The sequence below is a fragment of the Streptomyces sp. NPDC015661 genome (assembly GCF_043077765.1).
In the GTDB taxonomy this organism is placed as follows: Bacteria; Actinomycetota; Actinomycetes; order Streptomycetales; family Streptomycetaceae; genus Streptomyces.
On record NZ_JBIBST010000010.1, the window covers coordinates 110,219 to 223,877 of the forward strand.

99 protein-coding genes and 2 tRNA genes (2 of these 101 cut by a window edge) are annotated in these 113,659 nt (G+C 72.6%); 60 read left to right on the plus strand and 41 right to left on the minus strand.

Annotated elements, in window-relative coordinates; translation table 11 throughout:
- A protein-coding gene (locus ACF07V_RS26635) for an LLM class F420-dependent oxidoreductase (protein WP_392157799.1) crosses the window boundary here: on the plus strand, window positions 1-106 show its 3' portion. The gene continues 725 nt to the left of window position 1, outside the view; only the last 106 of its 831 coding nucleotides appear in the window; its start codon lies beyond the left edge, outside the window; its stop codon occupies window positions 104-106.
- 70 nt (window positions 107-176) lie between these two features.
- Window positions 177-2,762 (plus strand): bifunctional FO biosynthesis protein CofGH, encoded by a 2,586-nt coding sequence (locus ACF07V_RS26640; RefSeq protein ID WP_392157800.1) that lies wholly within the window; start codon window positions 177-179, stop codon window positions 2,760-2,762.
- 65 nt (window positions 2,763-2,827) lie between these two features.
- Here the strand turns inward: ACF07V_RS26640 and ACF07V_RS26645 are convergent, their stop codons facing one another.
- The gene (locus tag ACF07V_RS26645; RefSeq protein WP_392157802.1) at window positions 2,828-3,898 is read right to left on the minus strand and encodes a tyrosine-protein phosphatase; all 1,071 of its coding nucleotides are present in this window, start codon (window positions 3,896-3,898) and stop codon (window positions 2,828-2,830) included.
- A gap of 156 nt (window positions 3,899-4,054) precedes the next feature.
- On the opposite strand from ACF07V_RS26645, the gene ACF07V_RS26650 reads away from it, so the two are divergent.
- Complete coding sequence (locus ACF07V_RS26650; RefSeq protein ID WP_392157803.1) at window positions 4,055-5,173, plus strand: ADP-ribosylglycohydrolase family protein; 1,119 nt, start codon at window positions 4,055-4,057, stop codon at window positions 5,171-5,173.
- Here the strand turns inward: ACF07V_RS26650 and ACF07V_RS26655 are convergent.
- Window positions 5,158-6,693 carry a sodium:solute symporter family protein gene (locus tag ACF07V_RS26655; RefSeq protein ID WP_392157805.1) on the minus strand — a complete coding sequence of 512 codons (1,536 nt, stop codon included), beginning with the start codon at window positions 6,691-6,693 and terminating at the stop codon, window positions 5,158-5,160. The genes ACF07V_RS26650 and ACF07V_RS26655 overlap by 16 nt on opposite strands.
- A 291-nt stretch (window positions 6,694-6,984) precedes the next feature.
- Window positions 6,985-7,767, minus strand: a complete 783-nt coding sequence (locus tag ACF07V_RS26660; RefSeq protein WP_392157807.1) for an SDR family oxidoreductase — start codon at window positions 7,765-7,767, stop codon at window positions 6,985-6,987.
- Window positions 7,768-7,898: 131 nt separating this feature from the next.
- Here ACF07V_RS26660 and ACF07V_RS26665 point away from each other — a divergent pair, with 131 nt between their 5' ends.
- A complete protein-coding gene (locus ACF07V_RS26665) occupies window positions 7,899-8,726 on the plus strand; it encodes a hypothetical protein (protein WP_392157809.1) in 828 nt (275 codons plus the stop codon).
- A 97-nt stretch (window positions 8,727-8,823) separates the two neighbouring features.
- Here the strand turns inward: ACF07V_RS26665 and ACF07V_RS26670 are convergent, their stop codons facing one another.
- The 3 genes from ACF07V_RS26670 to ACF07V_RS26680 all read right to left on the minus strand — a co-directional run bounded on the left by ACF07V_RS26670 (window position 8,824) and on the right by ACF07V_RS26680 (window position 11,069).
- Window positions 8,824-9,024, minus strand: coding sequence for a DUF397 domain-containing protein (locus tag ACF07V_RS26670; RefSeq protein WP_093875591.1), 201 nt, complete (start codon window positions 9,022-9,024; stop codon window positions 8,824-8,826).
- A 179-nt stretch (window positions 9,025-9,203) separates the two neighbouring features.
- Window positions 9,204-10,064 (minus strand): helix-turn-helix domain-containing protein, encoded by an 861-nt coding sequence (locus ACF07V_RS26675; RefSeq protein ID WP_392157811.1) that lies wholly within the window; start codon window positions 10,062-10,064, stop codon window positions 9,204-9,206.
- A gap of 306 nt (window positions 10,065-10,370) precedes the next feature.
- The gene (locus tag ACF07V_RS26680; RefSeq protein ID WP_392157813.1) at window positions 10,371-11,069 is read right to left on the minus strand and encodes a GPP34 family phosphoprotein; all 699 of its coding nucleotides are present in this window, start codon (window positions 11,067-11,069) and stop codon (window positions 10,371-10,373) included.
- A gap of 183 nt (window positions 11,070-11,252) precedes the next feature.
- On the opposite strand from ACF07V_RS26680, the gene ACF07V_RS26685 reads away from it, so the two are divergent.
- Complete coding sequence (locus ACF07V_RS26685) at window positions 11,253-13,658, plus strand: D-alanyl-D-alanine carboxypeptidase family protein (RefSeq protein ID WP_392157815.1); 2,406 nt, start codon at window positions 11,253-11,255, stop codon at window positions 13,656-13,658.
- A 664-nt stretch (window positions 13,659-14,322) separates the two neighbouring features.
- Window positions 14,323-16,011, plus strand: a complete 1,689-nt coding sequence (locus tag ACF07V_RS26690; RefSeq protein ID WP_392158156.1) for an MFS transporter — start codon at window positions 14,323-14,325, stop codon at window positions 16,009-16,011.
- Here ACF07V_RS26690 and ACF07V_RS26695 read toward each other — a convergent pair.
- Entirely contained in the window at window positions 16,008-16,373 is a 366-nt protein-coding gene (locus tag ACF07V_RS26695; RefSeq protein WP_392157817.1) for a hypothetical protein, read from the minus strand. The two genes, ACF07V_RS26690 and ACF07V_RS26695, sit on opposite strands and share 4 nt — an antisense overlap.
- Window positions 16,374-16,749: 376 nt before the next feature.
- A tRNA-Arg gene (locus ACF07V_RS26700) sits at window positions 16,750-16,822 on the minus strand.
- 22 nt (window positions 16,823-16,844) lie between these two features.
- On the opposite strand from ACF07V_RS26700, the gene ACF07V_RS26705 reads away from it, so the two are divergent.
- Window positions 16,845-18,611, plus strand: a complete 1,767-nt coding sequence (locus tag ACF07V_RS26705) for a class I adenylate-forming enzyme family protein (protein ID WP_392157819.1) — start codon at window positions 16,845-16,847, stop codon at window positions 18,609-18,611.
- Here the strand turns inward: ACF07V_RS26705 and ACF07V_RS26710 are convergent.
- A complete protein-coding gene (locus ACF07V_RS26710; RefSeq protein WP_392157820.1) occupies window positions 18,598-19,869 on the minus strand; it encodes a M6 family metalloprotease domain-containing protein in 1,272 nt (423 codons plus the stop codon). The genes ACF07V_RS26705 and ACF07V_RS26710 overlap by 14 nt on opposite strands.
- Before the next feature lie 248 nt (window positions 19,870-20,117).
- Between ACF07V_RS26710 and ACF07V_RS26715 the strand changes: the two genes are divergently transcribed.
- Window positions 20,118-20,798, plus strand: a complete 681-nt coding sequence (locus ACF07V_RS26715; protein ID WP_392157822.1) for a TetR/AcrR family transcriptional regulator — start codon at window positions 20,118-20,120, stop codon at window positions 20,796-20,798.
- A gap of 169 nt (window positions 20,799-20,967) precedes the next feature.
- Window positions 20,968-22,497, plus strand: a complete 1,530-nt coding sequence (locus tag ACF07V_RS26720) for an MFS transporter (protein ID WP_392157824.1) — start codon at window positions 20,968-20,970, stop codon at window positions 22,495-22,497.
- A gap of 267 nt (window positions 22,498-22,764) precedes the next feature.
- Here the strand turns inward: ACF07V_RS26720 and ACF07V_RS26725 are convergent, their stop codons facing one another.
- A complete protein-coding gene (locus ACF07V_RS26725) occupies window positions 22,765-23,271 on the minus strand; it encodes a MarR family winged helix-turn-helix transcriptional regulator (RefSeq protein ID WP_392157826.1) in 507 nt (168 codons plus the stop codon).
- A gap of 81 nt (window positions 23,272-23,352) precedes the next feature.
- Between ACF07V_RS26725 and ACF07V_RS26730 the strand changes: the two genes are divergently transcribed.
- Window positions 23,353-24,165, plus strand: a complete 813-nt coding sequence (locus tag ACF07V_RS26730; protein ID WP_392157828.1) for a dioxygenase — start codon at window positions 23,353-23,355, stop codon at window positions 24,163-24,165.
- A 3-nt stretch (window positions 24,166-24,168) separates the two neighbouring features.
- Here ACF07V_RS26730 and ACF07V_RS26735 read toward each other — a convergent pair whose 3' ends face one another.
- Window positions 24,169-25,176 (minus strand): questin oxidase family protein, encoded by a 1,008-nt coding sequence (locus tag ACF07V_RS26735; RefSeq protein WP_392157830.1) that lies wholly within the window; start codon window positions 25,174-25,176, stop codon window positions 24,169-24,171.
- Between the two features lie 613 nt (window positions 25,177-25,789).
- On the opposite strand from ACF07V_RS26735, the gene ACF07V_RS26740 reads away from it, so the two are divergent.
- The gene (locus ACF07V_RS26740; RefSeq protein WP_392157832.1) at window positions 25,790-26,788 is read left to right on the plus strand and encodes an RNA polymerase sigma factor RpoD/SigA; all 999 of its coding nucleotides are present in this window, start codon (window positions 25,790-25,792) and stop codon (window positions 26,786-26,788) included.
- A gap of 406 nt (window positions 26,789-27,194) precedes the next feature.
- Here ACF07V_RS26740 and ACF07V_RS26745 read toward each other — a convergent pair whose 3' ends face one another.
- Window positions 27,195-28,154 carry a helix-turn-helix transcriptional regulator gene (locus ACF07V_RS26745; RefSeq protein WP_392157834.1) on the minus strand — a complete coding sequence of 320 codons (960 nt, stop codon included), beginning with the start codon at window positions 28,152-28,154 and terminating at the stop codon, window positions 27,195-27,197.
- 62 nt (window positions 28,155-28,216) lie between these two features.
- Here ACF07V_RS26745 and ACF07V_RS26750 point away from each other — a divergent pair, with 62 nt between their 5' ends.
- The 4 genes from ACF07V_RS26750 (at window position 28,217) to ACF07V_RS26765 (ending at window position 33,691) form a co-directional block, all read left to right on the plus strand.
- Window positions 28,217-29,746: an MFS transporter gene (locus tag ACF07V_RS26750; protein ID WP_392157835.1), complete on the plus strand. Its 1,530-nt coding sequence runs from the start codon at window positions 28,217-28,219 to the stop codon at window positions 29,744-29,746.
- A gap of 182 nt (window positions 29,747-29,928) precedes the next feature.
- The gene (locus ACF07V_RS26755; RefSeq protein WP_392157837.1) at window positions 29,929-30,690 is read left to right on the plus strand and encodes a DeoR/GlpR family DNA-binding transcription regulator; all 762 of its coding nucleotides are present in this window, start codon (window positions 29,929-29,931) and stop codon (window positions 30,688-30,690) included.
- Complete coding sequence (gene pfkB / locus ACF07V_RS26760; RefSeq protein ID WP_392157839.1) at window positions 30,687-31,640, plus strand: 1-phosphofructokinase; 954 nt, start codon at window positions 30,687-30,689, stop codon at window positions 31,638-31,640. Before ACF07V_RS26755 ends, pfkB begins: the two co-directional genes overlap by 4 nt.
- Window positions 31,637-33,691 carry a fructose-specific PTS transporter subunit EIIC gene (locus ACF07V_RS26765; RefSeq protein ID WP_392157841.1) on the plus strand — a complete coding sequence of 685 codons (2,055 nt, stop codon included), beginning with the start codon at window positions 31,637-31,639 and terminating at the stop codon, window positions 33,689-33,691. Before pfkB ends, ACF07V_RS26765 begins: the two co-directional genes overlap by 4 nt.
- A 401-nt stretch (window positions 33,692-34,092) precedes the next feature.
- Here ACF07V_RS26765 and ACF07V_RS26770 read toward each other — a convergent pair whose 3' ends face one another.
- From ACF07V_RS26770 to ACF07V_RS26795, 6 genes are all read right to left on the minus strand, one after another.
- Window positions 34,093-34,935, minus strand: a complete 843-nt coding sequence (locus ACF07V_RS26770; RefSeq protein WP_392157843.1) for a DUF6227 family protein — start codon at window positions 34,933-34,935, stop codon at window positions 34,093-34,095.
- A 72-nt stretch (window positions 34,936-35,007) separates the two neighbouring features.
- On the minus strand, window positions 35,008-36,084 hold the full coding sequence (locus ACF07V_RS26775) for a P1 family peptidase (RefSeq protein ID WP_392157845.1): 1,077 nt from the start codon (window positions 36,082-36,084) through the stop codon (window positions 35,008-35,010).
- A 50-nt stretch (window positions 36,085-36,134) separates the two neighbouring features.
- Window positions 36,135-36,920 (minus strand): SDR family oxidoreductase, encoded by a 786-nt coding sequence (locus tag ACF07V_RS26780; protein ID WP_392157847.1) that lies wholly within the window; start codon window positions 36,918-36,920, stop codon window positions 36,135-36,137.
- A gap of 685 nt (window positions 36,921-37,605) precedes the next feature.
- A complete protein-coding gene (locus tag ACF07V_RS26785) occupies window positions 37,606-38,139 on the minus strand; it encodes an AAA family ATPase (RefSeq protein WP_392157849.1) in 534 nt (177 codons plus the stop codon).
- Window positions 38,136-40,616 (minus strand): ATP-binding protein, encoded by a 2,481-nt coding sequence (locus ACF07V_RS26790; RefSeq protein ID WP_392157850.1) that lies wholly within the window; start codon window positions 40,614-40,616, stop codon window positions 38,136-38,138. The genes ACF07V_RS26785 and ACF07V_RS26790 overlap by 4 nt, the downstream gene beginning before the upstream one ends.
- A 50-nt stretch (window positions 40,617-40,666) precedes the next feature.
- Window positions 40,667-41,845, minus strand: coding sequence for a low temperature requirement protein A (locus ACF07V_RS26795; RefSeq protein ID WP_392157852.1), 1,179 nt, complete (start codon window positions 41,843-41,845; stop codon window positions 40,667-40,669).
- A 98-nt stretch (window positions 41,846-41,943) separates the two neighbouring features.
- Between ACF07V_RS26795 and ACF07V_RS26800 the strand changes: the two genes are divergently transcribed.
- Genes ACF07V_RS26800 through ACF07V_RS26830 form a run of 7 tightly spaced genes read left to right on the plus strand, consistent with a single transcriptional unit; the run spans window position 41,944 to window position 47,740 of the window.
- Window positions 41,944-42,327, plus strand: coding sequence for a hypothetical protein (locus tag ACF07V_RS26800; protein ID WP_392157854.1), 384 nt, complete (start codon window positions 41,944-41,946; stop codon window positions 42,325-42,327).
- A complete protein-coding gene (locus ACF07V_RS26805; protein WP_392157856.1) occupies window positions 42,324-43,457 on the plus strand; it encodes an MFS transporter in 1,134 nt (377 codons plus the stop codon). Before ACF07V_RS26800 ends, ACF07V_RS26805 begins: the two co-directional genes overlap by 4 nt.
- Complete coding sequence (locus ACF07V_RS26810) at window positions 43,458-45,770, plus strand: molybdopterin oxidoreductase family protein (RefSeq protein ID WP_392157857.1); 2,313 nt, start codon at window positions 43,458-43,460, stop codon at window positions 45,768-45,770. It abuts the gene before it with no gap.
- A gap of 7 nt (window positions 45,771-45,777) precedes the next feature.
- Window positions 45,778-46,425: a 4Fe-4S dicluster domain-containing protein gene (locus ACF07V_RS26815; protein WP_392157859.1), complete on the plus strand. Its 648-nt coding sequence runs from the start codon at window positions 45,778-45,780 to the stop codon at window positions 46,423-46,425.
- A complete protein-coding gene (locus tag ACF07V_RS26820) occupies window positions 46,422-47,057 on the plus strand; it encodes a ubiquinol-cytochrome c reductase iron-sulfur subunit (RefSeq protein ID WP_392157861.1) in 636 nt (211 codons plus the stop codon). The genes ACF07V_RS26815 and ACF07V_RS26820 overlap by 4 nt, the downstream gene beginning before the upstream one ends.
- Complete coding sequence (locus tag ACF07V_RS26825) at window positions 47,054-47,476, plus strand: hypothetical protein (protein ID WP_392157862.1); 423 nt, start codon at window positions 47,054-47,056, stop codon at window positions 47,474-47,476. Before ACF07V_RS26820 ends, ACF07V_RS26825 begins: the two co-directional genes overlap by 4 nt.
- Window positions 47,477-47,518: 42 nt before the next feature.
- Entirely contained in the window at window positions 47,519-47,740 is a 222-nt protein-coding gene (locus tag ACF07V_RS26830) for a hypothetical protein (RefSeq protein ID WP_392157864.1), read from the plus strand.
- Window positions 47,741-47,759: 19 nt separating this feature from the next.
- Here the strand turns inward: ACF07V_RS26830 and mscL are convergent, their stop codons facing one another.
- The 6 genes from mscL to ACF07V_RS26860 form a co-directional block, all read right to left on the minus strand.
- Window positions 47,760-48,281, minus strand: coding sequence for a large conductance mechanosensitive channel protein MscL (mscL, locus tag ACF07V_RS26835; protein ID WP_392157866.1), 522 nt, complete (start codon window positions 48,279-48,281; stop codon window positions 47,760-47,762).
- A gap of 186 nt (window positions 48,282-48,467) precedes the next feature.
- Window positions 48,468-48,977, minus strand: a complete 510-nt coding sequence (locus ACF07V_RS26840; protein ID WP_392157868.1) for a hypothetical protein — start codon at window positions 48,975-48,977, stop codon at window positions 48,468-48,470.
- Between the two features lie 124 nt (window positions 48,978-49,101).
- Window positions 49,102-49,947 (minus strand): S-methyl-5'-thioadenosine phosphorylase, encoded by an 846-nt coding sequence (locus ACF07V_RS26845; RefSeq protein ID WP_392157869.1) that lies wholly within the window; start codon window positions 49,945-49,947, stop codon window positions 49,102-49,104.
- An 84-nt stretch (window positions 49,948-50,031) separates the two neighbouring features.
- Entirely contained in the window at window positions 50,032-50,370 is a 339-nt protein-coding gene (locus ACF07V_RS26850; protein ID WP_392157871.1) for an FmdB family zinc ribbon protein, read from the minus strand.
- A gap of 68 nt (window positions 50,371-50,438) precedes the next feature.
- On the minus strand, window positions 50,439-51,719 hold the full coding sequence (locus ACF07V_RS26855) for an MFS transporter (RefSeq protein WP_392157873.1): 1,281 nt from the start codon (window positions 51,717-51,719) through the stop codon (window positions 50,439-50,441).
- 252 nt (window positions 51,720-51,971) lie between these two features.
- Window positions 51,972-53,540 (minus strand): potassium/proton antiporter, encoded by a 1,569-nt coding sequence (locus tag ACF07V_RS26860; RefSeq protein WP_392158157.1) that lies wholly within the window; start codon window positions 53,538-53,540, stop codon window positions 51,972-51,974.
- A 215-nt stretch (window positions 53,541-53,755) separates the two neighbouring features.
- Between ACF07V_RS26860 and ACF07V_RS26865 the strand changes: the two genes are divergently transcribed.
- Window positions 53,756-56,506, plus strand: a complete 2,751-nt coding sequence (locus ACF07V_RS26865; RefSeq protein WP_392157875.1) for a penicillin acylase family protein — start codon at window positions 53,756-53,758, stop codon at window positions 56,504-56,506.
- Here the strand turns inward: ACF07V_RS26865 and ACF07V_RS26870 are convergent.
- The gene (locus ACF07V_RS26870) at window positions 56,490-57,110 is read right to left on the minus strand and encodes a 5-formyltetrahydrofolate cyclo-ligase (protein WP_392157877.1); all 621 of its coding nucleotides are present in this window, start codon (window positions 57,108-57,110) and stop codon (window positions 56,490-56,492) included. The two genes, ACF07V_RS26865 and ACF07V_RS26870, sit on opposite strands and share 17 nt — an antisense overlap.
- A gap of 104 nt (window positions 57,111-57,214) precedes the next feature.
- Between ACF07V_RS26870 and galU the strand changes: the two genes are divergently transcribed.
- The 7 genes from galU (at window position 57,215) to ACF07V_RS26905 (ending at window position 62,551) form a co-directional block, all read left to right on the plus strand.
- Window positions 57,215-58,126 carry a UTP--glucose-1-phosphate uridylyltransferase GalU gene (gene galU, locus ACF07V_RS26875; protein WP_392157879.1) on the plus strand — a complete coding sequence of 304 codons (912 nt, stop codon included), beginning with the start codon at window positions 57,215-57,217 and terminating at the stop codon, window positions 58,124-58,126.
- 4 nt (window positions 58,127-58,130) lie between these two features.
- Window positions 58,131-59,480: a gephyrin-like molybdotransferase Glp gene (gene glp / locus ACF07V_RS26880; protein WP_392157881.1), complete on the plus strand. Its 1,350-nt coding sequence runs from the start codon at window positions 58,131-58,133 to the stop codon at window positions 59,478-59,480.
- Window positions 59,481-59,537: 57 nt separating this feature from the next.
- Window positions 59,538-60,023 carry a cyclic pyranopterin monophosphate synthase MoaC gene (gene moaC, locus ACF07V_RS26885; protein WP_392157883.1) on the plus strand — a complete coding sequence of 162 codons (486 nt, stop codon included), beginning with the start codon at window positions 59,538-59,540 and terminating at the stop codon, window positions 60,021-60,023.
- Window positions 60,020-60,592 (plus strand): molybdenum cofactor biosynthesis protein B, encoded by a 573-nt coding sequence (locus ACF07V_RS26890; RefSeq protein ID WP_392157885.1) that lies wholly within the window; start codon window positions 60,020-60,022, stop codon window positions 60,590-60,592. Before moaC ends, ACF07V_RS26890 begins: the two co-directional genes overlap by 4 nt.
- On the plus strand, window positions 60,589-61,200 hold the full coding sequence (locus ACF07V_RS26895; RefSeq protein WP_392157887.1) for a GNAT family N-acetyltransferase: 612 nt from the start codon (window positions 60,589-60,591) through the stop codon (window positions 61,198-61,200). Before ACF07V_RS26890 ends, ACF07V_RS26895 begins: the two co-directional genes overlap by 4 nt.
- Window positions 61,201-61,337: 137 nt before the next feature.
- The gene (glpR, locus tag ACF07V_RS26900; RefSeq protein WP_392157889.1) at window positions 61,338-62,381 is read left to right on the plus strand and encodes a gephyrin-like molybdotransferase receptor GlpR; all 1,044 of its coding nucleotides are present in this window, start codon (window positions 61,338-61,340) and stop codon (window positions 62,379-62,381) included.
- A 96-nt stretch (window positions 62,382-62,477) separates the two neighbouring features.
- Window positions 62,478-62,551, plus strand: a tRNA-Ala gene (locus ACF07V_RS26905).
- 102 nt (window positions 62,552-62,653) lie between these two features.
- Here the strand turns inward: ACF07V_RS26905 and ACF07V_RS26910 are convergent.
- Window positions 62,654-63,133 carry a GNAT family N-acetyltransferase gene (locus tag ACF07V_RS26910; RefSeq protein ID WP_392157891.1) on the minus strand — a complete coding sequence of 160 codons (480 nt, stop codon included), beginning with the start codon at window positions 63,131-63,133 and terminating at the stop codon, window positions 62,654-62,656.
- Window positions 63,134-63,183: 50 nt separating this feature from the next.
- On the opposite strand from ACF07V_RS26910, the gene ACF07V_RS26915 reads away from it, so the two are divergent.
- From ACF07V_RS26915 to ACF07V_RS26925, 3 genes are read left to right on the plus strand one after another with little or no spacing between them, the layout of a single operon-like run.
- Window positions 63,184-63,987, plus strand: coding sequence for an exodeoxyribonuclease III (locus ACF07V_RS26915; protein ID WP_392157893.1), 804 nt, complete (start codon window positions 63,184-63,186; stop codon window positions 63,985-63,987).
- Window positions 63,988-64,034: 47 nt separating this feature from the next.
- On the plus strand, window positions 64,035-64,739 hold the full coding sequence (locus ACF07V_RS26920) for a response regulator transcription factor (RefSeq protein ID WP_392157895.1): 705 nt from the start codon (window positions 64,035-64,037) through the stop codon (window positions 64,737-64,739).
- Complete coding sequence (locus ACF07V_RS26925; protein ID WP_392157897.1) at window positions 64,736-66,451, plus strand: ATP-binding protein; 1,716 nt, start codon at window positions 64,736-64,738, stop codon at window positions 66,449-66,451. The genes ACF07V_RS26920 and ACF07V_RS26925 overlap by 4 nt, the downstream gene beginning before the upstream one ends.
- 213 nt (window positions 66,452-66,664) lie before the next feature.
- Here ACF07V_RS26925 and ACF07V_RS26930 read toward each other — a convergent pair whose 3' ends face one another.
- The 5 genes from ACF07V_RS26930 to ACF07V_RS26950 form a co-directional block, all read right to left on the minus strand.
- Complete coding sequence (locus ACF07V_RS26930) at window positions 66,665-67,894, minus strand: ABC transporter permease (RefSeq protein ID WP_392157899.1); 1,230 nt, start codon at window positions 67,892-67,894, stop codon at window positions 66,665-66,667.
- On the minus strand, window positions 67,891-68,592 hold the full coding sequence (locus tag ACF07V_RS26935) for an ABC transporter ATP-binding protein (RefSeq protein WP_392157900.1): 702 nt from the start codon (window positions 68,590-68,592) through the stop codon (window positions 67,891-67,893). The genes ACF07V_RS26930 and ACF07V_RS26935 overlap by 4 nt, the downstream gene beginning before the upstream one ends.
- Window positions 68,589-69,920 carry a peptidoglycan-binding protein gene (locus tag ACF07V_RS26940; protein ID WP_392157902.1) on the minus strand — a complete coding sequence of 444 codons (1,332 nt, stop codon included), beginning with the start codon at window positions 69,918-69,920 and terminating at the stop codon, window positions 68,589-68,591. The genes ACF07V_RS26935 and ACF07V_RS26940 overlap by 4 nt, the downstream gene beginning before the upstream one ends.
- A 5-nt stretch (window positions 69,921-69,925) precedes the next feature.
- Window positions 69,926-70,540: a hypothetical protein gene (locus ACF07V_RS26945; RefSeq protein WP_392157904.1), complete on the minus strand. Its 615-nt coding sequence runs from the start codon at window positions 70,538-70,540 to the stop codon at window positions 69,926-69,928.
- Window positions 70,541-70,618: 78 nt separating this feature from the next.
- The gene (locus tag ACF07V_RS26950; protein ID WP_392158159.1) at window positions 70,619-71,248 is read right to left on the minus strand and encodes a MerR family transcriptional regulator; all 630 of its coding nucleotides are present in this window, start codon (window positions 71,246-71,248) and stop codon (window positions 70,619-70,621) included.
- A gap of 214 nt (window positions 71,249-71,462) precedes the next feature.
- On the opposite strand from ACF07V_RS26950, the gene ACF07V_RS26955 reads away from it, so the two are divergent.
- The 4 genes from ACF07V_RS26955 to ACF07V_RS26970 all read left to right on the plus strand — a co-directional run bounded on the left by ACF07V_RS26955 (window position 71,463) and on the right by ACF07V_RS26970 (window position 75,087).
- Window positions 71,463-73,001 (plus strand): flavin-containing monooxygenase, encoded by a 1,539-nt coding sequence (locus ACF07V_RS26955; RefSeq protein ID WP_392157906.1) that lies wholly within the window; start codon window positions 71,463-71,465, stop codon window positions 72,999-73,001.
- Window positions 72,998-73,906: an alpha/beta fold hydrolase gene (locus ACF07V_RS26960; protein WP_392157908.1), complete on the plus strand. Its 909-nt coding sequence runs from the start codon at window positions 72,998-73,000 to the stop codon at window positions 73,904-73,906. Before ACF07V_RS26955 ends, ACF07V_RS26960 begins: the two co-directional genes overlap by 4 nt.
- On the plus strand, window positions 73,903-74,793 hold the full coding sequence (locus ACF07V_RS26965; protein ID WP_392157910.1) for an SDR family oxidoreductase: 891 nt from the start codon (window positions 73,903-73,905) through the stop codon (window positions 74,791-74,793). The genes ACF07V_RS26960 and ACF07V_RS26965 overlap by 4 nt, the downstream gene beginning before the upstream one ends.
- Window positions 74,794-74,901: 108 nt before the next feature.
- Window positions 74,902-75,087 (plus strand): hypothetical protein, encoded by a 186-nt coding sequence (locus tag ACF07V_RS26970; RefSeq protein WP_392157912.1) that lies wholly within the window; start codon window positions 74,902-74,904, stop codon window positions 75,085-75,087.
- Between the two features lie 55 nt (window positions 75,088-75,142).
- On the opposite strand, the gene ACF07V_RS26975 is transcribed toward ACF07V_RS26970, so the two are convergent.
- Window positions 75,143-77,284, minus strand: coding sequence for an FG-GAP repeat domain-containing protein (locus tag ACF07V_RS26975; RefSeq protein ID WP_392157914.1), 2,142 nt, complete (start codon window positions 77,282-77,284; stop codon window positions 75,143-75,145).
- A gap of 109 nt (window positions 77,285-77,393) precedes the next feature.
- Here ACF07V_RS26975 and ACF07V_RS26980 point away from each other — a divergent pair, with 109 nt between their 5' ends.
- Window positions 77,394-77,891 carry a GNAT family N-acetyltransferase gene (locus tag ACF07V_RS26980; RefSeq protein ID WP_392157916.1) on the plus strand — a complete coding sequence of 166 codons (498 nt, stop codon included), beginning with the start codon at window positions 77,394-77,396 and terminating at the stop codon, window positions 77,889-77,891.
- On the opposite strand, the gene ACF07V_RS26985 is transcribed toward ACF07V_RS26980, so the two are convergent.
- Window positions 77,888-81,217 (minus strand): S41 family peptidase, encoded by a 3,330-nt coding sequence (locus ACF07V_RS26985; RefSeq protein ID WP_392157918.1) that lies wholly within the window; start codon window positions 81,215-81,217, stop codon window positions 77,888-77,890. The two genes, ACF07V_RS26980 and ACF07V_RS26985, sit on opposite strands and share 4 nt — an antisense overlap.
- A gap of 163 nt (window positions 81,218-81,380) precedes the next feature.
- On the opposite strand from ACF07V_RS26985, the gene ACF07V_RS26990 reads away from it, so the two are divergent.
- The gene (locus ACF07V_RS26990; RefSeq protein ID WP_392157920.1) at window positions 81,381-81,953 is read left to right on the plus strand and encodes a TetR/AcrR family transcriptional regulator; all 573 of its coding nucleotides are present in this window, start codon (window positions 81,381-81,383) and stop codon (window positions 81,951-81,953) included.
- 136 nt (window positions 81,954-82,089) lie between these two features.
- The gene (locus tag ACF07V_RS26995; RefSeq protein WP_392157922.1) at window positions 82,090-84,249 is read left to right on the plus strand and encodes an MMPL family transporter; all 2,160 of its coding nucleotides are present in this window, start codon (window positions 82,090-82,092) and stop codon (window positions 84,247-84,249) included.
- A 28-nt stretch (window positions 84,250-84,277) separates the two neighbouring features.
- Here ACF07V_RS26995 and ACF07V_RS27000 read toward each other — a convergent pair whose 3' ends face one another.
- A complete protein-coding gene (locus ACF07V_RS27000; protein ID WP_392157924.1) occupies window positions 84,278-84,637 on the minus strand; it encodes an SsgA family sporulation/cell division regulator in 360 nt (119 codons plus the stop codon).
- A gap of 177 nt (window positions 84,638-84,814) precedes the next feature.
- Between ACF07V_RS27000 and ACF07V_RS27005 the strand changes: the two genes are divergently transcribed.
- The 7 genes from ACF07V_RS27005 (at window position 84,815) to ACF07V_RS27035 (ending at window position 90,940) form a co-directional block, all read left to right on the plus strand.
- Entirely contained in the window at window positions 84,815-85,834 is a 1,020-nt protein-coding gene (locus ACF07V_RS27005; protein ID WP_392157925.1) for an energy-coupling factor ABC transporter permease, read from the plus strand.
- Between the two features lies 1 nt (window position 85,835).
- A complete protein-coding gene (gene cbiQ, locus ACF07V_RS27010; protein WP_392157927.1) occupies window positions 85,836-86,597 on the plus strand; it encodes a cobalt ECF transporter T component CbiQ in 762 nt (253 codons plus the stop codon).
- Window positions 86,585-87,334, plus strand: a complete 750-nt coding sequence (locus ACF07V_RS27015) for an energy-coupling factor ABC transporter ATP-binding protein (protein ID WP_392157929.1) — start codon at window positions 86,585-86,587, stop codon at window positions 87,332-87,334. Before cbiQ ends, ACF07V_RS27015 begins: the two co-directional genes overlap by 13 nt.
- 139 nt (window positions 87,335-87,473) lie before the next feature.
- Entirely contained in the window at window positions 87,474-87,971 is a 498-nt protein-coding gene (locus ACF07V_RS27020; protein ID WP_392157931.1) for a hypothetical protein, read from the plus strand.
- Between the two features lie 56 nt (window positions 87,972-88,027).
- The gene (locus ACF07V_RS27025; RefSeq protein ID WP_392157933.1) at window positions 88,028-89,230 is read left to right on the plus strand and encodes a serine hydrolase domain-containing protein; all 1,203 of its coding nucleotides are present in this window, start codon (window positions 88,028-88,030) and stop codon (window positions 89,228-89,230) included.
- 128 nt (window positions 89,231-89,358) lie between these two features.
- The gene (locus ACF07V_RS27030; protein ID WP_392157934.1) at window positions 89,359-90,426 is read left to right on the plus strand and encodes an ArsR family transcriptional regulator; all 1,068 of its coding nucleotides are present in this window, start codon (window positions 89,359-89,361) and stop codon (window positions 90,424-90,426) included.
- A gap of 16 nt (window positions 90,427-90,442) precedes the next feature.
- The gene (locus tag ACF07V_RS27035) at window positions 90,443-90,940 is read left to right on the plus strand and encodes a YbaK/EbsC family protein (protein WP_392157936.1); all 498 of its coding nucleotides are present in this window, start codon (window positions 90,443-90,445) and stop codon (window positions 90,938-90,940) included.
- 7 nt (window positions 90,941-90,947) lie between these two features.
- Here the strand turns inward: ACF07V_RS27035 and ACF07V_RS27040 are convergent, their stop codons facing one another.
- Together ACF07V_RS27040 and ACF07V_RS27045 are read right to left on the minus strand one after the other, a co-directional pair.
- Window positions 90,948-91,565: a LysE family translocator gene (locus ACF07V_RS27040; RefSeq protein ID WP_392157938.1), complete on the minus strand. Its 618-nt coding sequence runs from the start codon at window positions 91,563-91,565 to the stop codon at window positions 90,948-90,950.
- Window positions 91,566-91,642: 77 nt separating this feature from the next.
- Entirely contained in the window at window positions 91,643-92,401 is a 759-nt protein-coding gene (locus ACF07V_RS27045) for a 2OG-Fe dioxygenase family protein (RefSeq protein WP_392157940.1), read from the minus strand.
- A gap of 191 nt (window positions 92,402-92,592) precedes the next feature.
- On the opposite strand from ACF07V_RS27045, the gene ACF07V_RS27050 reads away from it, so the two are divergent.
- Entirely contained in the window at window positions 92,593-93,378 is a 786-nt protein-coding gene (locus ACF07V_RS27050; RefSeq protein WP_392157942.1) for an SDR family NAD(P)-dependent oxidoreductase, read from the plus strand.
- Between the two features lie 30 nt (window positions 93,379-93,408).
- On the opposite strand, the gene ACF07V_RS27055 is transcribed toward ACF07V_RS27050, so the two are convergent.
- The 4 genes from ACF07V_RS27055 to ACF07V_RS27070 all read right to left on the minus strand — a co-directional run bounded on the left by ACF07V_RS27055 (window position 93,409) and on the right by ACF07V_RS27070 (window position 98,459).
- Window positions 93,409-94,260, minus strand: coding sequence for an EamA family transporter (locus ACF07V_RS27055; RefSeq protein WP_392157944.1), 852 nt, complete (start codon window positions 94,258-94,260; stop codon window positions 93,409-93,411).
- Complete coding sequence (locus ACF07V_RS27060; protein ID WP_392157945.1) at window positions 94,257-94,742, minus strand: YbaK/EbsC family protein; 486 nt, start codon at window positions 94,740-94,742, stop codon at window positions 94,257-94,259. The genes ACF07V_RS27055 and ACF07V_RS27060 overlap by 4 nt, the downstream gene beginning before the upstream one ends.
- Before the next feature lie 170 nt (window positions 94,743-94,912).
- The gene (locus ACF07V_RS27065; RefSeq protein ID WP_392157947.1) at window positions 94,913-96,556 is read right to left on the minus strand and encodes a penicillin-binding transpeptidase domain-containing protein; all 1,644 of its coding nucleotides are present in this window, start codon (window positions 96,554-96,556) and stop codon (window positions 94,913-94,915) included.
- A gap of 148 nt (window positions 96,557-96,704) precedes the next feature.
- Complete coding sequence (locus ACF07V_RS27070; RefSeq protein ID WP_392157949.1) at window positions 96,705-98,459, minus strand: dolichyl-phosphate-mannose--protein mannosyltransferase; 1,755 nt, start codon at window positions 98,457-98,459, stop codon at window positions 96,705-96,707.
- Between the two features lie 52 nt (window positions 98,460-98,511).
- Between ACF07V_RS27070 and rsmI the strand changes: the two genes are divergently transcribed.
- The 6 genes from rsmI (at window position 98,512) to ACF07V_RS27100 (ending at window position 104,122) form a co-directional block, all read left to right on the plus strand.
- Window positions 98,512-99,399 carry a 16S rRNA (cytidine(1402)-2'-O)-methyltransferase gene (gene rsmI, locus ACF07V_RS27075; RefSeq protein WP_392157951.1) on the plus strand — a complete coding sequence of 296 codons (888 nt, stop codon included), beginning with the start codon at window positions 98,512-98,514 and terminating at the stop codon, window positions 99,397-99,399.
- Window positions 99,400-99,537: 138 nt separating this feature from the next.
- Window positions 99,538-99,960 (plus strand): hypothetical protein, encoded by a 423-nt coding sequence (locus tag ACF07V_RS27080; RefSeq protein ID WP_392157953.1) that lies wholly within the window; start codon window positions 99,538-99,540, stop codon window positions 99,958-99,960.
- Window positions 99,961-100,012: 52 nt separating this feature from the next.
- A complete protein-coding gene (locus ACF07V_RS27085; RefSeq protein ID WP_369144709.1) occupies window positions 100,013-100,882 on the plus strand; it encodes a TatD family hydrolase in 870 nt (289 codons plus the stop codon).
- Window positions 100,883-100,988: 106 nt separating this feature from the next.
- Window positions 100,989-102,257 carry a ubiquitin-like domain-containing protein gene (locus ACF07V_RS27090; protein ID WP_392157955.1) on the plus strand — a complete coding sequence of 423 codons (1,269 nt, stop codon included), beginning with the start codon at window positions 100,989-100,991 and terminating at the stop codon, window positions 102,255-102,257.
- An 84-nt stretch (window positions 102,258-102,341) separates the two neighbouring features.
- Window positions 102,342-103,229 (plus strand): 16S rRNA (adenine(1518)-N(6)/adenine(1519)-N(6))-dimethyltransferase RsmA, encoded by an 888-nt coding sequence (rsmA, locus tag ACF07V_RS27095; protein WP_392157956.1) that lies wholly within the window; start codon window positions 102,342-102,344, stop codon window positions 103,227-103,229.
- Window positions 103,226-104,122 carry a 4-(cytidine 5'-diphospho)-2-C-methyl-D-erythritol kinase gene (locus ACF07V_RS27100; RefSeq protein ID WP_392157958.1) on the plus strand — a complete coding sequence of 299 codons (897 nt, stop codon included), beginning with the start codon at window positions 103,226-103,228 and terminating at the stop codon, window positions 104,120-104,122. Before rsmA ends, ACF07V_RS27100 begins: the two co-directional genes overlap by 4 nt.
- 44 nt (window positions 104,123-104,166) lie before the next feature.
- Here ACF07V_RS27100 and ACF07V_RS27105 read toward each other — a convergent pair whose 3' ends face one another.
- On the minus strand, window positions 104,167-105,144 hold the full coding sequence (locus ACF07V_RS27105) for a hypothetical protein (protein WP_392157959.1): 978 nt from the start codon (window positions 105,142-105,144) through the stop codon (window positions 104,167-104,169).
- A 234-nt stretch (window positions 105,145-105,378) separates the two neighbouring features.
- Here ACF07V_RS27105 and ACF07V_RS27110 point away from each other — a divergent pair, with 234 nt between their 5' ends.
- From ACF07V_RS27110 to galE, 6 genes are all read left to right on the plus strand, one after another.
- Window positions 105,379-107,184, plus strand: coding sequence for an ABC-F family ATP-binding cassette domain-containing protein (locus tag ACF07V_RS27110; protein ID WP_392157961.1), 1,806 nt, complete (start codon window positions 105,379-105,381; stop codon window positions 107,182-107,184).
- A gap of 138 nt (window positions 107,185-107,322) precedes the next feature.
- On the plus strand, window positions 107,323-109,179 hold the full coding sequence (locus ACF07V_RS27115; RefSeq protein WP_392157963.1) for a PQQ-binding-like beta-propeller repeat protein: 1,857 nt from the start codon (window positions 107,323-107,325) through the stop codon (window positions 109,177-109,179).
- Between the two features lie 13 nt (window positions 109,180-109,192).
- On the plus strand, window positions 109,193-111,025 hold the full coding sequence (locus tag ACF07V_RS27120) for a PQQ-binding-like beta-propeller repeat protein (RefSeq protein ID WP_392157965.1): 1,833 nt from the start codon (window positions 109,193-109,195) through the stop codon (window positions 111,023-111,025).
- A gap of 142 nt (window positions 111,026-111,167) precedes the next feature.
- Complete coding sequence (locus ACF07V_RS27125) at window positions 111,168-111,851, plus strand: LuxR C-terminal-related transcriptional regulator (RefSeq protein WP_392158161.1); 684 nt, start codon at window positions 111,168-111,170, stop codon at window positions 111,849-111,851.
- Window positions 111,852-111,965: 114 nt separating this feature from the next.
- Window positions 111,966-113,009, plus strand: coding sequence for a galactose-1-phosphate uridylyltransferase (gene galT / locus ACF07V_RS27130; protein WP_392157967.1), 1,044 nt, complete (start codon window positions 111,966-111,968; stop codon window positions 113,007-113,009).
- Window positions 113,006-113,659, plus strand: the 5' portion of a protein-coding gene (gene galE / locus ACF07V_RS27135; RefSeq protein ID WP_392157969.1) for a UDP-glucose 4-epimerase GalE. 318 nt of this gene lie beyond the right edge of the window; 654 of the gene's 972 nt are visible here — the first part of the coding sequence; its start codon is at window positions 113,006-113,008; its stop codon lies off the right edge, out of view. The genes galT and galE overlap by 4 nt, the downstream gene beginning before the upstream one ends.

Consider the following 113,659-nt stretch of genomic DNA (forward strand, 5'->3'; position numbering starts at 1 on the left):
CGCCCACTACGAGGAACTGGGCTGCGAGGAGGTCGTCCTGCAGCTGCCGCCGGGGGACGAGCGGGAGGTCCTGGAGGTGCTCGACGGGTACGCGCGGTACCTCTGAGGGGCGGCCGGGTCCGGGTTCCTGCGGGGACCCGAACCCTCCGCCCGGGGGTCGCTCGTATGCTCGGTTCATGACGGATCACCAGGCAGGACGCCCCACCGAGAACGCCATGCGCCGTGCCCTGAAGCGGGCCAGGGACGGGGTCGCGCTCGATGTCGCCGAGGCCGCAGTGCTGTTGCGGGCGCGGGGGGAGGACCTCGCGGACCTGGTGGCGTCCGCGGGGCGCGTGCGCGACGCCGGGCTCGAGGCGGCCGGGCGCCCCGGGGTCGTCACGTACTCGAAGAGCGTGTTCATACCGCTCACCCGGCTCTGCCGGGACAAGTGCCACTACTGCACCTTCGTCACCGTCCCCGGGAAGCTCCGCCGGGACGGGCACGGGATGTTCATGTCGCCGGACGAGGTCCTCGACATCGCCCGCCGCGGCGCCGAGCTGGGCTGCAAGGAGGCCCTGATCACCCTCGGCGACAAGCCGGAGGACCGCTGGCCCGAGGCCCGCGAGTGGCTCGACGCGCACGGGTACGACGACACCATCGCGTACGTACGGGCCATGGCGATCCGCATCCTGGAGGAGACGGGGCTCCTCCCGCACCTCAACCCCGGCGTCCTGTCCTGGACCGACTTCCAGCGCCTCAAGCCCGTCGCGCCCTCCATGGGCATGATGCTGGAGACGACCGCGACCCGGCTGTGGAGCGAGCCGGGCGGCCCCCACTACGGGTCCCCCGACAAGGAACCGGCCGTGCGGCTCCGGGTGTTGGAGGACGCCGGACGGTCCTCCGTCCCCTTCACCTCCGGGCTGCTGCTCGGCATCGGGGAGACCCTGGAGGAGCGCGCCGAGTCCCTCTTCGCGCTGCGGCGCGTGGCGCGCGCGTACCACTCCATCCAGGAACTCATCATCCAGAACTTCCGCGCCAAGCCGGACACGGCGATGCGCGGGATGCCGGACGCCGAGCTCGACGACCTGGTCGCCACGGTCGCCGTCGCCCGGCTCATCATGGGCCCCTCCGCCTGCCTCCAGGCCCCGCCGAACCTCGTCGACTCCGCGTACGAGCGGCTGATCGCCGCCGGCATCGACGACTGGGGCGGGGTCTCCCCGCTCACCATCGACCACGTCAACCCCGAGCGGCCCTGGCCGCAGATCGAGGAGCTGGCCGCCCGGTCCCGGGCCGCCGGCTTCGAGCTGCGCGAACGGCTCTGTGTGTACCCGGAGTTCGTCACCCGGGGCGAACCCTGGCTCGACCCCCGGCTCCTCCCGCACGTCCGTGCCCTCGCCGACCCCGAGACCGGCCTCGCGAACCCCGAGGCGCCCGTGCGCGGCCTGCCCTGGCAGGAGCCCGACGAGGCCTTCACCGCGACCGGCCGCACGGATCTGCACGCGACCATCGACACCGAGGGCCGCACCGGCGACCGCCGCGAGGACTTCGACGAGGTCTACGGGGACTGGGAGGCGCTCCGCGAGGCCGCCGCGCCCGGGATGGTGCCCGAGCGGGTCGACGCCGACGTCCGCGAGGCGCTGAGCACGGCCGCCGACGACCCGACGAAGCTCACCGACGCCCAGGCGCTGGCCCTGCTGCACGCGGACGGCCCCGCGCTCGACGCGCTCACCCGCATCGCGGACGACGTCCGCAAGTCCGTCGTCGGCGACGACGTGACGTACATCGTCACGCGGAACATCAACTTCACCAACGTCTGCTACACCGGCTGCCGTTTCTGCGCCTTCGCCCAGCGCCGCACCGACGCCGACGCGTACACCCTCTCCCTGGACCAGGTCGCCGACCGCGCCCAGCAGGCCTGGGAGGTCGGCGCCGTCGAGGTCTGCATGCAGGGCGGCATCCACCCGGACCTGCCCGGCACGGCCTACTTCGACATCGCGCGGGCGGTGAAGAAGCGGGTGCCGGGGATGCACGTGCACGCCTTCTCGCCGATGGAGGTCGTCAACGGCGCGACCCGTACGGGCCTGTCGATACGGGAGTGGCTGACGGCCGCGAAGGAGGCGGGCCTCGACTCCATCCCCGGCACCGCCGCAGAGATCCTCGACGACGAGGTCCGCTGGGTCCTGACCAAGGGCAAGCTGCCCACGGCCACCTGGATCGAGGTCGTCACGACCGCCCACGAGCTGGGCATCCGCTCCAGCTCGACCATGATGTACGGGCACGTGGACCAGCCCCGGCACTGGCTCGGGCACTTCAGGACGCTCTCCCGGATCCAGCAGGAGACGGGGGGCTTCACCGAGTTCGTGACGCTCCCCTTCATCCACACGAACGCGCCCGTCTACCTCGCGGGCATCGCCCGCCCCGGCCCGACCGCCCGCGACAACCGCGCGGTCATCGCCATGGCCCGGCTCCTCCTCCACCCGCACATCCCCAACATCCAGACCAGCTGGGTGAAGCTGGGCACGGAGGGCGCGGCGGAGATGCTCCGCTCGGGCGCCAACGACCTGGGCGGGACGCTGATGGAGGAGACCATCTCCCGGATGGCGGGCTCCAGTTACGGCTCGTACCGCTCGATCCGCGACCTGGAGGCGATCGCGGAGGCGGCGGGCCGTCCGGCGAAGCCCCGTACGACGCTGTACGGCGAGGTGCCGGAGGAGCGGCAGCGCACGGCCCGCGCCTCCGACGGCCACCTCCCGGAACTGCTGCCGGTCCTGCCGAGCGAGTAGGGGTCAGCCGAGGGAAGAGGGGCCGGCCGGGAGAGTAGGGGCGGCCGAGCGAAGAGGGGTGGGGGTCAGCCGACCAGCAGGTCCTGCTTCAGCTCCTCGAGCTCCTGGTTGTCGATGCCGAGGCCCTTCCGCAGGTAGCCGCGGAAGGAGCCGTACTCCTCCTCGACCTCGTCGAAGCTCGCGTTGAGGTACTCGGGGCGGACGTCGAGGAGCGGCTTGTAGACGGCGGCCTGCTGGGCCGGGAGGTGGGAGAGGATCGCCTCGTTGGCGGCGGCCCGGTAGGTGTTGCTGGCCAGGTAGTCGGCCATGACCGTCTCCTCGGGGACCCCGAGGGCGGTCAGCAGCGCGGCGTTCGACCAGCCGGTGCGGTCCTTGCCGGCGGTGCAGTGGAAGAGGACGCCGCGCCGGTCGTCGTCGGCGATGCCGTCGAGGACGGCCGTGTAGGCGGTGCGGGCGGTGTCGCCGCTCACCATGAAGCGGTTGCCCCCGACCATCATGGCCTCGGCCTCGGCGGGGCTCTTCGGCATCGTGGCGAAGGTGCCGGAGCCGGCGAGGACGTCGGCGACGACGTGGGTGGCGCCGGCCGGGACGCGGTCGGGGGCGGTGGCCCGCTCGGACTCCATGCGCAGGTCGAAGACGGTCCGGACGCCGAGGCGATCCAGCTTGGCGAGATCGGCCGGGGTCAGCCCGTCGAGGGCGTCGGAGCGGTAGACCTCGCCCATCCTCACCCACCGGCCGTCGCGGGTGCGGTAGCCGCCCGCGTCACGGAAGTTGACCGTGCCCCGGAGCCGTATCAGCCGGTCGGCCAGGTGCAGGGAGGTGCCCCGGTCGGGGACGAGGTCGAACCAGCGCCGGTCGGCGGCGGCGAGCCCGGAGACGGTGACGGAGCCGGTGGCGCCGCCGCGGGCGACCGTGCGGCCCTCGGTCCGGACGGTGACGCCCCGGGTGCCGGGGGCGGACCACGTGACGGTGTACGTGCCGCCGGCGTTCTCGGTGACGGTCGCGGCGGTGAAGGGGATCCGCCGGTCGGCCGGGGAGGACGGGTGCGCGGACGCGGCCGGGGCGATGAGGCCGGTCAGCAGGGCGGCGGCGACGGCCGCGGTGGAGAGGGACTTGACTCGTGTCACGGGGTTCATGACGCGGATCGTTCAAGTCGTGGTCGAACCTCCGGTGAACTGTGGTCAAAAGTGGACTGACGGGCGTCGGATCACATAACGCAACGACCCCCGAACGAGCGCATCCGGTCTATTACAGTGCTGGACCAGAAGCTGCTGACCGGGGGAGGGCACATCGTGGCCACGACAGCCGCAGCCGTGTGGGGCCGCGCCGAACAGCAGGACTTCCGGGCCCGCGTACGGGGCTGTCTGCTCGGCGGGGCCCTCGGGGACGCCCTCGGGGCGGGGGCCGAGGGCCGGACGCTCGCCCGGCTGCGCGAGGCGCACGGACCCGACGGACTCACCGACCCCGTGCCCGCGTTCGGCCGTCGCGGCGCCGTCACCGCCGCCACCCAGATGTCCCTCTTCACCGTCGACGGCCTCATCCGCGCCCAGGTCCGCCGCGACACCGGCCACTGGCACCCGCCCACCGACGTCCACCGGGCCCATCTGCGCTGGGCCGCCACCCAGCGCGACTGGGGCCCCGACGAGCGCCGCAGGGACAACGGCTGGCTCGCCCGCGAGGAGTGGCTCTACGCCCGCCGCAACCCGCCCCGCGCCTGCCTCACCGGCCTCGGCGACGACATCCTCGGCACCCTCGACCGGCCGAAGAACCCGGACGCCGGCGACTCCGGCGCGCTCGCCCGCTCGGCCCCCTTCGGGCTCCTCGTCGGCTGGGAACCGCAGCTCGTCTGCCAGCTCGCCGTGGAGTGCGCCGCGCAGACGCACGGCGCCCCGGCCGCCGGCCTCGCGGCGGGCGCCTTCGCGGTCACCGTCCACGGCCTCGCGCGCGGCGGCCCCGTCGAGGCGGCGGTGGCCCGCGCCCTGGAGCAGCTCGCGGTCCGCCCCGGCCACGAGCCGGTCACCGAGGCGCTCGGCCGCGCCCTCGGAGCCGTACGGGAGGGGGCGCCGGACGCGGACCGGGTGACGGCCCTCGGGGCCGGCGAGAACCGGGCCGAGGGCCAGCTGGCGGCGGCGGTCTACTGCGCCCTGGTCGGCGAGGACGTACGGCACGGACTGCGGCTCGCGGTGAACCACGACGGGCCCTCGGCGGTGACGGGCGCGCTCACCGGCGCGCTGCTCGGCGCCCTGCACGGCGAGACGGCCCTCCCGCCGGCCTGGCTGGCCGACCTGGAGGGCCGTGCGACGGTCCTGGAGCTCGCGGACGACTTCGCGATGGAGATGACCCAGGGCGCCGCCCTGCACGGCCCCGCGGAGTCCGCGCCGGGCTGGCTTGCGCGCTATCCCAGGGGCTGATCGGTCCGCGCGCCGGCCTGGGCGGGGACGCCGGTCCCGTCGCCGTCCGACCCGATGCGGTCGAGCAGCGCGTCCCGCTCCGGGGTGTCCTCGGGCTTCACGTGGCCGATGAGGACGTACAGGACGAGCGAGGTCGCGAGCGGCGAGACGATCTGGATCTGGAGCTCGACGCCGTCGAGGCCGTAGTTGGTGAGCCAGAAGACGAAGAGCCCGGCCGCCCAGGAGACGAGGGCGGCGGTGGGGCCCGACTTCCGGAAGGGGCGCAGCAGGCCGAGCATGAACGGGATCGCGATCGGTCCCATGAGTCCCGCGACCCACTTGATGACGACGGTGATGATGTCCTTGAAGGTGGGGGAGTTGACCTGGGTGGCGACGGCCATCGACAGGCCGAGGAAGGCGATGGTCGACCAGCGGGCGGCGACGAGCCCCGCCCGCTGCGACCAGCTCCTCGCCGCCCTGCTGAGGACGGGCGCGATGTCCCGGGTGAAGACGGCCGCGATGGCGTTGGCGTCGGAGGAGCACATGGCCATGGTGTGCGAGAAGAAGCCGACGACGACGAGCCCGAGGAGGCCGTGCGGGAGCAGCTGCTCGGTCATGAGGGCGTACGCGTCGGAGCCGTCGGGCTTCTTCGGGTGGACGAGCAGCGGCGCGCACCACATGGGGAAGAAGAGGACGAGCGGCCAGACGAACCAGAGGACGGCGGAGAGCCGGCCGGAGCGGGTGGCCTCGCGGGCGGACGGCGTGGCCATGTAGCGCTGGGCCTGGTTCCACATGCCGCCGCTGTACTCGAAGGTCTTGATGAAGAGGTAGGCGAGGAGGAAGGTCAGGGTGTACGGGCCGGCGGTGGGCGCGGTGTGGCCCTGGAGCTCCGGCCGGTCCCACACCGTCCACAGCGCGTCGATCCCGCCCAGCTTGCCGAGGACCGCGACGAGCATCGCCACGCCCGCGAGGAGCTGGATCACGAACTGGCCGAGTTCGGTGAGGGCGTCGGCCCAGAGCCCGCCGACCGTGCAGTAGATCCCGGTGACGACGCCGGTGATGAGGATGCCCTGGTTGAGGGAGATGCCGGTGAAGACGGAGAGCAGGGTCGCGATGGCGGCCCACTTGGCACCGACGTCGACGATCTTCAGGAGGACGCCGGACCAGGCGAGGGCCTGCTGGGTGGGGAGGTTGTAGCGGTCCTTGAGGTATTCGAGCGGGGAGGCGACCCGGAGGCGGGAGCGCAGCCGGTTGAGGCGGGGTGCGAAGAGGTGGGCGCCGATGGCGATGCCGATGGCGATGGGGAAGGACCAGGTGACGTAGGAGGTGACGCCGTAGGTGTAGGCGATGCCGGCGTATCCGGTGAACATCACCGCGCTGTAGCCCGACATGTGGTGGGAGATGCCGGAGAGCCACCAGGGCATCCGGCCGCCGGCGGTGAAGAAGTCGGAGACGGTGTCCACGCGCTTGTGGGACCAGACGCCGATCGCGACCATGACGCCGAAGTAGCCGATGAGCACGGCCCAGTCGAGACTGTTCATTGCGCCCCTCCATGAAGTCCGGTCCGCCTTGTGAACGGGGTTCATGGTGTGGGGAGTTGCGAGGCCCGGACAATGCAGGGGAGGGTCAAGGGACAGTAAAATCGTTCGGTTTACTGACCCTTGTTCAAGGATATGAACTTATGGCGGCGACTGTGAGGGTGGGCGAGAGTCCGGGTGTGAGGGTGGGCGCGAGGCTGGGTGCGAGGCGGGTGTGAGGGTGGGCGCGAGGCTGGGCGTGAGGGTGGGTGCGAGGCGGGCGTGGGACGGGTGCGAGGCGGGCGTGAGGCCGGCTCAGCGCATCAGCTCTCCGGCGTTGACCAGCAGCGACTGCCCCGTGATCGCCCGCGCCCGGTCCGAGGCGAGGAAGGCCGCCGCCTCCGCCACGTCCCCGTCCGTCGCGAGCTCCGGCAGCGCCATCCGCTCGGTGAGCCGGGCGAGCACCTCCGCCTCGGGCACCCCCTCGGTGTGCGCGGCGAACTGGACGTACGCCTGGACCGGCGGCCCCCACATCCAGCCCGGCAGCACGGTGTTGACCCGGATCCGGTGCGGCCCCAGCTCGTGCGCGAGCGAGTACATCGCCGAGGTCAGGGCCCCCTTCGAGGCCGCGTACGCCGCCTGCCGCACCTGCGAGGGCGCCGCCACCGCCGACTGCGTCCCGATCAGGACCACCGAACCCCCGCGCTCCTTCAGCGCCGGCAGGCAGGCCCGGGTCATCCGCAGGGTGCCGAGCAGGTTCACGTCGAGGACCCCCTGCCAGGTCCCGAAGTCCGCGTCCTCCAGGCCCCCGAAGTAGGAGTCCCAGGCGGCGACGTGGACCACCGCGTCGATGCCGCCGAAGCGCTCGACGGCGAGCGCGGCGAGTGCGTCGCACTGCTCCTCGTCGGTGATGTCCGTGGCGCGGTACGCGGTACGGCGCCCCTCCGGGTCGATCTCCGCCGCGGACTTGGCGAGGTTGGCCTCGGTGCGGGCCCCGAGGACGGCGTTGCCCCCGTCCCGTACCACCGTCTCCGCGATCCGGTGCCCGAGCCCGGCACCGACACCCGACACGACGACCGTCTTTCCCTGGAGCAGCATCCGGACCCTCCTCGACCCTGGCCAATCATCTGACGGCCCGTCAGGGTAGGTGCCTGTCACCGACAAAGGAAGACAAGGGAAGCCACCGGAAGCCACTGGAAGACACTGAAGACACGGGAAGGGGTACGGGAGTGAGCGAGGAGACCCACAGCGAGACGTACGCGGAGCTGGCCGCCGTCGGTCCGTACGGCGTGCGTCCCGGCCACGCGCTGATCACCATGGTGGAACCGCATCCGGGCCACGAGTACGCGTACAACCGCTGGTACGAGGACGACCACTACTACGCGGGCGCCATGGCCATGCCCTGGATGTACGCGGGCCGGCGCTGGGTCGCCACCCGCGAACTCCAGGAGCTGCGCTACCCGGAGAAGTCGGCGGTCGCCCAGCCGGTCACCGCCGGCGCCTACATCTCCACGTACTGGATCACCGAGGGCCGCTACGACGACCACATGAAGTGGACGGTCGGGATCAACAAGCGGCTCAACCGCGACGCCCGGGTCCACCAGGCCCGGACCCACGTCTTCACGTCCTTCCAGGACCACGAGACCACCGTCTACCGCGACGGCGCCGCCGGTCCCCGGGACTTCCACGCCCTGGACCACCCGTACCGCGGGCTCGTCCTGCAGGTGATCGACGCCGAGGACGCGGGCAAGCGGGCCGAGGTCCTGGAGTGGCTGCGGTCCCGGGAGCTGCCGCGCCGGCTGGCGGGCTCCCCGGCGGCGATGGTGACCGTCTTCCGGCCGACTCCGCTGCCCGGCGACCGCATGACCTACGTGAAGCAGGTCGAGGGGGTCGACACCCGGCTCACGCTGCTCTGGTTCCTGGAGACGGACCCGAGGGAGTGCTGGGAGGAGCGTTTCGCCGGGCTCGACGCGGGCGGGCTCGGCCGGGTGGAGCTGGTGGCTCCGTTCATCCCGACGGTGCCGGGGACGGACCGGTACGTGGACGAACTGCGCTGAACCGCGCCGGAAAAGAGCCGAGCCCCCTCGGCCAGGACGGCGGACCGGTCGAGAGGGCTCATACGTACTGCTGGTGACGGCGTGCGCGCACCGGGGCTCAGAGGGCCCCGTTGCTCACCTCGCCGACGAAGGCGTTCCACGAACCCGGTCCGAAAGAGAGGGACGGACCCTCGGGGGCCTTGGAGTCCCGCACCGCGATCGCGGCCATGACGGGGGACTTCACTTCGACGCAGGCCCCGTTCCCGCCCGAGTACGAGGACTTCGTCCAGGTGTCCGTACCACCCTGAATAATCGCCATGCTGCTCACTCCGGTTCTGCCAAGTAGTGTGTCGCGCCAACGTTCTTGATGGCGTGATCGACGCTACTCGCCGGCCCCGGGCGGCGGGACCGGCGTTCACACGTCCGAGTGGCATATTCAGCTGGCGCTTCCGTGGGAGCGATCACCAGGTGTACGGTGCCTGCCCCGCCCCCGGAGGGTCACCCCTGGGCGTGCTTCTTCGCCATCTTCGAGATGAACTCCCGCGTCTGCTCGACGTTCAGCGCCTGTGCCCTGAGGTGCTCGTACATGACGGAGTACTTGCCGACGTCCTGCGCCTTCTCCAGGTACAGATCGCTCGTCACGCCCTCGATGTACACGACGCTGGAATCCGAGGTGTCCGGGAACTCCAGGATCGAGTACTGCCCGCTGATCCCCGGATGCGCGCCCATCTCGAACGGGATCACCTGCACGGTGACGTGCGGCAGGTGCGACTGCTCGATCAGATGCTCCAGCTGCTCGACCATCAGCTGCCGGCTGCCCACGATCCGGTGCAGCGCGCCCTCGTCGATGACGGCCCACAGCCGCAGCGGACGCTCCTCGTCCCGGATCCGCTCCTGGCGGCGGGTCCGCACCGTGACCCGCTTCTCGATGTCCGCCGCCGTCGACTCCGGCATCGCCCCGGAGATCACGGCCTCCGCGTACGCCGGGGTCTGGAGCAGTCCGGGGATGATCTGCGACTCGTACATCCGCAGGCTCTCCGCGTCCGTCTCCAGACCGATGTAGACGCTGTACGGGATGTCGCCGAAGGCGTGCCACCAACCCTGCTGGCGCGAGTCCTTGGCCATCTGCATGAGGGAGTCGACCATGCGCTCGTCCTCGACCTCGTACACACCGCACAGGTCCCGGACGTCACGCTGGCTGATGGAGCGACGGCCGTTCTCCAGCCGGCTGATCTTGGACTGGGAGACGAGAAGGCGCTCGGCGACCTGCTCGGCCGTCATGTTCTTCGCCTCGCGGAGCTTGCGCAGCTCCTGGCCCAATCGGCGTCGCCTGACGGTGGGGTTGACGTTGGACGCCACGGAAACTGCACCTCCGGCTGTCTGCTGCGTAGCTGTGAGTATCTACCGCTTGGCAGACTGCCACCAATGGCCGGGTGTGCGCTGGGAAACCCGGACAACGGGAAAGCCGGGCAGCGCACATGTGCGGGACGGCCGTCCAGACCGCCCCGCACACCTGTGCGGCTCCCGGATGGTTCTCGGTCGTGCGTGTTCCGTACGCGCGGTGCGTGTTCTTTGCGTGCGGTGGTGTTCCGTACGTGCGGTGCGTGTTCCGTACGTACGGTGGTTGTTCCGCACGTGCCGTGCGTGTTCCGTACGTGCGGTGGTTCAGTGTGCGGCCGCGCGGGCCATGCTGCCGCGAGGCTGCGCCGGGACGCTCGCGGCGCTCCGGCGCGGCTGTGCCGCCGCACCGTTCTGGACGTCCATCACGGCGTGCGCCACGAGTCCGCCCATGGGGTCGTGCCGGATCAGATCGCGCAGCCGGGACCGCGACGACCGTCCTTCGTTGCCGGGGTACAGGTGCTTCCCGAGACCGACCGCGTGGGCCAGCGCGGCAAGCGCCGCGGTCCGCGGGTCCGGCGGTACGCCGGTGCGGATCGCACTGTCCAGTCGGGCACGGATCTCCCGACTGATCGCCGTGTCCGTCGCCTGGTAGCGAGTCGTCGGCAACACCCCGCACATCTGGCCCTCCACGGCATGCACCATGCCGCATCGCTCCAGATGCGAGAGATACGTCTGACGGAGCCCCAGCCGGGGCCCGCCGATCCAGTGGACGGCCCGAACCGGGCTGCCACGCCTGCGCAGCAGCTCCAGTGCGGAGTCCAGTGTCGGATCTCCGGTCGGCCGTGGCATCACCACGGCGATACGATCCCCGTCAGGGGCTATCCGGCCTGCCAGAGCCAGCTCCACTAGCTGTGCTCCGGCCAGACCGAGGTCGAGCGACTGCGGCTGCGCTGTGGTACCCGTGGTCGGGTCCAGAGCGAGCAGCAGAAGCTCTTCCGGAATAGTTCTGCGGCTCCTGCCCATCCATGCCTCCCCGCGTGGATGAATGACAGGGTGACCCCTCTCACATTCATCTGTCGAGAGTGCCTGGGTGGTTCATCCGGGAACCAGTAGGTATGTCGTTCTCGTCTAGCACGGGAGCCAAGGGGTTCACACAGGACACTGGTAGACGGTTCGGACGTACGTATGACGCATGGAGGAGGCACGGTGGCGGGCGAGTCCCCCGACAAGGCGGAGCAGCAGGGGTCGTCTCAGGAGACGGCGGCCTCGGGCGGCGGCGGCCGGGATCCTCGGCTTTCCGTGCTCCGCGAGTCAGAGTCCTCGCCGTCCGCGGCGGTTCAGGTCGACCAGCCGACGGCCGTGTTCAAGACCCTGGCGCCGCGCACGCCGGAGGACGACGAGCCGAAGGCGGCGGCTGAGCCGGAGCCGAAGTCGGAGCCGGAGCCGGAGCCGGATTCGAAGCCGGGGTCGGAGCCGGGGTCGGAGCCGGAGGGTGACCGGCTGAAGGCGGCTGTGGCGGCGTGGGTCGCGACGGCGGAGGCGTCGGAGGCGGCGGAGACGTCGGAGACGTCGGAGACCGAGGCGTCGGAGGCATCGGCGGCCTCGGTCGAGGAGCCGGAGTCCGAGGACGACGGTGAGCCCGAGGACGACGGTGAGCCCGAGCCGGAGGGCGAGGCCGAGGCCGACGACTCCGAGGACGAGGACGAGCCGCGGGACGACGAGCCGGACGACGAGCCCGAGGACGGGCCCGAGGAGGCGGACGAGGAGTCCGACGACGAGCCGGACGAGGAGCCCGTCGAGGACAAGGCGTCGGCCGGTGGCAAGGCGCCCTCCGCGTCCTGGTTCGCCGCGCGGAAGCCGGCCGCTGCCGAGAAGCCCTCCGCGGACTCGGCCGAGGACTCCTCCGGGAACTCCTCCGGCGACTCCTCCGAGGACAAGCAGCCGGTCGAGAAGCCGGTCGAGGAGCCGTCCGAGACGCCGGTCGACCAGCCGACGACCATGTTCAAGATGGTCCGTCCGCCCGTCGTGGACCAGCCGACGACCGCCCTGAAGCTTCCGTCCAGCCTGACCGCGGACTCCGACAGCGAGCGCACCAGCGTGTTCCGCGCGCTGCGCCCCGACATCCCGGCCGACCAGAAGGCCGAGAAGGCGGCACAGGAGGCCGCCAAGGCCTCCGCCGCCCCGGCTCCCGCTCCCGAGGCCCCGGCCGCGCCCAAGGCGCCCACGCCCAAGGCGCCCACGCCCAAGGAGGCGGCCGCGCCCGCCCCCGTACCCACGCCGGCGGCGCTCGCCGAGCCGGAGCGGACCCGGCAGCAGCCGCTGCCGCCGCTGCCCCCGCTCGACCTGCTCGCGGAGCTGACGAACACGCCGCCCCCGCCGCCGAACGCGATGCGGACGACCCTGCGGCGGGTGCGGATCTGGACGCCGCTGGTCCTGCTCGTCCTGATCGTCTTTGCGATCGTGCAGATGGTCCGTCCGCTGCCGGCGCCCGCGCTGACCCTGTCGGCCGCGCCGACGTTCACCTTCGAGGGCGGCGAACTGCAGATGCCGTGGCCCAACGAGGGCCAGGGCGCCGTCGAGGTCGAGGGCGTCGGTTCCATGGGCCAGTACGGAGCGCAGAAGCCGGCTCCGATCGCGTCCGTGACCAAGACGATGACCGCGTACGTGATCCTCCGCGACCACCCGATCAAGGGGAAGGAGCAGGGCCCCGAGATCGCGATCGACAAGAAGGCCGCCGACCAGGCGAAGCACACGTCGGAGTCGACGGCTCCGGTCAAGGAGGGCCAGAGCTACACGGAGAGGGAGCTCCTGGAGCTCCTGATGATCCCCTCCGCGAACAACGTGGCGCGGCTGCTCGCGCGTTGGGACGCCGGTTCGGAGGCGGCGTTCGTCGAGAAGATGAACGCCGCCGCGAAGGACCTGGGCATGACCCAGTCCACGTACACGGACCCGTCCGGCCTGCTCGACAGCACGATGTCGACCCCGCAGGACCAGCTGAAGCTGGCGAAGGCGGTCATGCAGTACGACGTGTTCCGCGCGATCGTGAACATGCCGAACGTGACGGTCGACGGCATCCCCGGCCGGATCGAGAACAACAACAACATCCTGCTCCACGACGGTGTCAGCGGCATCAAGACCGGCTCCTCCACCCCGGCCGGCGGCAATCTGCTGTGGGCGGCGAACACCGTCGTCGACGGCCAGGACCGCCGCATCCTGGGCATCGTCATGGGGGCGAAGGACGCCAAGATGCTCATCGACAAGCTGCAGCTCGCCATCGACAACAGCCTCAAGCTGATCCAGCAGGCCCAGAAGGACGTCACCTCGGCGGCCGTGGTCAAGAAGGGCCAGGTCCTCGGCTACGTGGACGACGGCCTCGGCGGCCGCACGCCGGTGATCGCGACCAAGGAGCTCAAGGCGGTCGGCTGGCCGGGCCTCAAGGTGGAGCTGGACCTCACCGACGGCGGCAAGGCCGTCCCGCACTCCGGCAAGGCGGGGGACATCGTCGGCCAGGTGTCGATCGGGACGGGATCCGGCAAGGTCAGCTCCCCGGTCGCCCTCCAGAAGGACCTGGTGGAACCGGGCTTCGACAAGAAGCTCACCCGAGTGGGCTGACGGCGCGGACCGAGTGCCCGGGCGGGGGTCCGGGCCGAGCACCTGGGCCGGGAGTCCGGGCCGCGCGCTCGGGCCGACTGTCCGGGCAGCGCGCCCGGGCCAAGCACCCGGCCCGACAGTCCGGGCCGACAGTCCGGCCTGACAGTCCGGGCCGCGCGCTCGGGCCGACAGTCCGGGCAGCGCGCCCGGCCCGAGAGCCCGGCTCGACAGCCCGGGCCGCATGCCCGGCCCGAGAACCCGGGCCGCATGCCCGGCCCGAGCGCCCGGCGGCCGTCAGGCCGACAGTCCGCCCGCGACAGCCGGGCACCCCGGTTCTCCGGAGTGCCCGGCTGTTAGCGTTTCCGGGGGACGAGAAGCATGCGTGACCACGCGTGACCACGCGAGAAGCGAGACGGCAGCACGGGAGAGGGCCGCAGTGACCACCGCCGAGCCGACACGCGCCGACCGCGCGGAGTCCGACCCCGACGTCTACCGTGATGGCCATGAAGCTCCTGCCCCCCGGGACATCGCCCGCGACTCGCACGCCGATATCGGATCCGATTCGCTCTCGCGAATAGTGCTCCCGACCCAGCGGCCCGCCCCCGCACCCGCGCCGGCGCCCGCCCCGGAACAGGCCACCCCCACACCCACCCGCGCCCCGCGGCGCAAGCGCCGCTACCCGGTCATGGTGGCGACCGGGCTCGCCGCCCTCACGCACGTCCTGTGGTTCTTCCTCTTCGCGAACAGCGGAGGGGACCTGGCCGCGCAGGACGCGTGGGCCGAGTTCGTCGGACGGCACCCCGACTCCGCGTACAACCTGGCCTGGTACGGCGGGATGCACCCCGTCTCGTACAGCGTGGTCTCGCCGTACCTGATGTCGGTGCTCGGCGTCCGCAGCACGATGATGGTCGCCGGGACGCTGTCGGCGGCGCTGACCGCGCTGATCCTGGTGCGGGTGCGGGCGGTCCGGAACCCGATGGTCTGCTCGATCGCGGCCGTCTTCGCGTTCCTGTGCAACGCGCTCTCGGGCCGGGTGACCTTCGGCCTCGGCATGATGTTCGCGCTCGGCGCGGTCGCCGCCGTCTTCTGCTGGCCGCACCGCTGGCGCTACAAACGCTGGGCGAAGGCGGCGGTCGCCGCGCCGCTGGCCGGTCTGGCGACGGCGTGCAGCCCGGTCGCGGGCCTGTTCCTGGGGATCGCGGCGGCGGCGCTGTTCCTGAACAAGCGGCGCCCGGGCGCGTACGCCCTGGGCCTGGCCCCGGTGGCGGTGGTCGCGCTCTCCTCCTGGCTCTTCCCCTTCTCGGGCACGCAGCCGATGGCCTTCGGCTCGACGGCGCTGCCGCTGCTCTTCGGGATACTGACCTTCCTCCTCGTCCCGAAGGACTGGCGCACGGTCCGCACGGCCGCCGCCGTCTACTCCATCGGCACGCTGCTGACCTGGCTGATCGACTCGCAGATCGGCTCGAACATCTCCCGGCTTCCGATGCTGTTCGCGGGCGTCGTGCTGCTCGCCGCGCTGCCGTACACGGCGCCGCGCTCACGCCGCTGGTACGCGCTGCTGCTCGCCGTCGCCGGACTGAACTTCTGGATCGGCTTCAAGGGCGTCGACGACGTCATCCGCACGGCCCCCGACGCCTCCTGGGCCCGCGAGCTGGCCCCCCTGGTGAACCAGCTCCAGGTACGGGACGCGGGCAAGGCGCGCGTCGAGGTCGTACCGGCCTCCAGCCACCGCGAGTCCTCGGCGCTCAGCCCGTACATCAACCTGGCGCGCGGCTGGAACCGGCAGGCGGACATGGAGCGCAACCCGCTCTTCTACGACGACACGCTGAACGCCGCGAACTACCAGGACTGGCTCGACCGCTGGGCCGTCCACTACGTGGTCCTGCCGACCGGCGCCCCGGACTCGGGCGCCGAGCAGGAGGCGGAGCTGGTCCGCGAGGGCGTGCCGTACCTGAACCAGGTGTGGTCGGACGAGAACTGGCGGCTGTACGAGGTGCAGAACCCGACCCCGCTCGCCGACCCGCCGGCCGAGGTGCAGAGCGCGGAGGAGAACGAGGTCGTCATCCGCGTCGACAAGCCCGGCCGGGTCCTGATCCGCGTCCCGTACTCGCCGTGGCTGGCGCTCATGGACGAGAACGGCGGCAAGATCGAACCGCCGCAGGAGACGGAGGCCTCGAAACTGGCCCGCGAGGAGTCGGAGACCGAGCTCCCGAAGGTCTTCGCCAACGAGAAGGGCTGCCTCTTCAAGGCGGAGGCGGACGTCGAGGGCGACGAATGGACGGAACTCGTCGCCCCCAAGGCGGGCGTGTACCGCCTGGGCGCCCCGTACAAGCTGTCGCGGGGCACCGCCTGCCCGGAAGAGCTGCGGGGCTAGGCCAGGTCCGTCAGCTCGTCCGCGTACACCTGGGACAAGGGCTGGGGCCCCACGTACTGCTGACAGTTGCAGACGCCGGCCTCGTACCGGACGGGCTTCTTGTTCTCGTCCCAGGCGGTGGGTACCTCGACCCGCTCGTGGCACCGGCCCTGCTTGTCGTGCTTGGCGAGATGGTGCGTGCACCCGCACACGGGCTCGGGCGCCCGGTGCGCCGCCTCGAGGGCGAGCCGTTCCTGTTTGGCGGCTTCGACGAGCTCCATCTTCCGCTCGTGTCGATGGCGCAGCGCGGTGCGGATGTTGTCGGCGGCCCAGGCGAAGCCACCGGTCCAGAACAGAATCAGAACCCACCAGAACCAGTCCACGGTTCCCCCATTTCCCCCGGTAAGTGAAGGCCAGGATAGAACCGGTGGGCGGGGCCGCAGAGCTGTCGAGACCTCCAGAATCAGGAACTCGGAGTCACGGCGGAGCTCACCGAGGAGAGCGCGGAGACGACGGCGCCGACGACGAGCAGACCGAGGCACAGGCTGCTGCACAGACCGAGCGCACCGGCGAACCCACCCCCAGCCGCTCCTGCACCCACGCAGCGGTACGAGCCTGGCGAGCCTCCCGCAGAACGACCAGCACCTGAGCCTTGAGCTCCCCCCGCTGCCGCCGCGGCGCCCGGCCCGTCACCATCCCACCGACCTCGGCCCACGCCAAAGGGCACCCACCGATCCCGGCAGGTGCCCTTTGGTCTTGTGCCCCCGGCAGGATTCGAACCTGCGACACCCGCTTTAGGAGAGCGGTGCTCTATCCCCTGAGCTACGAAGGCATGGCCAGGGACAGGGTAGCGGATGGGTCTCGTCGGGGTCGCCCCCCGGCGCCGATCGGGCTCTGGGGTTTGCCCTGTGGGCTGTTCGGTGGTCGTGGGGCAGCACTTACGATGCGATGACCGGATGGTCACCCGTGGCCGGTGGCTGGGCGTGCGTTCAGGAGGTCTTGTGGTGGCTGGTGGGGTCGAGCGGCTCTGTGGGTCCGGGGCGCCTTTCGCCGTCGACGGTGGGGTGTACGTCGGGGGGCCGCGGACTCTGCGGGAGTTCGTCGAGGTGACCTGGGCGTTCGGGGACCGGGTGTTTCTTGTGGCCGACAGTGTCTCGATGACCTATCGGGAGTTCTTCGACGCCGCCTGTGGGCTCGCGCGCCGGCTTGTCGGGGAGTACGGGCTTCGGCCCGGTGACCGGGTCGTTGTCGCCATGCGGAACGTGCCCGAGTGGCATGTCGCCTTCTGGGCCGCGCAGCTCGCCGGGCTCGTTGCCGTGCCGCTCAACGCCTGGTGGACCGAGGACGAGTTCGCCTACGCGCTCGACGACTGCTCGCCCGGTGTGCTGCTCGTCGACGGGGAGCGGGTCGGGCGGGTGAGGGCTTGGGCCGCACGGAACGCCGTGCCCGGCATCGTCTTCCGGGGCGAGGCCGAAGACGGGTTCGTCTCCTACGTCGTCGATGACGATCCCCTCCTCGGGCCGCCCCTCGTCGACGTTCTTCCCGAGCACGACTCCACCATCATCTACACCTCCGGGACCACCGGGCGCCCCAAGGGTGCCGTCGCCACCCACCTCGCGCAGGTCGGTGCCGCCATGAATCCGCGGTACTTCGCCGCCGCCGCGGCCCTCGCCCGCGGGGACGTGCCCGGGGCCGGGCCCGCGATCGTGTCCCTGACCACGTTCCCGTTCTTCCACGTCGCCGCGTTCACGTCGTTCTACGCCGTCATGGCCGCCGGCGGGACCCTCGTGATGATGCGGAAGTGGGATGCGGGGCATGCCCTCCGGCTCATCCGCGAGCATCGCGTCACCCATTACGCCGGGGTTCCCACCACCGCGCTTCAGCTGCTCGATCTCGCGCGGCGCAACGGTGATCCGCTGGACAGCCTCACTCTGCTCAGTACCGGGGGTGCCGCCGCCCCGCCCGGGATCGTCGGAGGGATCACCGAGGCGTACGGCGAGCGGATCGAGCCCCGCAACGGGTACGGGCTGACCGAGACCTGTGGCGGTGTCCTGTCGAACGTCGGCGCCGAGTACCGGGCGTTCCCCGGGAGCGTCGGGCGGCCCTCGCCCGTCACCGAGGTGCGGATCCACCGGCCCGATGCCGAGGGGGTGGGGGAGTTGTGGCTGCGTGGGCAGAGTCTGATTCGGGGGTATTGGGGGGATCAGGCCGCCACCCGTGCCGCTTTCGGTGACGACGGGTGGTTTCGGACCGGGGATCTTGCGCGAGTCGATCAGCACGGGCGCGTCAGCATCGTCGACCGGCTCACCGACATGGTGATCCGCGGCGGCGAGAACGTGTACTGCGTCGAGGTCGAGGCCGCCCTCCACCGGCATCCCGACGTCGTCGACGCCGCCGTGTTCGGTGTTCCGCATCCTCTGCTCGGTGAGGAGGTCGTGGCCGTCGTGCGGTTGCGTGAGGGGGCCGATGTCGACGGCGAGGGGCTGCGCGCGCACGTCGGTCTGCGCCTCGCCGCCTTCAAGGTGCCAGCCCGGGTTCTCGTACGGGAGGAGGAGCTGCCGCGGAATCCGACCGGGAAGCTTCTCAAGGGGCAGCTCAGGGACCTCGTCAGCGGCGGGTGATGCGCACCCGGTACGTTCCCGCCCCGTCCTCGTCCAGGACGGTGATCCTTATGCCGTTGGCCCGGTCCGTGAACGTCTCCCCCGGGCCGTACGGGGCGTCCGACAGTTCCGCGTGGACGTTGGCCCGGCGGGTGCAGCCGCCGCTGGCCCGGTCGCTGTCGGACACCGTCACCGGGCCGTGGCCCGTGTCCACGTCCGACTCCACCCGGTAGACCAGGACGCCGCTCTCGCAGACGGCCTCGTCGTTGCCGTCCTTGCTGCGGACCTCGACCGCGTATCCGGAGGTTCCGGAGAGCGGGACGAACGCGAGCTTGGGGCCGCCGGGGACCGCGAGCGGCGTGAGGCTGTAGTCGCCGCTGCCGGGGGTGGAGGCGCAGCTGACCTGGTCGTTGTCGAGCCAGCCCAGTTTCCACTTGTGCCAGCCCAGCAGGTCGTTGTTGGCGCCCCAGTCCTCGGACATGATGTCCCAGTGTCCGACGGTGCCGCCGCCGTCCGAGGTGTAGAGGTCGGGCAGCCCGAAGACGTGACCGTTCTCGTGCGGCAGGACGCGGTAGCCGGTCTCGGCGAAGCTGCCGGAGCCGTCGTCCTGGCGGCTGTAGACGAAGGACGTGTTGGCGAGCGGCACGCCGTCGGCGTACGGGGCGTCGTCGTTGCCGGAGAACGTCACGGACAGGACGGTGTCGAGCGCGGAGGGCCCCGCGTTCGGGGTGACGAGGACGTTGACCAGGTCGTACGCACTGAAGTCCACCCGCGCGTCGGCCGCCTTCACGATGTCCTCGACGAGGGCGCGGTAGCCCGGTTCGTACGGTGAGCCGCGCTCGATCCCGTACGAGGAGAAGGCGCGGGGCATCCGCAGCCAGTCGGGTATCGGGGCCTCGGGCTCGTACTGCAGGCGCCCGTACGAGCTGGTGCGGAACCATTCCGCGGTCTGCGGGAAGAACTCGCGGAAGCGGCCCATGGCCGTGCCGTCCCCGGGGGCGTCCGGGAAGTCGATCATCAGGTTGAGGGCCCTGACGCGGCCCGTGGAGCGTACGTATCCGGGGGCCGTGGGCAGCCCCTCCGACATCTGCACGCCCATCGTGGTGGCGATGCGGCACGGTCCCAGCTGGGCGCCGCTCGGCGCGGCGGCCACCGGGCCCGCCGAGGCGGGGGCGGGCCCGGGGAGGCCGGCGCTCGCCGAGACGAGCAGGGCGAGGGAGAGTGCCGTGGTCGCCGCCAGGGCGACGGGTCTGCGTATCCGTCGGCGGGGGTGCTGCATACGTCGCCTCTCCGGTGGGGGCAGGTCGGCGCAGCGGCCCCTTCCGCGGGCCCGCGCTGTGCGATCAGCCTGTGTCGCCCGGTCCGGGTGTGCGCGTCGGGTGGTCCGATCGTGGGTATTCCGGGGGATCGCGGGGTTGTGGCGCAGGTCACATTCGGGGTGGGAAATAAGCGGGGACCTGGTCCCCGTTTACGCCTGTGTTCGATGAAGCGGGGAATTCTTCCCCGGATGCCAGTGAGGAGGCCGGCGTGACCAGCACCGCCGACACCGCGCCCGCCCGCCGCGTACCCCGGCCGCGCGCCGACGCCCTGCGCAACCGCGAGCGGATCGTGACGGCGGCCCGTGAGATGTTCGTCGAGTTCGGGTCCCAGGTGCCCTACGACGAGATCGCGCGCCGGGCCGGCGTCGGGAACGCCACCCTCTACCGGAACTTCCCCGAGCGCGCCGACCTCGTCCGCGAGGTCGTCCTCTCGATCATGGCCCGCGTCACCGAGCTCGCCGAGCAGGGTGCCGAGGGGCAGGGCGCCGAGGGCGCGGACGACCCCTTCGTCGCGCTGCGCCGCTTCACCCACGCCGCCGCCGACGAGCGCATCGGAGCCCTGTGCCCCATGCTCGACGGCGCCTTCGACAAGGACCACCCCGACCTGATGGCCGAACGCGAGCGCCTGGAGGCGGCCGTCCAGGGCCTCGTCGACCGGGCGCAGCGGGCCGGCCGGCTCCGCGCCGACGTCGGCGTCGGCGACCTCATGGTGGCCATCTCCCAGCTGACCCGTCCGCTGCCCGGCTCCGCCTGCGGGGCCTTCGACCAGTTCGTCCACCGCCATCTGCAGCTGTTCCTCGACGGCCTGGAGGCGCCCGCCCGCTCCGAACTGCCCGGCAGGGCCGTGACCCTGGAGGACCTGAGACGCGACGCGTGCTCCGCGTCGTGAGCGCCCCCGTCCGGCGCCCCTGAACTCATGTAACCCGCACGTCCCGCACGTCCCGCACGTCCCGCACGTCCCGCACGTCCCGCACGTCCCGCACGTCCCGCACGTCCCGCACGTCCCGCACGTCCTTACGCCCTTTTTCACCAGTACGCGCCAAGAGGTGGCTACCCCCATGCCGAAAATCCCCGAGAAGCCCGCGATCCAGGCCGACCCCGGCCGCTGGAAAGCCCTGATCTTCATCGCCCTCGCCCAGCTGATGGTCGTGCTCGACGCGACCATCGTGAACATCGCGCTGCCCTCCGCCCAGCAGGACCTCGGGATCTCGGACGGCAACCGGCAGTGGGTCATCACCGCCTACGCCCTCGCCTTCGGCGGACTCCTCCTCTTCGGCGGCCGCATCGCCGACCTGTGGGGCCGCAAGCGCACCTTCGTCACCGGCCTCATCGGCTTCGCCGCCGCCTCCGCCCTCGGCGGGGCCGCGACCGGCGAGGCCATGATGCTCGGAGCCCGTGCGCTCCAGGGCGCCTTCGGCGCGCTCCTGGCGCCCGCCGCGCTCTCGCTGCTCGCCGTGACCTTCACCGACGCCAAGGAGCGCGCGAAGGCCTTCGGCATCTACGGCGCGATCGCCGGTGGCGGCGGCGCCGTGGGCCTGATCCTCGGCGGCTTCCTGACCCAGTACCTGAACTGGCGCTGGACGTTCTTCGTCAACATCCCGTTCGCCGTGGTCGCCGCCGTCGGCGCGTACCTCGTCGTCCGTGAGCCCGAGGGCGGCCGCAACCGCTCGCCGCTCGACATCCCCGGCGTGATCCTCTCCACCCTCGGTCTGGTCGCGCTCGTCTACGGCTTCACCCGCGCCGAGTCCGCGGGCTGGAGCGACTCCGGCACGATCGGCCTCTTCGTCGCCTCCGGCGTGCTGCTCATCGCCTTCGCGCTCACCGAGTCGCGGGTCAGGTTCCCGCTGCTGCCGCTGCGCGTCGTGGCCAACCGCAACCGCGGCGGTGTCTACCTGTCGCTGGGTCTCGCCGTCATCGCGATGTTCGGCCTGTTCCTCTTCCTGACGTACTACCTCCAGGTCGTGAAGGGGTACTCGCCGGTCAAGACGGGCTTCGCGTTCCTGCCGATGATCGTCGGCATGATCACGGGCTCGACCCAGATCGGCACGCGCCTGATGACCCGCGTCCCGCCGCGGTTCCTGATGGCCCCGGGCTTCCTGACCGCCGGCATCGGCATGCTGCTCCTCACCCAGCTGGAGATCGGCACCTCGTACGCCGGGCTGATCCTGCCCGCGCAGCTGCTCCTCGGCCTGGGCATGGGTACGGCGTTCATGCCGGCCATGTCGCTCGCGACGATCGGCGTGGACCCGCGGGACGCCGGTGTGGCCTCCGCGATGGTCAACACCTCCCAGCAGGTCGGCGGCGCCATCGGTACGGCCCTGCTGAACACGATCGCCGCCTCGGCGACCACCGCCTACCTGACCGACCACGCCGCCGGCGCGACCACCCCGGACGCGCAGAAGCTGCTCCAGCTCCAGGGCATGGTCGAGGGGTACGCCGCGGCCATCTGGTGGGCGGTCGGCATCCTGGTCCTCGCGGCCACGATCGCCGCGGTCCTCATCAACACCGGGAAGCCGGGGACCGGCGCGGTCGCCGCGTCCGGCTCGGGGGTCGAGGACGAGGTGAAGGTGCCCGTCGTCGCCCACTGATCCCGCTGATCCCGGCCGCGTACGTGGCCCTGCCCCGGCTCCGCTTGTCTGCGGAGCCGGGGCAGGGCTGTTTTGCTCTGCGGGGCCGGGGCCGGGGCCGGGGCCGGGGCCGGAGCCGGGGTCGGGGTCGGGGCCGGAGCCGGGGTCGGGGCCGGGCCGTTCTCGGGGGCGCTCGTCCTGCGGGGCCGGGGCCGGGCCGTTCTCGGGATCGGTCGCTCAGCAGGGCCTCAGCAGGGTCGGGGCGGGCCCGTTTTCAGGCTCGCTCGCTCAGCGGAGCCAGGGCAGGTCCGCGTGCGCGTCCGTGGGTTCGAGGCCCTCGGCCATCACGCGCATGATCGCGCCGAGCTGCTCCACCTGCTCCGGGGAGAGCCGGTCGAACATGGCCTGGCGGACGGCCGCCACATGTCCGGGCGCGTTCTGCCGGAGGACCTCCATCCCCTCGTCCGTCAGCTGGGCGAACTGGCCGCGCTTGTCGGAGGGGCAGTCCTCGCGCCGTACCCAGCCGTTCTTCTCCAGGCGGGCGATCGCGTGGGAGAGGCGGGAGCGGGTGATCTTGGCGCTCCGGGCCAGTTCGGTCATCCGCAGCCGGCGGCGCGGGGCCTGGGAGAGCTGGACGAGGAGCCCGTAGTAGACGTGCGGCATTCCGGCGTCGCGCTGCAACTGGCGGTCGAGGTGGTCTTCGAGGAGCGTGGTGGCGTGCAGGTAGGCGCGCCAGACGTGCTGCTCCTCGTCGGTCAGCCAGCGGGGTTCGGTCATGTCTCCCATGGTTCCCATCGTACGACTCATTCTTGAAAGTTGAACTATGTAGGTCTACGCTGAAGCCGAACGCTTGAAGTTTCAAGAATGGAGGTCGTCATGGACGCCACGCCCACGCGGGAAACGGACGCCACGCGCGCGCGGATGCCCGCCCTCTACCTGTCCCACGGTGCCCCGCCCCTCGCCGACGACCCCGTCTGGCCCGGCGAGCTCGCCGCCTGGTCCGCCGGCCTCCCGCGCCCCAAGGCGATCCTCATGGTCTCCGCCCACTGGGAGGAGGCCCCGCTCGCGCTCGGTGCCACCGAGACCGTCCCCCTCGTCTACGACTTCTGGGGCTTTCCCGAGCACTACTACCGCGTCCAGTACGCCGCTCCCGGCGCCCCGCAGCTCGCCGAGGCCGTCCGCAAGCTGCTCCGCGCCCCCGGCACCCCCGTGCAGGACATCCCCGACCGGGGCCTCGACCACGGCGCGTACGTGCCGCTCGTCGAGATGTTCCCCGGCGCCGACATCCCCGTCCTCCAGATCTCCATGCCCACCCTCGACCCGCGCCGGCTCATGGACATCGGGCGCAAGCTCGCCCCGCTGCGCGACGAGGGCGTCCTGATCGTCGGCAGCGGCTTCTTCACCCACAACCTCGCCGCCCTCCGGCACACCGGCCCCGGCGTCCCGGGCTGGTCCGCCGAGTTCGACGCCTGGGGCAGCGAGGCGCTCGCCGCGCACGACGTCGACGCCCTCCTGGACTTCGAGCACAAGTCGCCCGCGGGCCGCCTAGCCCACCCCCGTACCGAGCACTTCGCCCCGCTCTTCGTCACCATGGGCGCCGCGGACGCGGCCGGCGACCTCGACGCGGAGCGGTCGGTGATCGACGGCTTCTGGATGGGACTGGCCAAGCGGTCGGTCCAGTTCGGCTGAGCCTCAGAGGACCGGCGGGTTGAGGTCGATCGAGCGGACGGCGGCGGCCAGGGCGGGCGGGTCGCCCACGTCGAGCGCCGTGTCCGTGAACTTGATCGTGTGGTCGTCGCCGTGCGCGGCCGCCCGCGCGAAGACCTCCTCGGGGCTCAGCCCGGTCCCGGTGTACGGGGCGGCCTCGCGCGGCGTGTAGGCCGCCGTCACCGCGGCCGCCGCCGCCCAGGCCGCCGCCACGCTCGGCGCCCACAGCTCGCGGGGGAGCGCGGGAAGGGCCCGCAGGACCGCGTTCGGCGCGGTCGCCGCGTGGACCAGCATGATCGGCTCGCCGTGGCCGTGGGAGGCGTACCGGTGCGTCGCCGCCGTCACCAGCTCGGCGAGCAGCTCCTTCGCCGTGTCCGGGTCCGCGGCCCCGCCCCACGCCGGGAACGCCGTCAGCTGCGCGAGCCGGTCCCGGATCCCGCCGTCCTGCTCCGGAACGGGCGGTACGGCGTCCAGCGCGGCCGCCGCCGTCGGTGCCACGGCCAGCGGGGTGAGCGGCGGGAGCGGCTGGTGGCGGGCCGCCCAGTAGCCGAGGGCGTGCGCCAGCTCGGCGCGGCGCGGCGCCGTCTCCTCCGTCGTGAGCAGGGTCCGTACGGCGTGCCCGGTACGGATCACCGGATGGGTCGCCCCGCCCGCGATGCCGGGCAGCAGCCGGGGCCACCATTCGGCGAGCACCGACCGCCAGGGCCGGTCCGTCAGCTCGCGGGAGAAGAAACGGGTCCAGTCGGTGCTGCGGGCGGGATCGCCGAGCGCCTCCCGCCAGGAGCCCACCGTGACCGGGGTGTGCGCGGGCGGCAGCTCCTCCAGCTTGGCCGCGTAGTGGTCGAGCCAGCGGTGGACGGCCGGGGCCTGGCCGTGACGGACCAGGGCCTCGACGGCCATGGGGGCGTGGTTGGTGAGCCAGCCGTTGCGCTCGGGTCCCGTGGTGTGGAGCCGTTCGAGTGCCTCGTCGAGGGTGCCGGTGGTGTCGGTCATGGGGCGACGCTAGGCCGGGGGAGCGGTACGGCGGAACGGGCTGGGGACCTAGGCCGCAGGGCGGAGTGCGGAGAGGGGAGGAGGGGGCGCGGCGCGTGGGTGAGGAGGGGCGCGGAGGGGGTGCGGCTCGTGGGTGAGGGGGGGCGGAGGGGCGCGGCTCGTGGGTGAGGAGGGGGCGGAGGGGCGCGGCCCGTGGGGGAGGAGGTGCGGCGGAGGGGCGCGGCTCGTGGGGGAGGAGGTGCGGCGGAGGGGCGCGGCCCGTGGGGGAGGAGGTGCGGCGGAGGGGCGCGGCCCGTGGGGGAGGAGGTGCGGTGGAGGCAACCGTGGGTCGCGCGGTGGCGTCTGTAGGGGTGGCGCCGCATGTGATCGCGGTCTCACCGACAGCGTGGTCGGGTGCTCCCGCGAGGGGCGCCGTTTCACCTCCGTGCCCGGTCTGACCTGCACCTCCACGGGTTCCTGCGGTATGCCCGCGGGGGCGGCGGCCGCGCAGGATACTGCATGATCGCGAAAATCCATGTGCCGGGTGGGAATTCTGTCCTGATTCCAGTCGTTGTTTCCGTCGGATGCAGGGCACCCGAAAGGGTGTCGCGACCTACTCAGCAAGGGAGCACGCATGGCAACCCGTGCCGTCGCCCGTCGTCAGACCTCCGCCCAGAGCGGGGCCGCACGGGCAAGCAGCGTTCGCGCCGTGGGCGGGGAGATCGCCGACCGCGACCTGGTCGGCATGTACCTCGACGAGATCGCGCGCACGCCCCTGCTCGACGCCGCCAAGGAGGTCGAGCTCTCCCAGACGATCGAGGCGGGCGTCTACGCCCAGCAGATACTCGATCAGGCGGTGGAGAGCGAGGGCGGCGCGACCCGCGAGGAGCTCGAGGCGCTGGTCGCCGAGGGCGAGCGTGCCAAGGACCTCTTCATCAAGTCCAACCTCCGGCTCGTGGTGGCCGTCGCGCGGCGCTATCCGCGCAGCGGGCTGCCGCTCCTCGACCTGATCCAGGAGGGGAACGCGGGCCTCGTGCGCGCGGTCGAGAAGTTCGACTACGCGAAGGGCTTCAAGTTCTCCACGTACGCCACGTGGTGGATCCGCCAGGCCATCACCCGGTCCATCGCCGACCAGTCCCGGACCATCCGGCTCCCCGTCCACCTGGTGGAGGAGCTCGGCCGGATCCGCCGGGTGCAGCGCGAGTTCAACCGGGAGAACGGGCGCGAGCCCGAGCCCGCCGAGATCGCCACCGAGCTCGGCTCGACGCCGGAGCGCGTCGTCGACGTCCTGGACTGGGCGCGGGACCCGGTCTCGCTGAACATGGGGGTGGACGACGAGGGCGAGACCCAGTTCGGCGACCTCCTGGAGGACACCTCGGCGATCTCGCCCGAGCAGTCGGTCCTGACCCTGCTGCGCAGCGAGGAGCTGGACGACCTCATCGACAAGCTCGACCACCGGACCGCGTCGATCATCCGCATGCGGTACGGGATCGAGGACGGCCGCGAGCGGACGCTGACGGAGGTCGGCAAGGAGCACGGGCTGACGCGCGAGCGGATCCGGCAGATCGAGAAGCACGCGCTGCTGGAACTGAAGAAGATGGCGCACGACACGGGCTTCGACGCGGTGGCCTAGAGCGGCCGGCGGGGGCGGGTCCGGGCGGCGCCCACCCCGTTGTGGGCAGTTGTTCCGCTGGGGCGGAACGGGTGGGCACAACGGAACGGCGCCCCTTGCCGGGCCCAGGCTTCCGCGCCTGAACCCGCACCACGGGCGGGCCGCCACTGGGGTGCGGGTCCAGGCGCGGAAGGCGGAGGCGCCCGCATGGGCGCCGTCCCGTGTGCCCACCCGTCCCGCCCTGCGGGACGATTGCCCACACGGGGGTGGGCGCCGCCCCGGTGGAACGATTGCCCGCAGCGACGGCGTCAGCGTGTCGTTGCCGAGGCGGCGCCGTCCCGTGTGCCGACCCGTCCCGCCCTGCGGGACGATTGCCCACACGGGGGTGGGCGCCGCCCCGGTGGAACGATTGCCCGCAGCGACGGCGTCAGCGTGTCGTTGCCGAGGCCAGTCGGACCGACAGGTCCCGCATGTACGTGATCAGCGGCTCCGGGCCGTGGACCGTGAAGTCGATGTCCATGAGGGCCAGCCGCAGGGCCAGCCATTCCACCGAGTCCGTGACGCGGGCGCGGAGCCGGCAGTGGTCCGGGCCCTCGGCGACCGGGACGAGGTGGGACGGGAGGCGGGCCACGACGAACTCGGCCGGGGCCGCGAAGGTCACGTCGAGGTCGACCTCGCCCTGGGACCGTGCCATCGAGCGCGCCATGTACGTGGCCGCGTCCCCCGTCGGCAGCTCGCGCGGCGTGAAGCGGGCCCCGGTGGCGAGCGGGTCGGTCACCCGGTCCACCCGGAACGTACGCCAGTCCTCGCGCCCCAGGTCGTACGCGACGAGGTACCAGCGCCGCCCGGTCGACACCAGCCGGTACGGCTCGACCAGGCGTTTCGTCTCGGTGCCGTCCCCCGCCCGGTAGCCGAACCGCAGTTTCTCCCGCCCCGTGACCGCGCCCGCCAGCGCCGTCAGGGTGGCCGGGGCGACCGTCGCGCCGTCGCCGCGGGTCAGCGGGATCGTCGCGTTCTGGAGGGTGGAGACCCGGTGCCGGAGCCGCGCGGGCAGCACCTGCTCCAGCTTGGCCAGGGCCCGTACGGACGCCTCGTCGACGCCCTCGATGGCGTGCCCGGCCCCGGCGCGCAGGCCGACGGCGATCGCGACGGCCTCCTCGTCGTCGAGGAGCAGCGGCGGCATGGCCGTACCGGCGACGAGACGGTAGCCGCCGACGGCGCCCATGGTCGCCTCGACGGGGTAGCCGAGGTCGCGGAGCCGGTCGATGTCGCGGCGGATGGTGCGGGGGGAGACCGAGAGCCGTTCGGCGAGCTCGCTTCCGGGCCACTCGCGCGGGGTCTGGAGGAGCGAGAGCAGATTCAGGAGTCGTGCCGGGGTGTCCGTCATGTCTTCCAGGATGCCGTTCATCTAGGACACGACCTGACCTATATGACTTCTATCTTCTTCGTATGAGTTCACACGACGCCGCCACCGAAGCAGCAGTGGCCAGCGACAAGCGGCGCTGGATCGCCCTCGCCATCGTCATGACCGCCGCCTTCATGGACCTGGTCGACGCCACGATCGTCAACATCGCGATCCCCAGCATCGAGAAGGACCTGGGCGCCTCGTCGGCGGTGATCCAGTGGATCACCGCCGGGTACGCACTCGCGTTCGCCGCCGGTCTCATCACCGGCGGGCGCCTCGGGGACATCTACGGCCGCAAGCGCCTCTTCCTCATCGGCACCGCCGGCTTCACCCTCGCCTCGGCGCTCTGCGGCTTCGCGGCCAACCAGGAGATGCTGGTCGGCTCCCGTCTGCTGCAGGGCGCGACGGCCGCGCTGATGGTGCCGCAGGTCCTGTCGATCGTGCACGCCACCTTCCCGGCGCACGAGCGGGGCAAGGTCTTCGGGATGTTCGGCGCGATCATCGGCCTCGGCGCGGTCTCGGGCCCGCTGCTCGGCGCGCTGCTCACCCAGTGGAACATCGCGGACCTGGAGTGGCGTCCGATCTTCCTGATCAACCTGCCGGTGGGCGTCGCGGCCCTGATCCTGGGCCGGAAGTTCATCTCCGAGTCGAAGGCGCCGAAGGCGCTCAAGCTCGACCTGGTCGGCGTGCTCCTGGTGACGGCCGCGCTGCTGATGCTGATCTACCCGCTGACGCGCGGCCGTGAGCTGGACTGGCCGCTGTGGGGTCACCTGATGATGGCCGGCAGCCTGCTCGTCTTCGCTGCCCTCGTCGCGTACGAGAAGTACAAGACGAAGAAGGACGGTTCGCCGCTCGTCGAGCTGTCGCTGTTCAAGGTGAAGAGCTTCGCCGCCGGTATCGCGGTGCAGCTGACCTTCGGTGTCGTGCTCGGCATCTTCTTCCTGGTCTGGACGCTGTACATGCAGGTCGGGCTCGGCTGGACCGCTCTGAAGGCGGGCCTGACCGGGGTGCCCTTCTCGATCTCGGTCTCGGTGGCCGCGGGCATGTCCGTGCAGAAGCTGGTGCCGCGCTTCGGCCGGAAGGTGCTCCAGGCGGGCGCGCTGACGATGGTCGCGGGCGTGCTTCTCTACTTCTTCGTGGCGGGGCGGTACGGGACCGGGATCGAGTCCTGGCAGATGATTCCGCCGCTGGTGGTCATGGGTCTGGGCATGGGCCTGATCGTGGCGCCGCTGACGGACGCGGTGCTGTCCGAGGTGCCGAAGGAGCACGCGGGTTCGGCCTCGGGTCTGATCAACACGACCGGGCAGATGGGCAACGCGCTCGGACTCGGCCTGGTGTCGGTGGTCTTCTTCGGGCAGATCGACGACGAGCGGCTCATGAAGGCTCCGGCCGAGGTCGGGGCGGCGTTCACGGACGCCTTCCAGAACGCGCTGGGCTGGGCGGCGGGCGTGCTCGCCGTGATCTTCCTGGTGATGTTCGCGCTGCCGGCGAAGCCGAAGCAGCACCTGGAGGGCGGCGGTGACGACGCCGGCGAGGCGGTGACGGCCGAGAAGGAGCCGGTGCTCGCGCACTGAGCCCTCGACGACAGGGCCCTGGTCCCGGGATGTGTCCCGGGGGCAGGGCCCTTTGCCGTACCCGGACAGGACCGATGTCCGTTCCTGCCCGCTTGAATGCCCGGATTCGTTTACTTCGCGGAAAAGCGGGCGTAGCCTGACACTGAAACCACAGGTTCGGGCATGAACGGACGTAGACAGGCATGTACGCACCCGAGCGCCAGCAAGAGATCCTCCGGATCGCCCGCGAGAGCGGACGCGTCGACGTCCTCTCCCTCGCCGAGGAGTTCCAGGTCACCGCCGAGACCGTACGGCGCGACCTCAAGGCCCTCGACCGGGCCGGACTCGTCCGCCGGGTCCACGGCGGCGCCATCCCCGCCGGACGGCTCGACTTCGAGCCCGACCTCGCCGAGCGCGAGTCCACCGCCGCCGACGAGAAGGACCGCATCGTCCGCGCCGCCCTCGCCGAACTCCCCACGGAGGGCAGCGTCGTCCTCGACGCCGGCTCGACGCTCGCCCGCCTCGCCGCCGAGATCCCGCTCGACAGCGCGCTGACCGTCGTCACCCACGCCCTCCCCGTCGCCGCCCGGCTCGCCGACCACCCCGGCATCGACCTCCACCTCGTCGGCGGCCGCGTCCGCCACCGCACCCGCGCCGCCGTCGACGCCTGGGCCCTCAGGGCGTACGGGGAGATCCGCGCCGACGTCGCCTTCCTCGGCGCCAACGGCTTCTCCGCCGAGCACGGACTCACCACCCCCGACCTCGCCGAGGCCGCCGTCAAGCGGGCCGTCGTCGCCGCCGCCCGCCGGGTCGTGCTCCTCGCCGACTCCGCCAAGCACGGCCAGGAGCACTTCGCCCGCTTCGGCGACCTGAGCGACGTCGACCTGATCGTCACCGACAGCGGGCTCAGCCCCGAGGACGCCGCGGCCATCGAGGCCACCGGAACGGAAGTCGTACGCGCATGATCCTCACCGTCACCCCCAACCCCTCCCTGGACCGGACGTACGAGGTCCCCGGCCTGGAGCGCGGCGAGGTGCTGCGCGCCGCCGCCGAACGCGTCGACCCCGGCGGCAAGGGCGTCAACGTCTCCCGGGCCGTCGCCGCCGCCGGACACCGCACCGTCGCCGTCGTCCCCCTCGGCGGCGCCCCCGGCGCCCTCGTCGCCCAGCTCCTCGCGCACCAGGGCATCGAGGTCGCCCCCGTCCCCGTCACCGGCCACACCCGCTCCAACATCGCCCTCGCGGAACCGGACGGCACCCTGACGAAGATCAACGCGCCGGGCCCGGAGCTGAGCGGCGAGGAAGCCGAGACCCTGCTCTCCGCCGTCGGCGCCCACTCGCCCGCCGCCGACTGGATCGCCTGCTGCGGCAGCCTCCCGCGCGGCCTCGCCCCCGAGTGGTACGCCCGGCTCGTCACCCGCGCCCACGGCGCCGGGGCCCGGATCGCCCTCGACACCTCGGGCCCCTCCCTGCTCGCGGCGCTCACCGCCCGCCCCGACGTCGTCAAGCCGAACGCCGACGAACTCGCCGAGGCCGTCGGCCGCCCGCTCGCCACCGTCGGCGACGCGGTCAAGGCGGCCGAGGAACTGCGGGACCTGGGCGCGGGCGCCGTCCTCGCCAGCCTCGGCGCCGACGGCCAGCTCCTCGTCACGGCGGACGGCGTCTGGTACGGCCACGCCGCCGTCGCCGCCGTCCGCTCCAACGTCGGCGCCGGCGACGCCTCCCTCGCCGGCTTCCTCGCGGCCGGCGGCGAAGGCCCCGAGGCCCTCGCGGCCGCCGTGGCCCACGGGGCGGCCGCCGTCCAGCTGCCCGGCAGCGAGATGCCCACCCCGGGCGACCTGGACCCGTCGGCGGTCACGGTGACCGCCGACGTACCCCTCGACCGAGTACTCAGCGAGCATGGGAGCCCGCGATGAGCAGGATGATCACCGCGGACCTGGTCGACCTCGACCTGTCCGCCGACAGCAAGGAAGCGGCGGCCCGTTCGCTCGCGGAGCGCATGGCCGCACGCGGCCGCGTGACCGACCTCGACGGCTTCCTCGCGGACGTCGCCGCCCGCGAGGCCCAGATGCCGACCGGCCTGGACGGCGGCATCGGCATCCCGCACTGCCGCAGCACCCATGTCACCGAACCCACCCTCGCCTTCGGCCGCTCCGCCGCCGGCATCGACTTCGGCGCCCCGGACGGGCCGGCGGACCTGATCTTCCTGATCGCCGCCCCGGCGGGCGCGGACGACGCCCATCTGACGATCCTGTCCTCCCTGGCGCGCCACCTCATGGACGCCGAGTTCACGGACGCGCTGCGCTCCGCGACGTCCCCGGCGGGGGCGGCGGCGCTGATCGCGGGGGAGGAGGCGCCGCCGGAGGAGGCTCCTGCGGAGGAGACCTCTTCTGCCACGGCCCCTTCGGTGGGGACCACTTCTGCCGAGGCCTCCGCGGAGGAGACCTCGTCGGAGGAGACCTCTTCCGGCGAGGCCGTTCCGGAGGCTCCGGTCGCCGGAGTGCCCTTCCGGATCGTCGCCGTCACCTCCTGCCCCACCGGCATCGCCCACACCTACATGGCGGCCGAGGCGCTGGAGAAGGCGGGCGAGGCCATCGGGGTCGAGGTCGCCGTCGAGACGCAGGGCTCGGCCGGGTTCACCCGGCTCGACCCGGCGGTCGTCGCCGCCGCCGACGGCGTGATCTTCGCGCACGACGTGCCCGTACGGGAGAAGGAACGGTTCGCCGGGAAGCCGACCGTCGACGTCGGCGTCAAGGCCGGCATCAACCGCGCCGCCGAACTCATCGCCGAGGTCCGGGACAAGGCCGCACGCGGCGAGGTCTCCACCGCGAAGCCCACGCCCGTCGAGAGGGCGGGCGAGCCGGACGAGGGCTACGGCACCAAGCTCCGCAAGTGGCTGATGTCCGGCGTCAGTTACATGGTCCCGTTCGTCGCCGCGGGCGGTCTCCTCATCGCCCTCGGCTTCGCCATCGGCGGCTGGGACATCAACAAGGCCCCCTCCGTCACCCAGCACTTCGACTGGGGCCAGGTCGACAGCTGGGCCGCGCTGATGTTCCAGATCGGCGGACTCGCGTTCGGCTTCCTCGTACCGGTCCTCGCCGGGTACATCTCGTACGGGATGGCCGACCGCCCCGGCCTCGTCCCCGGCTTCGTCGGCGGCGCGATCGCGCTCACCGTCAACGCGGGCTTCCTCGGCGGTCTCGTCGCCGGTCTGATCGCGGGCGGCACGGTCCTCGCCATCCAGCGGGTGCGGATACCCGCCGTCCTCAGGGGCATCATGCCGGTGGTCGTGATCCCGCTGTTGTCCTCGATCGTCGTCGGCTTCCTGATGTTCCTCGTGGTGGGCAAGCCGATCGCCTCGCTCCAGAAGGCGCTGACCGACTGGCTCTCCGGCCTCTCCGGCGCCAACGCGGTGATCCTCGGCGTCATCCTCGGCCTGATGATGTGCTTCGACCTCGGCGGCCCGGTCAACAAGGTCGCGTACGCCTTCGCCGTCGGCGGCCTCGCCAACCCCAACGAGGGCTCCCTCAAGGTCATGGCCGCCGTGATGGCGGCGGGCATGGTGCCGCCGCTCGCGATGGCCCTCGCCACGACCGTACGGGGCCGGCTCTTCACCCGGACCGAACGCGAGAACGGCAAGGCCGCCTGGGTCCTCGGGGCCTCGTTCATCTCCGAGGGCGCGATCCCCTTCGCGGCCGCCGACCCGCTGCGGGTCATCCCGGCGGCGATGGTGGGCGGCGCGGTCACCGGCGCCCTCTCGATGGCCTTCGAGTGCACCCTGCGGGCCCCGCACGGCGGCGTGTTCGTGATCCCGCTGATCGGCAACCCGTTCCTCTACCTGCTCGCGATCGCCGCCGGAACGGTCGTCAGCGCCGGGCTCGTGATCCTCCTCAAGAGCGCCCGGAAGCCCGCTCCCGAGGCCGAACCCGCGCCGGCCGTCGAGGCGAAGGTGACCGTGGCGGCCTGAGCCGGGCCCCCTGGACAGGAGGGGGCCGCCCGAGAGGGGCGGTGCGCACCGCGAGCGCACCGCCCCTCGCCCCTGCCGCCGGCGCCGGTTGACGGTGCCTCCGTACTTCGGGTCACCCATGAACCGGAGGGCGCGCATCGCCCCGGGTGTCGGGGGGCCCTCCATCAGCGGCGGCTGGATCTGGTGGTCCAGACAGGCCGCGAGGTCACCGGTCTCCCAGGGCGGCGGGCCGTCCTCGTGGTGCGGGGGCCGCTCCTTGCCGTGGTCTCCGGGCGGAGGCCCCGCCGGCGAGCTACCGCGAACAGACCCGCGCCAACCGGGCGTTCGCCGTGGAGCGCCCGACGGGGGCCGCCGCCGCCCCGCCCCCTGAAGGGACGGGGCGGGGCGGCGGCGGCGGTGCGTCAGCGGACCCTGGAGCGGGACTCCATCGCCCCGCGGGCCGCGTGCTCGTCCTCGTACACCTCGCACATGTGCCGGCCGTCCGGCGTCGCCGTGTGCTCGACCTCCCAGAGGCTGACCTCGCTGCCGTCGAGCAGCAGGAACTGGTGCTCGTAGAGGGTGAAGCCGGTGTCCCGGCCGCCCTCCACCGGGCAGTGGCGGCCGAAGGCCTGGGTGATGTGGTGCGCGAAGGCCAGCCGGAGCCGACGGGCCGTGCGCTCGCCCGGCCGGTCCGCGTTCTCCGCGCGGCGCAGGACGCGGCGCGCGTGGTCGGCGGAGTTGTCCGGCACGTACATCCGGGGCTGGGCGGGTATCGGGCGGGCGAGCAGGGCGCTCAGCAGCTCCAGGTCGTCGTCCTCCTCGAGGACGCGGCCGTCGGAGCGCTCCGCCGTCCAGCCCGGCAGCGGCCCGGTCGGCAGGCGGGAGGCGGCGAGCCGCGCCTCCGACTCCTCCGCGTACAGCTCGTGCTGCTCGGTGCCGTCCCGGCCGGCGTTGTGCGCGAGCTCCCAGAGGCTGAGCGCGCTGCCGTCGGCGAGCAGATAGGTGTGGCGGTGGGTCGTGCGGTGCAGCGACGCGCTGTGGTGCGAGGAGTGCAGCGCGCTGGAGTGGGCGAGCGCCGTGCCGAGGCGCTCGACGGTGGAGTCGGGCAGGTCGAAGGAGTTGAGGGCCCGGCCGAGGAGCCGCTCAAGGTGCGTCTCGGTCGTCTCGTACGGATCGTGAGGATCCTGCGGATCGTTCAAGAGGGTCTCCAGGCCGTCGCCGCATGTCACTTGGTGCTTGCTTAACGTAGTCCCTGGGTCTGACATCTGGTCCGGGGTTCGGGAAAACGAAGGGCCCGCTTGGTAAGTTCCCGCCCATTTCCTTCAACTCCCTTGGGCTTACCGGGAGTACGCGTCCGCCTCCGCCCCGTACAGCTCGCGGTACGAGGGGAAGTCGCCGCTCGGGCCGCGCAGACCGCCCGGGGCGGCGAGGAGCGCCTGGACGATGGCCCGGGTCACCAGGTCCGCGCCCGCCGCGAGGATCTCGTTCAGGGCGAGCGGGCCGGGCCCCTCCGGCAGTGCCCGGGCCCCGGTGGCGAGCGCGAAGACCGTGTCCCCGTCGTTCATCAGGTGCACCGGGCGCACCCCGCGCGCGATGCCGTCGTGCGCGGTGCCGGCGACCTTCCGCGCCTGGGACCGGGTGAGCGCCGCGTCCGTCGCGACGACGGCGAGCGTGGTGTTCAGCGGGGGCCGGGCCGATGCCTCGCGCGCCTCCGCGAGGCGCTGCCGGGCCGCCTTGTGGACGGAGGTGTCCGGGAAGGCGAGCCGGCCCGCGTCGTAGTAGACGCCGTACGGGACGCCGTTCGCCGGGTCGACGGCCGCGCCCACCGCGTTCACCACCACGAGCGCGCCGACCGTGATCCCCGACTCCAGGACGGTGCTCGCCGTCCCCACCCCGCCCCGCAGTCCGCCGACCACGGCCCCGGTGCCCGCGCCGACCGCGCCCGTCTCCACGCGCGCGTGGTCCCCGCTCGCGGCGGCCGCCTCCACCGCCGCCCGGCCCGTCGCCGCGTCCGGGCGGGCCGTGAAGTCGCCGCCCCGGCCCAGGTCGAAGACGCACGCGGCGGGCACGACCGGCACGACATGGGACGGGTCGGGGCCCACGCGCACGCCCCGGTGCCGCTCCTCCAGCCAGGCCATCACCCCGGAGGCGGAGTCCAGGCCGTACGCGCTGCCGCCGGTCAGGACGACCGCGTCGATCCGCTGGACCACGTTCCGCGGGTCCAGGGCGTCCGTCTCCCGCGTGCCCGGCCCTCCGCCCCGTACGTCCACGGCGGCGACGACCCCGCCCTCCGGGGCCAGGACGACCGTGGTGCCGCTCAGCGCGCCGGGCCCGGCCACGCGCGCGTGGCCGACGCGCAGCCCGGTCACGTCGGTGATCGAGTCCTGACGGCCGTTCTCCTCGGGGAGTGTCATGTCCCCTCCCTACCACGGTGCTTGGCCGAGCGCTCGGGGCAGTGTTCGGGTCAGCGCTTCGGGCCGAGGTAGGTGCCGCCCGAGGCGTCGATCACGGTTCCGGTGATCCAGCGGCCGTCCTCCGAGGCCAGGAAGGCCACCGGGTCGGCGATGTCCTCCGGCTGACCGACCCAGGGCAGCGCCTGACCGCCGATCAGCATCTTCTCCAGCTGCGGCATCGCCGCCATGGCGGCGGTGAGCGAGGCGGTCTGCGTCGGGCCGGGAGCGACGGTGTTGACGGTGATCCGGCGCTCCCCGACCACGTTGGCGAGGGTGCGGGTGAACGTCTCCATGGCCCCCTTCGTCATCGCGTACGCCAGCTCGTCGGCGAGGGCGATCCGGGTGACGGCGGACCCGATGTTGATGATCCGCCCGCCGTCCCGGAGCACCGGCAGCAGGCCCTGCACGAGGAAGTACGGCGCCCGCACGTTCACCGCGAAGACGCGGTCGAACTCCTCCGGCGTCTCGTCCGCGAGGTGCCCGCCCGAGGCCGTCGCGGCGGCGTTGTTGACCAGGACGTCGAGCGCCGCCTCCCCGGTGTGGGCGGCGAGTCCGGCCCGCACGCCCTCGACCAGCGCGAGCACCCCGTCGTGCGTGGCCAGGTCGGCCCCGACGGAGAAGGCCCGCCCGCCGTCCCGGACGATCAGGTCCACGGTCTCCTGCGCGGCGGCGGCGTCCTGCCCGTAGTGCACGGCGACGACCATCCCGTCACGGGCGAGCCGCCGGGCGAGGGCCCGGCCGATGCCCCGGGAGGAGCCGGTGACGAGGGCGGTACGGGTGGTGGCGTTCTGCTGCATGGCGGTCTCCTGGGTCCCGTGCCTCGGGGCGGGTCCCCGGGGCACGGAAGGAACACTCGCGCCGCCCGCTGACAAACCACTGACAACCGACTGACGGGCCCGCCGGCTGCGGGCGCGGGTCCCGCCGGGGCGGTGCCCCCCACGTTGTGGGCATGCGTTCCGCAAGGGGCGGTGCCCCGCCGCCCCCCGTTGTGGGCAGGCCTTCCGCAAGGGGCGGTGCCCCGCCCACCCCGTTGTGGGCAGGCGTTCCGCAAGGGGCGGAACGGGTGGGCACAACGGACCCGCGCCCTGCCGGCGCCAGAGGCTCCCGCGCCTGAACCCGCACCGCGAGTGACGGCGCACAGGTGGTGCGGGTCCAGGCGCGGAAGGCGGGGGCGCGGCCAGGCGCGCCGTCCCGTGTGCCCACCCTCCCCCAAGCTCTCGGCTTCGCTCGAGCAGGGGGACCCCCATCGCCCCAGCGGGACGATTGCCCACACGGGGGGTGGGCGGGGGCACCGCCCCGCACGCGCGCGGGCCCACACGGCGGGTGGGTGGGGTGCGGGACGGTTGCCCGCGCGGGGGCGGGGTGCGGGACGGTTGCCCACGCGCGGGTCGGGTGCGGGACGGTTGCCCGCGCGGGGGTGGGTTGGGTGCGGGACGGATCCCCACTCGTGGGCGGGGTGCGGGACGGTTGCCCGCGCGGGGGCTAGAGCAGCGTGTCGGTCTTCTTTGCCAGTGCGGTGAGCGCGTCCGCCGCGACCCGCACGTTGGTGTCCACGACCAGCCGGCGTTCGCCGACCCCGAGCGGACCGGGCCGCGCGGACCAGGCCGCGACGCGTTCGGCGAGCTGCGCGGGGGAGAGGTCCTGGTCCAGGTGGCCCGGGTGGCGTCGGCGGGCCCGGAACCGTTCGGCGGCGAGCGCCGGGTCGCAGGCGCAGTGCACCTCGACGAGGCGGGCGCCCAGCGCGTGGAGGCGCGCCGGGGCCGTGTCGTGGTGCCACCAGTTCACGAGGACGGCCCGCCCGACGTCGGCGGCCAGCGCGTACAGGACGTCGTCGGCGGCCCGGCTCAGCCGGTGCCGCCACGCCTGGTCGCCGACGCCGAGGGAGTCGTACAGCGCCTCAAGGATCACGTCCTTGTCGACGACCGGCAGGCCGAGCCGGGTGGCGAGCCCGCGGGCCAGGGTGCTCTTTCCGCTCGCGGGCAGGCCCGAGACGATCACGAAGGCGCGGTCGCTCACGTGCGCAGCCCCGCCCGCCGGGCCGTCTCCTCCGCGCGGGCGCGGTCGGACGCCGCCGCCCCGCGGTCGCCGGCGGCCTCGTGGACGTCCGCCCGTCGCCGGAGCAGGTCCACGACGTCCTCGGCGACTCCCAGTTCCTCGAAGAGCGCCAGGGCCTCCCCGAGCAGCGGCAACGGCTCGGCCGAGAGGCCCGCGAGACCTTCGAGGGCCGTCGCCGTCCCCCACCGCTCCCCGAGCGCCCGGAACCCCGCGAGGGCCTGCGTGAAGAGGGCCTTCGAGGACGTCAGGTGCGCGTGACCCACGAGTCCCAGCGACCGGGACCAGGCGTCGTCGCCGAGCCGCAGGCCCTCCACCGGGCCCACGGACGTCGACCACAGGAACGCCGTGTACGGCTGCCGCAGCGGAGCCGTACCCGCGGTGAGGAACCCCCTGGCCCGGTCGACGTGTTCGCCCTCCCGGAGGCCCGCCGCGAGGACGCACAGCGCGTACTCCTCGCCCCGTTCCGCGGTGGGCTCCACCCGGTCCAGGAGCTCCGCGACCGGCGCCGCCACCGTGCCGCGCAGGCCGCGCAGCCACCAGTACGGGCTGAGCGCCGCCACCAGCCGCAGCCCCTCCTCCGGCGTGCCCCGCCGCAGCGCCGCCCGCAGGTTCGCGTCCTCCGCGTCGAGCCGCGCGAGCCACTCCAGCTGGGCGGGTCCGCGTAGTTCGGGATCGGCGGCCTCGGCGAGCTCCCGGTAGTACGCGTGGTGCGCGGCCGGCGCCGGGTCCCCGGCCGGGAGCCGCTCGGCGGCGTACGCCCGGATCGTCTCCAGCATCCGGTACCGGCCGTCGTCCCGTACCTCCACCAGCGACTTCTCCACGAGCGACGCCAGCGGTCCCGCGCCCGCCCCGCACACCCGGGTCACGGCCTCCGCCGTCGCCCCGCCGCGGAACACCGAGAGGCGCGCCGCCAGTTCCTGTTCGCCGGGTTCGAGGAGCGACCAGCTCCACTCCACCACGGCCCGCAGCGTGCGGTGCCGCTCCGGCGCGGTGCGGTCCCCGCGCGACAGCAGCTCGAACCGCTCGCCGAGCCCGTCCGCCAGCTCCTCCACGGACAGCGTCCGCAGCCGGGCCGCCGCCAGCTCGACGGCGAGCGGCAGCCCGTCGAGGCCGGCGCAGAGCTCCGCCACGCGCGCGTGCCCCGTGAATCCGGGCCTGACCGCCGCGGCCCGCCGTACGAACAGCTCCTCCGCCGCCCCGGGAGCCAGCGCGCCGAGCGGCAGCAGGGACTCCCCGGTGATCCCGAGGGCCTCACGGCTCGTCGTCAGGACCCGCAGCCCCGGGCAGGCGGCCAGCAGACGCCGTACGAGGACCGCCGTCTCCACGACGACGTGCTCGCAGTTGTCCACGATCAGCACCACCGGCCGCCCGGCGAGGGCCCCTTCGAGCCGCGCGGCACCCCGCACCCCGAGTGCCGCGGCGAACGCCTCCGCGACGTCGGCGGACGAGTCGCCGGTACGAGCGCCCGGAGTGCCCGCCACCACCCCCAGGTCCACGAACCGCACCTCGCCCGGCAGCCCCGCCCCCACCTCGATGGCGAGGCGCGTCTTGCCCGCGCCGCCCGGGCCCACGAGGGTCACGAGCCGCGCGGCCGCCAACAGGCCGGTCAGGCGCTCCCGTTCCCGCTCGCGGCCCACGAAGTCCGTCAGCGGCGCGGGCAGCGGCGGAGACGTCCGCCCCGGCGCCGCCGCCGGCCCGCCCCGCAGCAGCTCCAGATGTACGGCGGACAGGTCCGGCGACGGATCGGCCCCCAGCTCCTCGGCCAGGGCCGCCCGCACCTCCTCGTACACGGCCAGCGCCTCCGCCTGCCGGCCCGCGGCGCCGAGCGCCCGCATCTGCAGGCCCCGCAGCCGCTCCCGCAGCGGCTGCTCCCGGACGGCCCACTCCAACTCCCGTACGAGGACGCCCGGGTCACCGCCGACGGTCAGTTCGGCGGCCGCCCACTCCTCCACCGCGTCCAGCCGCATCCCGTCCAGCCGGGCCGCCTGGCCCGCGGCGAACGGCGCGTCCCGTACGTCGGCCAGCGCCGGCCCCCGCCAGAGCCCGAGGGCCTCCCGCAGCAGGACGGCCGCGCGGCCGGGGTCGCCCGCCGCGGCGGCCCGCGCACCCTCCCGCGCCAGCGCCTCGAACCGCAGGACGTCCACGTCCGTGGCGGGATCTCCGACGGTCAGCCGGTACCCGGCGGGCGAGAACTCCACCCCCACGCCCGGCGGCAGGGCCCGGCGCAGCCGCGAGACCTGTGCCTGCAGCGCCCCCTGGGCGCCGGCCGGGGGCTCGTCCCCGTAGAGACCGTCGACGAGCCGCTCCACCGGGACGGTCCTGCCCGCGTCGAGGAGGAGCCGGACCAGCAGGGCGCGGACCTTGGGTCCGCCGACGGCGGGCATCGGGGCGCCGGAGGCGTCGGCTGTCGCGAGCGGCCCGAGCAGGCGGAAGATCATGTGCGGATTGTGTCCCGGCGGACGGCGGATCCTCCAGCCTCCCGGGTTCCTCAGGCCGTCGCCCGCGCGCGCGTGGCCGGGTTGCGGGCGGTCAGGGTGACCCCGACGGCGACCGTCGCCGCCGCGACGAGCCCCGCCGCGAGCACCGCCCAGTGGCCCGCGAACGTGCACATCAGGATCAGGAACGACGAGACCGGAAGGACCATTTGCTGGGCGATGCCGACCTTGAAGTAGCGGGCGTGCAGCAGCCACACCGACAGCAGGAACACGGCCGACGGGATCGTCACGGCGGCGGAGGCGGCGAGCGTGGAGATGTGGGCCTCGCCCACGGCCTGCTCGACGGCGATCTCCAGACCCGCGCCGACGGCGGCCGCCGACGCGAAGATCACGTAGTGGCCGTAGCCCCACAGGAAGGCCTGGCGGCTGGAGGTCAGCCGGTCGTGGGCGGGCACGACGAAGTAGATCCACCAGGCGGCGAAGACCAGCAGCAGACCGCCCGCGGCGATCGGGATCACCTCGCCGAGGGCGTCGTTCTCGGTGATGCCCGTCTTCACGGCGACGGTCGCGGCGGCGACGGTCTCGCCGAGCACGATGATGGTGAACAGGCCGTACCGCTCGGCGATGTGGTGCGGGTGCCAGGCGCTGACCGCGTCCTTCTCCGCGTACAGCGGAACGGCCAGCTCGGCGAAGACCATCACCAGGAAGACCCACGGGCGGGCCGGCTCGGGCGCCAGGACCAGCGCGAGCCAGCCGGCCTGGACGGTGACGACCCCGCCCGCGTACCGGCGGCACATCGTCCGCTCGGCCGGGTCGGTGGCGTGGTGGGCGGCGCGCAGCCACTGCGAGGCCATCGCGAGGCGCATCACGAGGTAGCCGAGGTAGACGACGAGGAAGTCGTGCTCCTCGAAGGCGCTCGAGACGCCGGCGGCGAGCACGAGCACACCGGCGATCTGGACGAGGGTGATGACCCGGTAGAGGACGTCGTCGTTGTCGTAAGCGGAGGCGAACCAGGAGAAGTTCATCCAGGCCCACCAGATGGCGAAGAAGACCATCGCGTAATTGAGGATGCCCTGGCCCGCGTGGCCCTCGGCGATCGCGTGGACGAGTTCGGCGCCGGCCTGGGCGACGGCCACGACGAAGCACAGGTCGAAGAAGAGCTCCAGGGACGTGGCGACCCGGTGCGACTCCTCGCGGGAGCGGGCGGTGAGGGGCAGGAACGGTTGTGTCATGCGCCCCAGCACAGCAGAGCGGGCGGCGGGCCCGCTCGCGTGCCACGCCCTTCGTGCCGTTCGCGCCCTTCGCTCCCTTCATACCGTTCGCGCCCTTCGTGCCGTTCGTACCGTGCGGCCGCGAGCTCCGCGACGCGGGGACGGTCGGCGAGGGGCTCCGTGACGGGACCCAGGCCCGCCCTTCCGGTGACGCCGACGCCGACGACGCCGCGGACGTGGAGGGCGTCGCCGCCTTCGCCGCCGGACTCGGCGGTGTGTCCCGCATGGACATCCTGCCCTTCCACAAGCTCGGTGAAGCGAAGTGGCAAGCACTCGCCAAGCCGTTCACCCTGCACGACACCCCGTCCCCGACGGCCGAGCAGGTCGCCGCGCCCGCGAGGTGTTCCAGGCCCACGGGCTGCGCGCCGTCTGAACGACGCGTCACCCCCGTAGCAGGCAAAACAGGACTAAACAGGTCATACAGCTTTACCGTGGCCGCGTGACCGAGCCACCGCAGACAGCCGAGCCGACCCCCGAACCCGGCCCCGCCCCGGGCCCCGCGCCCGGCCTCACGGCGGCCGACGGCCCCGCACCCCAGACCCCCGCCGCCGTGCGCCGCCGCGCCACCCTCGCCGGCACCGCCGTCTCCGTCCTGCTGATCCTCGCGATCGTCTTCGGCAGCCGTCTGCTCCGCGACTTCGACTCGGCACTCCTGCCCTACGCCGTGGCCACCGTCTTCCTCGCCTTCGGCGTCGCCTACCGCTACACGGTCTGGATCTCCGCGCCCGGCGCCCGCCGCCTCTTCCGGCAGGGCTGGCGCGCCTTCTTCTCCGCCGAGAACTTCCGCAGGGCGCCCACCGCCCTGCCCAGGATGATCGCCACCTACCTCGGCTTCCAGAAGTTCCTCGGCGCCCGCTCGCACGCCCGCTGGGCCGCCCACCAGCTCGTCTTCTGGGGCTGTCTGCTCGCCGCCGCCATCACCTTCCCCCTCACCTGGGGCTGGTTCACCTTCACCTCCTCCACCGGCTCCGGCCCCGGCTACGAGATGCGGATCTGGGGCTTCAAGATCATCGGCTTCGACGCGCTCAACGCCGTCGGCTGGCTGATGTTCCACGGCCTGGACATCGCCGCCGTCCTCGTCATCGCCGGCACCTCCTACTTCCTCTGGCGCCGCATGAAGGACCGCGGCGCCGTCACCGGCCAGCGCTTCGCCTACGACCTGGTGCCGCTGATCGCCCTGATCGTCATCTCCGTGACCGGCCTGCTGCTGACCTTCTCGTCGATCTTCCTGCACGGCGGCGGCTACGAGTTCCTCGCGATCCTCCACATGGTGTCCGTCGTCTTCACCCTCATCTACATCCCCTTCGGGAAGTTCTTCCACATCGTCCAGCGGCCCGCCGCCGTCGGCATGCAGCTGTTCAAGTACACCGCCCGCCGCGAGGACGGGGACGAGATCCTCACCTGCCGCCGCTGCCACGAGCCCATCGACACCGCCCCGTACGTCGAGAACCTCCAGGGCACCATGCGCGACCTCGACCTCGGCTTCGACGAGTGGGCCGAGTACTGCCCCCGCTGCAAACGCGTCCTGCGCGGCACCGCCTACCTCGACCACGTGAAGAAGGGCTTCAAGTAAGTGACCGCGACCGACCCTTCCCGCGCGCTGCCGCTCGACCCCTCCCTCGCCCCGCCCGGCACCCGCCAGTTCCGCGACGCCGGCGGCATCCCCGCCGACCGCTGGCACGCCGACCAGAACGGCGAGACCCTCGTCCCCACCCACTGCTGCTTCTGCGGCGTCCAGTGCGGCATGTACCTCCGCGTCGACCGGGGCGGCAAGGTCTTCGGCGTCGAACCCCGCAACCACGACATCAACCGCATGCGGCTCTGCCCCAAGGGCATCAACGCCTACCAGCAGGTCAACCACCCCGACCGGCTCACCGCCCCCCTCATGCGGCGCAACCGCGACGAGGAGTTCCGCGAGGTCAGCTGGGAGGAGGCCCTCGACCACACCGCCGCCGAGATCCGCCGCATCCAGGGCGAGCACGGCAACGACTCCTTCGGGCTCCTCGGCGGCGCCAGCCTCTTCTCCGAGAAGACCTACCTCGTCGGCAAGTTCGCCCGCGTCGCCCTCAAGACGAAGCACGTCGACTACAACGGCCGCCTCTGCATGGTCTCCGCCGCCGGAGCCAACAAACTCGCCTTCGGCATCGACCGCGCCGGCAACCCCTTCTCCGACATCCTCCTCACCGACTGCCTCCTCATCGCCGGCTCCAACGTCGGCGAATGCTTCCCCGTCATGACCCAGTACCTGTGGGGAGCCCGCGACCGGGGCGCCACCCTCATCGTCGTCGACCCCCGCGAGACCGCGATCGCCCGCACCGCCGACGTCCACGTCGCCCTCAAGCCCGGCACCGACTCCGCCTTCTTCAACGCCGTCCTGCACGTCGTCGTCGCCGAGGGCCTCACCGACGAGACCTACCTCGCCGACCACACCACCGGCTGGGACGAGGTCAGACGCACCGTCGCCGACTACCCGCCCGCCCGGTCCGCCGAGATCTGCGGCGTCCCCGAGGAACAGATCGTCCAGGTCGCCCGCATGTTCGCCGGCGCGGACAGAGCCATGGCCTGGCACGCCCGCGGCGTCGAACACCACTCCCAGGGCGTCGAGAACTGCCTCTCGATCATCAACCTCTGCGTCGCCACCGGGAACATCGGCAGGCCCGGCGCCGGCTACGGCACCATCACCGGCCAGGGCAACGGCCAGGGCGGCCGCGAACACGGCCAGAAGTCCGACCTCCTCCCCGGCGGCCGCTCCATCACCAACCCCGAACACCGCCGCCAGATCTGCGAGATCTGGGGCATCGACGAAGCCGAACTCCCGCCCGCCGGCACCTCCATGATGGAGATGGTCTGGCAGATGCAGCGCAAGGAGATCCGCGGCCTCGTCGGCATCTGCAACAACCCCTTCGTCTCCCTCCCGAACTACGCCACCGTCAAGGACGGCTACGACACCCTCGAATTCCACGCCCAGTTCGACTTCTTCCTCTCCGAGACCGCCGCCAACGCGCACGTGGTCTTCCCCGTCACCGTGTGGGCCGAGGACGAGGGCGTCATGGCCAACGCCGAGGCCAGGGTCGTCAAGCACAACAAGGCCCAGGAACCCCCGGCCGGCGTCCGCACCGACACCTGGGTCATCTGCGAGCTCGCCAAGCGGCTCGACGCCGGCGACAAATTCGCCTTCCCCGACTCCCGCTCCGTCTTCGAGGAGCTCCGCACCGCCTCCGCCGGAACGGTCAACGACTACTACGGCATCACGTACGAGCGACTGGAGGAGACCGGCGGCATCGCCTGGCCCTGCCCGAGCACCGAGCACCCCGGCACCCCCCGCCTCTTCGAGGACGGCCGCACCTACCACCCCGACGGCAAGATCCACCTGCAGGTCGTCGCCTGGCACCCGCCCATGGACCCGTACAGCGAGGAGTACCCCCTCTCCCTCACCACCGGCCGCACCGTCGCCCACTTCCTCTCCGGCAACCAGACCCGCCGCCTCGGCGCCCTCGTCGAACAGACCCCCCGCCCCTGGGTCGAGGTCCACCCCTCGCACGGCTTCCGCAACGGCGACCCCGTCCGCGTCGTCACCCGCCGCGGCAGCGAGGTCTTCCCCGCGCTCGTCACCGAGGCCATCCGCCCCGACACCGTCTTCGTGCCCTACCACTGGCCCGTCCCCACGGCGGCGAACGCCCTCACCATCGACGCCCTCGACCCGCGCTCCAAGATCCCCGAGTACAAGGTGTGCGCCGCCCGCATCGAGGCCGCCGACCGCGTCGACGAGGTCCCCGCCCCGCCCACCGCCCCCGGACACCAGGCCTACCCGGAGACCCAGGTCTCCCGCACCGACCCGCTGCCCCCCACCTCGCCCCAGGGCCGCGGCACCGCGGAGAGGAGCTGACCCGCACATGATGGGCCGCACGATCTTCATCGACCCGGGCCGCTGCATCGGCTGCCAGGCCTGCGTCTCCGCCTGCCGCGAATGCGACTCGCACCGCGGCAAGTCGATGATCCACCTCGACTACCCCGACGAAGGCCACTCCGTCGCCTCCCTCCCCACCGTCTGCATGCACTGCGAGGACCCCGTCGCCCCCTGCGCCGAGGTCTGCCCCGCCGACGCGATCCTCGTCACCGCCGACGGCGTCGTGCAGCAGGCCGACACCACCCGCTGCATCGGCTGCGCCAACTGCGTCAACGCCTGCCCCTTCGGCGTCCCCAAGATCGACCTCCAGGCGAAGCTCCAGATGAAGTGCAACCTCTGCTACGACCGCACCGCCTACGGCCTCGCCCCGATGTGCGCCACCGTCTGCCCCACCGGCGCCCTCTTCTACGGAACCCTCGACGAGCTCCGCGCCGAACGCCCCGGCGTCCAGGTCGCCGACTCCTTCACCTTCGGCAGCACCACCGTCACCACCGGAGTCGCGATGGTCGTCCCCGCCGACAAGGTCCAGTGGCCGGTGCCCGGCGGCCTCCCCGTCGTCGAGATCAACGGAAGGGATGTGAGCGCAGCGAACTCGAACAAGGGTGGCGGCGGGCGAGGGGAGGGCGTCCGTTGAGCGTCACCGACCCCCAGCCGCCCGCACCGGACGCCCGCACCGACGCGGCCCAGGAAGCTCTCCACGACCGGATCGCCGCCGACTCCCTCACCACCCGCCGCGACTACCTGCGGATCGTCACCACCGTCTCCGGCGGCCTCGCCGTCGGCGGCATCGCCGTCGCCTCCGGCATCCTGCACCGGCACGGCGACCCCGACGGCCTCCCCGAGATCAAGAAGATCGCCGACCGGATCGAACCGGGGGAGTCGCTCGCCTTCCGCTACCCCGGAGAGGAGGACCGGGCGATCGCCGTCCGCATGGACGACGGCACCCTCGCCGGATACTCCGCCGTCTGCACCCACCTCGCCTGCGCCGTCCTGTGGCGCAAGGAACGGGGGAGCGAGGGCGAGCTGTACTGCCCCTGCCACGAGGGCATCTTCGACGCCCGTACGGGAGAGGTCACCGCCGGCCCGCCCCCGCGCGGACTGCCGAAGGTGATCCTGATCGAGCAGGCCGACGGCAGCGTCTGGGCCATCGGCACCGCCCGCTCCGGCGAGAGCCTCGAAGAGGGCTACTGCCGCCAGCGCGGCGTGGGCAGCCCGCTCTGCGCCCGGCTGGAGAACGCGGCCTCGGAGGAGAGTGAGCGGGCATGACCGACACGCCGTTCCCGAAGGACCCGGAGAGCCCAGGGGGCCCCTCCCCCTCCCCCTCCGCCCCCATCCCCCCTCGCCCCGCCTACACCCCCGGCAGCGCTCAGCCCCGCCTGAACCGGCCCGTGCACGAGCGGTACCCCCAGATCCGGCCCACCAGCGGGTACGGGGATCCCCGGATCCGGCACACCGGGCCGGGGCCGGGGGCGGGTACGGAGCAGGAGCCGGAACGCTCGTCGAAGCTCTCGGCCCGCCTCGCGCTGGCGCTGACGGTCGTCATCGGCCAGCTGTGGGGCCTGACGATCGTGGTGGACGAGTGGATGACCGGGGACACCGGCACCGCCTGGTGGGGCGCGGGCTTCCTCGTCCTGTCGTTCCTGGTGGTCCTCGGCCTCTGGCTGATCGACCCGAAGGACCGCTGATCAGCGGGGTCCGGGGCGGGTGAGCGGGCGTAGTCTGGAGAGATGAGCACCGCCCCCGCCCACGGACCGCGAGACGCGAAGCAGCCCGGCATGACATCCAGTCCCGAGAACACTCCGAAGAAGCCGGCACTCGTCTTCGACGATCCGCTGGACCGGCAATCCGCGGACGACACGGACCGCGGGTGGGGCGAGCGGCCTCCGGCCGGCGACAGTGCCGCCGACCTCGCGCGCTTCCTCGACGAGAAGCCGCCGCACCACCTCTGAAACCGGCCTACCGCGCCGGTCAGGAGGTGGAGTGCGCCCCGGCGCCGCCACCGCCCGCGACCCCGGATCCGGGGTGCGTGTTGTTCACGGCCGGGACGCGCTGGGCGACCAGGTGGTCGCGGATCTCCTTGAGCACCTCCAGCTCGCTGACCTCCAGGACCTCCTCGACACGTTCCTTCGCCTTCTCCTGCGCGGCGCGCTTGGAGAGGATCTTCGCCATCGGCAGGACCATGAGGAAGTAGACGACGGCCGCGGTGATCACGAAGCTCAGCACCGCGCTGAGGACCAGGCCCCACTGCAGCCGGACGCCCTGCACCTCGCCGTTGACCACCGCGCAGGTGCCCTTGATGCAGGACGCGTAGCCCTCCAGGTCCTTCGTGCCGAAGGCGCCGACGACCGGGTTGATGATGCCCTTGACCACCGAGTTCACGATGTTCGTGAAGGCGGCACCGATGACGACCGCCACCGCCAGGTCGATCACGTTGCCACGCATCAGGAAGGCCTTGAAGCCTCCCAGCAGACTTTCCTTCTTCTCGGCCACCGAGGTGCCTTTCGTCGCGTGTGAGGTCGCGTGTGAAGTCGCGAGTGGTGTCGCGCGTGATGTCGCGAGTGATGTCGCGAGTGATGTCGCACGTACCGCTGTGTGCGGAGCCATTAGGCCGTGAACGGCGCAGAGGCGTCCAATCCGTACACACGGGACGGTGACTTGACAGCGAGTCAGTGCGAATCAGCACAGCGTCACCGCCAGTTGGGACGTGACACCGGCACCTGCCAGCGCCGCCGCCGTCGACCGCGGCACGGACAGGACGACGAGCGCCCCTCCGTCCGATCGAGTCTCGCCCGGCCGTGGAACTTCGGCCACTCGGGCGCCCGTCGCCACCACCCGGGCCTCAGTCTCGCCGCCCAGCGGCGAGTTGGGTGCGGCGATCACGTCGACCCGGTCGCCGGGCCGCAGCAGCCGTACGGTCGCGGCGTCCGCGATCCGTACCGGCGCGGACACCAGGGGTGCGGCGGCGGGCGGCCGCGCGCGGGCGGGCGCCGGGGGAGGGGGTGCGGCCGGGGCGTTCGTGTGCGCGAGGGCGAGCGCGCCCGCCGTCAGGGCCAGGAGCAGCGCCGGTGCGCGCCGCCCGCGCCGGAGCGCCCTGCGCAGCCGGTGCCGGGCGCCCCGCACTCGTAGCGGCTCGAAGGCCGGCACCGTACGGGGCGCGGGGACGGAGGAGGAGAGGTTCGTCGTCATGGGGAGTGCCGCCTGTCCTGGTCGGGATCGGGATGTGCCCCACTGTCCCGACTCCGCCGCCGCCCCGCTCCGGCCTGGGGATCACCCTGTAGCTGTGGAGAACTCCCCCACCCCCAGGGGTGGTTTACGGCAGCTCGATCCCCAGGTCCCAGCCCTCGTGCGCATGGGTGCACAGGCAGTCCCGGTCCACCGTCGACGGCAGTGTCGCCACGGCGTCGAAGAGGACCTCCCGCAGCCGGTCCACGTTCTCGCCGAACACCCGCAGCACCTCGGTGTGCGAGACGCCGTCGCCGGTCTCGGCGCCGGCGTCCAGGTCGGTGACGAGCGCGAGTGAGGCGTAGCAGAGGCCCAGCTCGCGGGCGAGGACGGCCTCGGGGTGTCCGGTCATGCCGACGACCGACCAGCCCGCGGCGGCGTGCCAGCGGGATTCGGCGCGGGTGGAGAAGCGGGGTCCTTCGACGACGACCATGGTGCCGCCGTCGACGGGTTCCCAGCCGCGTCCCCGGGCGGCCTTGACGGCGGCCCGCCGCGCGTCGGGGCAGTAGGGGTCGGCGAAGGTCACGTGGACGACGTTCGGGAGGGCCCCGTCGGCCCGCCGTTCCCCGTCGAAGTAGGTCTGGGCCCGGCTCTTCGTGCGGTCGACGAGCTGGTCGGGCACGACGAGCGTGCCGGGGCCGTACTCCTCGCGCAGTCCGCCGACGGCGCAGGGTCCGAGGATCTGCCGGACGCCGACGGAGCGGAGTGCCCAGAGGTTGGCGCGGTAGTTGATGCGGTGCGGCGGGAGGGTGTGGCCGCGGCCGTGCCGGGGGAGGAAGGCGACCTGCCGGCCGGCGAGGGAGCCGAGGAAGAGGGAGTCGCTGGGGCTGCCGTACGGGGTGTCGACGGACACCTCGGTGACGTCCTCCAGGAAGGAGTAGAAGCCGGAGCCGCCGATCACGCCGATGTCCGCGTACACGTCATGGTTGGCCATGCCGGTCACCCTACGCAGGGTGTGCGGAAACGCCGAGGGCCCCGTCGCGCGCGGCGACGGGGCCCTCGGTGGAAAGCGGAAGGACTAGGCGGCCGAGCTTCCGGTGCTCGACGAGGACGTCGAGGAGGAGGAAGCGGTCGACGCGGCCGGCTTCGAGTCCGTGGAGGACGACGAAGAGGGCGACGAAGAAGAGGACGACGACGTGGTCGAGGACTTCGACGAGGCCGGCGAGCTGCTGGACGACGAGCCGCGGCTGTCGTTCCGGTAGAAGCCGGAGCCCTTGAAGACGATGCCGACGGCCGAGAACACCTTCTTCAGGCGTCCCTGGCAGCTGGGGCACACGGTCAGGGCGTCATCGGTGAACTTCTGCACCGCCTCGAGGCCTTCGCCGCACTCGGTGCACTGGTACTGGTAGGTCGGCACTTGACTTCCTCCTGGCACTCACACTCATCGAGTGCTAACGACGATCCATAGTGACGTATTCCGTGGCCTCAGTCCACCGTCACCGGCACGCGGTGACCGATACCACGTGCGGCGACCCGGCTCGCCTCGCGCGGCTTCAGCCGCGAGCGGAGGGCGAGCAGTGTGGCCAGGGCGAGGGCGGTGCCGGCCATCGGCACCAGGAATCCGGTGCTCGCGCCGTGGGCGTCGGCGAGGCGGCCGGCGACCGTGACGGCCGCGGCCTGGCCGAGCGCGACGGCGCCGGTGAGCCAGGTGAAGGCCTCGGTGCGGGACGAGGCCGGGATGAGGGTCTCGACGATGGTGTAGCCGGTGATCAGGGCGGGGGCGATGCACAGGCCGACGACGAGGCCGAGGGCGGCGAGGAGCAGCACGGAGTGCGTGGTCCACAGCAGGGAGGCGGCGACGGTGAGGCCCGCGTAGCCCAGGATCAGGCGGCGGCGGGGGCCGGTCTTCCAGGCGACTGCGCCCATGGCGATGCCCGCGAGCATGTTGCCGGCGGCGAAGATCCCGTACAGGAGGCCGTTGGCGCCGGGGTTGCCGATCTCCTCGGTGAAGGCGGTGAGGGAGACCTGCATGCCGCCGAAGACGGAGCCGATGCCGAGGAAGGCGACGACGAGGACGCGGACGCCGGGGACGGACAGGGCGGAGCGGTGGGGCTCGGCGCCGTGGTGTCCGGCGGCGGCGGTCAGGCCGTACGCGGGCTGGGTGGCGCGCTGTGCGGCGAAGAACAGGCCGCCGACGAGGGTGAGGGCGGCCTCGGCGATCAGGCCCGCGGCCGGGTGGACGCCGGTGCACAGGGCGGTGGCGAGGACGGGGCCGACGACGAAGGTGAACTCGTCGGTGACGGATTCGAAGGCGGCGGCCGTCGGCATGAGCGGGGTGCCGTCCAGCTTGGCGGCCCAGCGGGCGCGGACCATCGGCCCGACCTGGGGCACGGAGGCGCCGGCGGGGACGGCGGCGAGGAACAGCGCCCAGAGCGGGGCGCCGGCCAGGGCGAGCGCGACGAGCAGGGAGACGGCGGCGGTGTGGACGAGGACGCCGGGGATCAGGACGGCGCGCTGGCCGAAGCGGTCGGCGAGCTTGCCGCTCTGCGGGGCGAAGAGCGCCATGGAGACGCCGGTGACGGCGGCGACGGCGCCGGCGCTGCCGAAGGAGCCGGTGGTGTGCTGGACGAGCAGGACGATGCCGATGGTCAGCATCGCGAAGGGCTGCCGGGCGGCGAAGCCGGGGAGCAGGAAGGACAGTGCACCGGGTGTGCGCAGGAGCTGCCCGTAGCCGGGCCGCTTGTCCGTGATGACCGTGGACGCCACGGTCCTTGCCTTTCTGCCGCCTGGTAGCGCGCCCCCTGCACGGTGGTGCGGGTGTCGCCGAGAGCTGTCCTCATGCGCGTTACTGCGGTAGATACCGGGTCGGCCCCACTGCGGAGGGGTGCCACGGCCGCCATACGGTCGCGCCAGCTCTGCGTCAGGCAGAGTTGGTTCGATCAGGTGTGCCTTCATGGTACAGGGAAGAGCGTCTTCCCGCCTGGGAAAACGCTCCCGCACCTGAATTAATGCCTGCGATTAACCGGATGTTTTCTTGTGGTGTCCGCTGCCCGGCAGGTGGAAGCGGCTCGTGGCCGTGGGTTCGGAGGCCGCTGTCGCGCCCCCGGTCCCGAGCCAGCCGGCGAGCTTGCCGCCCTGTCCGACGGCCCGCAGCCGCCGTTCGGTGGCGTCGCGCACCGGGTCGGTGGCGACGACGAGGAGTTCGTCGCCGTGCCGCAGGACGGTCGCGGGGCCGGGTACGAAGCTGGCGTCCTCCCGTACGACGAGGGTGACTGCGGCTCCGGCCGGGAGGCGCAGCTCGGCGACCTCGACGCCGTGCATCCGGGAGCTCTCGGGGACGGCGACGGAGAGCAGGTGTCCGCGCAGCCGTTCCAGGGGTGCGGACTCGACGCCGAGGTCGGCGGCCTCGGCGGAGTCGCCCAGCTTGAGGGCCTTCGCCAGCCAGGGCAGCGTCGGGCCCTGGACGAGGGTGTAGACGACGACGAGGACGAAGACGATGTTGAAGATCCGCTCGCTGCCTTCGATCTTCGACACCATGGGGATGGTGGCGAGGATGATGGGGACGGCTCCGCGCAGGCCGGCCCAGGACATCAGGGCCTGTTCCTGCCAGGGGATCCGGAAGGGCAGCAGGCTGACCAGGACCTCCATGGGCCGCGCGACGACGGTCAGGACGAGGCCGATGACGACGGCGGGCCAGAAGTCGTGGCCGAGCTCGTGCGGGGTGACGAGCAGGCCGAGCAGGACGAACATGCCGATCTGGGCGATCCAGCCGAGTCCCTCGGCGAAGCCGCGGTTCGCGGGCGCGTGGGGCAGCTTGGCGTTGCCGAGGACCATCGAGGCCAGGTAGACGGCGAGGAAGCCGGAGCCGTGGGCCATGGCGCCGGCGGCGTACGCGACGACGGCGATGGCCATGACGGCGATCGGGTACAGGCCGGAGGCGGGCAGGGCGATGTGCTTGAGGCCGTAGGCGCCGACGAAGCCGACGGCGAGGCCGACGGCGACGCCGATGGCGAGTTCGAGGGCGATCTCGGCGATGAGCAGGTACCAGTGGTCGACCGGTCCGACGGTGGAGAAGGCGACGACGAGGATGACGACGGGGGCGTCGTTGAAGCCGGACTCGGCCTCCAGGACGCCGGTGACCCGTGAGGGGAGGGGCACCTTGCGCAGGACGGAGAAGACGGCGGCGGCGTCGGTGGAGGAGACGACGGCGCCGATGATCAGAGCCTGCCGCCAGTCGAGGCCGACGAGGTAGTGGGCGCCGGCGGCGGTGATGCCGACGCTGACGGCGACGCCGACGGTGGAGAGGACGACCGCGGCGGGCAGCGCCGGCTTGATCTCCTTCCACTTCGTGCCGAGACCGCCCTCGGCGAGGATCACGACGAGGGCGGCGTAGCCGATGACCTGGGTGAGTTCGGCGTTGTCGAAGGCGACGTTGCCGATGCCGTCCTGCCCGATGGCGACGCCGATGCCCAGGTAGAGCAGGAGGCTGGGGAGCCCGCTCCGGGAGGAGATCCGGACGGCCGCGACGGCCACGAGCAGGACGAGGGAGCAGACGAGCAGGAGTTCGTTGAGCTGGTGGACAGTCAGTGGCCGTTCCTTTCCCTCACGCGCGGCTGGATCGTTCCTCCAGCGGCAAGGTACTTCGTTACCTTACCTAATCTTTAACGCTTTCTTGACGCCCCCTTTGCCTCTCCTCGCTCATCAGTACGGTTCTCTTCCTGACACCGCGTCCGGGCCGTCCGGACGCTGCGCCTAAGGTTGCTCCCGTACTCCAGGACCACCCTGCCCCTCGAAGGACAGCGATGCCCTCCAACACGACCGCGCCCCCCGGCAAGAAGACCGCCAAGAAGAAAGGGCGGCGCGCCCGCCTGATCCTCGTCGTCCTGGTCCTCGCACTGGTCGCGGGCATCGGCTTCGGCGGGTACTGGGGGGTCAGCACCGTCCGGGCCTCGTTCCCGCAGACGACCGGCGAGATCCGCCTCGACAAGCTCTCCGCCGACGTCGAGGTGAAGCGGGACGCGAACGGCGTCCCGCAGATCTACGCCGACAACGAGACGGACCTCTTCCGCGCCCAGGGCTACGTCCAGGCGCAGGACCGGTTCTACGAGATGGACGTCCGCCGGCACGTCACCGCGGGCCGCCTCTCCGAGATGTTCGGCGAGAGCCAGGTCGACACCGACGCCTTCCTGCGCACCCTCGGCTGGCGCCGGGTCGCGCAGCAGGAGTACGACGAGGTCCTGTCGCCGGAGACGAAGAAGTACCTCCAGGCGTACGCGGAGGGCGTCAACGCCTACCTCAAGGACCGCGCCCCGAAGGACATCTCCGTCGAGTACGCGGCGCTCGCCCTCACCAACGACTACACGATCGAGCCGTGGACCCCGGTCGACTCGGTGGCCTGGCTCAAGGCGATGGCCTGGGACCTGCGCGGCAACATGCAGGACGAGATCGACCGCTCGCTGATGACGAGCCGGCTGAGCGCGAAGCAGATCAAGGAGCTCTACCCGGAGTACCCGTACGCGCTCCACCAGCCGATCCTGGGCAACGGCGCGGTCGACGAGTCCACCGGCAAGTTCGACCCGAAGGCGAAGGCCGGCGAGGGCGACGGCGCCACCACCGGGGACACCCCGGGCACCGGCCCGGGCGGTTCGGGCGGCGGAGTCTCCTCCCAGCTCGGCGCCCTCTCCGAGGTCCTCGACACCGTTCCGGCCCTGCTCGGCCCGAACGGCAACGGCATCGGCTCGAACTCCTGGGTCGTCTCCGGGAAGTACACGACCTCCGGCAAGCCGCTGCTCGCCAACGACCCGCACCTCGCGCCCCAGCTGCCGTCCCTCTGGTACCAGATGGGCCTGCACTGCCGCTCGGTCTCGGCCACCTGCCGCTACGACGTCGCCGGCTACACCTTCTCCGGCATGCCCGGCGTGATCATCGGCCACAACGACAAGATCGCCTGGGGCCTCACCAACCTCGGCGCCGACGTGACCGACCTCTACCTGGAGAAGATCGGCCCCGACGGCTACCTCGTCGACGGCAAGGTCAAGCCGTTCACGAGCCGCGAGGAGACCATCAAGGTCGCCGGCGGCGAGGACCGCACGATCACCGTCCGCTCCACCGACCGCGGCCCGCTCGTCTCCGACCGCTCCTCCGAACTGGAGAAGGTCGGCCAGAAGGCCCCCGTCGGCAACTCCGCCCCCGACCGCGGCACCGGCTACGGCGTCTCCCTCCAGTGGACCGCGCTCCAGCCCGGCCACTCGATGGACGCGATCTTCGCCCTCGACCGCGCCAAGGACTTCACCACCTTCCGGGCCGCCGCCCGGTACTTCGAGGTGCCGTCCCAGAACCTGATCTACGCCGACACCGAGGGCAACATCGGCTACCAGTCCCCGGGCACGATCCCGCAGCGGACCAAGGGCGACGGCACCCTGCCCGCGCCCGGCTGGGACTCCTCGTGGAAGTGGAAGGGCTACATCCCCTTCGAGAAGCTGCCCTACGAGTACAACCCGGAGCGCGGCTACATCGTCACCGCCAACCAGGCCGTGATCGACCACAAGACCTACCCCGACCTGCTCACGAAGGACTGGGGCTACGGCTCGCGCAGCCAGCGGATCAACGACCTCATCGAGTCGAAGACCAAGGACGGCGGCAAGATCTCGCCGGACGACATGCGGACCATGCAGACCGACAACCGCAGCGAGATCGCGACCCTGCTCAACCCGCTGCTGCTGAAGGTCGACATCTCCGACCCGCAGGTCCGCGAGGCGCAGAAGCTCCTCGAAGGCTGGGACTACACCCAGGAGCCCGACTCGGCCGCCGCCGCCTACTTCAACGCGGTCTGGCGCAACGTCCTCAAGCTCGCCTTCGGCAACAAGCTGCCCAAGGAGCTGCGCGCCGAGGGCGACTGCATCAACGTCCGACCGGCCCAGGCCACCGGCCCGGTCGACGAGCAGAACAAGCTCGTCCGCGAGTGCGGCGAGCGCGACCCCGACTCGGCGCAGCCGGACGGTGGCGACCGCTGGTACGAGGTGGTCCGCCCGCTCCTCAAGCAGGAGAAGAACGAGTGGTGGAAGACCCCGGGCAACCGTCTGGACCCGGCCACCGAGACCCGTGACCAGCTGCTCGCCCGCGCCATGAAGGACGCCCGCTGGGAGCTGACCGCCAAGCTCGGCAAGGACGTCTCCACCTGGAGCTGGGGCCGGCTGCACCAGCTGACCCTGAAGAACCAGACCCTCGGCACCGCCGGCCCCGGCGTCGTGCAGCAGCTCCTCAACCGCGGCCCGTGGAACCTGGGCGGCGGTGAGGCGGCCGTCGACGCCACCGGCTGGAACGCCGCCGGCGGCTACGAGGTCATCTGGGTGCCGTCGATGCGGATGGTCGTGAACGTCGGCGACTGGGACAAGTCCCGGTGGGTCAACCTGACCGGCGCCTCCGGGCACGCCTTCCACTCGAACTACACCGACCAGACGGACACCTGGGCGAAGGGCGAGCTGTACGACTGGGCCTACGGCAAGGCGGCGGTCGACGCGGCGGCGAAGGACACGCTCACGCTGAAGCCCTAGAGCCGGGCCTCGGGCCCTGGAAGCGAGTGACCCCCTCCGGGGTCACCACCGCCTGCACGGGGTGGTCGTGCGGTTCCTCCGGGACCCGGGCGACCACCTCGTCCGCGTAGAGGAGCACCACCAGGGCCGGATCCACGCCCGCGCGTGCGAGCCGGGCGAGGACCCGGTCGTACGAGCCGCCGCCCCGCCCGAGCCGCATCCCGCGCCCGTCGACCGCGAGGCCCGGCAGCAGGACGGTGTCGGCGGCGCAGACCGCCTCGGGGCCGAGCCGGGGCCCGGTCGGTTCGAGGAGCCCGCGGCCGGCCCTCGCCAGCGCCTCCGGTCCCTCGTACGCCGCCCAGTCCAGGTCGTTGTCGGGGAGCAGGACGGGGAGCAGGACCCGCACCCCGCGCGCGTGGAGGGCGTCGAGCAGGGCGCGCGTGCCCGGTTCGCGGCCGACCGACACATAGGCGGCGACGGTGGCCGCCCCGGCGAGTTCGGCCAGATCCATTCCGTGCCGGGCGAGGGATTCGGCCGCGTCCTCGATGAGAACAGGAGAAAGTGCGGCGCGGGCGCCCAGAAGTCGGCTGCGCAGCAGGGTCTTTTCGGACATCTCAGGTGTCATGGCGGCCTCATGTATATGTACGAAATTCTTGTAACTGGCTTTATGTGAAGGAAGTTAACCGAAGCCACATCTTCCTCTCATTCCGAACGGCTAAGGTGCACCGCATGAATCAGTCGTTCCCCAGGCTCGGTCGGATCAGCAAGGCTGTCATCCCCGCCGCCGGTCTCGGCACCCGCTTCCTGCCGGCGACGAAGGCGACCCCGAAGGAGATGCTGCCGGTCGTCGACAAGCCGGCCATCCAGTACGTCGTCGAGGAGGCCGTCGCGGCCGGGCTCTCGGACGTTCTGATGATCACCGGCCGGAACAAGCGGCCCCTGGAGGACCATTTCGACCGGAACTACGAGCTGGAGGAAGCTCTGATCCGGAAGGGCGACGAGGAACGCCTCTCCAAGGTCCAGGAGTCCAGCGACCTCGCCACCATGCACTACGTCCGCCAGGGCGCCCCGCGCGGCCTCGGCCACGCCGTCCTCTGCGCCGCCCCGCACGTCGGCGACCAGCCTTTCGCGGTGCTCCTCGGCGACGACCTGATCGATCCGCGCGACCCGCTGCTCGCGCGGATGGTGGAGGTGCAGGAGCGGGAGGGCGGCAGCGTCATCGCCCTGATGGAGGTCGAGCCCTCGCAGATCCACCTCTACGGCTGCGCGGCGGTCGAGCCGACCGGTGACTCGGACGTCGTCAAGGTGACGGACCTGGTCGAGAAGCCGGATCCGGGCGAGGCGCCCAGCAACTACGCGATCATCGGCCGTTACGTCCTGGATCCGGCCGTTTTCGACACCCTGCGGGAGACCGAACCCGGCCGGGGCGGCGAGATCCAGCTGACCGACGCCCTGCAGAAACTCGCCTGGGACGAGAAGCTCGGCGGCCCCGTGCACGGCGTCGTGTTCAAGGGGCGCCGCTATGACACCGGCGACCGCGGGGACTATCTGCGTGCCATTGTCAGACTCGCGTGCGAACGTGAAGATCTGGGACCGGACTTCCGGGCCTGGCTCCGGAGATACGTCAGCGAGGAGATGTAGCACCTTGAGCAGCAGCGCGGCACACGACCACGAGCACGACCACGCGGCAGGCGCGGCGGACCCCTGCGCGGGCCCGGCCCGCGGCCTGTGGTCGGTGGACGAGCACCTCGCCGACATCCTCGCGACGGTCTCCCCGCTCGAACCGATCGAGCTGCAACTCCTCGACGCCCAGGGCTGCGTCCTCGTCGAGGACGTGACGGTGCCGGCCGCGCTGCCTCCCTTCGACAACAGCTCCATGGACGGGTACGCGGTCCGGGTCGCCGACGTCTCCGGCGCCACCGGGGAGTTCCCCGCCGTCCTCACCGTCATCGGCGACGTCGCCGCGGGCGCCGGCGGCCTGCCCGAGGTCGGCCCCGGCCAGGCCGCCCGGATCATGACCGGCGCCCCGCTGCCGCCCGGCGCCGAGGCCGTCGTCCCCGTCGAGTGGACCGACGGCGGCACGGGCGGGGGCGCGGCCACCGGCATGACCGCCGCGAGCACCGCCCCCGAGGGCGCCGCGGGCGAGGTCCGGGTGCACCGCTCCGCCGAGGCCGGCGCCCACGTGCGCAGGGCGGGCAGCGACGTGCGGGCCGGGGAGCTCGCCCTCGCGGCCGGCACGGTCCTGGGGCCGCCGCAGATCGGCCTGCTCGCCGCGATCGGCCGGGGCACCGTGAAGGTCCGCCCCCGCCCCCGCGTGGTCGTCCTCTCCACCGGCAGCGAGCTCGTCCAGCCCGGCGAGCCGCTGGGCGAGGGCCAGATCCACGACTCCAACAGCTTCGCGCTCGCCGCCGCCGCGCGGGACGCCGGCGCCCTGGCCTACCGGGTGGGGGCCGTCGCCGACGACGCCGAGTCGCTGCGCGCCACCATCGAGGACCAGCTCATCCGGGCCGACCTGATCGTGACCACCGGCGGGGTGAGCGTCGGCGCGTACGACGTGGTGAAGGAGGCGCTGACCGCCGACGGGCAGGTCGACTTCCGCAAGCTGGCCATGCAGCCGGGCAAGCCGCAGGGCTTCGGCGCGGTCGGCGCCGAGCAGATCCCGCTGCTCGCCCTGCCGGGGAACCCGGTCTCCTCGTACGTCTCCTTCGAGCTGTTCGTGCGCCCCGCGATCCGCGCCCTGATGGGCGTGAAGGACCTGCACCGGCCGCGGGTGCGGGCGGAGCTGGCCGCCGGCAAGGCCCTGTCGTCGCCGGCCGGCCGCCGCCAGTTCCTGCGCGGCACGTACGACCCGGAGGCGGGCACCGTCACACCCGTGGGCGGTGCCGGTTCCCATCTGATCGCGGCCCTCGCGCACGCGGACTGCCTGCTCGTGGTCCCGGAGGAGACGGAGAGCGTGGAGCCGGGCGCCGAGCTGGAAGTGGTCCTCCTCGGCTGAGGGGTCCAGGGTGGGGGTACGGTGCAGTCCCACACAGCGACCGGGAGTGTCACGGCCATGAGCACGCAGCAAGGTCTCACCCACATCGACGAGGCGGGCGCGGCCCGCATGGTCGACGTATCGGCGAAGGACGTCACGTCCCGCACCGCCCGCGCCAGCGGGCGGGTCCTGGTCTCGCCGCGCGTGATCGAGCTGCTGCGCGGCGAGGGCGTCCCGAAGGGCGACGCGCTCGCCACCGCCCGCATCGCCGGGATCATGGGCGCCAAGAAGACGCCGGACCTCATCCCGCTCTGCCACCCGCTGGCCGTCTCGGGCGTCACCCTGGACCTGGCGGTCACGGACGACGCGGTGGAGATCCTGGCGACGGTGAAGACCACCGACCGCACGGGCGTCGAGATGGAGGCCCTCACGGCGGTCTCGGTGGCCGCCCTGACCGTCGTCGACATGGTGAAGGCGGTCGACAAGGGCGCGGTCATCTCCGACGTGCGGGTGGAGGAGAAGACGGGCGGCAAGTCGGGCCACTGGACGAGGGACGAGAAGTGACGCGCGCGGGCCGGGTGGCGGGCGTCCACGAGCACGAGCACGAGGAGCGGGAGCCGTCCGCCGGGCCCGAGGAGGTCCCGGCCGCTGCCTACCGCGCGCTCGTCGTCACCGCCTCCAACCGGGCTTCGGCCGGGGTGTACGAGGACAAGGGCGGTCCGCTGATCGCCGAGGGCCTGACCCGGATGCGCTTCGCCGTGGACGGCCCGCAGGTCGTCCCGGACGGGGCGCCGGTGGAGGCGGCCCTGCGTGCGGGGGTCGACGCCGGGTACGACGTGATCGTCACGACCGGCGGGACGGGCATCTCGCCCACCGACGAGACGCCGGAGGCGACCCGCCGGGTCCTGGAGCGGGAGATCCCGGGCATCCCGGAGGCGATCCGCGCGTTCGGGCGCGAGAAGGTCCCGACGGCTGCGCTCTCGCGCGGTCTGGCCGGGGTCGCGGGCGCCACGCTGATCGTGAACCTGCCGGGGTCCCCGGGCGGGGTGCGCGACGGGCTCGCCGTCCTGGAACCGCTCCTGCGCCACGCCGTCGACCAGATCCGCGGCGGCGACCACCCGAGAGCGTCGTGATCCCGTCCTGGCCGGTGGTGCTCGTCGACGGCGACGTACTGCTCCGACCGATAAGGATGCGCGACCAGGCGGCCTGGCGCGAGGTGAACCGGCGCAACCGCGAGTGGCTGCGGCCCTGGGAGGCGACGGTTCCCCCTGCGCCTCCGGGCGCTCCGGTCGCGCACCGGCCGACGTACCGTCAGATGGTGCGCCATCTGCGGTCGGAGGCGAACGCCGGCCGGATGCTGCCGTTCGTGATCGAGTACCGGGGGCGGCTCGTCGGCCAGTTGACGGTCGCCGGGATCACCTGGGGCTCGATGTGCTCGGGGCACGTGGGGTACTGGGTGGACAGCGAGGTCGCCGGGCGCGGGGTGATGCCGACGGCGGTCGCGCTCGCCGTCGACCACTGCTTCCGCGTGGTGGGGCTGCACCGCATGGAGGTGTGCATCCGCCCGGAGAACGGGCCTTCGCGCCGGGTGGTCGAGAAGCTCGGATTCCGGGAGGAGGGGCTCCGCCCCCGCTATCTCCACATCGACGGCGCCTGGCGGGACCATCTCGTGTTCGCGCTGACGGCGGAGGAGGTGCCGGAGGGGCTGCTGCGCCGCTGGCATCACGCGAGAATGCAATAAGTGTTCGAATTTAATCGCCAGTTGGCGGTCAATCGATCGGAACAATCACAAAAAAGTTCAGTGATATCAGCCAGATCGTGCGACACACCGGGCCAATTGGCCGATGCGTGTTACGGAACCCCTCTACCGTGTGAGGCGTGAGCAGCAGCGGCCTCATCTACGCAGTCATCGTCGGGGCCTGGGCCGCCTACTTGGTGCCGATGTGGCTCCGCAGGCAGGACGAGCTGAACGAAGCCCGTCCGACGGAACGCTTCAGCACCGCCATCCGGCTGCTTTCCGGACGGGCGGGCATGGAGCGCCGGTACGCCAAGGAGCTCAAGGAACGGGACCTTGCGGCGGAGGGACCGACGCCCGACGTGGACCCGGACGCGGAGACCGAGCATCTGAGCTCGGTCGACGTCCGGGCCTTCTCCGCGCCCGCGGCCAGGACGGAAGCGCGCCTGGAACTCCCGGAACCCGAGCCGGAACCGGCGCCGGGCCCCGCACAGGCACCGCCCCGGCCCGCCCAGGGAGCCGCCGCCGAGCGTGCCCGTCGCGGCAAGGTCCTCGCGCGGCGCCGCCGGACCACGACGCTCCTCTTCGCCGGCTTCACCCTCGGCGCGGTCGTCGCGGCCGTCGGCGGCGTCGCCTTCCTGTGGGCCCCGGCGGTCCCCGCGCTGCTCCTCAGCGCGTACATCGTCCACCTGCGGATCCAGGAACGACGCCGCTTCGTGTACGTCATGGACCGGCGCCGCGCCGAAGCGGCCGCCGCCCGGCTGCGCGAGAGCCGGCGCCCGGCCCCGACCCCGGAGCCGGAGGCCGACACGACCCCCGCGGTCCCGGCGGTCTCCCCGCAGGAGGCGGACCGGCGCGCCCTGGTCGAGCAGACCGACCACGCGGAGTGGGTGGACCAGCAGCGTGAGCGCGGCCCGGCCCGCGGCGACAGCTGGGACCCGGTCCCGGTGCCGCTCCCCACGTACGTCACCGCCCCGGTCGCCCCGCGCGCCACGAGCGGCATCGACATCACGGACCCGGAGACCTGGAGCGCGGCCCGCTCCTCCACGGCGGCCGACCCGGCCCCCGCGCCGTCCCCGGCGCCCCGCCAGCGCACCACCCCGCCCCGCCGCGGCCGCGACCACGGCCGCACCCCGCTCTTCGACCAGTACGCGGACGACGACCGCCCCCGGGCGGCCAACGAATGACCCCCGGCCGGGGGTCCGCGACGGCCCCCGGCTGACCTGCGAGGGAAGCGATTTTTGTTCTTCCCGATCGGGATGCTAATGTTTCACACGTCGCAAGGGCCTGTGGCGCAGTCTGGTAGCGCACCTCGTTCGCATCGAGGGGGTCTGGGGTTCAAATCCCCACAGGTCCACAGACACGGGAATCCCGTCCGATCGCAAGATCGGGCGGGATTCTCGCTTTCCCGGTACGGGGGTGCCGACCCGCGCCTTCTGAGCGCGGGTCAGCGGGGGCGTCAGACCAGGGGCTTCGCGAAGCAGCGGCTGAGTTCGTGGTCGCGGTAGTGGCCGAACTTGGCGCAGGGCTCGTAGCCGCTGGACGTGTAGAGGGCGATGGCCTCCGGCTGCTCGGTGCCCGTCTCCAGGACCATGCGGGTGCGGCCGGCGGCGCGGGCGTCGGATTCCAGGGCCGCGAGGATGCGGCGGGCCAGGCCCAGGCCGCGGGCCTCGGGTATCACGTACATGCGCTTCAGCTCGGCGTCGCCGTCCGCGTAGCCCTGGTCGTTCGCGTCCTGGGTGCGCCAGCCGCCCGTGGCGACCGGCCGGCCCTCGGAGTCGTACGCGAGGAGGTAGAGGCCGTGGGGCGGGGCGAACATGCCGGCGTCCAGCGGTGTGACATCGCCCTCGTCGCCGTAGCGGACGGCGTACTCCGCCTGGACGGCGTCGTCGAGTTTGACGGCGTCGGGGTGGTCATAGGGCGTGGGCTGGATGTTCATACGGTGGATCGTACATGTATGCGACCGCTGGGTGTCGGTATTCTCCCGGGATGCTCACTGTGACGTCCGTGAATGTCAATGGTCTCCGCGCCGCCGCCAAGAAGGGCTTCGTCGAGTGGCTGGCCGGCACCTCCGCCGATGCCGTCTGCCTCCAGGAGGTCCGCGCCGAGGAGGCGCAGCTGCCCGAGGAGGTGCGCAGCCCCGAGGGCTGGTTCACCGTCCACGCCCCCGCCGCCGCCAAGGGCCGTGCCGGTGTGTCGCTCTACACGCGCCGCGAGCCCGACGCCGTGCGCATCGGCTTCGGGTCCGCCGAGTTCGACTCCAGCGGCCGGTACGTCGAGGCCGACCTGCCCGGTGTGACCGTCGCCAGCCTCTATCTGCCCTCGGGCGAGGTCGGCACCGAGCGCCAGGACGAGAAGTACCGGTTCATGGGCGAGTTCCTGCCGTACCTCAAGGAGCTCAGGACGCGCGCCGCCGCCGACGGGCGCGAGGTCGTCGTCTGCGGCGACTGGAACATCGCCCACCGCGAGGCCGACCTCAAGAACTGGAAGGCCAACAAGAAGAACGCCGGCTTCCTGCCCGAGGAGCGGGAGTGGCTCGGCCGCGTCCTCGAGGAGGGCGACGGGGGGTACGTCGACGTCGTCCGGCAGCTCCACCCCGAGCAGGAGGGGCCCTACTCCTGGTGGTCCTACCGCGGGCGCGCCTTCGACAACGACAGCGGCTGGCGCATCGACTACCAGATCGCCACTCCCGGACTCGCCGCCAAGGCCGTCAAGGCCTATGTCGAGCGGGCCGCGACCCACGAGGAGCGGTGGAGCGATCACGCGCCCGTGACCGCCGTGTACGAGGTCTAGTACGCGGTAGCGTGCTCCGCAATTGACGGGACCGGGTGGGGGCATCGTTGAGCGCGCGCATTCTCATCGCCGAGGACGACGAAAAGCAGTCGCGGCTGATTCGGATCTACCTGGAGCGGGAGGGGAATACCGTCCAGGTCGTCGCCGACGGACGCTCCGCATTGGAGCGGGTGCGTTCCGTCCGGCCCGATCTCGTCGTTCTCGACGTGATGCTGCCTTTCGTCGACGGACTCGACGTGTGCCGCATTCTGCGCTCCGAGGGATCCGACGTCCCGATCCTGCTGCTCACCGCCCGCAGCACCGAGGAGGACATGCTCCTCGGCCTCGACCTCGGCGCCGACGACTACCTCACCAAGCCGTACAGCCCCCGCGAGCTCACCGCCCGGGTCCGCGCCCTGCTCCGGCGGTCCCGGGCGACCGGCGCGGCCGCCCGTGAGGAGCTGCTGCGGGTCGGCGAGGTCGAACTCGACACCGCCCGCTTCGAGGTCCGGGTCGCCGGCCGGCCGGTGGCCCTGACCTCGAAGGAGTTCTCCCTCCTTGAGGTCCTGGCCCGCGAGCCGGGCCGGGTCTTCACCCGCGCGCAGATCATCGAGCGGGTCTTCGGCTTCGACAGTGACGTCCTGGAGCGGACGGTCGACGTCCACGTGCGCAATCTGCGGCTGAAGCTGGAGAACGATCCGGCCAGGCCCCGGCATCTGGAGACCGTGTACGGGCGGGGGTACCGGCTCTCGGACGGAGGACCGACCCGGTGAGCTTCCGGCTGCGGGTCTTCTCGCTCGTCCTGCTCGTCGCCGTGGCCGCCAGCGGCGCCACCGCCTGGCTGACCCTGCGGCAGCTCACCGGACAGGTCCGCGAGTCCGCCGCCGCCGACCGCCAGTCCATCGCCGCCATCACCGAGGAGCTGCGCGCCTACGGCGCCGGCCACGGCACCTGGGAGGGCGTCGCCGCCACCGTCCGCACCCTCGCCGAGGAGACCGGACAGCGCATCCGGATCAGCACCGACCGGCAGGGCCAGATCGCCGACTCCGACACCCTCCTCGGCCGCGACCCGCGCCCCGGCAGCACCGCGCCCGCGCTCCTCGTCGACCCGAGGCCCGAACTGGAGTTCCCCGCGGCCTGGGAGGCCGGCTCGATGCGCAAGGTGACGCCCTCCGTGATCACGAGCTACGGCGGCAACGTCACCTACGCGGCCTGCCTGACCCGGCTCGGACAGCAGGTCACCGTCCAGCGCGGCACGTTCGGCATGCCGCTCTACCGGGGCGGCGAGAACACCCCGGCGGGCACGCCCTGCACCGAGCCGGGGCCGCACGCCCCGAGCCGGGCCGACATCGACGCGGCCGAGGCCTGCAGCGCCGAGGCGAGCGCCGAAGCGCTCGCCTGTCTGCGCAGGGTCTTCACCGAGCGCACCGCCGCCGTCGGCCCCCAGCCGCTGACCGTGCGGCTCGGCGCCGTCGACGACGCCGGACAGACCCTCGCCGCCGGGCCGACCGCGCTCGTCGCCGCCGGAGTGGCCGCCGCCGTGCTCGCCAGCGCGCTGGTCCTCGGCCGGGCCGTCCTGCGCCCCGTACGCGCCCTCACGGCGGCCTCCCGGGGGCTCGGCGAGGGCGACCTGGGGCGCAGGGTGCCCGCCGCCGGCAAGGACGAGATCGCGGAGCTCGGCCGGTCCTTCAACCGGATGGCCGGCTCCCTCCAGGACAGCGAGGAGCGGCAGCGCCGGCTCGTCGGGGACATCGCCCACGAGCTGCGCACCCCCCTCGCCAATCTGCGCGGCTATCTGGAGGCGCTCCGGGACGGCGTCCTGGAGGCCGACGCCGAGCTGCTCGACTCGCTCCACGAGGAGGTGCTGCTCCAGCAGCGGATCGTGGACGACCTCCAGGACCTCGCGCTCGCCGAGGCGGGCGCCCTCACGTACCACCGCAGGCCGCTGGACGCGCGGGAGCTGGTCGAGGCCTGCCGGACCGCGCACAGCGCCCGGGCCGCGGCGGCCGGGGTCGGCCTGGAGGTGACGGGGCCGGGCCCCGCCGCCGTACGGCTGCACGGGGACCCGGACCGGCTGCGCCAGGCCCTCGGGAACCTCGTCGGCAACGCGGTGCGGCACACGGCCCCCGGGGGGCGTGTGCGGCTCGAACTGGACGAGCGGGACGAGAGGGTGCGGATCGCCGTCAGGGACACCGGCAGCGGCATCCCGGCCGCCGATCTGCCGTACCTCTTCGACCGCTTCTGGCGGGCGGACGCGGCGCGCGGGCGGGCCACCGGCGGCAGCGGGCTCGGGCTCTCGATCGCCCGGCAGATCGTGGCGGACCACCACGGGGCCGTCGAGGTGACGTCCGAGGTGGGTGTGGGGTCCGTGTTCACGGTGGTGCTGCCGGCCCCGCGGGACGGGGCCGGCGGCGGGGAGCGGGATCAGCACGGAGAGGTGGATCAGCACGGAGGGTCGGATGGCCCGGACGGGAGAAATCGCTGAACGGGCGGACGCGCTGTCGGATTCTTTTCGGTGGTGGATGTCCGGCGGGGGCCGTGAAGCATTCCGGGGTACGGCGGGCGGCGACCGGAGCGGGCCTTTCGCCTCCGGTCCGCCGGAATTCCGGAATCCGTCGCCGGGGGGAATCGGCGGGAAGCGGGCGGCGCGTGTGAGGTGCCGGGCGGCTCGCGCGTCACGTGCGGGGCGGCTCGCGTGTCAGGTGCCGGACAGGGCCACCGTCGGTGCCAGACGGCTCGCCCGTACCGCCGGATAGAGGCCCGCGATCATCCCGATCACCAGGGTCGCCCCCACCCCCGCCGCCGTCGCCCACACCGGGACGACCGTCGGCCAGCCCCGGCTCACCGCGTACGCGGCGGTGATCACCGTCCCGAGGACGGTTCCGCCGAGGCCGCCGATCACCGACAGGAGCAGGGACTCCGTGACGAACTGGGCGCGGATCTGGCCCCGGGTGGCGCCGAGCGCCCGGCGCAGCCCGATCTCCGGGCGGCGTTCGAGGACGGAGATCACCATCGTGTTCCCGACGCCGACCCCGCCGACGAGCAGCGCGACCCCGCCGAGGCCGAGGAGCAGACCGGTCAGCGTCGACTCGGTGGCCTCGCGGGCCGCGAGCGCGTCCGACGGCCGTGAGACCCGCACCTCGGCGGGCTTCGCCGGGTTCGCCGTGGCCGGCAGCACCGCACGTACCGCCGCGACGGCACTGTCCTCGGTGCGGACGTAGACCGTCGAGGGATGGCCGTCGAACCGCAGGTACGTCCGGGCCGCGGGCCCGCCGACGAGCGCCGCGCCGTCCAGCTCCGGAGCCAGCGGTACGGGGTCGAGGACGCCGACCAGGGAGAACCAGCGGCCGCCGATCCACAGCCGGGTCCCCGGCGTGTACACATCGAGCCGCTGGGCGGCGGTCGCGCCGAGCACGACCGCCGGGTAGCGCTCGGTCGCCGCGTCCAGCCAGCGGCCCCGGCTCACCCGGCCGCCGACCGCCGGGAGCAGTCCGTCGTCCGCCGCCAGGACGGTGAGGGAGCCGGTGCGGCCGACCGCGATCCGCTCGTTGCGGTAGACCTTCGCGTCGGTCGCGCCGGTGGCGGCTGCCTCCCGGACCGGCGGGATGCGGCCGATCATGCGCACGGCCTCGGCCGGGAGCTTCGGCTGCGGGCCGCCCACGGCGACGCCGGGCTCGACCCGCAGGAGGTTCGTGCCGAGCGCGTCGAGCCGGCGGTCCACCTCCGCCCGGCCCGAGCCGGAGATGCCGACCACCGCGATCATGGCGGCGACGCCGATCGCGATGCCGAGCGCGGAGAGGAACACCCGCAGCGGGCGGGTCCGCAGGCCGGTGCCGCCGAGCCGGACGACGTCGGCGGGGCGCAGCCGGGCCGGCCGCGGGGCGGTGCTCCGCCGCCCGGTGCGCCGTCCTCGGGGGGCGGGGATCATCCGTGGGCTCCGATCGCGGGTTCCGTGGAGGTGTCCGCGACCACCCGGCCGTCGCGCATCTCGATACGGCGGGGGAGGGCGGCCGCGATCTCCCGGTCGTGGGTGATGACGACGACGGTCGTGCCCGAGGCGTGCAGCTCCCGCAGGAGCGCCAGGACGGCCGCCCCCGACGCGGAGTCCAGGTTCCCCGTCGGCTCGTCGGCCAGCAGGACCGCGGGTCCGCCGACCACCGCCCGTGCCACGGCCACCCGTTGGCGCTCGCCGCCGGAGAGCTGGTGCGGCAGGTGGTGGACGCGGTGGCCGAGCCCGACCCGGGCCAGGGCCGCCGCCGCGCGCGCCCGGCGGCGGCGCAGCGGGATCCCGGCGTACAGCAGGCCGTCGGCGACCGCGTCCAGGACCGGGACGCCGACCGCCAGGTGGAACTGCTGGAAGACGAAGCCGATCCGGGTGGCCCGCAACGCGGACACCTCCCGGTCGGTCAGGCCCGCCACGTCGTGACCGTCGACCAGGACCTGGCCGGCGGTGGGCACGTCCAGGCTGCCCATGAGGTGGAGCATGCTGGACTTTCCCGAACCCGACGGGCCGACGATCGCGACGAGTTCGCCCCGGTGGATCCGCAGGCTCACGTCCCGGACGGCCGCCACGCCGCCCGGGTAGGTCTTCGAGACCGCCTCGAACTCCACGACCGCCTCGCTCACTGGGGGATCCTCACCTTCAGGCCCTCGCGGACGGCCGGGCCGCCGACCTCGACCAGGCCGTCGGCGAAGAGCCCGGTCCGCGCCGTGACGAAGCGGCCGTCGGTGGTCTCCAGGCCGTGCCCGCCCTCGGCCAGTGCGACCAGGGCGGCGACCGGCACGGCGAGCACGTTCTCGCGCTTCCGGCCCACGTATTCGACGGTGACGGGGCCGCTCTCCAGGCGGCCGAGGGCCCGCTGGTCGGCGAGGGTGATCGTGACCGGGACGGTCGGCGCGCCGCCTCCGCCGGTCCCGCCGTCGCCGCCGGGGGCGGTCGCCTGTCTGCCGACGGACGCCACCCGGCCCTTCACGGGGGTCCCGTCGGGCAGCTTGACGGTGAGTTCGGTGCCGCGCACCGCCCAGGAGGCTTCCGCCGCCGAGGCGTTGACGACGACCTTGCGGCTCGTGCCCGTGTAGGTGAGCGTGTTCTCCCCGGCCGGGCCGCCGAGCCGTACGCCCGCCTGGCCGAGGCGGACCCGGCCGGTGGAGTAGATGACGTCCCCGAGGCCGACGCGGCCGGTGGCCGGCAGACCGAGGGTCTTCTGCCAGCGCTCGACGGCCCGTTCGGTGCCGGAGGTGAACTTCTCGTCGACGGTGAAGCCGGTGTAGCCGAGCGCGGCGAGGTTGGACTCGAACTGGAGGACGTCCATGCCGCGCATCGGCTGCGGGGGAGGGGAGGGCGGGGGCGCGTCCGTGCCGGTGCTCGTACCCTTGCCGCCGGTCGTGCCGCCGGTCGTGGCGCCGTCCGCGCCCCCGTCCGTGCCTCCGGCGCCCCCCGACGCCGGAGGGTTCGTGGTCCCCGTGGTGTCCGGGGGCGGGGTGGCCGCCGTCATGCCCAGTTCGCGGTACATCGGCAGCGTGCCGTACAGGAGCACCACCGGCCGGTCGTCCACCCGCAGCAGGGTGTCGCCGCGTTCGGCCGTCGTGCCGGGCTCGGGGAGCCAGGTGACGGTGCCGGTGGCCTTGACCGGCAGCGGGATCTCGGCCCCGTACCCCAACGTGCCCTCGACCGAGGTCCGTTCGACGAGGCTCGTGCGGGCGACGGCGACCGTCGAGCCCGCGCGCGGGGGCGCGGACGGGGGCTTCTCCTCCCCGCCGCCGAGGCCCAGCCCGCCCGCGGCGGCGACGGCCGCCACCACCGTGACGGCCGCGACGACGAGGATCGTACGGTTCCGCCGGCGGCGTCCCGCGTTCCGCGGGGGAGCCGTCCCCTCCCGCACCGGATCCACGGGATCCGTCGGCTCCACCGGGTGCGCCGCCTTCGCTCCCGTCTCGGTACCGGCTCCGCTCATCGCTCTCAGCCCTTGCCCGAGCCCAGGTCCTCGTCGGCGGGCTCGCCGATGACCGGGCGGCAGATGCGTCCGGCCTGCTTGGCGCCGGCCGAGGTCTGGTTCCACTGCTGGTCGCCGTAGGTGTTGCCGTCGGGCTCGGGGTCGGGGAAGTCCGGTGCGCCGTTCTTCTGCATGCAGTCGGCGAACTTGAAGCGCAGCTCGATCTGTTCGGGGGTGAGCTTGGGCGCGGTGCGGCGCTCGATCCCCTCGGGGACGGCCATCTGCTTCTTGCTGCACGTCTCCAGGGTCTTGCGGAGGGTCGGGTTGCTCTTGATCGCGCGCCCGTCGGGCAGCTCCACCTGGCCGTTCTCGTTGGGGTCGGGGGCGTCGATGCCGCCGGCGCGCAGGCACGTCACCCAGGCCCGCTGGGCCTCGACGTACGCGGCGACCTCGTCGTTGCCGCCGCTGTTCCCGTTCCCGCTCCCGGTCGTGGCCTTGCCCTTGCCCGTACCGGCGGAGGAGGTGCCGTCGCCGGCCGTCGGGATCTTCCCGGCCCCGTTGCCCCCGCCACCGCCGCAGCCGGTCAGTGCGAAGGCCGTGACCGCCGCGGCGGCGGCCAGCAGCACCCGGTTCGTCCTCATGGGTTCTCCCGTTCCTCGGTGGGTGGAGCGACCGTAGGACGGGGGTGATGAAGAACCTTTGAAGAACCTGTCAGGCGGTCATGAGGCCGGTTCCCCGGGGTTCAGGCGCCGGTCGAGCGCCATCGACAGCTCCGCCTCCACCACGCTCTTGGCGAGCGGGCGCAGGCGCCACAGGTCGTCGTCCTTCGCGTGGGTGCGCAGGAGTTCGGTGAAGAGTTCGGCGAGGGCGTCGGCGTGTTCGCGGACGCGGGCGCCCGCCTTGAGGACCTCGGCGAGCGGGACGCCCTCCCGGACCAGGGCTGCGGAGACGTCGAGCAGCCGGCGGCTGATGTGGATGATCTCCTCGCCGTCGGTGACGAGGTAGCCGAGATCGAGCGCGGCGGCGAGGTTCTCGGCGGTGACCTCGCCGGCGAAGTGGTCGGCGAGCTCCTCGGGGGTGAGGCGGACCGGCTCCTCCTCCGAGGGGGCGGGCAGGGCGAGGACCTCGCGGACGTTCCGGCCGCTCTCGAAGGCGGCGGTGAGGTCGGCGATGCCGTTGAGGGTGTGGCCGCGCTCCAGGAGGGCGGCGATCGTACGCAGCCGGGCCAGGTGGTTGTCGTCGTACCAGGCGATGCGGCCCTCGCGGCGGGGCGGCGGGATCAGGCCGCGTTCGCGGTAGAAGCGCAGGGTGCGCACGGTGATGCCGGCGGCGGAGGCCAGCTCCTCCATGCGGTACTCGCGTACGCCGGCCGTCGCGGTGTCGCCTACGCCGTCCTGGGCGCCCGTCTCGGGGCGTGATCCTTCTGCCACACCCGCCAGCCTATGTTGTACCGCCGGTAACTTTCCCTCGCCGTACCCCTACCGCTCGGTATGGAGCTGCTCTACAGTCCCGACTGTGCCAGTGATTGCTGGCGGAATCTTGGCCGGGCGCACGGGAGGCGGCATGGCGAAGCACGAGCACGTAAGAGTGGCGGTGATCGGGTCGGGATTCGGCGGCATCGGAGCCGCCGTCCGGCTCCGCCGCGAAGGGATCACCGACTTCGTCGTCCTGGAGCGGGCCGACTCCGTGGGCGGCGCCTGGCGCGACAACAGCTACCCCGGCTGCGCCTGCGACGTCCCCTCCCACCTCTACTCCTTCTCCTTCGCGCCCAACCCGGACTGGCCCCGGACCTTCTCCGGACAGCGCCACATCCGCGCCTACCTGGAGCACGTCACCGACACCTTCGGGATCCGCCCCCACCTGCGCCTCAACCACGAGATGCTCCAGGCGCGCTGGGACGCGGAGACGCTGCGCTGGGAGATCGAGACCAGCGGCGGCACCTTCAGCGCCGAGGTCCTCGTCTCCGCCGCCGGACCGCTCTCCGACCCGAAGATCCCCGACATCCCGGGCCTCGCCGACTTCCCCGGCAAGGTCTTCCACTCGGCGCAGTGGGACCACGACTACGACCTGCGCGGCAAGCGCGTCGCCATGGTCGGCACCGGCGCCTCCGCCATCCAGATCGTGCCCGAGATCCAGCGCGAGGTCGGGAAGCTCACCCTCTTCCAGCGCACGCCCCCGTGGGTCATGCCCCGCATGGACCGCGCCATCAGCGCCCCCGAGCGCTGGCTCCACCGCACGCTCCCGGCCACCGCGACCCTGCGCCGGGGCATCCTCTGGGGCATCCGCGAGCTCCAGGTCGGCGCCTTCACCAAGCACCCCAACGAACTCGGCCTCGTCGAGAAGCTCGCCAAGGCCAACATCGCGCGCTCCATCAAGGACCCGGAGCTGCGGGCCAGGCTGACGCCCTCGTACCGCATCGGCTGCAAGCGGATCCTGCTCTCCAACACGTACTACCCGGCGCTCGCCCAGCCCAACGTGGACGTCGTCGCCTCCGGCCTCCGCGAGGTCCGCGGCTCGACCGTGGTCGCCGCCGACGGCACCGAGACCGAGGTCGACGCGATCGTCTTCGGCACCGGCTTCCACGTCACCGACATCCCGATCGCCGAGCGCGTCGTCGGCGCCGAGGGCCACACGCTCGCCGAGTCCTGGAAGGACGGGGTCCAGGTGCTGCGCGGCGCCACCGCCGGCGGCTTCCCCAACCTCATGATGATCATCGGGCCGAACACCGGCCTCGGGAACTCCTCGATGATCCTCATGATCGAGTCCCAGCTGAACTACATGGCGGACTACCTCCGCCAGCTGGCTCTGCTCACTCCCACGGGGCTGGGAGGCCGCACCGCCCTCGCCGTCCGCCCCTCCGCCGTCGGCGCCTGGAACCGCAAGGTCCAGACCCGGATGGAGCGGACCGTCTGGAAGTCGGGCGGCTGCAACAGCTGGTACCTCGACGCCAGCGGCCGCAACACCACCCTGTGGCCCGGCACCACGGCCGAGTTCCGGCGCGAGACCCGGCAGGTCGACCTCTCCGAGTACGAGGTGATCCGCGCCCCCGAGCCGGCCCCCGAGCCCGCCCGTACCGCCCGGAAGAAGGAGACCGCCAAGTGACGCTCCAGAGCCTTCCCGCCCCGCGCGAGCTCACCGCCGTCTCCGCCGACGGCACCCCGGTCCACGTCGAGGTGTACGGGCCCGAGGACGCGCCCGCCGTCGTCCTCTCGCACGGCTGGACCTGCTCGATCGCCTTCTGGACCGAGCAGATACGGGCCCTCGCCGCCGACCACCGGGTCATCGCCTACGACCAGCGAGGCCACGGCCGCTCGCCCGCCCCCGCGCCGGGCGGCTACTCGACCACCGCGCTCGCCGACGACCTGGAGGCCGTGCTCACGGCCACCCTCGGCCCCGGCGAGCGGGCCGTGATCGCCGGCCACTCCATGGGCGGCATGACCGTCATGGCGGCCGCCGCGCGGCCCGGCTTCCGGCAGCACGCCGCCGCCGTCCTGCTCTGCTCCACCGGCCCCTCCCGGCTGATCGCCGAGGCCACCGTCGTACCGCTCGGGCCCGGCGGCCTGCGCAGCCGCCTCACCAAGGCCGTCCTCGGCGCGAAGGCACCGCTCGGCCCGGTCAACGCCGTCTCGAAGAAGATCCTGAAGTACGCGACGATGGGACCGGCCGCGGCGCCGGAGCGGGTCGAGGCCTGCGCCCGGATCGTGCACGCCTGCCCGCGCGGCGCCCGCCACGGCTGGTCGCAGGTCCTCGCGGGGCTCGACCTGGAAGCGGGCCTGCGGGAGCTGCGGCTGCCGGTGGCCGTGCTGGTCGGCACCGCCGACCGGCTCACCCCGGCCGTCCACTCCCACGCGATGGCGGAGGCGCTGCCGCACTGCACGGGCCTCGTCCAGCTGGCGGGCATGGGCCACATGACACCGGTGGAGGCCCCGGAGGCTGTCACCGCGCAGATCCGCGAACTGACCCTCACGTACCTGGGCGTGAAGGAGAACGAGGAGGCAGGGGCATGAGCAGGGTGAGCCTGGAAGGGCAGGTCGCGGTCGTCACCGGCGGGGCCCGTGGTGTCGGGGAGCTCCTCGCCCGCAAGCTCTCCGCGCGCGGCGCGAAGATCGCGCTGGTCGGCCTGGAGCCGGAGCAGCTGAAGGAGGTCGCCGGGCGGCTGCACACCGAGGCCGACTGGTGGCACGCCGACGTCACCGACCACGAGGCGATGGCCCGGGTCGCGGCCGAGGTGAAGGAGCGGTTCGGGAAGGTCGACATCGTCGTCGCCAACGCCGGTGTCGCGGCGGGCGGTCCGTTCGTCGACTCCGACCCGGAGGCCTGGCGGCGGGTCATCGAGGTCAACCTGATCGGCGGTGCGGTGACGGGCCGGGCGTTCCTGCCGGTCCTCATGGAGTCCCGGGGGTACTTCCTCCAGATCGCCTCGCTCGCGGCCATCACCCCGGCCCCGATGATGACGGCGTACTGCGCCTCCAAGTCGGGCGTCGAGGCCTTCGCGCACAGCCTGCGCGCCGAGGTCGCGTACAAGGGCGTGAAGGTCGGCGTCGGCTATCTGTCCTGGACCGACACGGACATGGTGCGGGGCGCGGACCAGGACGACGTGATGAAGGAGCTGCGGCAGCGGCTGCCGTGGCCCTCGAACCGCACGTACCCCCTGGGTCCGGCCGTGGACCGGATCGTGGCGGGCATCGAGCGGCGCTCGGCCCATGTGTACGCCCAGTGGTGGCTGCGCGGGATGCAGTCGGTGCGCGGCTACCTGCCGAGCCTGATCGCCACGGTCGGGCAGCGCGAGATGCGGCGCTTCGAGCCGCGTCTGGGCTCGGTCTCCAAGGGCCTGGTGGGCGCGGGCGGCGCGGCGGACGAGCAGGCGCGGTCGGAGGGTTCCTCCGCGCGGTAGCCGACCGTAACTGATCGAAATGCGTGGAGTGTTCGCTCGTGCAAGGCTGGTCGAGGCCCAGGGGCACAGTGCCCCGACCCCCTCTCACCCTTCTAGGAGTGAACTTCCATGGGCATGCAGGACCAGTTCAAGGACAAGGCCAAGCAGGCCGCGGACCAGGCCAAGCAGGCCGCCGGCAAGGCGAAGGACGAGGCCTCCCAGCGTGCCTCCAAGGGCCGCGGGCGTGCCGACGAGGAGACCCGCCGGGCCCAGCAGGAGGCCCAGGACCGCATGGACATGGACTACGACGCCTGACGTCGGTCCGTCCTTGACGGAGGCGCACCCGGGATACCGGGTGCGCCTTCGCGCGTCAGGCGATGCTGTTGTAGGGGCCGCCGCCGAAGGTCAGGGCCGCGAGCTGGGCGCTTCGGAACGGTGCGCGCCAGTCGCCGGTGCCGCGGTAGAGGTATTCGCCCGTCGGGCCGAAGCCGATCACGTCGGGGCGGCCGTCCCGGTCGGCGTCGCCGACGCCGACGATCTGGCTGTACGCGTTCCAGCCGGCACCGATCTTCACGCGGCTCGCGAAGGTGCCGTCGCCGTTGCCGAGGTAGAGCCAGAGGACGCCGGCCTTGTCGCGGGCGAGGAGGTCTCCGGCGGCTCCGCCGGCGATGTTGCCGGTGGCGGTGAGCTGGTTGTAGATGCCCCAGCCGTAGCCGATCTTCTTGCGGGTCGCGAAGGGAGCGGTGGCCGAGCCCGTGCCCTTGTAGAGGTACAGGTCGCCGGCCTTGTCGGTGGCGACGAGGTCCGCGCGGCCGTCGCCGGTCAGGTCGGAGCCGCCCGCGAGCTGGTCGTAGATCTGCCAGCCGCCGCCGATCCTCGTCCGGGTGCCGAAGCCGCCGGTCCCGTTGCCCTGGTAGAGCCAGAGCACGCCGGCGGTGTCCCGGGCGACGAGGTCGCCGACCTTCGAGCCCGTGAGGTCTCCCGTGGCCTCGATCCGGTCGTAGATCTGCCAGTTCGTGCCGATCTGCCGGTGCGGATCGGCCTGGAGCCGGGTGCCGTAGGAGGTGTCGGCCCGCCACAGGCGGCCGGCGCCGTCGCGGAGGAGGACGTCGGGGGCGCCGTTGTCGTCGAAGTCGTGCGGCTTGGGCGTGCGGGTCACGGTGAACGAGCCGGTCGCGGTCGCGGTCGGGCCGATGCCGTTGAGCGGGCGGGCGGTCAGCTCCCAGGTGTAGGCGCCGTTGTACTCGCCCTGCCAGTCGAAGGCCGTGGTCCGCCGGCCCAGCGTGTAGTCGTTGAACATCTCGGCTTCCCCGGTCCGGGTGTGCCGCAGGGTGAGGTTCACCTCGGCGTTCGGCCGGGACAGGTTCCAGGTGAACCTCGCCTTGCCGCCGTTCTGGTCGAGGTCGACCTGGGCGGGGACGTCGTTGCCGGTGATCCGCAGTTCGGTGGGCTCGCCGGTGGTCGCCTCGAAGGTGACGACCGGGGTGTTGTCGCCGTCTGCCGTGATCTTGTACATGCCCTCGCCCTGGGCGAGGCTGCCGCCCCGCACGTGCAGGCTGCCGTCGCCGGCCGCGGCGGCCGAGGTCAGGTGGTCGAGGAGCTTCACGGTCTGCTGGGTGGCCGGGTTGTACGCGGTGAGGGCGAACAGCGGGTTCGGGGCTTCGGCGGTGGAGGCGCCCGGGTCGCCGTAGACCACCCAGCCGCCGACGAGGTCGACCCGGAGGCTGCCGGGCGCGTCCACGACCGGGATCTCCTGGACGGTGTCCGTGGCGCGGTCCAGGAGGAAGAGCGCGGGGATCTCGTTGCGGACGCCGGTGCCCGTGGTCCAGGCGACGTGCGTCGCGGAGACGGCGCCGATCGTGGCGCCCGCCGGGAGGTCGTGGATCTCGTCGATCGTGTCGGTGGCGAGGTCGAGCAGGCCCCACTTCTTGACGCCGTCGACGGTGAAACGGACAAGGGCGTCGTCGGGGGTGCCGGGCGAGATCTCGATCGCCGTCGTCCCGGTCGGCAGACCGGCGACGGGCACGGTGCCGCCCGCCCTGGTGTGCTTGCGCAGGTCCGGGCCGACCATGGTGAACACGGCGTCGGCGGCCGAGCCGGCGTATTCGGGGGAGCCCGTCAGCGGGTCGAGGGGGACGTCGAGGACCGACATGGTCGTCAGGTCCCGCAGGGTGACCTGGTAGTGCCCTTCGAGGACCAGGTAGTCGTTGGTGCGCGTCGACTGCAGGGAGGTGCGGGCGCCGTAGCCGGTCCCGGTGTCCTGCCCGTACCAGGCGAAGCGAGTCGTGCCGCTGCCCACGGTCGCGGTGAGGAAGCCCTTCACCCCGGCGCCGATCAGGACGGAGTCCCTGGGGAAGGCGAACGGGGTCGCGGCGGTCTCCGCCGTGACGGTCGCCGACGCCGTGGGCGCGGCCGTCGCGGGCACGGCCAGTGCGCCCGCACCGAGGGTCACGGCGAGAACGGTGGTGACGGCGGCGACGAGGCGCCGGTGGTTCGAGCGGGCGTGAGGCACGGTCGTCTTCCTCCCAGGCATTGGCGCACTGCGCGCCACACTCGGTCAGACGGACGACCGCCCGAAAAGTTGTACGTGTCGGGTGGTCGATTTTCGTACCGTGATCACCATGGCCGTACTCGAGCGTCTCCGCCCCGACCACGCACCCGCCCTGCTCGCCTTCGAGCGGGAGAACCGGGCCTTCTTCGCCGCGCGCGTGCCCGACCGGGGGGACGCGTACTTCGCGGAGTTCGACGCCCGGCACCGTGAGCTGATCGAGGCGCAGGAGGCGGGTGAGCTCCACTTCCATGTGCTCGTCGCCGAGGGCGGGGAGATCGTCGGGCGGGTCAATCTGGTCGACGTGGACGCCGCTGCGGGCAGCGCCGAGCTCGGCTACCGGCTCGCCGAGAAGGCGACCGGGCGGGGGCTCGCCACCCGGGGCGTGCGCGAGGTGTGCCGGCTGGCCGTCGAGGAGTACGGGCTCAGCCGGCTGACCGCCGTCGTGACCGTGGGCAACGACGCGTCGAGCGCCGTGCTCGCCCGGGCCGGGTTCGGCGCCGTGGGCGGAGTGACGCTCGACGACGGCGAGCCGGCCACCGCGTACGAACTGGACCTGACGACCGTCTAGGACCGTCCAGGACCGTCCAGGACCGTCCAGGACGGTCTCGGCGGCAGCTTCGGGCGGGAGCGGTCCGGCAGGGACTCGTAGCCCGGGGGGCTCGCCGCCGGGGTCTCGGCGAGGAGTTCGAGGGCCACGTGGACGGCGTCGTCGAGCTGGGCGTGGCGGCCCTCGGCCCAGTCGAGGGGGGTGCGCAGGACCGCGATGTCGGGTTCGACGCCGTGGTTCTCCAGGGACCAGCCGTACTCGGGGAACCAGGCCGCGTTCATCGGGACGGTGATCTGGGTGCCGTCGCCGAGGCGGTGGCGGCCGGTCATGCCGACGACCCCGCCCCAGGTGCGCTGTCCGACGACCGGGCCGAGGCCGAGGAGCTTGAACGCGGCGGTGATCATGTCGCCGTCGGAGGAGGTGGCCTCGTCGGCGAGGGCGACGACGGGGCCGCGCGGGGCGTTGGAGGCGTAACTGACGGGCTGGGCGTTGCGGGTGAGGTCCCAGCCGAGGATCCGGCGGGTCAGTTTCTCGATGACGAGTTCGCTGATGTTGCCGCCGGCGTTGCCGCGCACGTCGACGATGAGGGCCGGCCGGGAGACCTCCATGCGCAGGTCGCGGTTGAACTGGGCCCAGCCGGAGCCGCCCATGTCGGGGATGTGCAGGTAGCCGCAGCGGCCGCCGCTGACCTCCCGGACGACCGCACGGCGTTTGGCGACCCAGTCCTGGTAGCGCAGGGGGCGTTCGTCGACGAGCGGGACGACGGCGACGCGGCGGGCCCGGCCCTCGCCCTCGGCGGGGGTGAAGGTGAGTTCGACGGTGGTGCCGCCGGTGCCGGAGAGCAGCGGGTACGGGCCGGTGACCGGGTCCACGGGCCGGCCGTCGACGTGGGTGAGGACGGCGCCCTCGCGGATGCCGGTGCCGGCGAGCGGGGAGCGGGCCTTGGAGTCGGAGGACTCGCCGGGCAGGATCCGCTTCACGGTCCAGCCGGCCTCCCGTGGCACGAGGTTGGCGCCGAGCAGGCCCATCGGCCGCTGGTAGTGGGGTGGTCCCTCGTTGCGGCGGGCGGGCGTGACGTACGCGTGGGAGGTGCCGAGCTCGCCCATGACCTCGCGGAGCAGGTCGGCGAACTCGTCGGGGGACGCGACCCGTTCGACGAGCGGCCGGTACTGGTCGAGGACGGTCGGCCAGTCGACCCCGCCCATGTCCGGCTCCCAGAAGTAGGCGCGGACGATCCGGCCGGCCTCGTCGAAGGCCTGCCGCCACTCGGCGCCCGGGTCGATCTCGTGCAGGATGCGCCGCAGGTCCAGGTAGACGGTGGAGTCGCCGTCGCCGGACTCGGTGGCCGGTACGGCCCGCAGTTCGCCGTCGTCGGCGACGACGAGCCGGGTGCCGTCGCCGCTGACCGCGAACCAGTCGAGGTCCTTGGCGAGTTCGCTCTTGCGGGCCTTGGTGATGGAGAAGTGCTCCAGGGTGGGCTTGCCCGAGGTGTCGGCCGGGTTGGCGAAGGTCTCGCCGAGCGCGCCCGAGATGGGCCAGCGCAGCCAGACCAGGCCGCCGCCGCTGACGGGGTGCAGGGCCGAGTACTTGGAGGCGGCGACCGGGAAGGGGGTGACCCGTTCGGGAAGCCCCTCGATCTCGACGGTGACCGTGCCGTCGGCGCTCTCCGTGTCGTCGTCGGCCGGGTCGAGGCCGCCGGCCGCCGGGCGCCCGTCGGGGAGCAGTGCGAAGGGGGAGGGCGTGGCGGAGGAGAGCGGGACGAGGTAGGGGCGGCAGCCGAGCGGGAAGGACAGGTCGCCGGTGTGCACGTCGTACACCGGGTCGAAGCCGCGCCAGGAGAGGAAGGCGAGGTAGCGGCCGTCCCGGGTGAAGACGGGGTTCTCGTCCTCGAAGCGGCCGTTGGTGACGTCGACGACGGTGCGGGCGCCGGGGCCGGAGATCCGGGCCATCTTGATGGAGCGCAGGGAGCGCCCGATGCCCGGGTGGGACCAGGTCAGCCAGTCGCCGTCGGGGGAGAAGGCGAGGTCGCGGACGGGTCCGTTGACGGAGCGGATCAGTTCGGTGACCTCGCCGTTGGAGTCCTCCGTGGCGTCGAGGAGGAGGAGCCGGCCGTCGTGGGAGGCGATCGCGAGCCGCTCGCCCTCGGGGTCCGCGACCATCTCCTCGACCCGGCCGAGGTCGCCCGAGGCGAGCCTGCGGGGCGGCCGGTCGCCGCTGGCGCGCGGCAGATAGGCGACCTCGACGGCGTCCTCGCCCTCGGCGTCGGTGACGTAGGCGAGCTGGCCGCCGCTGCCGAGCATCTCGGGGAGCCGGACGCGGACGCCGGGGGTGTCGATGATGGTGCGGGCGGGGCCGTCGCGGTGCGTCAGCCAGTACAGGCTGCCGCGCACGGAGACGGCGGAGGCCCGGCCGGTCTCGTCGACGGAGACCGCGTCGACGTGGTGGGCGGCCGGTACCTGGTAGCAGCGGCGGCCGACGCGCTGGCCGCCGAGCCGGACCTCCAGCTTGCGGGGGCGGGAGTCGGCGGTGAGGGCGTCGACGGTCCACAGGTCGCCGGCGCACTGGTAGACGACCCGGCGGCCGTCGCTGGAGGCGTGCCGGGCGTAGAAGTCGTCGTGGTCGGTGTGGCGGCGCAGGTCGGTGCCGTCGGGCAGGCAGGAGTAGAGGTTGCCGACGCCCTCGTGGTCGGAGAGGAAGGCGATCCGACCGCCGACGGCCATGGGGGCGTCGATGTGGCCGCCGAGGTCGGGCAGGAGTCGTTCCCCGTGGAGCCAGAGGCGGCCGGTGGCGCCGCCCAGGTACCGCTTCCAGGCGGCCGGCTCGTGCGGCGGCTTCCCGGTGAGCAGGAGCGTGCGGCGCTCGCCGTCGTGCCCGGTGATCGCCGTGTCGTCGGTGACGCTTATGTCCGAGACGGGGCCCCAGGGCATGCGGAGGCCGGGGGAGCCGTCGGTGGGGACGGTGTACGCCCAGGAGTAGTACGAGAAGGGCTGCCCGTGCGAGGAGACGGCGAGGATGTCGGAGCGGCCGTCCTTGTCGGGGGGCGTCCAGCCGCAGACCCGGGTGTCGGTGGAGCCCCAGTAGGTGAGCCGCCGGGCGGCGCCGCCGTCGATGGGGACGAGATGGATCTCGGGGTCGAGGCTGCGCCAGTTCGTGTACGCGATGTGCCGCCCGTCCGGCGAGAAGCGCGGGTGTCCGACCCGCGTCCGGTCGACGGTGAGGCGCCAGGCGCGGCCGGGGCGGTGGCCCTCGGGGACGAGCGGGGCGAGCCACAGGTCGTCCTCGGCGGCGAAGCACAGCAGGTCGTCGTGGAGGTGCGGGAAACGGAGATACGCGACGTCGTCACTCACCTGTTCATGCTTTCCGTGTGGAGGGGGTGAGGCAACTCGTACGTGTATGCGGGCGTCCTGTGGGGTGTGGCCCAGAACACGTACGAAACGGTTTCGTTTCGCTGAGGTGGTGGGTATATCGTCGTGGTGTACGAAACCGTTTCGTTCGGATCGGAGACCGGCCATGGCTCGCAGCAGACTCACTCCCGAGCGGGAGTCCGAGCTGTACGCGGCCGTGCTCGACCTCCTCCGCGAGGTCGGCTACGACGCCCTCACCATGGACGCCGTCGCCGCCCGCACCCACTCCAGCAAGGCCACCCTCTACCGCCAGTGGGGGAGCAAGCCCGAGCTGGTCGCACGGGCCATGCGGCACAACAAGCCGGTCGACATCACCGAGATCGACACCGGCTCGCTGCGGGGCGACATCGAGGCGATGCTCGCCCACACCGACGACTGCCAGATGGACAAGGACGCCGCGCTGATGCGGGGTCTGGCCCATGCCGTCCACACCAACCCCGAACTGCACCGGGCGCTGCGCGAGCTGCTCATCGAACCCGAGATGAACGGCCTCGACGAGGTGCTGCGCCGAGCGGTCCGCAGGGGCGAGATCCCCGCCGACAACCCGGCGCTGAAGCTCGTCCCGCACATGCTGATCGGTGCGTTCATCGCCCGCCCGCTGATCGAGGATCAGCCGGTCGACCGCGCCTTCCTCAGCGCCTACTTCGACGCCGTGGTGCTCCCCTCGCTCGGCGTCTGATCCTGCTCCACCCCCGTCCCACCCTTCTCCACCCTTCTCCACCCTGCTCCACCCTTCTCCACCTGACGACGAACCGCTCACGCCGTCGGGCCGGCTCCCCATGCCCTGTCCCGCCCCACACTGGGAGTACGCCCCCGTGGCCACGTTCCTCTACAAGTTGGGCCGCACCGCCTTCCGGCGCCGACGGCTCGTCGCCCTCCTCTGGGTGGCGCTCCTCGCGATCGCCGGTATCGGTGCCGCCACCGCGCCCACCGCCACCTCCAGCTCCTTCTCGATCCCCGGCACCGAGGCCCAGCGCGCCTTCGACCTGCTCGAAGAGCGCTTCCCGGGCGCCGGAGCCGACGGGGCCACCGCCCGCGTCGTCTTCAAGGCCCCCGAGGGCCAGAAGATGACCGACCCGGCGCACAAGGCCGTCGTCGAGGAGACCGTCGCCGCGCTCAAGGCCGGCTCGGACCAGATCGTCCAGGTCACCGACCCGTACACCGCGCACGCCGTCTCGCAGGACGGCTCCACCGCCTACGTCTCGGTCTCCTACAAGGTCAACGCCATGGAGCTGACCGACGCGACGCGTGAGGCCCTCAAGGACACCGGGCACGACGCGCAGGGCAAGGGGCTGACCGTCGAGATCGGCGGCGACGCGCTCCAGACCATGCCCGAGCAGGGCGCGAGCGAGGCCATCGGCATCGTCCTCGCGGGCATCGTGCTCGTCATCACCTTCGGCTCGCTCGTCGCGGCCGGGCTCCCGCTGCTCACCGCGGTCATCGGCGTCGGCATCGGCGTCTCGTCGATCACCGCGCTCGCGAACGTCCTGGACCTCGGCACCACCACGTCCACGCTCGCGTCGATGATCGGCCTCGCCGTCGGCATCGACTACGCCCTCTTCATCGTCTCCCGCTACCGCGCGGAGCTCGCCGACGGCCGCGAGAAGGAGGACGCCGCCGGGCGCGCGGTCGGCACCGCCGGTTCCGCCGTCGTCTTCGCCGGACTCACCGTCGTCATCGCCCTGGTCGGCCTGGCCGTCGTCAACATCCCGATGCTGACGAAGATGGGCTTCGCCGCCGCCGCCACGGTCGTGATCGCGGTCCTCATCGCGCTCACCCTCATCCCGGCCCTGCTCGGCTTCGCCGGCGACAAGGTCGTCAGCCGCAAGCAGCGCAAGGGCACCGTCAAGGCGGGCGACAAGCCCAACGGCGGCACCCGCTGGGCCCGCTTCGTCATCCGCCGCCCGCTGATGGTGCTGATCGTCGGCGTCCTCGGCCTCGGCGCGATCGCCGTGCCCGCTGCCTCCCTGGAGATGGGCCTCCCGGACGACGGCGTGAAGCCGACCTCCACCTCCGAGCGCCGGGCGTACGACGCGCTGTCCGACGGCTTCGGCCCCGGCTTCAACGGCCCGCTGCTCGTCGTCGTGGACGGCGACAAGGCGACCGCCGACCGGACGGTCTCCACGATCAAGGGCCTCGACGGCTGGGCGGCGGTCACCCCGGCGACCCCGAACAAGGCCGGCGACGCCGCGATGATCACGGTGATCCCGAAGGACCGCCCGTCCTCGACCGCCACCGAGGGCCTGGTCCACGACATCCGCGACGCCACGGGCGACGACGTCCTCGTCACCGGCGCCACCGCGATGAACATCGACTTCTCGCAGAAGATGAACGACGCGCTCGTGCCGTACCTGGCGCTCGTCGTCGGCCTCGCCTTCGTGCTCCTGACCCTGGTCTTCCGCTCGATCCTCGTCCCGCTGAAGGCGGCCCTCGGCTTCCTGCTCTCGGTGGTCGCGGCCCTCGGCGCGGTCGTCGCGGTCTTCCAGTGGGGCTGGCTCGGCAGCCTCTTCGGGGTCGAGCAGACCGGCCCGATCATGTCGATGATGCCGATCTTCATGGTGGGTGTCGTCTTCGGTCTCGCGATGGACTACGAGGTCTTCCTCGTCACCCGGATGCGCGAGGCGTACGTGCACGGCGAGCGTCCCGGCGAGGCGATCGTGACCGGCTTCCGGCACAGCGCCCGGGTGGTCACCGCCGCAGCGGTGATCATGATCGCGGTCTTCTCCGGCTTCATCGGCATGGACGACCAGATGGTCAAGATGATCGGCTTCGGTCTCGCGGCGGCGGTCCTCTTCGACGCCTTCGTGGTCCGCATGGCGATCGTCCCGGCCGTCCTCGCGCTGCTCGGCCGCAAGGCCTGGTGGCTGCCGAAGTGGCTGGACCGGGTCCTGCCGAACGTGGACGTGGAGGGCGAGGGCCTCGCCCAGTCCGCCGACGGGCCCGGCGCCGCGAAGCCGGACCTCGTGAAGGTCTGAGCTCCCGGCTCCTGAGTTCCGTACGCCGTCAGTGTGTCGCCAACGACGCACTGGCGGCGTACGTGTGCTTCAGGAAGCGGAGCAGCGCCGTGGTGTCGAACTGCACGACCGTCACCCCGTCGTCCCGGTGGAGCTCGACGACCGTCTGGACGCGGCCGCAGGGCCAGACGCCGATGTCGCCGCGGCGGGTCGGGGTGCGCATGCCCGTCTCCAGGAGGGTGCGCGGGAAGGACCACTCGACGGCGCCGGGGAAGACGAAGCGGACCGTCGCGGGGGAGAAGCCGGGGTCGTAGCGGAGGGCCACCGGGACGGGGCGGGAGAGGGGGGCGTCGCTGATGATCCTTCCCTTGGCATGGTCGTCGACTGCGTGATCGTCTACGGCGGCCATGGGTGACTCCTCACCTTTTGTCCTCTATCTACCAATGTCCCACGCCTTCCCGTCACCGGCGCGGCGCATGCCTGTTCGGCGGAAGGTGTGCGCGGGGTCACGTGCGTCCGTGCGCCGCGGTTCTGTGACTGATGCGCTCTTGCAAGCCCTTTGCAGTAACGCCTTATCATTCCGGACGTGCATGTACCTGACGGATTCATCAACGCCCCCGTATCGGCCGCCGCCGGTGTCGTCGCCGCCGGCGCCGTCGCCGTCGGCCTGCGCGGCGCCCGCAAGGAACTCGACGAGAGGACGGCCCCGCTCGCCGGCCTCGTCGCGGCCTTCATCTTCGCCGTCCAGATGCTGAACTTCCCGGTCGCCGCCGGGACCAGCGGCCACCTCCTCGGCGGAGCGCTCGCCGCGATCCTCGTCGGGCCCTGGACCGGCGTCCTGTGCATCGCCGTCGTCCTGCTCATGCAGGGCATCCTCTTCGCCGACGGCGGCCTCACCGCCCTCGGCGTGAACATCACCGTCATGGGCGTCGTCACCGTCGTCGTGGCCTACGCGCTCTTCCGCGGCCTGGTCCTCGTCCTGCCGCGCACCCGCCGCTCGGTGACCGTGGCCTCGTTCGCCGCCGCGCTCGTCTCCGTACCGGCCGCGGCCGCCGCCTTCACGCTCATCTACGCGATCGGCGGCACCACCGACGTCCCCGTCTCCAAGGTCCTCACGGCCATGGTCGGCGTGCACGTCCTCATCGGCGTCGGCGAGGCCGTCATCACCATGCTGACCGTCGGCGCCGTCGTCGCCGTCCGCCCCGACCTCGTGTACGGCGCCCGCGGCCTGACCGCGCCGCTCAAGCTCCGCGTCGACGGCGAACTGGTCGACGCGACCCCCGCCCCGGTCGCCACCGGCTCCCCGAGAAAGCTGTGGATCGGCGGCGTGGTCACCGCCCTCGTCCTCGCCGGCTTCGTCTCCTTCTACGCCTCCGCCAGCCCCGACGGCCTCGAGAAGGTCGCCGCCGACCAGGGCATCGACAAGAACGTCGGGCAGCACGCCGCCGCGGACTCCCCGCTCGCCGACTACGGCGTCAAGGGCGTCGAGGCCCCCCGCCTCTCCGGCGGCCTCGCCGGTGTCATCGGCGTCGGCGCGACCCTGGCCGCCGGCACCGGCGCCTTCTGGGTCGTCCGCCGCCGCAAGAGCGCCTCCCTGGAGGCCTGACATGGGAGCGGGGCACGCCCACAAGCTCTACCGGCACGGGCACTCGCCGGTCCACGAGCTGCCCCCGCACACCAAGCTCGCCGCCGTCCTCGGCTTCGTCGTGGTCGTCGTCTCGACGCCCCGCGAGGCCGTCTGGGCCTTCGCCCTCTACGCCGCGCTCCTCGCGGCCGTCGCCGCGAAGGCCCGGATCCCGGCCGGCTTCCTGCTCAAGCGGCTGCTCATCGAGATCCCGTTCGTCGCCTTCGCGCTGCTCATGCCCTTCGTGGTCCCCGGCGAGCAGACGGAGGTCCTCGGGGTCTCCCTGAGCGTCCCCGGCCTGTGGGGCGCCTGGAACGTCCTCGCCAAGGGCACCCTCGGCGTCGCCGCCTCCGTGCTCCTCGCCTCCACCACCGAACTGCGGGCCCTGATCCTCGGCCTCCAGCGGCTGAAGCTGCCGCCGCTGCTCGTCCAGATCGCCTCGTTCATGATCCGCTACGGCGACGTCATCACCGACGAGATGCGCCGCATGTCCGTCGCCCGCCGCTCGCGCGGCTTCGAGGCGAAGGGCGTCCGCCACTGGGGCGTCCTCGCCAAGTCCGCGGGCGCGCTCTTCATCCGCTCGTACGAGCGCGGCGAACGCGTCCACCTCGCCATGGTCAGCCGCGGCTACAGCGGCACCATGCCGGTCATCGACGAGGTCACCGCCACCCGCGCCCAGTGGGCGTCCGCCGCCGCGCTGCCGCTCACCGCACTCCTGATCTGCCTCCTGGGATGGACCCTATGACCGCCTCGCTGGACGTACGCGGCCTCGCGTACGCGTACCCCGACGGCCACCAGGCCCTCTTCGGCGTCGACCTGACCGTCGGGCGCGGCGAGCGCGTCGCCCTGCTCGGCCCCAACGGCGCCGGCAAGACCACCCTCGTCCTCCACCTCAACGGCATCCTCGCCGGCGGCGCGGGCACCGTCACCGTCGCGGGGCTTCCGGTCGGCAAGAAGCACATGGCCGAGATCCGGCGGAAGGTCGGCATCGTCTTCCAGGACCCCGACGACCAGCTGTTCATGCCGACCGTCCGCGAGGACGTGGCCTTCGGCCCGGCGGCGGCCGGTGTCCGGGGCGCCGAGCTGGAGGCCGTCGTCCTGCGCGCACTGGAGAGGGTCGGGATGGCGGAGTTCGCCGACCGGCCCCCGCACCACCTGTCCTTCGGGCAGCGCCGCCGGGTCGCCGTCGCGACCGTCCTCGCCATGGAGCCGGAGATCCTCGTCCTCGACGAGCCGTCCTCCAACCTGGACCCCGCCTCGCGCCGCGAGCTCGCCGACATCCTCCGCACCCTCGACGTCACCGTCCTGATGGTCACCCACGACCTGCCGTACGCCCTGGAGCTCTGCCCGCGCTCGGTGATCCTCAGCGAGGGCGTGATCGCGGAGGACGGCCCGACCGCCGCGATCCTCTCGGACGAGGAGCTGATGGCCCGGCACCGGCTTGAGCTGCCGTTCGGCTTCGTCCCGAGTTCCGTGGCCTGACCTTGGTCCGACCGGCTGGATATGCCGGTGGGTCGTGCCGAGGCGCTCCGTGCGGTGGCGGCGCCGAGGTTATGAAGGGAATCGGATGACAGTTCGTCGTTCGATCCCCTTCATGGACATCACCCTCAGGAGTCGCACTATGCGCCCCATCAGAGCCGCCTGTCTCGGCACGGCCACGCTGGTCGCCCTTCTCACCTGCACATCTGTAGCGGGCGCCGCCGCGACGGACACCGGTTCCGCCCAGACCACGGGCAAAGCCCGGGTCATCACCCTCACGGGCGTGGTGCAGGAGGTGCACCGCTTCCCCGTATCGACCACCCCCGGCGTCGTCTCGCAGGGCGATCGGGTCGTCGTCCGCTCGATCCTCTCCGACCTGGACGGCAACGAGGTCGGCGAGACCAACGGCACCTGCACCACCACCCGGGGCGGCACCGATGAAGCCGAGCAGTGCCTGGTGACCTACACCCTCGCGGACGGCCAGCTCGTCGTGGCGGGCATGTTCTACAACTACCTCGACCCGGACGCTTCCTTCGACAACGCGATCACCGGCGGCACCGGGAGGTACGACAAGGCTCGTGGCTCGGTCCACGCCGAGCTGCTGAATGGCGTGAGGACGTTCACGATCAACCTCGTCTGACGTCCCCCGACGTCCACCCGACCCCGGAATCCGACCGTTCCCCCTCGCGTTGCACCATGGGAACCGGTCGAACGAAAGAGAGTGTGGGTCAGGTGGACGTCCAGGGCACGGTGGCGGCGGGCTGGGAGCCGGTCAGGGACGCGTTCCTGCGCAACTTCGAACAGCGGGGCGAGCGCGGCGCGGCCGTCGCCGTCCACCGGGACGGCGTGCGGGTCGTCGACCTGTGGGCGGGGACGAAGGACGTCGAGGGCTCCGACCCGTGGACGGCGGACACCGCCCAGGTCGTCCGCTCGGCCACCAAGGGCGTCGCCGCCGCCGTCCCCCTGCTCCTGCACCAGCGCGGCCTGCTCGACCTGGACGCCCCCGTCGCCTCGTACTGGCCCGAGTTCAAGGCCCACGGCAAGGACCGCGTCACCGTACGGCAGCTCCTCGCGCACCGGGCCGGAGTGCCCGTCCTCGACCGTCCCCTCAGCCTCGCCGAAGCGGTCGACCTCCCGACGGCGACGGCCGCGATCGCCGCCCAGGCCCCCGTCTGGGAGCCCGGCACCGCCCACGGCTACCACGCCCACACCTTCAGCTGGCTGCTCTCCGGCCTCGTCCAGCGGGTCACCGGCCGCACCATAGGACGCTGGGTCGCCGAGGAGATCACCGGCCCCCTCGGCCTCGACCTGTGGATCGGCCTGCCCGAGGCCGAGGCCCACCGGGTCGGCCGGCTCGGCCCCGTCGAGGAGATCGACCCGCCCGGCAGCGGCGCCCTCAAGCTCCGCCCCAAGCGCTCCGTCACCGAGGCCTACCAGGACCCCGCCTCCCTCACCCGGCGCGCCTTCGGGGTCATCGACCCCAAGCCCGACGAGAACGACCCCGTCTACCGGGCCGCCGAACTGCCCGGCTCGGCCGGTGTCGCCACCGCCCGCGCCCTCGCCCGCTTCTACGCCGCCACCCTCGGCCCCGTCGACGGAGCCGAGCACCTCTTCGCCCCCGCCACCCTGACCCTCGCCCGCACCGAGGAGTCCGCGGGCGCGGACAAGGTGCTGCTCGTCGGCACGCGCTTCGGTCTCGGCCACATGCTGCACGGCCCGGCCTGCCCGCTCCTCGGCCCCTCCTCCTTCGGCCACCCCGGCCGCGGCGGCTCCCTCGGCTTCGCCGACCCGGACGCCGGGATCGCCTTCGGGTACGTCACCAACGGCATGCGCAAGACGGTCACGGCCGACCCGCGCGCCCAGGCCCTGGTGCGCGCGGTGCGCTCGGTGACGGGCTGACCGGAGCGGTTCGTCAACTCCCGGGCGGCGACTTGACATTGTGAACGGCGGCCGGGCCGTTCCCCGGCCGGTCGGCCGATACCGTGTGCCCGCTCCACCGACCGGTGGCGCGGGCACGGGGGTGCGTGGTGATCGAGATTCCGCTGCGGCGGTCCGGGTACGGGACGGTCCGGATCGCCGACAGCCGGCTCTGGGAGACGTACGGCAGCATCGGGCTGCTCTCCTCGCGGCGCGGGCTCGCGCCCTGGCCGTACACCAACTGGGACCGGGCGGCCCGCCGTTCGCTGACCAGGGCCGAGGTGACCGTCCCGGGCTGGCTCGTCCATCTGTACCGCGCCCGCGGCGGCGCCCTCCCCTCCTTCCTCCTCGTCGTCCCCGACCCGTCCGGCGGCGACCTGGCGGCGGACCTCGCGGCCCTCGCCGCCGTGCCCCCGGCCCGCGTCCGGGAGGAGCTGGACCAGTGGTTCCCGCAGGGCGTCCCCGCCGAGGTGGCGCCCCTGTACGCGGATCCGGGGGCGCGCCTGGCCGAACTCCGCGAGTTGCTGCCCCGGTACTGGCGGGCGGCCGTCGCCCCGTACGCGGCGTCCCTGCGGGTCGCGACGGAGGAGGACATCCTGCTGCGGGCCCGGATCCTCGCCACCCAGGGCCCGGAGCGGCTGCTCGGCTCCCTCCGCGGACGGCGGCTCACCCGGAACGGTGATGTGCTGCGACTCCACCTCGGGCACGTGGTGAACGCCCGGACCGCCCTGCCGTGCGTCTCCCGCCTCGTCCTCGTCCCCCTGGTGTTCGGCAGGGGAGCCCCGTACTCCGCGTCCGCCCCGGACGGCACGACGGCCGTCGCCTACCAGGCCGAGGGGGCCGCCGTCCTGCTCGGGGAGACGTCCCCGCCGGGGCGACGGGACCTCGCCGAGGGGCCCGCGCGCGGGGACCGTCTCGAGATCCTGCTCGGCCGCAGCAGGGCCGGAGTCGTCCGCGGCCTCGTCGCGCCCACCACCACCTCGGACCTCGCCGCGACCCTCGGTCTCGCCCCGAGCACCGTCTCCGAGCACCTCAGCGCCCTGGTCGCCGCGGGCGTGGTGCGGCGGCGCAGGGAGGGCGTACGCGTGCTGTACGAACTGGACGGCCCGGGTGTCGCGCTGCTCCGGCACATGGACAACAGGCGTAGGGTCAACGCGCCGGAGAGCCAAACCAGTTGAAACCAGGAGGAACCGAATGACCACGGATGTCGCGGGTGTCGACACGTACGAGAAGCTGCTCGCCCTGCTCGACGGGCGCGGCGCGGCCTACCGGGTGATCGAGCACGCCCCCGAGGGCGCCACCGAGGCGGTCAGCGCGCTGCGCGGCCACACGCTCGACCGGGCGGCCAAGTGCATCATCGCCATGGTGAAGATCGGCAAGAAGGAGAAGCGCTTCGCGCTCGTCGTCGTACCGGGCGACCGGCGCATCGACCTCAACGCCGTGAAGGCGCTGTACGGCGGCACGTACGTCTCCTTCGCCTCCCCGGAGATCGCCGAGGAGCTCGCGGGCTCGCCGAGCGGCACGATCCTGCCGTTCGCCTTCGACGAGCGCCTCGAACTGATCGTGGACCCCGACCTGTTGGTCCACCCCGAGTTCTTCTTCAACGCGGCCCGCCTCGACCGCTCGCTGGCCCTGGCCACGGAGGACTACCGGACGATCGCCGAGCCGCGGGTGGAGCGGGTCTCTTCCTGATCGCGCCTCAGGCCATGGACGGCGTGAGGGCGAGCACCATGCCCAGGCCGACGAGGACGGTCCCGATGACCTTGTTGAGGACGCTCTGCCGCTGCAGCAGACGGCTGCGCAGGGACTGGTTGGAGAAGAGCACCGCGGCCAGCGCGAACCACACCAGGTGCGCGAGCGACATGAACAGGCCGTAGCCGACCTGCTGGAAGAGCGGGGTGTCGGCGCTGACGACCTGGGTGTAGGTGCTCAGCACGAAGAGCATGGTCTTCGGGTTGAGCGCGTTCGTCAGGAATCCGGTGCGCAGCGCCCCCGCCTTCGAGAGGCCGGCGTCGCTCGACAGGTCGATGTCCACCTGGGCCTTGGTGACGAAGGTCTTGTACCCGATGTAGACCAGGTACGCGGCGCCGATCAGTTTCATCGCCGTGAAAAGCATCGGGGTCCGGGTCACCAGAAGTCCCACGCCCAGCATGGTGTAGGTGACGTGCACGAGAACGCCCAGGGAAATACCGACGGCGGCGAGAACGCCGGCGGTCCGCCCGTACAAATAGCTGTTCCGGACGGTCATCGCGAAGTCCGCGCCGGGGCTGATGACTGCCAGAATGGTGATGACCGCTACGGCGATGAGCTGACCCATTTTCCCGTCTTCTCACTCGGGTGGAATGCGGGCGCGGGGGACGCCGTCGTGGCCGCCCCCCGCGCCGCACCGGACACTTACGGCTTGTGACGGTAGGTGATCACCAGCACGTCGCGCGAGGCCGGGAGGGCGGGATCGATCTGCTCGATGGGCGTGACGCCGTGGTAGACCCGCTCGTCGTTGACGAGCGCCACGTCGAGGACGTCGGTGAGGGAGAACTTCTCCACCGGCTGCTTGTCCAGGTTGAAGACGGTGCTCTCGCCGCCGGTGGCGTTCGAGCGGCCGATCATCGCCATCAGCACGAAGGTGACGCCGTCGCGGTGGACGCCCTCGGGGGTCGGCAGGCCGACCTCCTCGCCGTTCACCTCGATGCGGAACTGGTGGGCCTCGATGTGCCAGTCCGAGTACGGGGCGAGGCGGCCGAAGACGTCGCAGCCCAGCGTGAGCAGGCTGTCCATGGTGCGGCCGCGCAGGCTCTGCTCCTCGAACGGCTCGTAGTGCCGGGCGACGCCGCCGTTGAGGTTGTTGTAGTCGAGGCCCTGGTAGTGCGGCTGGTGGGGCTCGACGCGGTAGTCGGCGCTCGCCTTGGGCGCGCTCAGCGTGGCGTGCCGGCGCCGGCGGTAGCGGCCGCCGTCCGCCATGTAGCCGTCGAGCGGCATGCGGGTCCAGCTGTCGCGGAAGGACTCCAGGTCGTCGAGGGCGGTCTCGGAGCGGCGCAGGAGGAGCGACTTCACCTGGTCGCCGGAGATCAGGTCGAAACTCCGGGACGAAAGCGATGAGCAGATCTCCTCGACACCGGACTCGTACGTATCGTCCCCGTGCTGCTGTGAAGCCATTGTTTCCCCCTGGGTCAATGCACATGGTCGGCGGGGTGGATCGTGCGCTCGGCGCCGGACGGGTGTCAAAGAGTTTCGGCCCTGGCCGAATGGCCGCGAGTTCGCGTTCTTCGGCCATCTCTGGCCATTCGTCCGTGAATTCCATGAACTCTGTGTTGCGAAAAGGTTTCACGGGATGCTGGGATCTGGCCATGGATCTCACGAAACGCTTCGAGGGGTACGCGGTACTGGTCACGGGCGCGGCGCGCGGCATCGGCGCGGCCACCGCCCGGCGGCTCGCGGCGGAGGGCGCGCGGGTCCTCGTGACGGACATCGACGAGGCGGCGGCGAGGCGGACGGCGGAGGAACTCCCCGGGGCCGTGGCGGCGCGCTGCGACGTCGGCGACCAGGAGTCCGTGGACGGGGCCGTCGCGTACGCGGTGGCGACCTTCGGCCGCCTGGACGTCCTCGTGAACAACGCCCTCGGCCCCGTCGCCCCCGACCGGGACCGCTTCGAGGACGAACCCGACGGGAGCTGGACCGGCCAGCTGGGCGTCACGCTGATGGGCGCCGTGCGCTGCTCACGGGCGGCGCTGCCGCACCTCGCGGCGGCCGGCGGGCGCGGGGCGATCGTGACGATCGGCTCGGTCAACGCGGAGGCGGACTTCGGCGGCCACGCGTACAGCGCGGCCAAGGCGGGCCTGGCGTCGCTGACCCGGACGCTGGCGGGCGACGCGGCGCCGCGCGGCGTCCGGGTCAACCAGATCAACCCGGGCACGATCGCGACGAGGGCCTGGGCGGGCAAGGAGGCCGACCTCACGGCCCTCGCCACCCGCGTCTACCCCCTGGGCCGCGTCGGCACCCCGGAGGACGTGGCGGCGGCGGTCGCCTTCCTGGCCTCCGCGGACGCCTCCTGGATCACCGGCACGACCCTCCGCGTGGACGGCGGCCTCCTGGCGGTGAACACGCACTTCGCGGAGGTGCTGGCAGACGGCTAGACAGCCCCTGGGGCCTGTCCGGACGGCCCGTCACCCCGCGTGCAGCATCAGTCCGATGCCCACCACCATCAGGCCCGCCGCCGCGACCCTCGGGGCGCCGAAGCGTTCCTTGAAGAAGAGGGCGCCGATGGCCGCGCCCACGATGATGGAGGACTCGCGCAGGGCGGCGACCGGGGCCAGGGGGGCCTTCGTCTGGGCCCAGAGGACGAGGGCGTACGCCGCGACCGACAGGGCCGCGCCGAGCAGGCCCCGGGCCGCGTACGGGCGGAGCTGGGGGAGGAGGGCCGCGCGGCGGGTCCACAGGGCGTACGCCGGGATCACGAGGCCCTCCAGGACCATCAGCCACCCGATGTAGCCCAGCGGGGTGCCGGAGGCGCGGACGCCGACGCCGTCGACCACCGTGTACAGGGCGATCGACAGGCCCGTCGCGCCCGCCGCGAGCAGCGCCGGCCAGTGCGGCCGGGTGTCCTTGCCCCGGATGCCCCACAGCGCAAGCCCCGTCAGGCCCGCGCAGGCCACCGCGACCCCGAGCAACTGCGGGCCGCCCGGCACCTCGTGGAGGAAGACCGCCGCGATGACGGTCACGACGAGCGGGGCCGTACCGCGCGCGATCGGGTACATCTGGCCGAAGTCCCCGAGCGTGAACGACCGCATGAGGAGCGCGTAGTAGCCGATGTGCAGCAGGGCCGAGGCGATCAGGTACGGCCACGCCCCCGCCGCCGGCAGCGGGACGAACAGGGCCGTCGCGATGCCGATCAGCGCGCCGCCGCCGGAGATCAGCGTGAAGGAGAGGAGCTGGTCCTTGATGTGGTGCGCGATCGCGTTCCAGCCGGCGTGCGTGACGGCCGCGACGAGGACCGCGAACGTGACGAGCGGGGTCACGCGGCAGGCTCGCGGACGTCCACGAGCGTGCCGCCGGCAAGCGTGACCAGCGTCTTCGGGTCCATCGCGAAGACCGTGTGCGGGGTGCCCGCCGCCGCCCACACCACGGCGTGGTCGAGGATGCCGCGGTCGGCGAGGACCCTCGTCCGGGTGCGGTGCCCGAAGGGCGGCACGCCCCCGATCGCGTACCCCGTCGTCTCCCGGACCGCCTTCGCGTCCGCCCGGGTCACCTGCCCGGCGCCCAGCTCCTGACGCACCCGCTCGACGTCCACCCGCGACGCGCCGTCCATCAGGACGAGGACCGGCACCCCGTCGGCCGCGAAGATCAGCGACTTCACGATCTCGCCGACCGCGCAGCCGATGGCGTCGGCGGCCTGCTGGGCGGTGCGGGTCTCGTCCGGGAAGCGGCGGATCTCGACGTCGAGACCCAAGTCCCGGAGCGCGGCGGCGAACTGGGGGTGCGCATCGGCGTGTGTCGTCATGCCCGGCACGCTAGCGGTCCGTGTACGGGGCACGCGACAGGGTTCCGGGCCCGGTCCCCGCCCTCGGTCACCCCGGGTTCCGGGCCCGTCCCCGCCCCCGGTCACCCCGGGTTCCGCCCCCGGTCCCCGCCCCCGGTCACCCCGGGTTCCGGGCCCGTCCCCGCCCCCGGTCACCCCGCCTTCAGTACCCGCGCGACCACCGGGCCCGCCGCGTCGCCGCCGTGGCCGCCGGCCTGGACGACGGCCGCCGCCGCGAGGTCGCCGGAGTAGCCGGTGAACCAGCTGTTGGAGGTGGACTGGCCGTCGAGCTCGGCGGAGCCGGTCTTCGCGCCCTTCGGGGAGGGGACCCCGGCCATGGCCTTCGTCGCGGTGCCCTGCGACGTCGTCGCCGCGGCCTTCATCATCCGGCGCAGCCCCGTGGCGACCTCGCCGGGGAGCGGCTCGGCCGTGGCGAACTCGCGGTCGTCGAGGTCCCGCGCCACCAGGTACGGCTGGAGGAACCGGCCGTTCTTCGCGGTCGCGGAGAGCGAGGCGACGTTCAGGGCGCTCATCGTGATCTTGCCCTGGCCGATGTACGAGGCGGGCGTCTCGCTCCCGGCCGACTCGGGGACGGAGCCGTCCCAGGCCCCGACCCCGATGTTCCACTCCGCGCCGATGCCGAACCAGCGGCGGGCGGTCGTACCGAGGGCGGTGTCGGCGACGTTCTTGTCGCTGAGCTTGGTGATCGCCTTGATGAAGGCGGTGTTGCAGGAGCGGCTGAACGCGTCGGTGAGGGTGCCGTCGGCGATGCTGAACCTGCCGAGGTTCTGGAAGGTCCTGCTCCGCGACACGACGTCGGGCGGACACTCGACCCTGGTGGTGGGGGTGGCCAGACCGTGCTCCATCATCATCGCCGCCGTGACGATCTTCATCGTGGAGCCGGGGGCCTGCTGGCCCTGGAGCGCGGTGTTGAACTCGGTGGCCGGGCTGTTGGCGACCGCCCGTATCGCCCCCGTGGACGGCTCGATCGCGGCGACCGAGGCGCGGTCGTACTGCTTGACGGCCTTCTCGGCCGCCGCCTGGACGTCCGCGTCGATGGTGGTCCTGAGGGTGCCGGGCTTCCCCTTCCGCAGGACGAGGAGGGGGGTGTCGGCGACGCCCTCGCTCCCCGAGTCGATCCAGGTCTCGACACCGGGGGTGCCGTCGACCTTCGCCCCGTACCGCTTGCGGAGTTCGGCCAGGACCGGCCCGAGCGAGGGGTACTTCTCCGCCGTCAGCTCCACGCCGTCCTGGTCGACGGCCTTCACCTCGGCGGTCTTCGCGACGCCCGTCCGCAGGGTGCCGGCGGCGGTCAGCTTCGGGTGGAGGACGGCCGGCTGCCACTTCACGAGCGGGCGGCCGGTGGTCTGCCCGCGCAGCACGGTCAGTTCGGAGGCGTACGACCAGTCCTTGGACACGCCCTCGTACGTGACGGTCGCCTTCACCGTGAACGGCACCTTCGCCCCGACGGCCGCCCCCGGCGTGATGACGGCCTTCGAGACCTTCGCCCCCTCCCGGTAGCCCGCGACCGCGGGCCCCGCCGAGACCGGATCGTTCGTCAGCTGGGCCGCCCGGTCCGACTCCCCGGCGGCCCAGGCGGCCAGGAAGTCCTTCGCGGTGCCCGTGACCTCGTCGGGGGTGACGGGCCCCGTCCTCGGCGCGGACTCGGAGCGGTTCTCCACGCCCGAGTCACCGCCGGTGATCCCGTTCCAGAGGTTGTACCCCCCGTACCCGACCCCGCTCGCCACGACGAGGAACACGCCCCCGACGATCGAGACCTTGACTCCACTGCGCATGACTGCGCCTCCCCTCCCCAGGTGGACCGACGAGTCAAGCAGTCGCGGCGATCCCGTGTCGAGCAACTTTCGCCATATCCGTCACTCCCGCCACAGAGCGAAGGAGGGCGCGACCACCGGTCGCGCCCTCCTTCGTGCAATTCCCCCGCTACACCCAGGTGTCGAGCCACATCCTGGCCCGCCACTGGTCCATCGGAATGGGTGTCCCGGTGTAGATGGGCCAGAAGTAGATGAAATTCCAGACGATGAGCAGCACCAGGCAGCCCGCCGCCACCGCGCCGAAAGTGCGGCGTCTTTCCGAGGAGCCCCGGGGGCCGATGATCGCGCCCAGCATCATGGCCACCGCCAGGCACAGGAAAGGCACGAAGACGACCGCGTAGAAAAGGAAGATGGTGCGTTCCTGGTAGAGGAACCAGGGGAGCCAGCCGGCCGCGATCCCGCAGGCGATCGCGCCCGCGCGCCAGTCGCGGCGGAAGGCCCAGCGCCACAGGACGTAGAGGATCGCGAAGCAGGCGGCCCACCAGAGGAGCGGGGTGCCGAGGGCGAGGACCTCCTGGGCGCACTTCTCCTTCGCCGTCACCGGGCAGCCGGCCGTGCCGGGGGCCGGGGACTCGTAGAAGTACGAGACGGGGCGGCCCAGGACGATCCACGACCAGGGGTTCGACTGGTAGGTGTGCGGCGAGGTCAGGCCGACGTGGAAGGTGTACACCTCGGACTCGTAGTGCCAGAGGCTGCGCAGCCAGTCCGGGAGCCAGCCCCAGGTGCCGCCGCCGACCGCCTTGTCGTGGTCCTCGGCCCAGTGGCGGAAGTAGCCCTTGTCGGTGACCAGCCAGCCGGTCCACGTCGCCAGGTACGTCCCGATCGCCACCGGCACCACCGACACGAACGCCGGGACCAGGTCCTTCTTGATCACCGCGAGGTACGGGCGGACGGCGCCGGCCGTGCGGCGGGCGCCGACGTCCCACAGGACGGTGAGCAGACCGAAGGCGACCATCACGTACAGGCCGTTCCACTTGGTCGCCGCCGCGAGGCCGAGGGACACGCCGGCCGCGAGCCGCCACGGCCGCCAGCCCAGGCGCAGGCCCTCCGCGATCTCCGCGTCCGGCCGCAGGACGCCCTCCTCGTCCTCGGGGAGCGCGGCCGCGAGCCGCCGGCGCGTCCGGTCCCGGTCCAGGACGAGGCAGCCGAAGGCGGCGAGCACGAAGAACATCAGCACCTGGTCGAGCAGCGCGGTGCGGCTCATCACGAAGTGCAGTCCGTCGACGGCGAGCAGCAGACCCGCCAGACAGCCCAGGAACGTGGAGCGGAACAGGCGGCGGCCGATCCGGCACAGCATCAGCACCGACAGCGTGCCGAGGAGCGCGACCATGAAGCGCCAGCCGAAGGGCTCGAAGCCGAAGAGCTTCTCGCCGACGCCGATCACCCATTTGCCCATCGGCGGGTGGACGACATAGCCCGGGTCGGTCGGGATCAGGACCGAGCCGGGGTCCGTGAGGATCGTCTTGTCGATGTCCTTCGGCCAGGCCCCCTCGTACCCCTGGTTGATCAGGGCCCAGGAGTCCTTGGCGTAGTACGTCTCGTCGAATATCACCGCGTGCGGCTTGCCCAGGTTCCAGAACCGCAGCAGGCCCGCGACCGCCGTGACCAGGAGCGGACCGCCCCAGGCAAGGAGCCGCCACAGCCGGTCGGCGCCGCCGGGGCCGATGCCGAGCAGCGACCACGTCCGCTCGGACGGCCGGGTGTACGAGGGGACGAGCCGCTCGCGCAGCCCGATCGGCGCGGCGTCCGGGGCGGGCGGCGTGTAGCCGAAGCGCCGCAGCCTCTGCTGCCAGGAAGAGGGCTCTGCCACGGGCGCCGCCATGGGGTGCTGGCCCTCCAGGGCCTCGGGTGCGGTACTGGTCACCGCGCCATCGTAGGGAACGCGCCTGTGCGAGTCGCCTGTCCGGGCTGGGAGGATGTCCCGTGTGACAGGAACGCTGGTACTCGCAGGGACCCCCATCGGCGACATCGCGGACGCCCCGCCCCGCCTCGCCGCCGAGCTGGAGAGCGCGGACATCGTGGCCGCCGAGGACACCCGGAGGCTGCGCGGCCTCACCCGGGCGCTCGGCATCCACACCACGGGCCGGGTCGTCTCGTACTTCGAGGGCAACGAGTCCGCCCGTACGCCGGAGCTCGTCGAGGCCCTGGTCGGCGGGGCGCGGGTGCTGCTCGTGACCGACGCGGGCATGCCGTCGGTCTCGGATCCCGGCTACCGGCTGGTCGCCGCCGCCGTCGAGCAGGACATCAAGGTGACGGCCGTCCCCGGCCCGTCCGCCGTGCTCACGGCGCTCGCCCTCTCCGGTCTCCCCGTGGACCGCTTCTGCTTCGAGGGCTTCCTGCCGAGGAAGGCCGGCGAGCGCCTGGGCCGCCTCCGCGAGGTCGCGGACGAGCGGCGGACCCTCGTCTACTTCGAGGCCCCGCACCGGCTCGACGACACCCTCGCCGCGATGGCCGAGGTGTTCGGCGGCGAGCGCCGGGCGGCCGTCTGCCGCGAGCTGACCAAGACGTACGAGGAGGTCAAGCGCGGCCCGCTGGCCGAGCTCGCCGCCTGGGCGGCCGAGGGCGTACGGGGCGAGATCACCGTCGTCGTCGAGGGCGCCCCGGAGACCGGCCCCGCCGAACTCGACGCGGAGGAGCTGGTGCGCAGGGTGCGGGTGCGCGAGGAGGCGGGGGAGCGCCGCAAGGAGGCGATCGCCGCCGTCGCCGCGGAGGCGGGACTTCCCAAGCGGGAGGTCTTCGATGCCGTGGTGGCGGCAAAGAATGCGGACGCGTCGGGCCCCGGAAAGGGTAAAGGACTAATCTGAAAGGCAAAGCCGAACCCGGCGCCGGGACTCTTCGCAGGGCGCTTGGCAAGGGAACGCCAAAGAGAAATCCATGGTTCGTCCCCCGCTGATGCGCTCCGGCCCGAAAAGGCGTCCACTGATCAGTGGAGAGGAGCTGGCATGAGCGAGATCACCGGCACCGGCATATCCGTCGCCCATGAGGCGTACGCCTTCGCCTGCATGCGCTGTGGATACGGCTGGGAGCAGGCGTACGACATCGAGCACCACGTCGACGCCGCCGGCCAGGAATTCGTCGTCTACAAGGCCGACGGGGAGCGGGTTCCGTCCCCGTTGTCCAGGCCCACCTGCATGAACTGCGACAGCCACGTCGTCCGCATCATGCGCGCGGGGCAGGTGTCGTCGGTGATCGATCTGATCGCCGCGACCGAGAAGCACCACCCCGGGGCACGGGCGACGAAGCCCGTCTCACCGGCCGGGCCCATCGGCCAGGAGCTGACCGAGGACGACGTGCCCGAGAAGCCGCCGGTGCCGCACCACTGGCACCTGTCGGACCTCTTCCACCCCTTCAGGCGTCACCAGTAGTCCACGCGCAAGCCCGCGCGCAGGCACTCGTGGCCCTCGTACGATCGGGGCCATGAGTGCCAAGGACGCCCCGCCCCCGCTGCCCGAACCCCTCCTCGTGGAGGTCGCGGACTCGCACACCCACATGGACCTGCAGTCCGGGACCGTCGAGGAGGCCCTCGTCAAGGCCGCCGCCGTCGGCGTGACCACGGTCGTCCAGGTCGGCTGCGACGTGAAGGGCTCGCAGTGGGCCGCCGAGACGGCCGCCGCCCACGAGAACGTGCACGCCGCCGTCGCGCTGCACCCCAACGAGGCCCCGCGGATCGTGCTCGGCGATCCCGACGGCTGGTCCCGCCAGGGGGCCCGCCAGGGCGGCGGTGACGCGGCCCTCGACGACGCCCTCACCGAGATCGACCGGCTCGCGGCCCTGCCGTACGTCCGCGGCGTCGGCGAGACCGGCCTCGACTTCTTCCGTACGGGACCCGAGGGCATCGCCGCGCAGGAGCGTTCCTTCCGCGCCCACATCGAGATCGCCAAGCGGCACGGCAAGGCGCTCGTCATCCACGACCGGGAGGCCCACGCCGACGTGCTGCGCGTCCTGGACGAGGAGGGCGCCCCCGAGCGGACCGTCTTCCACTGCTACTCCGGCGACGCCGCGATGGCCGAGATCTGCGCCGCGAAGGGCTACTACATGTCCTTCGCCGGCAACGTCACCTTCAAGAACGCCCAGCCGCTGCGGGACGCGCTCGCGATCGCCCCCCTGGAGCTGGTCCTCGTCGAGACCGACGCCCCCTTCCTCACCCCGGCGCCCTTCCGTGGCCGCCCGAACGCCCCGTACCTGATCCCGGTCACCGTCCGGGCCATGGCCGAGGTCCGCGGGATCGGGGAGAACGAGCTGGCCGAGGCGATCGCCGTGAACACGGCCCGCGCCTTCGACTACTGAGCCGGCCGGCGGGCCGGCTCCGGCGCATCACCGATCCATAACGGTTACGTGTCGTAGTCGGGTCGTTCGGGAGAGTGACGCCGTCCGGGGCTAGGGTCCCGGCCTCGTGAGTACTTCCCAGGGCAGTCACCGAGCCGGACGGCGAGGCGCGGCCGCGACCCTGCCCGTGCACGAGCAGCCGACGATGGCCGCGCCCCTCGCGCCGACACCCGCCGTCCCCGGTCAGGGCTCCCGCGCCGGCTCCCGCCGGGCCGCCCGCCGTCGCAAGACATCCGGCGGTACGGGCGAGGGCCTGCGGAAACTCGTCCCGCAGGCCCTCGTCGTCGCCTTCCTCGCCGGCGGCACCAGCGCCTTCGTCGCCGACGACAAGGCCGTCGAGCTCACCGTCGACGGCGTCCCCCGCACCCTCCACACCTTCGCCGACGACGTGCGGGAACTCCTCGCCGACGAGGGCGTCGCCGTCGGCGAGCACGACATCGTCGCCCCGGCCCCCGGCGAGGCCCTGGCCAGCGGCGACGAGATCGTCGTCCGGTACGGGCGGCCGGTCGCCCTCACCCTCGACGGGCAGCGCCGCCAGGTCTGGACGACCGCCGGGACCGTCGAGGGGGCGCTGCGCCAGCTCGGGGTCCGCGCCGAGGGCGCCTACCTCTCGGCCTCCCGCGGGGCCACGATCTCCCGGCAGGGCCTCGCCCTCGACGTCCGCACCGAGCGGGCCGTCACCTTCCTGGCCGACGGCCGCGAGCGGACCGTCCGTACGAACGCCGCCACCGTCCGGGAGGCCCTCGCCGAGGCCGGGATCACGCTCTCCGGGCAGGACACCACCTCCGTCCCGGCCGGCTCCTTCCCCCGCGACGGGCAGACCGTGAACGTGCTGCGGATCACCGGCTCCCGGCAGGTGCGGGAGGAGTCCGTCCCGTACGCCGTCGAGCAGGTCCGCGACCCCGGGCTCTTCGCCGGCACCGAGGTCGTCGAACGGCAGGGCGTCCCGGGCGTCCGCCGCGTCACGTACAGCCTGCGCACGGTCAACGGCGTCAGCCAGCGGCCCCGCAGGACCGGCGAGGAGATCGTCCGCGAGCCCGTCAGCCGCAAGGTGCGGATCGGCACCCGGCCGCTGCCCACCTCCGTCGCCGGCGCCGACGGCCTCGACTGGGGCGCGCTCGCCGCCTGCGAGTCCGGCGGCCGCCCGAACGCGGTCGACCCCTCGGGGACGTACGGCGGGCTCTACCAGTTCGACCCCGGCACCTGGCAGGCCCTCGGCGGCAGCGGCACCGCCCAGAACGCCTCCGCCGCCGAGCAGACCTTCCGGGCGAAGAAGCTCTACGTGCAGCGGGGGGCGAGCCCGTGGCCCCACTGCGGGCGCCGGCTGTACCGGTGAGCGGCCGCCGGGCGGGGCCGGGCGGGGCGGCGCCGTACCGGTGAGCCGTAGGTCGGCCCCACCCCGGCCCCGTACGCTGTACCGGTGAGCACCACCACCGGCCCCGAAAGCCCCGACGCCCTCCTCGGCCCCGCCGACATCCGTGAGCTGGCCGCCGCCCTCGGCGTGCGCCCCACGAAGCAGAAGGGCCAGAACTTCGTCATCGACGCCAACACCGTCCGGCGGATCGTCCGCACGGCCGAGGTGCGGCCCGAGGACGTGGTCGTGGAGGTGGGGCCCGGACTCGGCTCCCTCACCCTGGCCCTCCTGGAGGCCGCCGACCGCGTGACGGCCGTCGAGATCGACGACATCCTCGCCGCCGCGCTTCCGGCCACCATCGCCGCCCGCATGCCGCAGAAGAAGGACCGCTTCGCGCTCGTCCACTCCGACGCGATGCTCGTCGAGGAGCTCCCGGGCCCGCAGCCGACCGCGCTCGTCGCGAACCTGCCGTACAACGTGGCCGTGCCCGTCCTGCTCCACATGCTGGAGCGGTTCCCGACCATCGAGCGGACCCTCGTCATGGTCCAGTCCGAGGTCGCGGACCGGCTCGCCGCGAAGCCCGGGAACAAGGTGTACGGAGTCCCCTCCGTCAAGGCCAACTGGTACGCCGAGGTCAAGCGCGCCGGCGCCATCGGCCGCAACGTCTTCTGGCCCGCGCCGAACGTCGACTCCGGCCTGGTCTCCCTCGTCCGCCGCACCGAACCCCTCGCGACCACCGCCACCCGGCAGGAGGTCTTCGCGGTCGTCGACGCGGCCTTCGCGCAGCGCCGCAAGACCCTGCGCGCGGCCCTCGCGGGCTGGGCGGGTTCGCCGGCCGCCGCCGAGGAGGCCCTGGTGAAGGCCGGGATCTCGCCGCAGGCGCGGGGCGAGTCGCTGACGGTGGAGGAGTTCGCGCGGATCGCGGAGAACAAGCCGGAGGCGAAGCAGCAGTGAGCGTGACCGTACGTGTCCCCGCCAAGGTCAACGTCCAGCTCGCGGTCGGCGCGGCCCGCCCCGACGGCTTCCACGACCTGGCGAACGTCTTCCTCGCCGTCTCCCTGTACGACGAGGTGACCGCCACCCCCGCCGAGACGCTGACGATCACCTGCGAGGGCCCGGACGCCGACAAGGTGCCGCTGGACCGCAGCAACCTCGCCGCGCGCGCCGCCGAGCTGCTCGCCGCCCGGCACGGCATCTCCCCGGACGTGCACCTGCACATCACGAAGGACATCCCGGTCGCCGGCGGCATGGCGGGCGGCAGCGCGGACGGCGCGGGCGCGCTGCTCGCCTGCGACCGGCTCTGGGGCCTCGACACGCCCCGCGAGGTGCTCCTGGAGATCTGCGCCGAGCTCGGCTCGGACGTGCCGTTCAGCCTGGTCGGCGGGGCGGCGCTCGGCACCGGGCGGGGCGAGAAGCTGACGGAGCTGCCGGTCGGAGGCGCCTTCCACTGGGTGTTCGCCGTCGCCGACGGCGGTCTGTCCACCCCGGCGGTGTACGGCGAGTTCGACCGCCTCACCGAGGGCGTCGAGGTCCCCGAGCCCGCCGCCTCCCCGGCGCTCCTGGAGGCCCTGGCGACCGGCGACACCACCGCCCTCGCCGGCACCCTCGTCAACGACCTCCAGGCACCGGCGCTCTCCCTGCGCCCCTCGCTCGCCGCGACCCTGGCGGCCGGCACCGAGGCGGGCGCGCTCGCGGCCCTGGTCTCCGGCTCGGGCCCGACGACGGCGTTCCTGGTGAAGGACGCGGAGACGGCGGCCGCGGTCGCCGCCGCCCTCACCGCCTCCGGCACCTGCCGCACGGCCCGCGTGGCGACGTCACCGGCGCCGGGCGCGGCCGTCCTGGGCTAGGAGGTGTCCGGAAAGTCCCACACAGCGGACTTTCCGGACATCCCCTAGAGCTTGTTCCTGGAGATACGGGCCAGGAGGAGGTTCGGGTCCGGGGTCTCGGCGGTGTCGAAGTAGGCCGCGCTGGGGACGTAGACGGTCTTGGCGCGGACCGCCACCGAGGTCGGGCTGTCGAGGCCGTCCGTGCCGGTGAGGACGGTCTTGTGGGTGCCGTCGGCGCGGACGAGTTCGAGCTTGTCCTGCGTGACCCGCGCGGCCAGGACCGTGTCGCCGTGCCCGGTGAAGGCGAAGTCGTCGATCCCGGTGATTCCGGTCGCCCTGGTCTGGATCGGGCCCGCGGTCCGGTCCTTCTCGAACGGGATGCGGAGCAGGGTGCTCTGCGCGGAGTTGGACACCCAGACGGCCCCGTCGTGGACCTTCAGGCCGTTGGCGCCGTAGGGGATCGCCTCGGAGGGCAGGAGCGCGGCTCCGGTGGCCCAGATCGTCCCCTCCACCTCCACGTCCCCGTCCGGTACCGGGGCGCTCCACACGAGGCCGCGTGCCGAGTCGGCGGTGTAGAGGGTGTCGCACTTCTCGTCGAGGGCGAGGCCGTTGGGGAAGGCGTCCACGGGCAGCTTCACGATCCGCTGGGGCGCGCTGCCGTCGGGGCGGATGCGCCAGATGCCGTTCTCCTCGTCGGTGCCGGTGACGTAGTTGACGTACAGGGTGCCGTCGTGGGCGCGGGCGAGCCCCGTGACGAGGGCCCCCGGCGGGTCGGTCACCGTGGGCAGGACCGCCACGTCCGTCGGCCCGGACCCGTCCTTGCCGACCCGCACCACCTTGTGGGCGAAGGCGAAGGTCATGACCGCCGAGCCGTCGGGTTCGACGGCGATGTTCTCCGGGGTCTCCCCGGCGGCGAAGTCGAAGTGGGCGACGACCCGGGGATCGGTCACGGTCGGATCGACGGCCGAGGCGGGGCCTGCGGCGAGCACGGTGAGGGCGGCGGTGGCGACGGCGACGGCGGCCAGACGGGGGCGTCTCGACATGGGCTTCTCCTGTGGGGGCTGCGGGTGACCTGAGGAGAGGCTCGCGGTTCGCCGGCCGGGGAGCGCGGCAGCCGTGGCCGGGAGGTCGCCCACGTGGCCGACGCCATGGGGCCGGTTGGCAGCGCGCGGCGCGGGCCGGGGCACCGTGCCCGTACCGGGTGACGGCGGGGCCCGGGGCGGTCCGTCCGGCGACGTACCCTTGGACGTCGATCGATCCCCCGTACAGGAGTCAACGTGGCCGTCAACCTGGTCAATGTCGAGGCCGTCAGCAAGGTGTACGGCACCCGTGCCCTGCTCGACGGGGTCTCGCTCGGGGTCTCCGAGGGGGACCGGATCGGGGTCGTCGGACGCAACGGCGACGGCAAGACCACCCTCATCCGGATGCTCGCCAAGCTGGAGGAGGCCGACACCGGCCGCGTCACCCACAGCGGCGGGCTCCGCCTCGGGGTGCTCACCCAGCACGACTCCCTCGACCCGAAGGCCACCATCCGGCACGAGGTCATCGGCGTCATGGCCGACCACGAGTGGGCGGGCAGCGCCAAGATCCGCGACGTGCTCACCGGCCTCTTCGGCGGGCTCGACCTGCCCGGCTTCGAGCAGGGCCTCGACACGATCATCGGCCCGCTGTCCGGTGGCGAGCGGCGGCGCATCGCGCTCGCCAAGCTCCTCATCGAGGACCAGGACCTGATCGTCCTCGACGAGCCCACCAACCACCTCGACGTCGAGGGCATCGCCTGGCTGGCCAAGCACCTCCAGGAGCGCCGCTCGGCGCTCGTCTGCGTCACCCACGACCGCTGGTTCCTCGACCAGGTCTGCACCCGCATGTGGGACGTGCAGCGCGGTGACGTCCACGAGTACGAGGGCGGCTACTCCGACTACGTCTTCGCCCGTGCCGAGCGCGAGCGGATCGCCGCCACGGAGGAGGCCAAGCGGCAGAACCTGATGCGCAAGGAGCTGGCCTGGCTGCGCCGCGGCGCGCCCGCCCGCACCTCGAAGCCGCGCTACCGCATCGAGGCCGCGAACGAGCTGATCGCCGACGTGCCGCCGCCGCGCGACACGTCCGAGCTGATGAAGTTCGCCAACGCCCGCCTCGGCAAGACGGTCTTCGACCTGGAGGACGTGAGCGTCACCGCCGGCCCCAAGGAGCTGCTCAAGCACCTCACCTGGCAGCTCGGCCCCGGCGACCGCATCGGCCTCGTCGGCGTCAACGGCGCGGGCAAGACCTCGCTCCTGCGGGCGCTCGCGGAGGCGGCCGTCAGCCAGGGCGAGAAGCAGCCCGCCGCCGGGAAGATCGTCGTCGGCAAGACCGTCCGGCTCGCCTACCTCTCGCAGGACGTCACCGAACTCCCCGCCACGCTGCGCGTCCTGGAGGCCGTGCAGCAGATCCGCGACCGCGTCGACCTCGGCAAGGGCCGCGAGATGACCGCCGGTCAGCTGTGCGAGCAGTTCGGCTTCTCCAAGGAGAAGCAGTGGACTCCCGTCGGCGACCTCTCCGGCGGTGAGCGCCGCCGCCTCCAGCTCCTCCGCCTCCTGATGGACGAGCCGAACGTCCTCTTCCTCGACGAGCCCACCAACGACCTCGACATCGAGACCCTGACCCAGCTGGAGGACCTCCTCGACGGCTGGCCGGGCTCCATGGTCGTCATCTCCCACGACCGGTTCTTCATCGAGCGCACCACGGACCGGACGTTCGCGCTGCTCGGCGACAAGACCCTGCGGATGCTGCCGCGCGGCATCGACGAGTACCTGGAGCGGCGCCAGAAGATGATCGAGGCGTCGGTGCCGGCGCCCGCCGCCGCGGCCGCGCAGGCCAAGCCGGGCGTCTCCGCCGCGGACGCCCGCGCCGCGAAGAAGGAGCTGCAGAAGGTCGAGCGTCAGCTCGACAAGCTCTCCGACAAGGAGGCGAAGCTGCACACGCAGATCGCCGACAACGCCACCGATTTCGAGAAGGTGGCGAAGCTCGACGCGGAGCTCCGGGAACTCGCGGGGGAGCGTGAGGAATTGGAGATGCGCTGGCTGGAGCTGGCCGAGGACGCGTAGGCGTCGTTCGCGTCCGCGACGCATAACGAGGGCATTACAGGCCGGTCCTCCCTTGGGTACAAGGGGCGGACCGGTCGCTTTTGCGCCAGCGCGTGAGTGGTAGAAAGAAAACCCGTTCACGTCAAGGGGGAACCGCTGATGACCCAGCCGCCCAGCAACCAGCCGCCGGGGGGCTTCGGAGCCCCTCAGGACCCGAACCAGGGACCGAACCAGGGTCCCGCCGTGCCGCCCGTGCCTCCGCAGGCTCCGCCGGTCCCGCCGCAGGCACCGCCGACGCCGCCCGCGACGCAGCCGGGTTACGGATACCCGCAGCAGCCGGGGCAGGCCCCGCAGCCGGATCCGTACGGTCAGCCGGGTCAGGCCCCGCAGCCCGGTCCGTACGGCCAGCCCGGTCCCTACGGGCAGCCCGCGCAGCAGCCCTACGGATACCCGCAGCAGGGCCAGCCCGGCCAGCCCGGCCCGTACGGTCAGCAGCCGAACCCCTACGGCGGCTACCCCACCCAGCCCATGTACCAGGGCGGCCCCACCCCGCCCCAGGCCCCCGGTGGCGGCGGTCCGTTCAAGGGCAGGACCGGTGTCGTCGCCGGCGTGGCCGCCGCGGCCGTCCTGGTCGCCGCCGTCACGACCTGGGCCGTCGTCGGCGGGGACGACGACAAGGACCCGGTCGCCCAGCCCACCGCCACGGCCACCTCCTCCGGCGCCCCGAAGCCCACCGAGTCGGTGGACCAGGGCGACGGCACGGGTGACGGCGGCAACGGCGAGGAGGACCTCAACGCGGGCCGCCAGGCCGGCGAGGCGAAGGTCAACTGGCTGCTGAAGAACACCGTCGACCTGCCCCGCAACGGCTCCGACGTCTTCGGCCCGTGGATCGTCGGCGACACCGTCGTCAAGGCGATGTACAAGGGCGTCGACGGCTACGGCCTGGCCGACGGCAAGCCCAAGTGGCACGTCGACCTGCCGTTCGAGCTGTGCGCGGTCCCGCCGGAGCCCGCCGCCGACGGCTCCATGGTCTTCGGCTACGCCGAGAGCGCCAAGGACGGCGCCAAGTGCACCCAGCTCCAGAAGGTCGACCTCAAGACCGGCAAGGCAGGCTGGAAGAAGGCCGTCCCGAAGGCCACCGGCCTCTTCGCCTTCTCCGACAACACCCTTGCCATCAGCGGCAACACGGTCACCGCGGCCGGCTCCAGCAGCGCGTACGGCTTCTCGATGGCCGACGGGCGCCAGCTCTTCAAGGGCGCCGACACCGGCTGCAAGCCCTTCGCCTTCGCGGGCGGCAGCAAGCTGATCGCCGCCATGGACTGCCCCTCGGGCAGCACCACCAAGAAGCTCCAGGCGATCGGCGAGGTCGACCCCAACACCGGCAAGCCGAAGTTCACCTTCCAGCTGGAGGCGAACTGGGAGGTCGACAAGGTCTACTCGGTCGACCCGCTGGTCGTCTCGGCCACCCAGCGCGACCAGAAGAAGTGGTCCATCTTCGCGCTGAACGCCAACGGCAAGCTGCGCTCGCAGATCCAGGGCGGCAACGACAAGTTCGCGCCCTCGTGCGGCGGCAGCTTCGTCATCTTCGGCAAGAACCTCCAGGGCTGCACCGGTGTCGCCGCCGACGCGAACACCTTCTACATGGCCACGGAGACCGGCTACGGCAAGGGCAACGAGGTCGTCGCCTTCGACCTGAACACCGGCAAGGCCAAGTGGCGCTCCAAGGCCCCCGGCGACCAGCCGATGACGCCGCTGCGCATGGACGGCGGGCAGGTCCTGCTGTACGTGGACCCGTCGTACGACAAGGGCGGCGCCGTCGCCACCCTCGCCCCGACCGGCGGCGAGCCGAAGATCCTGCTCCAGAACCCGGCCTCGACGGCGGAGATCGAGAGCAACTTCTACGACGCGAGCTTCGCCTACGGCAGCGGCACCTTCGTGGTGGCGAGCGGACGTGTGTCGGCGTCCAACGACAAGGACGAGATGCAGGTCAAGACGATGATGGCCTTCAGCAAGTGAGGTACACGGACCGATGACGCAGCCACCCCCGCCGCCGCCGAACCAGCCCCCGGACCCGCAGGGCGGCTTCGGCGCCCCGACGCCCCCGCAGCAGCAGCCGGAGCCCGGTTACGGCTACCCGCAGCAGCAGCCGCCGCAGCAGCCGGAGCCTGGCTACGGCTACCCGCAGCAGCAGCAGCAGCCGCCGCAGCAGCCGTACGGGTACCCCACCGCGCCCCAGCAGCCGCAGCAGGCCCCGCAGTACGGCGGCTACCAGCAGCCCGGCCAGCAGCCGGTCCAGCCCCCGTACGGCTACCCGACGCAGCCGCAGCAGCCGCAGTACGGCTACCAGCAGCCCACCCCGCCGCCGGCACCCGGCGGCGGCAAGAAGCTGTCGGCGCAGCTGCAGATCGTCATCGCGGCGGCCGTGGCCGTCGTCCTGATCATCGGCGTCGGCATCTGGTACGCCAACTCCGGCGGCGGTGACGGCGGCAACGAGGCCAAGGGCTCGGGCGGCACCTCGCAGGGCTCCGCCACGGGCGGCGGCGACACCGGCGGCAAGGGCATCGGCGGCGGTGGCAAGGAGAAGCCGCCGGCCGACACCAAGGCGAAGATGGCCTTCCAGATCGCGCAGCCGAAGGTCGCGGACCTCACCGACGTCTCCGGCTCCTGGATCACCGACAAGGCGTTCGTGAAGCCCGGCGTGAACTCGCTCGTGGCGTACGACCTGGACAAGGGCGGCGTCCTGTGGACGCTGCCGCTGACCGGCCAGGTCTGCGGCGCCTCGCGGCACGTCACCGCCGACAACAAGGCGCCGATCCTCTTCGAGGCCACCAAGCGGGTGGGGCCGCGCTACTACCAGCCGTGCACCGAGGTCGGCGTGGTCGACCTGAACACCGGCAAGCTCCTCTGGTCCACCTCGGTCACCGGCGGCTCCGCCGGCGACCAGAAGGCCCGGTTCACCGAGGTCACGCTCAGCGGGGCGACCGTCGCGGCCGGCGGCACCGACGGCGGCGCCGCCTTCGACCTCGCCAACGGCAACCCGCGCTGGAAGCCGCAGGCCAACGACCAGAACTGCTACGACATGGGGTACGGCGGCGGCGAGGGCCTCGTCGCGGTCCGCAAGTGCGGGCAGTACGACAACCCGAACGTGCTGATCCAGAACCTCAACCCGACCACGGGCGCCCCGCTCTCGCAGTACAAGATGCCGCCCGGCGTGAAGTACGCCTCGGTGATCTCCACCAAGCCGCTGGTCGTCGCGGCCGACGTCGGCGACTCCGCCGGTGACGGCAGCGGCATCTCGGACTTCTTCTCCATCGACGAGAAGACCGGGAAGCTGAAGGCGAAGATCACGGCGGACGCGGACCAGTACGCGGCCCGCTGCCGCGCCACCGAGGTCGAGTCCTGCACCCAGGCGCTCGTCGGCAACGGCCGGCTGTACGTGCCGACCGAGGAGCACGAGGGCAGCACCGGCGAGTACGGCAGCGAGACCAACGAGATCATCGCCTTCGACCTGGCGACCGGGCGCACGGTGCCCGAGAAGGCCGACGCGGGCGACAAGTTCACGTACGTCCCGCTGCGGATGGACGGCGGCAACCTCATCGCCTACAAGGCCCCGCCCTACGACCAGGGCGGCCGGATCGTCTCCGTCGACGGCGGCACGATGAAGGAGACGCTGCTCCTGGAGAACCCGGCGGACAAGTCGATCCACAACGCCGAGAGCAGCTTCAGCCTGAACGGTGCCGAACTCCTCTACGGCAACGGCCGGTTCTTCATCTCGGAGACCCTGGTCAGCAAGCCGCGGGAGAACCCCTCGTCCAGCGACATCAAGGAGTACCTGATCGTCTCCTTCTCCGTCGGGCACTGACGACCCGCCGTCCGCCCGTGGGCCCTTCCGGTGATCCGGAGGGGCCCACGCGCATGTCGGCGCCGGGAGCGGGGGAGCGTGTAGCTTTCCGGGTCAGGCCGCCGGGGCATCCGGCCGGCCAGGAGGAGGGGGGATGACCGGGATGGGCGTACGCCTCGTGGTGGTGGACGACCACCGTCTGCTCGCGGAGGCGCTCGCCTCGGCGCTGAAGCTGCGCGGGCACCGGGTGCTCGCGGCGGCGGCGCCGGTGGCGGGGGCCGCGGAGCTGGTGGTGAGCCGGGCGCCGGAGGTCTGCCTCCTGGGCACGGCGGCGCCGGACGCGCCCGGGGCCTTCGACCCGGTCGTACGGATCAAGCGGGAGCGGCCGCAGGTCGCCGTGGTGGTGCTCGGCCCGGTGCCGTCGCCGCGCGGGATCGCGGCGGCGTTCGCGGCCGGGGCCTCGGGGTACGTGCGCCACGACGAGCGCATCGAGGGCGTCGAGCGCGCCCTGATGAAGGCGCGGGCGGGGGAGTCGGCGGTGGCGCCGCAGCTGCTCCAGGGGGCGTTCGCGGAGCTGCTGCACCCTTCGGCGCAGCCGGACGACGAGGCGCAGCGGCTGCTGCGGCTGCTCACCCACCGGGAGGTGGAGGTGCTGGTCCGGGTCGCGGAGGGCGAGGACACCCGGCTGATCGCGGCGGGGATGGGGATCGCGCCGAGCACGGCGCGGACGCACGTGCAGCGGGTGCTGATGAAGCTGGGGGTCGGTTCGCGCCTGGAGGCGGCGGCGCTCGCGGCTCGCACGGGGCTGCTCGACCGGGCGGTGCCGGGGCAGCGCGGCCCGCGCTGAGGCTGCTCGTCAGGCCGGCCCCTTCCGTGTGAGGGGGCCGGCTTCGGCATTGACGGCGATGTTCGAATGTGATTCTTTGTGCGTGGTTCTGTTTGGTCCGCCCGGAGGCACCCCGTGAAGAAGACCGTCACCACGCTCGCCGACGGGCGCGAGTTGATCTACTACGACACGCGCGACGACACCGTCCGCACCGCAGTCGACCCCCGCCCGCTCGCGCCCGTCGTCTCCCGCTCCGAGATCCGGTACGACGAGCTCACCGGCGACCCCGTCGCCATCGCCTCGCACCGGCAGTCCCGCACCTACCTCCCGCCGGCCGACGCCTGCCCGCTCTGCCCCGCCAAGGACGGCCGGGAGAGCGAGATCCCCGAGGAGAGCTACGAGGTGGCGGTCTTCGAGAACCGCTTCCCCTCCCTCTCCGGCGGTGTCGGCCGCTGCGAGGTCGTCTGCTTCACCGACGACCACACGGACTCCTTCGCCGACCTCACCGAGGAGCGGGCCGCACTCGTCCTCGACGCCTGGACCGACCGGACCGCCGAGCTCTCCGCCCTGCCCGGCGTCCAGCAGGTCTACTGCTTCGAGAACCGCGGCGCGGAGATCGGCGTCACCCTGCCCCACGCGCACGGCCAGATCTACGCCTTCCCGTACGTCACGCCCCGCACGGCCGCGATGCGCCGCCGCGCCGACGAGCACCGCGCGGCGACCGGAGGGAACCTCTTCGACGACCTCGTCGCCCGCGAGAGGGCCGACGGCGAGCGGGTGGTCCTGGAGACCGAGCACTGGATCGCCTTCGTGCCGTACGCCGCGCACTGGCCGTACGAGGTCCACCTCCACCCCAAGCGCCGGGTGCCCGACCTGCTCGCCCTGGACGCGGCGCAGCGCACAGAGTGCGCACAGGTCTACCTGGAACTCTTGAGGCGCTTCGACCGGATCTTCGGCCCGGACGAGCCGCCGACGCCCTACATCGCCGCCTGGCACCAGGCGCCGTTCACGGACGAGCGGCGCGAGGACTTCGGACTGCACCTGGAGCTTTTCACCGTCCGACGGGCCTCTGGCAAGCTGAAGTTCCTCGCGGGCACCGAGTCCGGCATGGGCGCGTTCATGAACGACGTCCGGCCGGAGGACGCGGCCCGGCGCATCCGAGAGGTGGCAAGCGCATGACACGGAAGTATCTGGTGACGGGCGGGGCGGGCTACGTGGGCAGCGTGGTCGCCGCCCACCTCCTGGAGCGGGGCCACCGGGTCACCGTCCTCGACGACCTCTCCACCGGCTTCGCCGAAGCCGTCCCCGAGGGCGCCGAGTTCATCGAGGGCCGCATCCAGGACGCCGCGACGTGGCTCGACGGCTCCTACGACGGCGTGCTGCACTTCGCCGCCTTCTCCCAGGTCGGCGAGTCCGTCGCCAGGCCCGAGAAGTACTGGGAGAACAACGTCGGCGGCACCATGGCCCTGCTCGCCGCGATGCGCGGCGCGGGGGTCCGCAAGCTGGTCTTCTCCTCCACCGCCGCCACCTACGGCGAGCCGGAGACCGTGCCGATCACCGAGACCGCGCCGACCGCCCCCACCAGCCCGTACGGGGCGAGCAAGCTGGCCGTCGACCACATGATCGGCGGGGAGTGCGCGGCCCACGGCCTGGCCGCCGTCTCACTGCGCTACTTCAACGTCGCCGGGGCGTACGGCGCGCTCGGCGAGCGCCACGAGCCCGAGTCCCATCTGATCCCGCTCGTCCTCCAGGTCGCCCTGGGCCGGCGCGAGGCGATCTCCGTGTACGGCGAGGACTACCCGACCCCGGACGGCACCTGCGTCCGCGAC

What these genes read in the sequence shown, in the direction of transcription:
- ACF07V_RS26640 (WP_392157800.1), top strand. Translation starts at nt 177, where the DNA reads ATGACGGATCACCAGGCAGGACGCCCCACCGAGAACGCCATGCGCCGT.
- ACF07V_RS26645 (WP_392157802.1), bottom strand. Translation starts at nt 3,898, where the DNA reads ATGAACCCCGTGACACGAGTCAAGTCCCTCTCCACCGCGGCCGTCGCC.
- ACF07V_RS26655 (WP_392157805.1), bottom strand. Translation starts at nt 6,693, where the DNA reads ATGAACAGTCTCGACTGGGCCGTGCTCATCGGCTACTTCGGCGTCATG.
- ACF07V_RS26660 (WP_392157807.1), bottom strand. Translation starts at nt 7,767, where the DNA reads ATGCTGCTCCAGGGAAAGACGGTCGTCGTGTCGGGTGTCGGTGCCGGG.
- ACF07V_RS26670 (WP_093875591.1), bottom strand. Translation starts at nt 9,024, where the DNA reads ATGGCGATTATTCAGGGTGGTACGGACACCTGGACGAAGTCCTCGTAC.
- ACF07V_RS26680 (WP_392157813.1), bottom strand. Translation starts at nt 11,069, where the DNA reads ATGGGCAGGAGCCGCAGAACTATTCCGGAAGAGCTTCTGCTGCTCGCT.
- ACF07V_RS26690 (WP_392158156.1), top strand. Translation starts at nt 14,323, where the DNA reads ATGGTGGCGACCGGGCTCGCCGCCCTCACGCACGTCCTGTGGTTCTTC.
- ACF07V_RS26705 (WP_392157819.1), top strand. Translation starts at nt 16,845, where the DNA reads ATGGGTCTCGTCGGGGTCGCCCCCCGGCGCCGATCGGGCTCTGGGGTT.
- ACF07V_RS26710 (WP_392157820.1), bottom strand. Translation starts at nt 19,869, where the DNA reads ATGCAGCACCCCCGCCGACGGATACGCAGACCCGTCGCCCTGGCGGCG.
- ACF07V_RS26720 (WP_392157824.1), top strand. Translation starts at nt 20,968, where the DNA reads ATGCCGAAAATCCCCGAGAAGCCCGCGATCCAGGCCGACCCCGGCCGC.
- ACF07V_RS26725 (WP_392157826.1), bottom strand. Translation starts at nt 23,271, where the DNA reads ATGGGAACCATGGGAGACATGACCGAACCCCGCTGGCTGACCGACGAG.
- ACF07V_RS26730 (WP_392157828.1), top strand. Translation starts at nt 23,353, where the DNA reads ATGGACGCCACGCCCACGCGGGAAACGGACGCCACGCGCGCGCGGATG.
- ACF07V_RS26735 (WP_392157830.1), bottom strand. Translation starts at nt 25,176, where the DNA reads ATGACCGACACCACCGGCACCCTCGACGAGGCACTCGAACGGCTCCAC.
- ACF07V_RS26740 (WP_392157832.1), top strand. Translation starts at nt 25,790, where the DNA reads ATGGCAACCCGTGCCGTCGCCCGTCGTCAGACCTCCGCCCAGAGCGGG.
- ACF07V_RS26745 (WP_392157834.1), bottom strand. Translation starts at nt 28,154, where the DNA reads ATGACGGACACCCCGGCACGACTCCTGAATCTGCTCTCGCTCCTCCAG.
- ACF07V_RS26750 (WP_392157835.1), top strand. Translation starts at nt 28,217, where the DNA reads ATGAGTTCACACGACGCCGCCACCGAAGCAGCAGTGGCCAGCGACAAG.
- ACF07V_RS26755 (WP_392157837.1), top strand. Translation starts at nt 29,929, where the DNA reads ATGTACGCACCCGAGCGCCAGCAAGAGATCCTCCGGATCGCCCGCGAG.
- pfkB (WP_392157839.1), top strand. Translation starts at nt 30,687, where the DNA reads ATGATCCTCACCGTCACCCCCAACCCCTCCCTGGACCGGACGTACGAG.
- ACF07V_RS26765 (WP_392157841.1), top strand. Translation starts at nt 31,637, where the DNA reads ATGAGCAGGATGATCACCGCGGACCTGGTCGACCTCGACCTGTCCGCC.
- ACF07V_RS26770 (WP_392157843.1), bottom strand. Translation starts at nt 34,935, where the DNA reads ATGTCAGACCCAGGGACTACGTTAAGCAAGCACCAAGTGACATGCGGC.
- ACF07V_RS26775 (WP_392157845.1), bottom strand. Translation starts at nt 36,084, where the DNA reads ATGACACTCCCCGAGGAGAACGGCCGTCAGGACTCGATCACCGACGTG.
- ACF07V_RS26780 (WP_392157847.1), bottom strand. Translation starts at nt 36,920, where the DNA reads ATGCAGCAGAACGCCACCACCCGTACCGCCCTCGTCACCGGCTCCTCC.
- ACF07V_RS26790 (WP_392157850.1), bottom strand. Translation starts at nt 40,616, where the DNA reads ATGATCTTCCGCCTGCTCGGGCCGCTCGCGACAGCCGACGCCTCCGGC.
- ACF07V_RS26795 (WP_392157852.1), bottom strand. Translation starts at nt 41,845, where the DNA reads ATGACACAACCGTTCCTGCCCCTCACCGCCCGCTCCCGCGAGGAGTCG.
- ACF07V_RS26815 (WP_392157859.1), top strand. Translation starts at nt 45,778, where the DNA reads ATGATGGGCCGCACGATCTTCATCGACCCGGGCCGCTGCATCGGCTGC.
- ACF07V_RS26825 (WP_392157862.1), top strand. Translation starts at nt 47,054, where the DNA reads ATGACCGACACGCCGTTCCCGAAGGACCCGGAGAGCCCAGGGGGCCCC.
- ACF07V_RS26830 (WP_392157864.1), top strand. Translation starts at nt 47,519, where the DNA reads ATGAGCACCGCCCCCGCCCACGGACCGCGAGACGCGAAGCAGCCCGGC.
- ACF07V_RS26840 (WP_392157868.1), bottom strand. Translation starts at nt 48,977, where the DNA reads ATGACGACGAACCTCTCCTCCTCCGTCCCCGCGCCCCGTACGGTGCCG.
- ACF07V_RS26845 (WP_392157869.1), bottom strand. Translation starts at nt 49,947, where the DNA reads ATGGCCAACCATGACGTGTACGCGGACATCGGCGTGATCGGCGGCTCC.
- ACF07V_RS26865 (WP_392157875.1), top strand. Translation starts at nt 53,756, where the DNA reads ATGCCCTCCAACACGACCGCGCCCCCCGGCAAGAAGACCGCCAAGAAG.
- ACF07V_RS26870 (WP_392157877.1), bottom strand. Translation starts at nt 57,110, where the DNA reads ATGACACCTGAGATGTCCGAAAAGACCCTGCTGCGCAGCCGACTTCTG.
- galU (WP_392157879.1), top strand. Translation starts at nt 57,215, where the DNA reads ATGAATCAGTCGTTCCCCAGGCTCGGTCGGATCAGCAAGGCTGTCATC.
- moaC (WP_392157883.1), top strand. Translation starts at nt 59,538, where the DNA reads ATGAGCACGCAGCAAGGTCTCACCCACATCGACGAGGCGGGCGCGGCC.
- ACF07V_RS26910 (WP_392157891.1), bottom strand. Translation starts at nt 63,133, where the DNA reads ATGAACATCCAGCCCACGCCCTATGACCACCCCGACGCCGTCAAACTC.
- ACF07V_RS26915 (WP_392157893.1), top strand. Translation starts at nt 63,184, where the DNA reads ATGCTCACTGTGACGTCCGTGAATGTCAATGGTCTCCGCGCCGCCGCC.
- ACF07V_RS26930 (WP_392157899.1), bottom strand. Translation starts at nt 67,894, where the DNA reads ATGATCCCCGCCCCCCGAGGACGGCGCACCGGGCGGCGGAGCACCGCC.
- ACF07V_RS26940 (WP_392157902.1), bottom strand. Translation starts at nt 69,920, where the DNA reads ATGAGCGGAGCCGGTACCGAGACGGGAGCGAAGGCGGCGCACCCGGTG.
- ACF07V_RS26945 (WP_392157904.1), bottom strand. Translation starts at nt 70,540, where the DNA reads ATGAGGACGAACCGGGTGCTGCTGGCCGCCGCCGCGGCGGTCACGGCC.
- ACF07V_RS26950 (WP_392158159.1), bottom strand. Translation starts at nt 71,248, where the DNA reads ATGGAGGAGCTGGCCTCCGCCGCCGGCATCACCGTGCGCACCCTGCGC.
- ACF07V_RS26955 (WP_392157906.1), top strand. Translation starts at nt 71,463, where the DNA reads ATGGCGAAGCACGAGCACGTAAGAGTGGCGGTGATCGGGTCGGGATTC.
- ACF07V_RS26965 (WP_392157910.1), top strand. Translation starts at nt 73,903, where the DNA reads ATGAGCAGGGTGAGCCTGGAAGGGCAGGTCGCGGTCGTCACCGGCGGG.
- ACF07V_RS26970 (WP_392157912.1), top strand. Translation starts at nt 74,902, where the DNA reads ATGGGCATGCAGGACCAGTTCAAGGACAAGGCCAAGCAGGCCGCGGAC.
- ACF07V_RS26980 (WP_392157916.1), top strand. Translation starts at nt 77,394, where the DNA reads ATGGCCGTACTCGAGCGTCTCCGCCCCGACCACGCACCCGCCCTGCTC.
- ACF07V_RS26990 (WP_392157920.1), top strand. Translation starts at nt 81,381, where the DNA reads ATGGCTCGCAGCAGACTCACTCCCGAGCGGGAGTCCGAGCTGTACGCG.
- ACF07V_RS27000 (WP_392157924.1), bottom strand. Translation starts at nt 84,637, where the DNA reads ATGGCCGCCGTAGACGATCACGCAGTCGACGACCATGCCAAGGGAAGG.
- cbiQ (WP_392157927.1), top strand. Translation starts at nt 85,836, where the DNA reads ATGGGAGCGGGGCACGCCCACAAGCTCTACCGGCACGGGCACTCGCCG.
- ACF07V_RS27015 (WP_392157929.1), top strand. Translation starts at nt 86,585, where the DNA reads ATGGACCCTATGACCGCCTCGCTGGACGTACGCGGCCTCGCGTACGCG.
- ACF07V_RS27020 (WP_392157931.1), top strand. Translation starts at nt 87,474, where the DNA reads ATGCGCCCCATCAGAGCCGCCTGTCTCGGCACGGCCACGCTGGTCGCC.
- ACF07V_RS27025 (WP_392157933.1), top strand. Translation starts at nt 88,028, where the DNA reads ATGGGAACCGGTCGAACGAAAGAGAGTGTGGGTCAGGTGGACGTCCAG.
- ACF07V_RS27035 (WP_392157936.1), top strand. Translation starts at nt 90,443, where the DNA reads ATGACCACGGATGTCGCGGGTGTCGACACGTACGAGAAGCTGCTCGCC.
- ACF07V_RS27040 (WP_392157938.1), bottom strand. Translation starts at nt 91,565, where the DNA reads ATGGGTCAGCTCATCGCCGTAGCGGTCATCACCATTCTGGCAGTCATC.
- ACF07V_RS27045 (WP_392157940.1), bottom strand. Translation starts at nt 92,401, where the DNA reads ATGGCTTCACAGCAGCACGGGGACGATACGTACGAGTCCGGTGTCGAG.
- ACF07V_RS27050 (WP_392157942.1), top strand. Translation starts at nt 92,593, where the DNA reads ATGGATCTCACGAAACGCTTCGAGGGGTACGCGGTACTGGTCACGGGC.
- ACF07V_RS27060 (WP_392157945.1), bottom strand. Translation starts at nt 94,742, where the DNA reads ATGACGACACACGCCGATGCGCACCCCCAGTTCGCCGCCGCGCTCCGG.
- ACF07V_RS27065 (WP_392157947.1), bottom strand. Translation starts at nt 96,556, where the DNA reads ATGCGCAGTGGAGTCAAGGTCTCGATCGTCGGGGGCGTGTTCCTCGTC.
- rsmI (WP_392157951.1), top strand. Translation starts at nt 98,512, where the DNA reads ATGTCCCGTGTGACAGGAACGCTGGTACTCGCAGGGACCCCCATCGGC.
- ACF07V_RS27080 (WP_392157953.1), top strand. Translation starts at nt 99,538, where the DNA reads ATGAGCGAGATCACCGGCACCGGCATATCCGTCGCCCATGAGGCGTAC.
- ACF07V_RS27085 (WP_369144709.1), top strand. Translation starts at nt 100,013, where the DNA reads ATGAGTGCCAAGGACGCCCCGCCCCCGCTGCCCGAACCCCTCCTCGTG.
- ACF07V_RS27105 (WP_392157959.1), bottom strand. Translation starts at nt 105,144, where the DNA reads ATGTCGAGACGCCCCCGTCTGGCCGCCGTCGCCGTCGCCACCGCCGCC.
- ACF07V_RS27115 (WP_392157963.1), top strand. Translation starts at nt 107,323, where the DNA reads ATGACCCAGCCGCCCAGCAACCAGCCGCCGGGGGGCTTCGGAGCCCCT.
- ACF07V_RS27120 (WP_392157965.1), top strand. Translation starts at nt 109,193, where the DNA reads ATGACGCAGCCACCCCCGCCGCCGCCGAACCAGCCCCCGGACCCGCAG.
- ACF07V_RS27125 (WP_392158161.1), top strand. Translation starts at nt 111,168, where the DNA reads ATGGGCGTACGCCTCGTGGTGGTGGACGACCACCGTCTGCTCGCGGAG.